Source organism: Flavobacterium sp. MR2016-29 (assembly GCF_015350695.1).
Lineage (GTDB): Bacteria > Bacteroidota > Bacteroidia > Flavobacteriales > Flavobacteriaceae > Flavobacterium.
Window position 1 is genome coordinate 57672 of record NZ_JADKPU010000006.1, and the last position, 115343, is coordinate 173014.

A 115343-nucleotide genomic window follows, 5' to 3' on the forward strand; every position below is an offset into this window, starting at 1 on the left:
GCGGTAAACCAAAAGACGATTTGAAAGCAGGAAAATGGGAAGTTTCTAACAAAGAAAATGTTGGCAATTTTACAGCAGTTGGTTATTATTTTGCTAAAAAATTATACGCTGAGTTAAAAATTCCAATCGGAATTATCAATACTTCTTGGGGAGGAACAAATGTAGAAACATGGACAAGCCGAGAAGCTTTTGAAAAAAGCAAGGATTTTAAAACAATGATTGCTGATGTTCCAGCATTAAACATAGATTCGATTTCAAAATTATATGCAACGCGTATGAAAGAAAGAGTCGAAAAAATTCAAGGAACTCCGGTAAGCACAGAAAATGAAAATACTTTCAAAGAAGCTTCGTTCAACGACACAGCTTGGGGCGAACTCAATACGCCAAGTTTATGGGAAAATCAGCCTTTAGGCGATTTAGATGGAATTGTTTGGATGCGAAAAACAATAACACTTTCTGCAGAAGACAGTAAAAATAAAGCAACACTTTATCTTTCAAAAATCGACGACGAAGACATTACATATGTAAACGGAATCGAAATTGGAAAAAACACACAATGGGATGCCAAACGCGTTTATGAAGTTCCTGCAAATATTTTAAAAGAAGGTTTAAATGTCATCGCAGTCAGAATTGTCGATAACAGCGGCGGTGGCGGCATTTACGGAGATGCAGCCGATTTAAAACTAACGCTCGGATCGAAAATTATGCCGCTTGACGGAAAATGGAAATACAAAGTTATTGTCGTAAAAACCGCTTTATCGCCAAACAGCTATCCTTCATTATTGTACAATGCAATGGTAAATCCTTTGGTTCCGTATGCTTTCGAAGGCGTTTTGTGGTATCAGGGCGAAGCCAATGTCTGGAGAGCCAATCAATATAAAAAAGCATTTCCTTTAATGATAACAGATTGGAGAACAAAATTTAAGCAAGGCGATTTTCCTTTCTATTTTGTTCAATTATCAACTTTTAATGAATTTAACGGAAACAGTAAAGTTGGCAGTAAATGGGCCGAACTCCGCGAAGCACAATCAGAAACGCTGCAACTGAAAAACACCGGAATGGCGGTAACAACAGACATCGGGAATGCAAAAGACATTCACCCAACAAATAAGCAGGATGTCGGTTTGCGTTTGGCAGCAATTGCGTTGAACAATGTATACGGCAAAAAGCAAGTTTTTAGCGGACCAACATATAAATCTCAGGAAATAAAAGGCAATCAAATCATTCTTACTTTCGATAATATTGGTTCAGGATTAACAGCTTCAGACAATTCAGAAAACGTAAAAGGCTTTGAAATTGCTGGTACTGATAAAGTTTTTCATGCCGCGAAAGCGATAATAAAAAACAACAAAATCATTATTTCAAGTGATCAGGTTCAAAATCCTGTTGCAGTACATTACGGCTGGGCAGATGACGATACGGAAATCAATCTGTTTAATAAAGAAAAATTTCCAGCATCGCCTTTTAGAACTGATAATTGGGAAATGATTACGGCAAAAGAAACATACAAAGTCAGCAAATAAGGGCGTGACCATATTTACAAAAGGCGCTATTTAAGAGGCCGCTTATGTGCGCCTTTCGCAAATACGGTCGGGCTATCCGCGCTACTTCGGTAGCCAGCTCCTATCCCTCACGCGCAAAAAAAATGTTCCATTGGAACAATTGGTTGGTAACAACGGATGAAATCCGTTGATCAAAATTAAAAATCACAATAATGTTTCTTTGGAACATATGATTGGTAATTTTAAACGTTGCAATATGAATTCAAAGCTCATGAAAAAAACATTTATCATCTTACTTTTTACATTTTACTATACAAGCATTTCTGCGCAATCCACGCATGTTTTATGGTACAATCAACCGGCAGAATTTTTTGAAGAAAGCTTGGTTTTAGGAAACGGAAAAATGGGCGCAACTATTTTTGGAGGCGTCAATTCAGATAAAATCTATTTGAACGATGCCACGCTTTGGTCGGGCGGACCTGTAAATGCAAACATGAATCCAGAAGCTTATAAAAATCTTCCGGCAATTCGCGAAGCATTAAAAAACGAAAACTACAAACTCGCCGACGAACTCAATAAAAAAATCGAAGGAAAGAATTCTGAATCGTACGCACCGCTTGGAACTTTAGAAATTACAAATTCTAATAAAGGAAAAGTTTCAAATTACCGTCGTGAACTTGACATCTCTAATGCGATTTCAAAAGTGACTTACGAAATAGATGGAGTAAAATTTACACGCGAATATTTTGTTTCTGCACCAGATCAAATCATGATTATCAAATTGACAAGCAGTCAAAAAGGCGCCTTAAATTTTGAGATTAATTCAAGCAGTTTATTAAAATCAAATGTCGAAGTAAAAGATAATGTTTTGGCAATGAACGGAACAGCGCCGGTTCATGAAAATCCAGGTTATCCAGGCACAAACGCTTATCTTTCTAATGAGCAATGGAAAGATTTAAAAGAAAACGGCAGCACTACAAGGTTTACTTCTTTAGTAAAAATCAAGAGCGTTGACGGAACTATTATAAATACAAATAAAACTTTAGGCTTAAAAAACGGAACTGAAGCTTTAATTTATGTTTCGATCGCTACAAGTTTTAATGGTTTTGATAAAAATCCGGCAATTTCTGGATTAAACAATAAAGAAATTGCGACGAAGAGTTTAAAATCAGCGTTGTCAAAATCGTTCGATAAATTAAAAACCGCACACATTGCAGATTATCAAAAATTCTTTAATCGCGTAAATTTAGATTTAGGAAAAACAACAGCTCCAGATTTGCCAACAGACGAGCGATTATTGCGTTACTCCGAAGGAAAAGAAGATAAAAACCTAGAAATTCTATATTTTAATTTCGGACGTTATTTGCTAATCAGCAGTTCAAGAACTATAGGAGTTCCAGCTAATTTGCAAGGAATTTGGAACCCGCATCTAAATCCGCCTTGGAGCAGTAATTATACAATGAACATTAATTTGGAAGAAAATTATTGGCTTGCTGAAAACACCAATCTTTCAGAAATGCATTTACCTCTTTTAAGTTTTATAAAAAATCTTTCGGTAACCGGAAAAGTGACAGCAAAGACTTTTTATGGAGTGAATGAAGGCTGGGCCGCAGCGCATAATTCAGACATCTGGGCAATGACAAATCCGGTTGGACAATTTGGAAAAGAAGATCCAAGCTGGGCTTGCTGGCCTATCTCTGGTGCGTGGCTTAGTACGCATATTTGGGAACACTATGTTTTTTCACAAGACAAAAATTATCTGAAAAATGAAGGATATCCAATTATGAAAGGTGCTTCGCAATTCTTTTTAGGATATATGGTTGTAGATAAAAACGGAAATTTAATTACATCTCCATCAACTTCTCCAGAAAACAAATACATTGCGCCAGATGGTTTTATTGGAGCAACAATGTACGGAGGAACAGCTGATTTGGCGATGATAAGACAATGTTTTGAAAAGACAATTAAAGCTTCAGAAATTTTAAATATTGATGCTGATTTTAGAGCAAAACTCCAAACAGCACTTTCTAAATTTCATCCGTACCAAATTGGCAAAAAAGGAAATTTGCAGGAATGGTATTTTGATTGGGAAGATCAAGGCCCGAAACACCGTCATCAATCGCAATTATTCGGACTTTTTCCTGGTGATCATATTACGCCATTAAAAACGCCAGATTTGGCCACAGCTTCAAGAAAAACACTCGAAATAAAGGGAGACGAAACAACCGGCTGGTCAAAAGGCTGGAGAATTAATCTTTGGGCAAGGCTTTGGGACGGAAATCGTGCTTACAAAATGTATCGCGAATTACTTCGATATGTAGATCCTGACGGAAAAAAAACCGAAAAACCAAGAAGAGGAGGAGGAACATACCCCAATTTATTCGACGCGCATCCGCCATTTCAAATTGATGGAAATTTTGGAGGCGCTGCAGCTGTTGCAGAAATGCTGGTTCAATCTAACGAAAACGAAATTAGATTGCTTCCCGCTTTGCCAGATGCATGGGAAGACGGAAATGTAAGCGGAATTTGTGCTCGCGGCGGTTTTGAAATTGCAATGACTTGGGCCAATAAAAAAATTGAAAAAGTTACAATCTTTTCTAAATTAGGAGGAAAAACAACTTTGATTTTTGGTGGTAAAAACCAAAATGTCACTTTGAAAAAAGGAGAAAAATTAGAAGTGAAAATCTAAATTTTATTTTTAAAAAAGGTGTCATACTGAGCGAAGCTGAAATTTTTTAAGTATAAACTTGCTCAGTATGACAAATTAAATTATTCTTTTTTAGAAGTTTCTTCAGAATTTTTAGCATGTTCTTTCTTAAAAGTATCATACCATTTTTCAATTGAAGGATAAACAAAAGCTGCTACTTTTTTTACCGGATTATAAAAAATAGAATTGTCTAAAGTTTCCTTTTTGGCAAAAGTATTGTTGAAGTTTATTTTCTCGAAAAAGGCAATAAAAATACTCATAATTAAGATGGTTTTTAAAACCCGGAAAAAACCGCCGCCTAATTTATTGGCCCATCCTAAAAAGGCAAAATCAGCAATTCCGGTAAGGATTTTGGCTAAAAAATAAACGCCAACAACAACCAAAATAAAAGTCAGAATAAACGCCGTAACCTGAATTGTGTTTGGATTCCAGGAAACATGTTTTCCGATAATTTCTTTCATTAAAAAAGAAAATTTAATCGCAATGTAAATTCCCAACAACAAAGAAACAAAAGAAGCGATTTCTACAAAAAGCCCATTTTTTATGCCTTTATATAAACTGTAACACAAAATTACTCCAAAAATAATATCAAAAAGGCTCATATTTTCTATGTTTTATTGAGGCGCAAATATATATCTTTTTTTAGGTTCAAAGGTTCAGGGTTACAAAGGTTCACGGGTTTTTATCTTTTTTTTTTGACTACTTCTTTTAGATAAAGTTAAATCTATGTTTTGATCTGGTTAATTTTTTGATGCCTTTGAATTTGAAGTACGTATCTTTGCAAGCTAAATTTTATGGTTTCTGAATTTATAATTCACAATTCATAATTCATAATTAAAAGAAATGTCTAGAGATACACAACTAAAAGAGCGCTGGGAAAAGCTCGTCGATATATTATCCAATCAGTTTTCGCAAGGAGAAGATTTAGATTTAGATGCCATAATTTACCTAATTGGAGTTCAGGAACTAGGAAAAGTGCACCGTGAATTCAAAAAAGATGAAAAACTAAACCTGATGCATATCGCTATTTGTAGATTATTAGAGCCGTATGGTTTTTATGAATTCGATTTTTTTGATGCTGAAGGATGGCCGCATTATAAAGTAAAAGAGGAATTACCGCCTTTAAAAGCTGGCGAGCAATCGGTTTTGATGAAAGAAGCCATTGTGAATTATTTTTTAGAACGTGAACTTATTGAGTAATTTTTAGTCGCAGTCGCAGTTTTCATTTCAATTAGGGCTGAAAACTGCGACTGCGACTGTGCACTTTAAACTAAAAACACTAAATTTGTATTCTCAATTATTGAAGGAAAATGATAGATAAGATAAAACAACATATAGAGGAAGCCAAATCCTTTAATGATAAAAATAAAGAATCCTTAGAGCAATTCCGTATTAAATATTTAGGCAGTAAAGGTTTGTTGAAAGAACTTTTTACGGAGTTTAAAAATATTCCAAACGACCAAAAAAAGGACTTTGGACAGGTTATTAATACCTTAAAAGCAGTTGCTGAAGAAAAAGTGAGAGTTATTCAAGAAGAACTTGAAAGCAAGGAAGAAATCAAAGGTGTTTTTGGTGATTTAACACGTGCTGCAGAACCTGTAATTATTGGTTCGCGTCATCCTATTTCGATAGTTAAAAATCAAATTATAGATATTTTTGCCAATATTGGTTTCAATGTTTCTGAAGGTCCAGAAATTGAGGACGACTGGCATAATTTTACTGCATTAAACTTGCCAGAATATCATCCGGCTCGTGATATGCAGGATACATTTTTTATTCAGACAAATCCTGATGTGCTGTTGCGTACGCATACATCATCTGTTCAGGTGCGTTATATGGAAAATCACAAACCGCCAATCCGTACTATTTCTCCGGGACGTGTTTTTCGTAATGAAGCAATTTCGTCACGTTCGCACTGTATTTTCCATCAAGTAGAAGGATTGTACATTGATAAAGATGTTTCTTTTGCAGATTTAAAGCAAACGCTGCTTTATTTCACAAAAGAAATGTTCGGTAAATCGAAGATTCGTCTTCGTCCGTCTTATTTCCCTTTTACAGAACCAAGCGCTGAAATTGATATCTATTGGGGTCTAAAAACCGAAACAGATTATCGTATCACAAAAGGAACGGGATGGTTAGAAATTGGAGGATGTGGAATGGTAGATCCTAACGTTCTTAAAAATTGCGACATCAATCCTGATGAATATAATGGTTTTGCTTTTGGAATGGGAGTAGAGCGTATTGCAATGCTTTTATACCAAATTGGTGATATTCGTATGTTTTACGAAAATGATGTTCGTTTCTTAGAGCAATTTAAAGCAAATATATAATTTAGGCATAAAAGTCATAAAGTCGAAAGTTAAAAGTCCCAAAATAAGGCTTTTGACTTTCGACTTTATGACTTTCGACTTTTAAACTTTGACTCATATGAAAAAAGATATAACAATCCCTGAAGTAGAAAACGTATTTCTAGCTGCAGTTCAAGAATGGAGCGACGATTTTATGGAAAAAGTATGGTACGCTTATCTTGTAAACGACAGCGATTTTAATTTAGACAGTGTTATGGTCGTTTCAAAAGCATTTGGAACAATTGATGGCGAAATGAAAAAAACATCTGTTTTGCGTCACGCATTTGTTGAAGTTCCAGCTGTTTCAGTCGTAAAAATCGAAATGATAGAGAAAAGCCTTTTGGTTTTAAACAATGAATTCATGGTAACTTTCTTCATCGGCAACACTTTGTACGACAAGAAATTCATCTTCAAATCAAAACTTATAAATGAGGAAAATACGGAAGAAGTGCCGATTTTGTTTGTTGAGGGGATCATGGTGAAGTAGAGTGTTGAAAGAGGAAAGAGGAAAGAGGAAAGAAGCAAGAAGCAAGAGAAAAGAAGAAAGAGAAAAGACTTCTCTGTACTGAAATAAAAAAGAGCCAAACTGAATTTCAGTCTTGGCTCTTTCTTCTTTATTCTATTTAAGTCTTCTTTAGTCTCTAGTCTTGGTTCTCGCTTCTTTCTTTTATTTAAGTCTTCTCTAGTCTTGGTTCTTGCTTCTTGCTTCTTTTCACTAAAAAACTAATCTAAAGATTCCGTTAATTTCTTAAAAACAGATTTAGCATCTTTACCTTCGTATAAAATACTGTAAACGGCATCAATAATTGGTGTTTTTGCGCCGTAACCCTGATTTAGTTTGTATGCACTTTTTGTTGCGTAATACCCTTCGGCAACCATGCTCATTTCCATCATAGCACTTTTTACCGTATACCCTTTTCCGATCATATTTCCGAACATTCTATTTCTGGAGAAAACAGAATAACCTGTAACTAATAAATCGCCCAAATAAGCAGAATCATTAATGTTACGTTTCATTTTATGTACTTTTCTGATGAATTTTTTCATTTCACGAATTCCGTTACTCATCATAACCGATTGGAAATTATCTCCATAACCTAAACCATGTGCAATTCCGGCAGCGATGGCGTAGATGTTTTTAAGCATTGCGGCATATTCAGTACCAATAATATCGTCTGAAATTTTGGCTTTAATATAATTTCCAGATAAAGATTTTGCAACGATACAGGCTTTTTCAGGATCTCCACAAGCAATTGTTAAATACGAAAGTCTTTCTAAAGCCACTTCTTCAGCATGACAAGGACCTGTAATAACTCCAATATTATAATATGGAATGTCGTATTGAATATGAAAGTGTTCTCCAACAATTAAACTCGTTTCAGGTACGATTCCTTTAATGGCTGAAAATATGATTTTGTCAGCTAGTGAAACCGTCATATTTTTTAATTCAGCATCTAAAAAAGCAGATGGAATGGCAAAAATGATATAATCTGCATATTCAATTGCCTCGTTTATATTGTTAGTTAATTTAAGTTTTTTAGTATCAAATTCTACCGAACTTAAATAATTTGGGTTGTGTTTGTATTTTTGAATGTGCTCGATTGCAGCGTCATTACGCATGTACCACGCAATTTCAGGTAGATTTACGCATAACATTTTTGCAATTGCCGTTGCCCAGCTCCCTCCTCCAATTACTGCAAATTTTAAATTTTCGCTCATTATTTTAATAATTTAAAACAAAAGTACTTAATAATGTAGTAATAACACAAAATCTAATTTAAGAAATTTTTGAAATGGCAGGAAAGACAGTGGTTTTCAAGAAGTTTTGAAAAAATAAAAAATTATTCAACTTCGATACAATAAAAATTAAAACATTGCGTTTTAACTGTTTATAAATTAGAATTTTAATGAGTTTAACACGAATTGAGTTAGTTAGTTTTGTTTTAGTATTTTAAAAAGGCGTTCCTAAATAAATTAAGAACGCCTTTTTTTATAAAATTCCATTATTTTTAAATTCTAAATTCCAAGTGTTTGCATATTAAAGTTTAATTTCAAATAAAAATCCAAATCAAATACCGCTATTAAATCATTAGAATTTATAATTTATCCCAAGGCTTGGGGGTTGAGATTTACTTATTAATAGCTCATTTCAACAATAGATTTTACTTTGTCTAGCGTAACCAATTGTTTTTCGCCTAATCCTTTCCAGCCTCTTTCATCAAAACGATTTACGATAAAATCTGCTGTTTTGCTGTAGTCGTCAGTATATTGCGAAAGTTTAGTATCCATTCCCATTGTATGAAAAAATTCAGCGGTTTTATTTATGGCTTCTTTCGCGACTTCGTCTTCAGAACCCGTTAGGCTAAAAATTCTTCTTCCGTATTGCGCTAATTTTCCTTTTTTTGTCTCAAACATTACATTATAAAGACTTGGGCCTATAATGGCCAAAGTTCTGGCATGATCAATGCCATATAAAGCAGTTAACTCGTGACCAATCATGTGTGTTGCCCAGTCTGACGGAACTCCTTTCTGAATCAAGCCGTTTAAAGCCATTGTACAGCTCCACATAAAGTTTGATGCCAATGCATAATCTGTTGGGTTCTCTACCACTTTTGGACCAACTTCAATTAAGGTCTGTAAAATTCCTTCTGCAATCCTATCTTGTAAATAACCTTCGTGCGGATAGGTTAAGTATTGCTCCATTACGTGTGTGTAAGCATCGACAACACCATTTTGAATTTGTCTTTTTGGTAAAGAAGCAATTACAGTTGGATCGCAAATAGAAAATTTCGGAAACATAGCGCTTCCGCCAAAAGCCAGCTTTTCCTGCGTAGCTTCGATCGTAACAACAGATCCTGAATTCATTTCACTTCCTGTTGCAGGGAGCGTTAAAACAGTTCCAAAAGGCATTGCATTTTCTTTAATCAGAATTCTTTTTTGCAAAATATCAATTGGGTTTCCTTCAAAATGAACAGCAGCAGAAATAAATTTTACGCCATCAATTACAGATCCGCCGCCAACGGCTAAAATAAAATCAATTTTTTCAGCTTTTATTACTTCAACCGCTTTCATTAAAGTTTCAAAATGTGGGTTTGGTTCTATTCCACCAAATTCTACAATTTCAAAACCTTTTAAGTTCGCGATTACCTGATCGTAAACACCATTTTTGAAAATACTTCCACCACCATAAGCCAAAAGAATTTTAGCTTCTTTTGGAACTAAAGTCGAAAGCTTTTCAATTTGTCCTTTTCCGAAAATCAAATTCGTGGGATTATATAATTCGAAGTTTAACATGTTTTTTTTAGAGTTTCTGTGATAGTAAGATGCAAAGATTCTAAGTTTTTTACCAAGAATCTTCACGATCTATTATCGGATTAGTTTTATTCTTTCAATTAGTACTAAAATCTAAGTTGTTACGAGATAATCTGAATCTTAGCAACTTAGAACCTTAGCATCTTTTTATTTTAATTGTTGTAATAATTTACCAGCAACTAGTTTAGATGAAGCAGGGTTTTGACCTGTAATCAAAAGGCCGTCTTCTACAGCATACGGCTGCCAATTTTCTACTTTTGAGAATTTGCCTCCATTTTGGGTTAAAACATCTTCTAATAAAAACGGAACAACTTTGGTTAATCCAACAGCTTCTTCTTCAGTATTTGTAAAACCAGTTACTTTTTTGTCTTTTACTAAAAATTCACCATTTACTTTTACGTTTTTTAATACTGCAGGAGCGTGACAAACAAAAGCAACAGGTTTTTTATGGTTATAAAATGATTCAATTAATGCGATGGAATTTTTATCTTCCACTAAATCCCATAATGGTCCGTGTCCTCCAGGATAAAATACAGCATCATAATCAGCTTGATTTATTGTCGAAAGTTTTAGCGTATGTTTTAGTTTTTCTTGTAATGCCTTATCCGCATCAAAACGTTTTGTATCCTCAGTTGCGGAAGATGGATCAGCGCTTTTTGGGTCAATTGGAGGCTGTCCTCCAAGCGGAGACGCAATCGTAATTTCAACTCCTTGATCTAATAATTCATAGTATGGTGCAGCTAATTCTTCTGACCAAAATCCTGTTTTTTCTCCTGTATTGCCCAGCTTATCGTTACTGGTGACAACAAATAATACTTTTTTCATACCTTTTTTTGATTTTTGAGCTGCAGCAGATATACTGAAAGCTGTGAATATTATAATTGCGAGCGCTATTTTTTTCATAAGTAATAATTTTACACAAATTTACGGTTTAAGTGATATTAGTAAAAATAAAATAAACTATGTTTGTTATAAATATATTTATGTCATGGTAAATTTAGAATGGTACAGAACTTTTAAGTCTGTATATAAGAATCGAAATTTTTCTGTCGCTGCCAAAGAGCTGTTTATCAGTCAGCCTGCTGTAAGTCAGCAGATATCAATGCTGGAAGCGCATGTAGGGTATAAATTGTTCAACCGAAAGTCAAAAGGCGTAGAACCAACGGAATACGCTAAGTTACTCAATAATTTAATTATTGATGCACTTGACCGTCTAGAAAATGTCGAAAGCGGATTCAGAGCCAAAGCTGAAGATTCTGTTCGATTAATTTCAGTTGGTATTTCTAAAGATTTATTCAATAGCTGTGGCAGTGTCTTAATCTCTAAATTTGATTTTATTGATTTTACTTTTGCTGAAGATGATGCTCTTTTTGCACTTGTCGATGCTAAAAAACTTGATTTTGCGATCACGACAAAAAGATATGATACGTTTGATACTATTTATGAAATTGTCGGTAAAATTAAATTGATCATGGTCGCGCCGATGAATTTGGATATAGCTGAATTCCGTAACAAATTGAAGGCAGACAATTATCAGGAAACAGAGAAATGGCTCAACGAACAAAAATGGTACAGTCATGACTCCAGAATTCCGCATATAAAAATATTCTGGCTGCACGCTTTTAATAAAAAGAGACCCTCTATGGTTCCAAATTACATTATTCCATCAGAATCAGAAATGCTCGAAATGCTTTCTAAAAACTCGGGTATTGCGATCACGTGGAATTGTAATGCGAGAAAATATATCAAGGACAATAGATTGCAATTGGTATGGAATAGTTTTCACGTTCCAGAGGAATTTGTGTATTTACTGTCAGGCAAAAACAATAATTTAAATTCTTTTTTTGAAACGATTGCGAAAGAATTAAAGTTGTTTCTGGGTAATAGGATGTAAAAAAATCCTGAATAATTTATTTAGGTTTTTTTTATTTCTTATAAAAGTTATTATGGTCTATATATTCCCAGACTTTAGATGGTAATAAAGGCTGGATATTTTTTCCTTCTTTAATACTGTTTCTTATAAAGGTCGAAGAAATTTCTACAATTGGTGCATCAATAATATGAACTTTTGGATGCGATTTCAGTTCAATATTTTCTTCTTCTTCAGTAATACGCGGATAAACGTAAATATCATAATGATCTAAAATAACTTCGTAGTTTTTCCATTTATGAAGCGTTTTTAAATTATCCTCACCCATAATCAAAGAGAAATCGTGATTTGGGTATTTTTCATGCAAATGAACTAAAGTGTTAACCGTATAATTGGGTTGCGGAAGCTTGAATTCAATGTCAGAAGGTTTAATTTTTGGATAATCTTCAGTGGCTAAAAAAACCATTTGCAAACGCTGATGATCGTCTAATAACGTAGCCTTCTTTTTTAGCGGATTATGAGGCGTAACAACCATCCAAACTTGATCTAAATCAGCAAATTCAGCCATATGATTGGCTATGATCAAATGACCAACGTGAATTGGATTATAAGTTCCAAAGTAAAGACCTATTTTCATTTTTTAGAGTTTCACAAAGATTCGCTAAGATACCACAAAGATTCGCAAAGTTTAAAAAAATACTTTTGCGAATCTCTGTGTTTTTTCTTTGTGTATCTCTGCGGAATAAAATTATTTATTTACAAAATCTTTCACTAATTGATACGCTTCTTCCTTTGCTGTATCTAAATCGTAGTTTTTGATAATAGTATCAAATTGAGGAGCAGTAGCCAATTCTACAGAAGCTTTTGCAATTCGCATATTGATTTTATCGTCACTTTCTGTAGAACGTTGTTTTAACCTTCTTTTAAGTTCGTCGACGCTTGGCGGTTTTACAAAAACGGCTAAAGTTTGTTCTGGAAATTTGTGTTTAATACGCAATCCTCCAGCAACATCAATATCAAAAATTACATTTTTTCCTAAAGCCCAGATTCTTTCAATTTCGGCTTTTAAAGTGCCGTAAAAATTATCGCGGTATACTTCTTCCCATTCTAGGAAATCTTCGGCTTTAATGTGTTTTTTGAATTCTTCCAGCGAAATAAAGTAATAATCTTTTCCGTGTTCTTCTTCTCCGCGTGGGTCGCGAGAAGCCGCCGAGATCGAAAATTCTAGATTTAAATCTTCTTTCCCAAGTAAATGTCTTACTATAGTTGTTTTTCCTGATCCGGATGGTGCGGAGAAAACAATTAATTTTCCTTTGTTCATTAATTTATGCTTTAGGCTTTAGGCTGTACGCTTTAAGCTCTCTTACTTATGTTTTTTGCTTATAGCCTAAAGCTTAAAGCGTATTGCGTTTACAAAACATTCAAAACCTGTTCCTTAATTTTCTCCAATTCATCTTTCATCATCACCACCAATTTTTGCATTTGAGCATGATTTGATTTAGATCCCATTGTATTGATTTCACGGCCCATTTCCTGAGTGATAAAACCTAATTTACGGCCATTGGCTTCAGTTCCTTTTATAGTTTCTAAAAAATACTCTAAGTGATTCGTCAAACGAACTTTCTCTTCTGTAATGTCCAGTTTCTCTAAATAATAAATCAATTCCTGTTCAAAACGATTTTCATCAACATTCACTTTCAATTCTGAGATTGCAGTCTGCAAACGGTCTTTTATAGCCTGAACACGTTCTGGATCTAATGCCAAAGCATCGTTCATATATTGACGAATATTTCCAATTCTTAGGTTGAATTCTTTTTCAAGCGATTCGCCTTCGTCTTTTCTAAAACTCAAGATGTTTTGCAAAGCTTCTTCAATGATAATCTGAATCTGGTCCCAGTCGTTTTCGTCGATTTCTTCACGTTCTGTTTTTAATGTGTCAGGCATACGAACCGCCATTTTCATTAATTCTGTTTCATCTGCATCAGGATAAACCTCCTTAAGTTGTGCGATGTAATTTTTTACAACAGGAACATTTACCTTAGTTGAAGTTTGTTCAGAAGTACTTTCAATGTAAATTCCGAAATCAATTTTTCCTCTTTCTAACTTTGTAGAGATTTGAGTTCTTAGACCTAATTCCATTTCGCGATAAAGCGACGGCATTCTTACGTTTAAATCTAAACCTTTACTATTTAAGGATTTTACTTCGACGGTAATTTTTTTTGTAGGCAATTGCAAAGAAGCTTTGCCAAACCCTGTCATAGATTGTATCATATAATTGAGTATAAAGGCGCAAAGATAAATAAAAGTTTGCAGTCTTGAGTTTTAAATCGCTAATCTGTTAAAGTCAGCTTTATTAAAGTTTTTTTGTCGCGACCCGAGCGTAGCGAACACGTGAAGCACCATTTTTTTAAGAGTCAAAATTTTAATTGGGTCGTTCCCTTCGGTCAGGCTATCCGTTCCCAATCTTTTTTGAGCAGAAAAAGCTAAAAAAAAGGATTTCCGCTTCAAATGAAATGTACTTAACTCTGATTAAAATAAAAATCATGTGAAGTAATCCGTAACAAAGACCCGAATTCTTAGAACTTTGGTTATTATTTTTCTAAAGCTTTCATTACCTGCAATGTTACAGGCTGCGTATTACCAATATAAATTTTTTCATCAATGATAAAGACCGGACGGCTTAAAAAAGTATAATGCTCTAAAATGTATTTTTTATAATCTTCCTCAGTCAAAGACTTGTTTTTTAAGTCCATCGATTTGTAAAGCTGTGCTTTTTTACTGAATAACGCTTCGTAACTGCCTGCGAGTTTATGCATTTCTTCAAGTTCAGCTTCGGTAATCGGATTTTGCTTGATGTCGTGAAAAACTAAGTTGTTGTCTTTTGGTAAGCTTTTAATGATTTTTCGACATGTATCACAAGATGCTAAATAATATATTTTGTTCATGATTGTTGATTTATTGAGTACAAAGAAAATTCATTTGAAACTGAAAAATGAGTAATTTTAGAAAAAAATTACAATTATGAGTTCAGTTTTTGAAGTACAAAAAACGATTAGAGAAATTCTTTTAAAAGTTTTAGACCATCATTCATTGGAGCAGTTAAATAAAATTCCACCCGGATTTAGTAATAATTTGATTTGGAATGTTGCTCACTGCATATCATCACAACAAGTTTTAGTTTATAAATTATCAGGTCTGCCAACATTGGTTTCTGATGCGTTTATTGATAAATATAAAAAAGGAACCAAGCCAGAAGGTGATGTTTCTCAAACCGAAGTTGATGAAATAAAAGGATTGCTTTACTCAACCTTAAATCAGACAAAAAAAGATTTTGAAGCTCGTGTTTTTGTTGATTACAATGCTTATACCACAAGTATGGGTTTTGATCTTAAAAATGTCCAGGATGCTCTAGATTTTGTTAATTATCATGAAGGAATACATACCGGAATCATAATGAGCATTAGAAAGTTTGTATAAAAAAAAATCCCGTCTAGCAAATGCAGGACGGGATTCTTTTATTCCATTATTGTTTCAATAGTAACTTTAAGTGCGCCATAACCTTTGTTTCCGGTAATGTCCATAAAAGCTCTTTTAGATAAATCAATTTCTCTTGTTTTTACAAAAGGACCTCGATCGGTTACTTTTACAATAACAAATTTTCCATTAGCTTCATTTGTTACTTTTACTTTTGTTCCAAAAGGAAGTTTTTTGTGCGCAGCAGTATATTTACTGTTGTTAAATCTACTGCCGTCGGCTGTTTTTTTTCCATTAAATCGGTCTGCATAGTAGGAAGCATGTGCCGTTTTTTTGTAAAGTTTTAATTTTAAGCCTTTGTCGGTAAAAACAGAATCGTTTACTGTAGGTGTTAACGGTTTTGCTTTAGCATTCTTTAAAGTATCCTCAACAATTTTAGATTCTACTGGTTTGCTTTGGCTCATTACATAAGTAATACTGCAGCTTAGAAATAGAAGGGTTAAAATAGAGAGAATGCTGGTTTTTTTATTAATCATAGTTTTTATTTTTCATAGTTTGGGGACTTATGCAAATAACGTGTTTTTATAAAAAAAAACCTACATTTTGGTTTGTTTTTTTATTTTAGAACCATAGATTCCAAGGTATTCTGCTCAGGATTAAGAGTAATCCTAAACCGTAAAAAATAGCGAATGTTTTAAATTTTGCTTCGCTGTTAATTAGTTTTTTATGTTTTGACCATCCAATAGTAATCAGGATAATAGCTATAATATTGATTGCCGGATGTTCTAGTGAAGTTAATCTAAGTTCAGCATTTGACATTTCTCCAAAAGCGGCTTTTCCTAATGGTGAAACAAAATAAAGAATCAATCCGATTAGTAATTGTGTGTGTGTTCCAATTAAGGCAAACAAGCCAATTTTTCGATCTTTGGCCACAAATTCTTTTTTAGAAGTTATGCCGATAATAGCATTAACAACTGCAATTAATAAAAGCAATAATGCTAAATAAGCCCAGCCAGAGTGTAGTTTTTGAAGAAAATGGTACATAAAGTATAATTTTTGTTAAAACAAATATAGCAAAAAAGGGTATAAAAAAAACGGCATTAAACTAAAAGTCAATGCCGTTTTTATTATTTATTTTGGTTCTTATTAGAACATCAATTAGTTACCAAAGATGTATCTAATTGTAAATTGTGCTTGCCAAACATCTGATGTAGATGAATTTTTTTGGTAAGTATCTTTAATTAAAGTTCTATTTCCAACTGCATCTGTTTGAGTTGCAAGAGTATAGAAAGGTACGTTAGCAGTAGATGCTGAAGCAAAAGCTAAAACGTTAGGGTTTGTTGCTCTTTGAGATATACCCCAGTCTTTATTAATCATGTTAGTAAAGTTCAAGATATCAGCTCTGAATTGAAAACTGTTCTTTTTACCAGCGATTTTGATATATACATCTTGAGAGATAGATAAATCTAATCTGTGTAACATTGGTAAAGTAGACTCGTTTCTTTGTGCATATTGACCTCTTCTTGTACGAAGGTATTTATCTTGATTGATATAAGCATCAAATGCAGTTCTTTGCTCAGCTTCTGTATATGTTCTAGAAGTTGTAACTCCAGCTACAGTACTAGTTACTACAAGAGGGTTAAAACGTAGTTCATTTGCGCTGTTTGGTACATAAAGTAAATCATTACCACTTACTCTATCTCCGTTCATATCTCCACTGTAAGTGTAAGTAAATGGGCCTGCTTGTTCTCCAATGTAACCTAAGTTAATAGAAGTTGCTCCTCCAAGTCCTTTACCGTACTCAATTCTGTATCCAATAACTCCAACTAAACGATTTGGTGTATTGTTATTTGAGTTAGAAACTTCTAAATTATTATTTCCGTTTACAGATCTAGCACTTGTCCATGAACCAGAAGCTACTGAACCTGGAGACATTAAGTCTGTTGCGTTAGAGTGTGTGTAAGCGAATGATCCCCAAAGTCCTTTTTGGTAAGGGTACTCTAATTTAAATGTTGTAGAATAAAAATATCCTTCATCAGAGTTTGTTAAAACAATTCCGTTTGAAACATTGTCATTTACACGTGTACCAGCATCAGTACGTGAGTATCTTGGTCTATTGTCAGTACCACTGAATGTTCCAACAGGAGCATCAAAGTTAGCATTGTAATAGCTGATTGCATTGATATTTTTTTGAAGAATACCTTCAACTGTACCTGTAAATCCAAAAGGAAGTTTTTGGTCAACTGCCATAGTCGTTTTCCAAACCTGTGGAGATTTGAATTTTTTATCATTAAAAGATAAATCATAAGAAGATGGAGCAGTAGGAGTAGATGGAGTAAAGTAAGCAGCTGGATTTGGTGTAAAACCATATCCTCCTGCAGCTAAAGCAGCACCACTCACGTCAATAAATCCTGTAAGTACACCATTGTTTCCAATTTGGTTTGATAAGTATACCGCTGGAGATCTACCAGTGAAGATACCTGAACCTCCACGAAGGATTGTTGAAGCGTTTCCGTTTAAGTCAAGGTTGAAACCAACTCTAGGCTCAAATAAATAAGCTGCATCCGGCATATCACCAGTGTTTAATTTTTCGCCATTAGCAAAAGTCATAGCAGTAACTGTAGGGTTTTCTAATGCTGTGTCAGCATACCAAACTCTAGAAGCTCTTAAACCAACTGTTAATTTGAATCTGTCGCTCAATTTCATTTCGTCTTGAGCATATAAATCTAATTTGTTAGATTTTAAGATTTGCATTGGATCTGCTCCACCTGGCAAAGCAGAATATCTGTATTGAAAACGAGCTGGAGAAGTAACAGTTGCATTTGATGGAGCACCACCGTTAGCTACTGATTGATCTGCCGCTGCGTAGAAATCAGCTAAAGAGTTGAAAACGTAAACTCCGTTTGATCCTGAGAAGAATAAGTTGCTTGATTTGAAATATTCAAAGTTTGCACCAAATACTAAAGAGTGTTTCCCGATAGTTTTAGTCAAGTTATCAGTAAAGTGTAATGTAGAGTAAGAAAGTTTGTTACCTTGAGTAAAAGGATCTAAACCAACTGAAATGTAAGTTGCAGCACCTTGTTTGATATCAATTGTTGGGAACAAACCACCACCAATTAAACCTCTATCTTCAATTTGCTTGTCATAACCTCCAATGAAGTTGTTATACCAAGAATTGCTTAATTTACTGTTTAATTCTAATACAATAGATCTAGTGTTATCTAAAATAGTATATCCACTATTTTGGAAAGACATAGCTAGTGAGCTATTTGTTCTGTTACCAAAACCTAAAGAGTTTGAGTTAGAAGTTAACTGATCTGATGATGAATCATGATATACGTAACGAGCAGTAAGTTTATGGTTGTCGTTGATATTCCAGTCAATTCTAGTTAAGAATTTTTTTGATTCTCTTGAAGAGTTATAATTTTCCCAAGGACCTGTAACATATCCAAACTTATCTTTCATGTAGTTAGAAAGTGTTTGCATTTCGTTATAAGTAGGAAGAGCTACTTGTCCTCCTGCTTGTGGTGATCCTGTTGAAGTCCAGTTTGTAGCAGGGCTTACGTTGTCAATAGTTTCAAAGTTACCAAAAAAGAATAATTTGTCTTTGATGATTGGTGCTCCAATACGAGCTCCCCATATTTTTTCGTCAAATTTACCTGGAGTGATTGTTACATCTCCAGCATGAGTACCAATAAAATCTTTTTTATTGCTTCTGAAAGAATTGTAAATAGATCCTTCAACTTCGTTTGTTCCACTTCTTGTTACCGCATTAATACCAGATCCTAAAAATCCAGATTGACGAATGTCATAAGGAGCGATGTTTACTTGTAATTGCTCAATTGCATCAAGTGAGATAGCTGTAGAACCTGTTCTACCACCCGCTTGTGAATCTGATCCTAATCCAAATCCGTTGTTGAATACAGAACCGTCAATTGTAAAGTTGTTTAATCTTGAATCTTGACCGCCAAATGTTCCGTTAGCACCGGCATTAGCGTTATATTTTGTAACAGCGTTGATTGAACGAGCTCCTAATACTGGAACTGCTGCAATTTCTCTGTTTGTAAACTGTTGCGAAGCACCAGTTCTTCCTTTGTTAAAATTTCCTTTTGATTTTGTTGTAACTACAACTTCTTGAAGAGCATTTTGTTCTTCGTCTACTTTAACGTTTACAGTTAGGTTGTTACCTAAACCAACGTTAATGTCAGTGATTTCAGTTGTTTTGAAACCAATGTAAGTTACTTTTACAGTATAAGGACCTCCTGGTCTTAAACCCTGTACAGCATATCCACCGTCAAAATCTGTAGTAGAGAAGTACTTAGTTCCAGTTGGCTTGTGAACAATTTCCACCGTTGCCCCTGGAAGAGCTTCTCCCTTGTTTGATCTAACAGTCCCTGACATGGCTGAGCCCGTAACCTGAGCATGACCTAAGGCCGATAGAAAAATAATCAAAATAAAAATAATTTTTTTCATTTCTTGTATTTGTTTAGTTTTTGTTTTTGGCAAAATTATAACAAATAACTCAGATAGTGTTATCAAAATGTTAAGAAAAACGAGTTTTATTTAATGTGTTGCGCATTAAAATGATTTTTTCTTTTTTCCTTACATAAAACAATGTTTTTTTGAATTTCAATACTTCTTTTTTGTTAAAATCATAATAATGTGAGCGGCCATGTAGGGGTAACCTTTCATTAATCATTATTACACTGGTGGTAAAGCATCTATTTATACGAAAAAACACCTTAATTTTTGTTAAATTAAGGCGTTTCAGTTTATTGTGTAGTTCTGATTTTACTAAATTTTATTTGTTTAGTAAAAAATGGTTTAGCAAAAAAGATGTTGAGCTATCGTGACTTTTTATTGTTTTTGTGTTTATTTCATCTAAAATTGAATTGGCTAATTGTTTTCCCAATTCTACTCCCCATTGATCAAAGCTGAAAATGTTCCAGATAACACCTTGAACAAAGATTTTATGTTCGTATAAAGCAATCAGCGAACCTAAGCTTTTTGGAGTCAATTTGTGAATCAAAATTGTATTGGTTGGCTTGTTTCCTGTAAAAACTTTGAAAGGCAATAAGTAAGACGCTTTTTCTGCAGAAAGCCCTTGTTTGTCAAATTCAGCTTGAACTTGGGCTTCAGTTTTTCCATTTAACAACGCTTCAGTCTGTGCAAAAAAGTTCGACATCAATTTATCATGATGATCTTCGTTTCCGTATAACGGTTTTACAAATCCAATGAAATCTGTCGGAATCAATTTTGTTCCTTGGTGAATCAATTGAAAAAAGGCATGCTGTGAATTTGTTCCAGGTTCTCCCCAGATAATAGTTCCTGTTTGATAATGAACTGGTTTTCCGTCACGGCCAACACTTTTTCCGTTACTTTCCATAGTGGCCTGCTGTAAGTAAGGGGCTAATTTTGATAAATATTGCGTGTACGGAATCAAAGCTTCGCTTTCAGCGCCAAAGAAATTATTGTACCAAACGCTTAACAAAGCTAAAATTACCGGAATATTTTCGTTAAATTCTGCCGATTTGAAATGTTCGTCCATTTCGTTTGCGCCTTTCAATAATTCATTATAATTATCAAAACCAATTGACAAAGCAATGCTCAAACCAACAGCGCTCCATAAAGAAAATCTTCCTCCAACCCAGTCCCACATTGGAAAAACGTTATCTGGGTTAATTCCGAATTCGGTTACTTTTTGAATATTAGTTGAAACCGCTACAAAGTGTTTTGCGATATCTTCCTGATTTCCTGATTTCAAAAACCACTCTTTGATAGTTTCAGAATTGGATAAAGTTTCCTGAGTTGTAAAAGTTTTAGAAACAATTAAAAACAATGTCGTTTCAGGATTTAGTTTTTTGATGATTTCGTTTACGTGATCACCATCAACATTTGAAACGAAATGTGTATTTAAGTGGTTTTTGTAAAATTGTAAAGCTTCAACAGCCATAACAGGTCCAAGATCTGAACCTCCAATTCCGATATTTACGATATCTGTAAAAGCTTTTCCTGTAAAACCTTTTCTCTCTCCAGAAATAACTTCATGCGTAAATTTCTTAATTTTATTTTTTACTTCATAAACTTCAGGAATTACATTTTCTCCGTCAACTTTAATAACGGCAGATTCTGGTGCACGCAACGCTGTGTGTAAAACAGCTCTGTTTTCTGTTTGGTTGATGATTTCACCACCAAAATATTGAGCAATTGCATCTTTTAATCCAATTGAATTTGCCAATTCTATTAAAAGAGAAATCGTTTCTTGACTGATATTATTTTTAGAATAATCTATTAAAAAATCATTCCATTGTAAGTTGAATTTTTCAACACGAGCATTATCTTGCTGAAACAATTCTTGTATCGTAGTTTCGTGAATTGCGTTATAGTGGTTTTGCAGATTTTTCCACGCTTCAGTCCCAGTTGGGTTTGTTGTGTTTAAAGCCATTTTTGTTTAAATTGAAAATGTGGTTTATAAAAACACAAAAATACTGAAATTACTTTTAAAAGGATAATCCTTCATAATTATATAACAATTAGTTGCGAAAACGTTTTTTGAAATTGATTACAGTTTTTTCCAGACCACTTCTGCGGTTACTGATTTTCCGCCTTGAGTGGTATTGGTTACTAGATATTTAAGTTCATTGTTCATAAAAGCATACGATCTCTTTTGAATTGTTCCTTCCCAATTTGGGAAAGAAGCCGTTTTTATTTTGAAAGTAAGAATCTTATTCGTTTCATCAATTTCATATTCACCAAAATGCGAATTGCTTCCCTGAACAATTGCAGCATTTTCTTCGGGTGTAGATTTGTTTTTGTCGCCTGAAATTATTTTCGGTCTTTCATTTTTATAAATTTCAATGGCGTAATTTCCTTTTTCATCAAAAAATAAAATGCCTTTTGGATTTGTGCCATACGGAAGATTTTTTGTTCCGTCTGAATTTATATTTTCAACCGAAACTAAAGTCCATGAACCTAATAATTCAGGTTTTGTTTTTTGCGCAATAGCCGAATTTATAACTAAAAGAAATAGCAGGAAAGTTGTGTTTTTCATCTTTAAAATTTTAATAGTTTACTTTAATAATTTGTCCATTTAGAGTTTCTTCAATACTTTTTGCATAGGCTTGTACTAAATCGTCAATCGGAATATCTGCAACTTTTCCTGGGCTTATCGCATTTATTCTTATTCCTCTTTCAAGCTCAAGTGAAGCCGCAAGAACAAAACTGTTTATGCCACCATTTACAATCGATTTGCTAATATTGTTTTTTACCGGTTTATCTGCCATTTTTCCAGAAGTAAGGGTAAACGAGCCATTATCATTTAAATATTTTTGACCAATTAAAACCAGATTTATTTGACCCAATAATTTATTTTTGATACCAATATTTAATTTTTCTTCGTCAAGCGAATGCAAATCTCCTGTGTAACAATCGCCAGCGACACATAGACACGCATCAATGTTTTTAACTTCTTCGAATAATTTTTCTATTGAATGTGAATCTGATAAATCGATTCTAAAATCACCGCTGTTTCTTCCGGCTGAAATTATTTCATGATTTTTAACCAATTCCGGATTCAATATTTTGCCAATTTCTCCATTTGCCCCAATTAAAAGTATTTTCATTTTGTTATAGATTTAAATTATTATCTATAACAAAATTAGGATCTTGGCCATTGTTTAAAATTGTACTAATTGGTACTAAAATTGTATTTTAGCGATATGACAGATACGAATTTATATCTTCCTTTTGAAGTCGATTTTAAAGAGTTGGAACAGTTTCCGAAAATAATTCGGAAAAACAATTTCTTTGAATTGATTTATGTTGTCGACGGAACCGGAATTCAGATTATTAATGATAATAAATTTCAATACCGAAAAGGAAATCTGTTTCTCGTAACACCGCAAGACATTCATTCATTTGAAATTACAACACCAACCAAATTCTTTTTCCTTCGATTTAATGAATATTATATCAGAGCAAATTCTCAAAATGGACAAATGGAAACGGTACTTCGAATGGAGTATATTCTTCAGAATGCAAGTCATCGTCCGGGATGTATTTTAAAAAATAAAGTTGATAAACCTTTAATTGCGTCGCTGATTGAAAGTATTATAAACGAACAAAGCAATCAGCAAATTTATCATCAAAAGATTATTGAACAGATCGTAAATACCATAATTACGATTGTAGCGCGAAATATTGCTTTAAAACTTCCAAAGAATATAAAAGAGACAACAGGAGAAATGGTTCTTGAGATTTTGCATTATATTCAGGAAAACATTTATGATTCAAAACAATTAAAATCAGAAAAAATAAGCGAACACTTTAATATTTCGCTTCATTATTTAGGGAAATATTTTAAGAAACAAACGGGTGAAACGCTGCAGGAATATATCGCAAATTATAAATTAAGATTGATTGAAGCACGACTTTTAAACAGTGATATGCGTATTAATGAAATTGCAGACGAATTAAATTATTCAGACGAAAGTCATCTCAATAAAGTCTTTAGAAAACATAAAGGAATGAATCCGTCGGAGTTTAGGAAAAAGCATTCTTAATAATTCGGAATTTATATTACCAAATTTTCCACCAAGGTTTTTTATTAATCGAAATGATTTTTTTCTCTATGTCAATTTCGATTTTTTTTGGCGATTCAATTTTAATTTTAGAATCGTCAAAAAATAGTTCCCCGTTCTCGTTCATTCCAATCGGAGATTTGGTTCTCTCTTTCCAATCTTCAGTTTGTAATTCGGAAATTAAAGCAATATTTCTCTTGTCTACGAATTTCTTTCTGGCCTTTTCTGTGATTTCTTCTTCTAGATTTGAATTTGAATTTTTAAAAAGTGAAATTGAATTATCGGGAATGTTCAAAAGAAAAACTTGTGTTTGATTATCCATTTTCTGTATGTCTAAAACCTTAAAATAGGCAATAGAATCTAAAAGGAAATGACCAATTTTTGCTGAATCTGGATTGAATTTTGATATGTCTTTTGCATTTGCACTGGCAATCAGATACCTCAAATTTCCTGAAAGACCTGCTCCCATAGAAGTCATATCAGTAAAGCCTTTTTCCTGAATTATTTGCCCGATTTTATATTTTGAAATTAAGTCTTCTGAAAGATTTGTGTCTCTGTAAAATAATTTTAAATCTGAAAAAGTTTCGTTGTAAATTGTTTTGAGACGTGAGTTTTTCATGGTTTTTTCTATTTTTTAGAATGGAGTTCTCAATAAAAAATTACAAGTTTCCAATACTGTCCAATTCTCTTTTCAGAGGTTCAATTTGTTTCTCAAAACGAGTTTTGTCATTTCCGGTTAAAGATTCTCCGGTTGGTAAATTCAATCGAAGCGCATCCACCTGAACTCCATTTTTCCAGAAGCGGTAGCAAACATGAGGTCCAGACGCTAATCCTGTGCTTCCTACCAAACCAATTGTTTGTCCTTGTGTAACGCGCTGTCCGCGACGTACCAAAATTCTAGACATATGAAGATATTGAGTAGAGTAGGTTCCGTTGTGTTTTACTTTTACAAAATTTCCGTTTCCTGCGGTGTATCCAGTTGCTTCTACAACGCCAGATGCAGTTGTCGAAATTGGCGTGCCTGTTGGAGCGGCGTAATCTGTTCCTTTATGTGCTTTCCAAGTATGCTGAACAGGGTGAAATCTGTTCATTGTAAATCTTGAAGTGATTCGGCTAAACTTAATTGGTGTTTTTAAGAAAAAGTTTTTTAGCGTTTTTCCTTCATCATCATAGTATTCAATTTTCCCCGAAAGGGTATCTTTTTCAAATGGAAAAGCGTAAATAATCTTTCCTTTATATTCAAAAAATGCGGCTTCTAGATCTTCAACGCCGTCGTATGTTTTGCCATTAATAAAACGTTCGGTAAAAACTAATCCGTAACGATCTCCTTTTTTAAGTTTAAAGAAGTCAATAGACCAAGAAAATACTTTTGTAATTCGATTGGCAAGTGCTGTTTCTACACTTTCGTTTCCTAAAGTTTCAGATAATGAGCTTTTTAAGACTCCGCCAATTATTTTGCGTTTAAATGTAACAGGCTTTATTTTTTTGTATGCTTTTGCAATGCTATCTCGTAAATCAATTACATAATAGGTTAACGCATCAGGCTGATAAATAAAAACTTGCAGCTTGTTGGTTTTGTTTTTAGATCGAAGAATTGTGTAAGGTTTGTTGTAGCGAATTGTTCGAACATCAAAAGTGTCTTTTACCTGTTCGACAATATCAAAAACTTTTTTGTTGCCAATATTTTGGCTTTGTATGATAGATCCAAAAGAATCTCCTTTTGTTATAGTGTCATTAACGACATTAAAATCAGCGTAATTAAAACCGAATTCTACTTTCTTAGTTTTTGGTTTAGTGATTTTAATTTCAACTTTTTCATCGGTTTTATTACATGAAAATACTGAAAATAAGAGGACTATAATTACGAATGCTTTTTTCAAACTTTTAATTTTTTTTGGGAAATTAAGCAGTGGTTTCATTTCCCCAATTGGACAATTCTTCTTCGGTCCACAATTTAGGAAAAAAGATGCGTCTTTGGTATTTTGGATGCATATATTTTTGCCAGTCACTTCCTCCGGTTGCTTCGCCATTGCCTTTTCCGCTTTCTAGAATGTACTTTCTAGCTGTATTAAGGTGTTGCATAACCCAGGTGATATTTACAGTTTTATCATAATGGCGCATTGCCTGAATTAATTCTTGGTTTTGCTGATCTTGTTCAGGCAGTTGCGTAAATTTTTGCCAAATATTCTTTGTCTTAAACTCAGACATTTGTCTTAAAAAATGACCTTTATATTTCTTTTCGAATTCCTGAAGCAAATATGATTTTTCGCCTGTTTGATAATCTTTTCCTGCAGCTTGCCAGTATAAATGTTCGAAACTTATTTCTAAATCAGTATTTTCATCAAAGTTGTCTTTGTAGCGGCGGTCTGTTAAATTGATAACATCTGTCGAAGCAAATTCAATTAAACGATATTGCGCACTCTGAAAACCGCTTGCGGGAGTCAATGTATTTCTGAATTTCATATACTGATCCACTTCCATTCCGTTTTCCATAATACTGAACGAATTGGTAAGCATGTCAAAATAGCGTGTAATTCTAGATAATCTTTCGCTGAAAAAATCGACTTGAATGTTTTGAGTTTCTGCAATTTGATCTATTTCCCATAAAATCATTTTAAAGATCAATTCATTTACCTGATGGTACATGATAAAAACCATTTCGTCAGGAAGTGTAGTGCGTTGTACTTGTAAGCTTAAAAGAGCATCTGTCTGAATATAATCCCAATACGTAATTGGTTTAGACCAAAGTAATCCTTCTAACTGAACATCAGTTTTTTGATTTATTGCTTGAAATTTTTGGTCAATTTCTTTTAAAATTGATTCTGAATGATCAGTAAGGTTCATTATTTTTTTACTTTAAATGGATTTTTTAATCCTTTATATTCGTCAAGATCCGCTTTAAGTGATCCAACGGCAAGATCTGCTTTTATTCTGACTGGAACTTTATTGTCGTCATCTGTGATCCAGAGTGTTACGCTTTCTTTTTCTTTAAAAACTCTTCCTGTTTGTACCAAAGGTTTAAATACCATGGTAGAAACGGTTCCAAATTTAGTTGTAATATCTTGACGGCCTATATATTTTAACTTAAATTTTGTGATTTCCTCATCGAAAAACATGTCAATTGTAATGGCGTCTCCTGATTTAAGTTTGTCTATATTTGGGTGATTTCGCAAATAGTAAAAAGACGAAATTATATCTTGCACATTATCAGTAATAATAATTGTTTTTTCTGATTTTCGCTTATAATCTTTTACCAAAACTCTATTTTCGGCCTGATTAAAAATACCTTCCTGATTTTTTGTGTAGCCTCCTTCATCTATTTTTCTGATGTAGCGATATGGACTTCCTGTTTCTTTGTCAAAATAACTTTCATATAAATCTTCTACTTTGAAGAAAAATTTTGACATTCCGGTTGTATAACCTTTACCAATAGCATGATGCACTTTTTTATTGTTTATGGTGGCGTCTTTTATTTCGAGTGTAGCGTAACCTGCGTTTACAATTCCGTAGTGAATTCGGAACTTAAAGTATTCACCTGTTCCAAATGCATCTTCTTTTTGGGTATCAAAAGCAAGTGAGGTGAGAATTAATATGATGAGAACTAGCTTTTTCATAGTACAATTTTTACATTTCATTATAAAGATAATTAAATGCAAATTCTATTCCAAATGTACCGAAACAAAAAAACTCAGTCAAGGAATGACTGAGTTTTTATGCTATTAACTAACCAAAAAACTATAAATTATGAAATTTATATCAATTCAGAAGGAAACCACCCCTTCTTGATTTGCGAGTGCAAAGATATGCAGAAAGTTCAAAAAAGAAATAGCAAAAGGCAAGTTTAACATAACATTTGCATAAAAAGCATCGTTTTATAGCGAATTTTTCTATATAATGTAAAAATATTGCGATTTTACAAAGTTCCTCTCAATTCTTGCTCTCTCTCAATTGACTCAAAAAGGGCTTTAAAGTTCCCTGCACCGAATCCTTTTGCCCCCATTCTTTGAATAATTTCGAAGAAAAGCGTCGGTCTGTCTTGAACCGGCTTTGTAAATATTTGTAATAGATAACCATCTTCATCGGCATCGACCATGATCGCTAATTTTTCAATTTCGTTGATATCTTCTTTCATCATGTCCATATGAACACCTAATCTTTCAGGGATTGCTTGGTAATAAGTATGAGGAGGAGCTGATAAAAACTCAACGCCGCGTGCTCTTAGTTGAGATACTGTTTTAATAATATCATCTGTAGCAATTGCGATGTGCTGAATTCCAGGGCCGCCGTAGAAATCTAAATATTCTTCAATCTGTGATTTTTTCTTTCCTTCTGCCGGTTCGTTAATTGGAAATTTAATTCTGCCGTTTCCATTAGACATTACTTTACTCATCAATGCAGAGTATTCTGTGGTAATTTGTTTGTCATCAAAAGATAAGAAGTTCACGAATCCCATAACTTCTTCGTAAAATTTTACCCAGGTATTCATTTCGTTCCAGCCCACATTTCCAACCATGTGATCAATATATTTTAATCCGGTTGGTTCTGGATTGTAATCAGATTTCCATTCTTTGTAACCTGGCAAGAACACGCCATTGTAGTTTTTTCTTTCTACAAAAATATGAACTGTTTCTCCGTAAGTATAAATTCCGGAACGAACAACTTCTCCAAATTCATCTGATTCAACAGTTGGTTCCATAAAAGATCTGGCACCGCGTTTCATAGTTTCTTCGTAAGCACTTCTGGCATCTTCTACCCAAAGCGCCGCAACTTTTACTCCGTCTCCATGTTTTTGAAGATGTGCATGAATTGGAGAATCTTGCGTTAATGGCGTTGTCAAAACAATTCTAATTTTATCCTGTTTCAAAACATAAGATGCTTTGTCTTTTACTCCGGTTTCTAATCCGGCGTAAGCTAATGACTGATATCCAAAAGCTGTTTTGTAATAATGTGCAGATTGTTTTGCATTCCCTACATAAAATTCTACATAATCTGTTCCTAATAATGGAAGGAAATCTTGTGCTCCTTCAAATATTTTCTCTAATCCGTATTCTACTGATTTTACTTCTTTTGACATGATGTTTATTTGTTTAATCGGTTAATCGTTTATTTGAAAAACCGAAGTGTTGATTTAAGATTTTGTTTTTTTAACCGCAAAGTTCGCAAAGATTTTACGCAAGGTTCGCAAAGTAATTATAGCGCTCTTTGCGTAAAATCTTTGCGAACTTTGCGGTTAAATTCGATTAGTTACTCCGTCCAGGATTTATAATACTGACCATCATCTAATCCCATAGCTTCTTCTGTAACCATTAAGGGTCTGAAAGTATCAACCATAACAGCTAATTCCTGAGTTTCTTTGTGGCCAATACTGCGTTCCATCGCTCCTGGCGCTGGTCCGTGCGGAATTCCTTTTGGGTGTAACGTGATATGACCCTGCTCAATATTATTACGACTCATAAAATCGCCATCGACATAATATAGTACTTCGTCTGAATCTATATTGCTGTGATTGTATGGCGCCGGAATTGCTTTCGGATGATAATCGTAAAGTCTTGGACAGAAAGAACAAACGACAAAAGTAGCCGTTTCAAAAGTTTGATGTACTGGTGGCGGTTGGTGAACACGCCCAGTTATAGGTTCGAAATTGTGAATGGAAAATCCGTATGGAAAATTATATCCGTCCCAGCCGACAACGTCAAAAGGATGTGTTGCATAAACCACTTCGTGAATCATGCCTTCTTTTTTGATTTTAATTAAAAAATCACCTTTTTCGTCGTGCGTTTCCAATTCACTTGGCAAAATAAAATCACGCTCACAAAAAGGAGAATGTTCTAAATGCTGACCCGATTGGTTTTTATATCGTTTTGGAGTGTAAAATGGAGAATATGATTCGACATAAAAAAGTCGGTTTTCTTCGGTTTCGAATTCAATTTGATAAATAATGCCTCTCGGAATAATCAAATAATCGCCATATTCAAACGGAATATTTCCTAACATGGTTCTTAATTTTCCCTTTCCTTTGTGGATGAAAAGCATTTCATCGGCATCGGCATTTTTGTAGAAATAATTTCGAAGCGATTCTTTCGGTGCAGCCAAACCAATAATGCAGTCTTTATTGACTAACATGGCTTTTCGGCTGTCCAGAAAATCATTTTCAGGCTTTAATTCAAAACCTTTAAAAAGTAATGATTTTATGTTTTTTCCGATTGCAATTTTTGGTTCAACCGAATAAGAGTTTAAAATTTCTTTAACCTGTGTTGGTCTATGAACATGATATGACAATGATGAATGTCCGTGAAAACCTTCAGTTCCAAACAATTGTTCGTAGTAAAAACCACCGTTAGGTTTTTCAAATTGAGTGTGTCTCTTTTGTGGAAAGTCTCCGAGTTTATGATATAATGGCATGGCTTTTCAATTAGATAATTTGTAAATTAGATAATTCGAAAAATTTGAATTGTGTGAACAGATAATCAGCTCAATTTTCTAATTGACTAATCATCTCAATTCGATCGGTTTTACTCAGGATTTCTCTTGATAAGGAATTGAAGATATTCTAATAAACCTGTCCATTTTGTTTTCATTATAACAAATGTCGTAATTTTTATTGATTTAAATTACAAATTAAAATAAAAATCCGATACTAAACCAAGTAAAACTTTTTGACATTTCTGGAGACCATGATTGTTTGATTTCAATTGGACCAATAATAGTTTCTAATCCGTAGCCTACTGCGTACCCAGAATATTTGGGCATTGAGATCCAATCGACAGTACCAAAAATATCATCACCTAAATTGGCGTAATTGGCAGAAAAATTCACGTGATTTTTTTTGAAAATTTCATAATCTAAAGTAATTGTTGATTTTATATAGCTGTTTCCAGCAATACTTAGAAAATCATATCCGTAGAAATAATTGAAATTATTGATTTTGCTGTAGCCATAACCGCCGAGAATAAAATTGAAAAACGGAACACTGTCGCTGCCAATATTAAATCCGGCATCTGCTCCAATTTTTACTGTAGCTCTTCTAAATAATGTTTTGGCAAAAGCAACTTCGGCTTTAGCGATTGAAAAAGGCTTAAACTTATTTGTATAATCTGATGACGCTAAATAAGTTTGTAAATCAGATGAAAAATACAATCCTGAATGCGGAAAGCTTTTGTTGTCGAAAGAGTCGTATTTTAAATACCCAAAGACACTCATATAATTACTTTTGTCAATTATGTTTTCATTATTAGAGAGCGTTGGCGAATTTATTTTCAAATATTTGTATTCTAAACCGCCGCCCATTAAAAACTTCTGTACAAAAATAGTTTGAAAATAAGCTTGATTTGTGAGGTCTAAAAAGTCAACATTTATCAAGTTTACGTTTGGATTTTGTGTTTCTAAATTACTAATGCTTGTCGTAACATTTCGGTTGAATTGATTTAGTCGCGAACGAAATCCAAAACTGATATTAAATCCGTTTTCAACATAATAATTTAAATCATATCTAAAATTATCACCCAAAATAACATCTAAAGAAGTAACATCATTTTTTAAGAATGTTTTTTTATGGGTAAGATTCAATAAAATACCACTTTTATAAAGTCCGTCATAATGCAGGCCCAGTTTTAGATAAGTCTGAGTTGGGTTTTCTTTTAACACAAGATCTAAATCATCTTGCTTTCCGTCAGGCTGAAGGCAATACGAAATGGTACTAAAGTTTTGAGTAGCATTCAGATTGTTTATTCCTGTTTTAAGATCATCATAAGTAATGGTACTTCCGGGTTTAAAACGCAGTTTTCCTCGAATGTATTCTTTAGTATAATTGTCTAACAGTTCACTGTTTATTTTTTTAATTTCTATAGTATCCGTAGCCAGTTTTAGTTTTGGTTTTTTATAAAAATTATCTTCATTAACGAGTGATTTAATTTTTTCATAAACAGCAAAAGCAGCTTCTTCTCCTTTTCGGATTATTTCTTCACCTTTATCAAATGAAATTACACCAAAATCGCGAATATCTGGTTTAATATAAACGTCAGTGTCCTTTATTTTACTTTTCATTTTATCGATTGACTGCAGATTGGTAATCTGAACCAAAATTCGGGTAGCATTTTTCAGGTTTTTTCTTTTCATTAAATCGTCCTGAACATCAACACCAATAATAATATCAGCCCCAAGATTTCGTACTTCCTGAATTGGATAATTGTTTACTACGCCACCGTCGACCAATAAATTTCCATCAATTTCTACTGGAGTAAATAGGGAAGGGAATGCCGCACTTGCCATCATCGCCTGAACTAGGTTTCCTTTGTTAAGCAAAACTTCTTCGCCTGTTTCGATATTTGTGCCGATGCATAAAAAAGGAGTTGGCAATTTATTAAAATCACGAATGTGACGCACATTTCGAGTTAAACTGCTCAATAAATTATAATTATACATTCCTTTTGAGAGTGCTTCGGGAATTCCAACTTTAAAATTACTAAAAGGCAAAACGATCGCATACAATTCATCATTTTTCTTTCCGTAAAAGTTTTTAGACGAACGCGGAATATAATCGTTGATTAATTCATCAAAATTGGTTTTTTTGAAGATTGAATCAATTTGAGAAGCATTATAGCCAGAAGCGTAAAGACCGCCAATTACAGATCCCATACTTGTGCCGCCGATAAAATCGATTTTGATTCCGGCTTCTTCTAAAACTTTTAAAACGCCAATATGTGCAAATCCTTTGGCGCCTCCACCGCTTAAAACCAAACCAATTTTTGGTCTTTTAACAGAGTCTTTTTTTATTTCTTGCGAAAAAGTGTTTTGTGGATTGAATACTAAAATGGAAATAAGTGCCAACGCCACAGTCCAGTAATTTCCGATAGTCATCGGAAATGAAAACTTTGATTGCTTATTTAAAATGGACAGCTGTTTTGGGCGCATAAAGTGAACTAGTTGGTTTTGTAAAAGTCGACAATTTTTTTGGCTTTCTAATATATTATCTTAATATGATTCTGTTTTAGAAAGTATTAAATTTTTGTTCTTGTCATATTTCCAAGTATCTATATGATTTCTTGCACCGCCTCTGCAACTCGACGTTAGTGTCTTTTTAGTTTTATCTATTTTAACATCACAAAACATGTCGCATTTAGGACTAAAATTCGATGGAAATTTTAAAGAATCAAATTTTTTTGTTTTTGGATTAAAAATAAAAATCTGATAAATGGTATAAACTCCCATTCCGTCATCTGTGTGAAATGAAGCAAAATCTGTAAAACCATCAAAGTTATAATCGTTTATTTCTAAATGTGAAGGTTTTTCCGTTATCGAAACTTCAATATTATTTATAATTTGTATTTGTCCGTTCTGCATATTTTCTACTTCTAAACTCTCAAAATTATTGATATAGCTTACTTTAATTTTGCTTTTGTCATTTTGCAAAAATGAAATATCGTTTTGACTGTACGTAATGCCAAAAACAAACAGCAAGATATGTAGAATGTGCTTTTTCAAATGAATTTAGTTTTCTTTAGGATGATAAAAATCAATAATTTTCTTGGCTCGTGATAAACCTATAACGTCAGATATTTCTTTTTCTGTAGCCAATTTTAATCTTTTAACACTTTTAAAATGCTGAATTAATGTCATCATTGTTTTTTCGCCGATTCCAGGAATGCTTTCAACCGAGGAATTTAGTGCCGCTTTGCTTCGTTTGTCGCGGTGAAAAGTAATTCCAAAACGGTGCGCTTCATTCCGCAATTGCTGAATTACTTTTAATGTTTCAGACTTTTTGTCTAAATATAGCGGAATCGAATCTCCAGGATAAAACAACTCTTCAAGTCGTTTTGCAATTCCGATAATGGCAATTTTACCGCGTAATCCTAATTCATCAATACTTTTTAATGCCGCAGATAATTGCCCTTTTCCTCCATCAATAATAATTAATTGTGGCAAAGGTTCATTTTCATCTAATAATCTTTTATAACGGCGATAGACAATTTCAGTCATCGAAGCAAAATCATCTGGGCCTTCAACAGTCTTCACATTAAAATGGCGATAATCTTTCTTGCTTGCTTTTCCATCTTTAAAAACCACGCAGGCCGCCACGGGATTTGTTCCTTGTATATTTGAGTTGTCAAAACATTCAATATGTCGAGGCTCAACCGGCAAACGCAAATCTTTCTGCATTTGTGCCATAATGCGATTAGTGTGTCGATCCGGATCTACAATCTGCAATTGTTTCAGTTGTTCTATTCTATAAAATTTTGCATTTCGAATAGACAAATCTAAAATCTGTTTTTTATCTCCAAGCTGCGGAACAGTCGTTTTTATATTTTCGCCTAAATCAATTTCAAACGGAACAATAACTTCTTTTGATAATAATTGAAAACGTTCACGAAGCTCGATAATCGCCAATTCTAATAATTCTTCATCGCTTTCGTCTAGTTTTTTCTTGATTTCTAAAGTATGCGAACGAATAATCGATCCGTGAGAAATTTGTAAAAAATTGACAAATGCGGCACTTTCATCAGACACAATCGAAAAAACATCAATATTGGTAATTTTCGGATTTACGATTGTAGATCTGGATTGATAGTTTTCAAGAATTTCTATTTTTTCTTTGATTTTTTGGGCTTCTTCAAAATGCAGATCCTGCGCATATTGATTCATTAAACGCTTAAAATCTTTCATGCTTTCTTTGAAATTTCCTTTCAGAATTTCTCTAATTGCATCGACTTGTCTTTGATAATTTTCTAAGGGTTCTAAACCTTCACAAGGACCTTTGCAATTTCCAATATGGTATTCTAAACAAACTTTAAATTTGCCAGCTCTGATATTTGATTCGCTTAAATCGTAAGTACAAGTTCGTAAAGGGTATAATTCTTTTATTAAGTCGAGAATGGTATAAACCATTTTGAAATTAGTATACGGGCCAAAATACTCAGATCCGTCTTTGATCATTCTTCTAGTCAAAAATATTCTAGAAAAAGGTTCTCTTTTAATGCAAATCCAAGGGTAACTTTTGTCGTCACGAAGCAAAACATTATAACGTGGCTGCAGTGTTTTTATTAAATTGTTTTCTAGTAAAAGCGCATCAGTTTCAGTAGGAACGACAATATGTTTTATGGTTACAATTTTTCTAACCAGCACATTCGTTTTTCTCGTATCGTGAATTTTATTGAAGTAGGAGGAAACTCTTTTTTTTAAATTTTTTGCTTTTCCAACATACAATATTTTGTCGTCTTTATCGTAATACTGATACACGCCAGGATTGTCTGGCAAGGTTTGAATTTGAAGTTCTAAAGACGGTTTTTGCATTCTGTTTTATTTCTGGAGGTATTGAAAAGCTTTGTCAAAAATCATTCCGATTTCTTATAAAAAGCTTAGCATTGATTTAGTTTCAAATTTACGAAATCAAAAGAATAATTTCTATATTTAGATTTTATAATTCTACATGAAAAATAGTAAACCCTTAGTTATTTTTGGCGAATCGATTTTGCCGGGAGAAAACAAAACGATAAACGTCGAAATTGCGAGGCTGCATACCACGACAAAACTTAATATCCCTGTTATTGTTCGCCGTTCTAAGCTAGAGGGTCCGGTAGTTTTATTCTCTGCAGGAATTCATGGTGACGAAATTAACGGAGTAGAAATTGTTCGCCAGATCATCAGCAAAAAAATAAATCGCCCTGCAAGAGGAACTATTATTTGTATTCCGATTATCAATATGTATGGTTTTGTCAATAAATCGAGAGAGTTTCCAGACGGAAGAGATTTAAACAGAGTTTTTCCAGGAAGTAAAAAAGGTTCTCTAGCAAGCAGATTTGCTTATCATATTGTTGCAGAAGTTTTGCCGATAATAGATTATGCTGTTGATTTTCATGCTGGAGGCGCAAGCCGTTTTAACGCACCGCAAATTAGAATTACAGAAAATAACCCAGATCTAAAACTTCTAGCCGATGTTTTTAATGCGCCGTTTACATTGTATTCTAAAAACATCAACGGTTCTTTTAGAAATACCTGCGAAAGAGCCAATATTAAAATGTTGCTTTTTGAAGGAGGAAAATCTTTAGATATCAATAATTCGGTAGCAAATGAAGGAGTGATGGGAGTACAGCGTTTGCTGGCTTATTTAAACATGCTTGACCCTAAACATATTGTCGAAGAAGCTGAAGATCCTTCTATTTATATCAAAAATTCGGTTTGGCTTCGTGCCAAATGTTCTGGATTATTGCATGATTATAATATGATTGGAAGATTTGTTACTAAAGGAACTATTTTAGCTATTATAACAGATCCGTTTGGTAAATTTGAGCAGAAAGTAAAAGCACCGCACGACGGATTTGTCATAAACGCGAATCATTCGCCGATTGTGTATGAAGGTGATGCAATTTACCACATGTCTAAAAATAGCCCTGATAATGCCGACGAATAAAAAAGAATTAAGATTACAGTATAAAAATCTTCGAAAAGAACTTTCAACTGATGAAGTCGAAGAAAAAAGTCTGGCTATAGCCAATAATTTAATTCAATTGCCCATTTGGGATAAAACCTATTATCATGTTTTTCTGCCTATCGAAGAACAAAAAGAAGTAAATACAGAATATATTTTGCATTTGCTTTCTGGAAAAGATAAAGAAATTGTGGTTTCTAAAAGTGATTTTCAAACTCGTGAAATGACTCATTTTCTTTTGACTGATAATACCAAAATCAAGAAAAACGATTATAATATTCCGGAACCAGTAAATGGTTTGCCAGTGCCGTCACAAACTATCGATGTGGTTTTTATACCGCTTTTGGCTTTTGATGTTTTAGGAAATAGAGTAGGTTATGGAAAAGGTTTTTACGATAAATTTTTATCTGAATGCAAACCAGAAACCATAAAAATTGGACTTTCTTTTTTTGAAGCCGAAAACCAAATTAAAGATGTCTTCGAATTCGATATAAGATTAGATTATTGCGTAACGCCTTTAAAAGTCTATGCTTTTTAATTTTTCACCATATAAGTGATATAAGTTGATTTAAGATCTTAATTTAAACAAACTAATATTTGCTTATATCACTTAAATAGTTTGAAAATAGTATAGGATTAAAAAATTGGCTTAACTTCTTTAATCGTTGTAGCATCAATCCAGCCTTCAGTACCGTCAGTCAATTCTATTTTTTTCCATTTTCCTAAAGTTTCTTTTACATAAACTTTTGCACCTTCATGTAATAAGAAAATGGCAACACCGGCTTTTTGCGGTTCGCTTCGAACTTCGCTTAATTCAGCAAAAACAATTGCGGGGCGATCATTATCATAATGACTTTTTTCAGACATTCCAGCAGATACACTCAAAGCCAAACCAGCCAAAAGAACAAACATTCCAATAAAATGTAGTCTTTTTGAAAGGGTGAGCTGTGAAAAATAGTAGCCAATAAAAGTTAATAAAAAAGCAAATGCAATTCCGACAGAAATTTTTGCCCAAGTATTATAATCGAAAATTCCGGTAAAGTTCTGTATCAGTTTTGCAAAACCTACTTTAGGAACTTCTTTAATTTCGTCAATAGTTAGTTTTTTAGCAAATTTTAAATTGTTTAAAGTCTCAGGATCATTAGGTTTTAAAACTAATGCTTTCTCGTAATTATAAATAGAAGGGGCTACTTTATTGAGCTTATAATAACAATTTGCTAAGTTAAAATACAATTCAGCCGACTCTTGTTTGTCTTCTTTTAGGATATTTTCATATTCCTGAGCTGCTTGCTGATATTGTCCCTTTTGGTACAAAGCATTTCCTTTTTCAAAGCTGCTTTGAGCAAAGAAAATCTGAGAGATTAATAAAAAGAGATAAACTATATTTTTCATTTTGTAGAGGTGTAATAACATTTCTAACTTTGCGATTAAAACTAAACCATTTGTTTTTCAAGTTCCGAAATAATCAAAACAGCCTTGTCATAATCTTGCTGAATCGAAGCGCTTGAAGCCGGAGCATAACGCGCAAATTCACAGTTTTCTGTCAAAATAATAAAGTTCTGTACCGTTTCTGGGTTTGCTTTTCTTGACAATAACAATTCACGAATATTGTCTTTGCTCATTTCTGAGGTTTCAATATGCAGTTTTGCTTTCAAGAAATTGTGCATTGCTTTTTCTAAAGCAATATAAAATGGCTCTTTGTTATTAAGCTGTTTTTTGGCTTCAGATAAATATTTCTTCGCCAGTTTGTTGTTCATTTTAATTCGGTTTCCGGCAACGTCACCGTCAATCGCTTCTTTTTTCTTTTTAGCCAAAACTATGATCGGCAAAATAACAAACGGAAGGAATATCAATATAAAATACAAATCTGAGCTGTAAAAATCTTTTTTAGCTATCGAAACCAAAGTTGTTTTTGGCTTAATGTATTTGAATTGTTCTGTTTTTGTAATGACATTTTTAGAAGCATTAGCAGAGTTGCTCGCTTCGGTTTGCATTGGTCCGTCTAAAACGTCAACTGTAATTTCTTGAGAGGTTATAGTTTTATAAGAACCTGTACTCAAATCGAAATACGAAAACTGCATAGGTTTAATGACGTATTTTCCTTTGTATTGCGGAATAATAGTGTATTTATCCGAAATCTTTCCAGACATTCCAGCCAATGAAGTTGTTACCTTTTCGTCATGAACAGGATCGTACATTTCTAAAGCATTTGGCACAACTGGTTTTGGCAACGTAAATAATTTCATGTTTCCAGCTCCTGATGCGCTTACAACTAAATCTAAACTTTCACCATTTTTCAAACTTGTTTTTGATGGTGTAACTGTAAAGTTAAATTTACCAACAGCGCCACTAAAACCTTCGGGTTTATTGCTTTCAGGAAGCGGCCTAACATTAATGGTTTTAGCTCCAGCCGAAACAATTTTGTTATCATCCGTTAAAATCATTTGACCAAACATATCACGGCGATTTGTTGGCAATTGCACGCCAATATCTAATGAAAGCGGTTCAATCGTTAATTTTCCTGATTTTTGAGGATATAGAATAGTCTTTTTCAAGATGACATAATAACATCTTTGGCCTTGATAGGTTCCTTCTTCTATTGCCAATTGTTTGATGTCGATGTTTTGATTCCAGAAATCATTATATTTCGGTTTTGCCAATTCTTTAAAACCAGTAACGCCGATATTGTTGAAATACAATTTATAAACTACCGTAATGGGTTCATTTAAATACGGATTCGTTTTAGATATTTCTGCAACCAGATTCAATGTTTCGCTTCCTGATCCCTGAGGTCTGTCATTCGGGTCTCTTTCTTGTGCAACGGCATTTGTAACAACAATCTTTATTGGAGAAGTTTTGTAAACTTGTCCATTAAATTCGATCGCTGCCTGTTTGATATTGATTGTCCCTTTTCTGTCGGGCTGTAAAATGTAAGAGTATATCTTTTGAAAAGAACTTCTGCCATTTACCCAAGACTGACTTATTTGCTGGCTAGGACCTGCAACAACTCTAAAGCCATCAAATGCAGGCTGTTCGAAATTGTCTCCATCAACATTCATAATGAAGTCAACGCGAAGTCTTTCGTTTAATCCAAGCGTATTTTTGCTTACTCTGGCTTCAAATTGAACTTGAGCCATAAGTCCTTGAAAAGTGAATAGTAATAGAATTAAATATCTTTTCATTAATTTTTCAGTTTTGTTTAACTGTTTAATTGTTATTTGTTTAATCGGTTTTTTTACAGTTTTATTGTTTATTCGAATAAACAGTTAAACGAATAAACCTAAAAATCTACCAGTCTTTTTCTGTTTTTCTAGGACTTCCTTTTACTTTTTGAGCGTTAACTTTATCCTGAATTTTCTTTTCTTCGTTGTTAACCGCATCTAATAAATTCTGAACACGTTCTTTTGAGATTCCTCCGGGCTGCGGTTTTGGCTGTCCGTTATTGTCTGATTTATCATCTTTTTTTGGATCGTTTTTGCCGTCTTTTTTATCTTTGTCTTTATCGCCTTTATCGTCCTTCTTATCTTTATCCTTGTCCTTGTCCTTATTTTTATCTTTGTCCTTGTCTTTATCTTTATTTTTATCCTTGTCTTTGTCCTTATCCTTATTCTTGTCTTTATTTTTATCGTTTTTCGGAGGATTTTCTTTTAGTTTTTGTTTGGCCAGAGCATAGTTATAACGCGTTTCATCGTCTGTAGGATCATTTCGTAACGCTTCTTTATAAGCTTCAACTGCCTGCGTATAATCTTTCTCTTTCATTAAAACATTTCCTAAATTGTGGAATGCTTTATGTTTTTCAGGCCTTGTTTTAGCATTTTTTATTGCTTTCGCGTATGCGAATTTAGCTTCAGAAACTTGATTTTGCTTATAAATTGTATTTCCTAAATTATAAGAAGCTATTGCTTTTTTAGGAAATTTTGACTGCGAAATTCTATAATTGGCTTCAGCGTCTACAAATTTATTCTGCTTATATTCTTCATTCGCATCAGGCAATGTCTTGTCTTTCTCTTGAGCCGAAACAGCTAAAGAAAACGTTAGTAAAATATAAAGAAGTAAATTTTTCATTCTAATTTTTTATGTTTTTTGTTCCGAATTTAAACGGATCAATTATTTCTTTTCGTTAAATAAATTCAACTCTTTTATCCAATTTGTTTTTCTTTCCAAAAGGAAAATATCTAAGAATAATAATAGAAAAGCAAAACCAATAAACCACTGAAACTGTGATTGAAATTCTGCCATTTGTGTTGCTTCAAATTCGGTTTTTTGAATATTATTCAAAGCATTTTTTACATATTCTAAAACCTCTTTTGTACTTCCACCATAAACGTAACCGCCTTTTGTAGCTTTTGCAATCGTTTTTAAACCTTCTTGATTTAGCTTTGTAATTACAACTTCATTATTGTTATCTCTCTGAAAACTTTCGACTCTCCCGTTTACTTTTAGCGGTATAGTTCCTCCTTTTTCAGTTCCAATACCAATTGTTATAATTTTCATTCCCAATTTATTGGCTTCTTCCGCTGCAGCAGAAGCTCCTTCAGAATGATCTTCTCCATCCGAAATCAAAATCAGCAATTTGCTTGTTTTGCTCTTTTCATCGAAATAAGTCGATGATAATTTAATTGCTTCATCCAGCGAAGTTCCTTGAGAAGAAACCATATCTGGACTCATACTTTGTAAAAACATTTTAGCAACACTATAATCTGTAGTAATTGGCAAAACCGGAAAGGCACTTCCTGCGTAGGCCACGATACCAATTCTGTCACTTCCTAAATTATTAATGATTTGCGAAACCAGTTGCTTGCTTTTTTCTAAACGGCTTGGTGCCACATCTTCGGCCAGCATACTTTTAGAAACGTCGACTGCAAAAACAATGTCAATACCTTCACGCTTTACAGTTTCCATTTTAGTCCCGATTTTTGGATTGACTAACCCTATAATTAAGCAGGCAAGCGCTAAAAGCAATACTGATAGTTTCAGCACAGGTTTAAAAACAGATCTTTCTGGACTCAGTTTTTTAACCATTTCTAAATCGCCAAATTCGCGTTGTTTTTTCCTTTTCCAATACATATTGAAAAGAAAAATACACACCACAATTGGCAGTAAGAATAAAAGGTATAAATATTTTTTTTCGTCTAATTCCATTTTTTAATTCTAGTTTTCAGTTTCCTGCCGCAGTTTTCAGCTGTTAGCTGAAAACCGAGACTGCGACTAAAATATTAAATAAAGCTTCTATAAACCGTGTTTCGTAAACCAACTTCCAACAATAGCAAAAAGACAGCAATTAAGGCAAATGTTCTGTATTTTTCGTCATAATCGTAGAACTTCAATTCTTGAATTTCAGTTGTTTCTAATTTATTGATCGAGTTATATATTTCAGCTAATTTATCGTTGCTCGTCGCTCTAAAATAAGTTCCATCTGTTTTGCGGGCAATGCTTTTCATTAATTGCTCGTCGATTTCAACTTTTTGCATTTTAAATAAAAATCCGCCATTTGGTGCATATGCATATGGAGATTCTGCCATTCCGTTGCTTCCAAGTCCAATTGTGTACACTTTTATCCCGTATTGTTTCGCAATATCAGCAGCAGTTTCTGGTTCGATAAATCCAGCATTATTTACACCATCAGTAAGTAAAATAATAATTCTGCTTTTTGCCTTACTGTCTTTCAAACGGTTTACAGCAGTTGCCAAACCCATTCCAATTCCAGTTCCGTCCTGCAAGGCAGTATCATATTTAATTCCCTTTATAGCTTCTAAAATAATAGCCTTGTCACTTGTAACCGGAGTTTTTGTATAGGCTTCAGATGCATATAAAACCAATCCAATTCGGTCATTAGGTCGTTCAGTTACGAAATCTCCAGCAACTCTTTTTAAAGCTTCCATACGGTTTGGCTTTAAATCTTTTGCCAGCATACTTCCTGAAACGTCTATTGCCATTACAATATCAATTCCTTTAGTAGTTTTAGTTTGATTGCTGATGTCTACTGTTCTTGGTCTTGCCAAAGCAATAATCAAGGAACATAAAGCAAGAATTCTAAAAATATACAAGCAAGGTTTTAATTTTGTTAAAAGCGATTCGCTGTTTTTAAAACCTGCTGTCGAACTCATTTTTAAAGTAGCCGATTGTTGGTTGCGTTTCCAAAAGAACCAAGCAATTGCAACTGGAATTAAAAGAAACAGCCAAAAAAACTCTGGATTTAAAAAAGTTATCTTTCCCATTAGTTGTTCGCTTTTTTAAGTTCAACAGAATTTAAAATTCGTGTTGTAATGTCATTTGCATAAGTGTCTCCTTCTTCATGTAAAATCACGATTTGCTGTAATCCTTGTTCTTGTTTAAAGAGCAGTATTTCATAGTATGCTTTTGTGCTCGTTTTAGTAGTAGGATTTAATATGCTCATGGTTCCATATCCTTTTAATCCTTGAATACCTTGATTCGTTTGATAATCTTCTTGTTTTATAATGATATTTTGTCCGCCTTGAGCTTCAATTACTTTTAGATAACCTTCTAAAGCTTTTGCTAAATCAATATCTGTAGGATTTTTAAATTTACTGGTCGAAACCGCGATATAGAAATTATCAATCATACTTCCGTACCCGAAAAGCTGCATTTCTTTGATCAAAGCCATGGCTTCTTTAGGCAGTACTTTTTGAGTATCCATTCGTTTTAAAACTTTTGGAGTTTCAATTAAAATACCAGGATTTCCGTATTCACTTTTTACCCATTCGCCTTCTAACAATTCTTTAGACGGATGGCCAATAATATTATCTTTTACGTAATTAAAACCTTTAGTGACAATAAAAAAGGTAGTTGTTGCTGCCAATAAAAAGACAACTGTTCCCACTGCAATAGCAATGCGTTTATTGCGTTTTTTTCGTAATTGAAGCTGAATCTGTTTTTGTTTCTGAGCTTCATTCAACAGTTGATCTTCTTCATCCGCCGACACTTCGGTTGGAATTGCATTGTCAAGTGTTAGAATTACTCTTTGAATTTTATTTCGATCTTCAGTAATTTCAAAATCCAGCGGTTTAGATTTTGCAAATTTTACTAAATCGGCCTGACGTAAAACACGCTCTAAATTCTCTACAGTTTCAGGTGTCAAAGTCATTTTCTTTTTAGTCGAAGCCGTTCTTATTGCCAGAATTAATTCAGAAGTAGTGCTTTCCATTGCTGGAATATGAATAGCTTCTTCAATGTAATTACGTGCAATATCTGTCAGTTCGCTATAATATTCTTTAATTTCACCTTTTTGAACAAGTTCTTTTTGCTCCAGATTATTTAGTAAACTTGTCGCTTTTTCGATTGGTGTTTTATAAACTTCCTCTTCAATTTTTTTATGTTGACGTTTTTTAACGAACCAATATACAAATGCGCCAATTCCTAATATAATAACAATAGCCAAGACATATTTCCACCAATCTCCAATCCCACTTTCAACAGTAGAAATATCTTTGATGTCATACATTTTTTGCTGCATCGTGTCTACTTTTACATTAGCAACTTCAACACGAATAGAATCAGATAAATAAGGTTTTTTATCAATTAAAATTTTGATGCTTGGAATTGTATATCTTCCAGAATCAAATTGTGTTAATCCATATTTTTTAATCAGTTCATAATTTCCGTCTTTTTTAACGGTATCAATCGGATAAGATTGAATTACTTCTAAAGGGCCAATAGTTTTTAGTTTAGGAAAAACAACTTTCGATTTAGAACTTACCACTGTTTTTAGCGTTAGCTTAAACTCGGCTCCAATTTTATTTTTAGTGGTATCAATACTGGTTTCCACTTGCTTTTGTTGTGCAAAAACAGCGGAACTTAGTAAAAATAAAAATATGTAAAATTTTAATTTCATTTGATTTTTGATTTAGATTTTAGTCTAAAACGAATGCTTAAAGATGGTACGCGGATAACACGGATTTAAGCGGATTTTTTATTTGTGCAATGCAGAAATCATAAATTATTAAATTTGAAAAAATCTAAATCTAAAATCTGCAATCTAAAATTATATTTATCGTGATTTAAAATAACCCAGTAATTTGGTGACATAATTTTCATCAACTCTTGTGTTTACAACACCGGCACCAGATTTACTGAAAATATCTTTGAAATAATTTACCCTGTCGTGATAATGTTTTTCGTAATTCATTCGTACCGTTTTTGATCCGGTATCAACCAATTGAATTTTCCCTGTTTCAGCATCGAGCATGGTTACCATTCCTAGATTTGGGATTTTTTCTTCACGTACATCATATACGCGAACACCTGTAATATCATGTTTTTTAGAAGCAATTTTCAATGTCCGCTCGTAATTTTCAGACATAAAATCTGAAATCACAAAAACGATTGCTTTCTTTTTTTGTGTTCCTGATAAAAACTTCAAGGCTTGAGAAATATCCGTTTTATTGCTTTTTGGTTCAAATTCGATTAATTCACGAATAATTCTTAAAACATGCGAACGGCCTTTTTTTGGTGGAATATACAATTCGACATTATCAGAAAATAATATTAAACCAATTTTGTCATTGTTTTGTGTAGCCGAGAAAGCCATCGTTGCCGCAATTTCGGTGACGATGTCTTTTTTAAACTGACTTTTTGAACCAAAACCCTCAGAACCTGAAATATCGACCATTAACATCATTGTTAATTCGCGTTCTTCTTCAAAAACTTTTACGTGGGCTTCGTTGTAGCGTGCGGTTACATTCCAATCGATGTTACGAATATCATCGCCATATTGGTATTGACGGACCTCGCTAAAAGTCATTCCGCGTCCTTTAAATGAAGAGTGGTATTCTCCCGAAAAGATATGATTGCTCAGTCTTTTGGTTTTGATTTCTATTTTCCGTACTTTTTTTAAAAGCTCTTTTGTATCCATTTTATTTGTTTAAAGTTTAAAGTTTAAAGCTTTCAAGTGTGCTTTACAGCAACCTGAAACCTGAAACTTGAAACAAATTTTTAAGGTACTTCAATCTCGTTTACGATTTTGTTGATAATGTCTACAGAAGTAATGTTTTCAGCTTCAGCTTCATATGTTATTCCCACTCTGTGACGTAAAACATCATGTACAACTGCGCGAACATCTTCTGGAATTACATATCCGCGACGTTTAATGAAAGCGTAACATTTAGCTGCATTAGCTAAATTGATACTTCCACGCGGAGATGCTCCAAAACTGATAAGAGGTTTTAGGTCGGCTAATTTGTACTTCTCTGGATAACGAGTAGCGAAGATGATATCTAAGATGTATTTTTCGATTTTTTCGTCCATGTAAACTTCACGAACAGCTTCCTGCGCACGCAAAATTTGTTCAACAGAAACTACAGGATTTACTTTTTCATAACTTCCTTTTAAGTTCTGGCGAATTACAAAACGCTCTTCATCGATTTTTGGATAGTCAATTACGGTTTTAAGCATAAAACGGTCAACTTGTGCTTCAGGAAGCTGGTACGTTCCTTCTTGCTCAACAGGGTTTTGAGTTGCAAGAACTAAAAACGGACGATCAAGTTTGAAAGTTGTGTCGCCAATAGTAACTTGTTTTTCCTGCATCGCCTCTAAAAGTGCAGACTGAACTTTTGCTGGCGCACGGTTAATCTCATCGGCAAGTACGAAATTAGCAAAAATTGGTCCTTTTTTAATAGAGAACTCGTTTGCTTTAATGTTGTAAATCATCGTTCCGACAACATCGGCAGGTAATAAGTCAGGAGTAAACTGAATACGGCTGAAAGATCCTTGTACCGCTTGCGACAAAGTATTTATCGCTAAAGTTTTGGCCAAACCAGGAACACCTTCTAATAAAATATGTCCTTGTCCCAAAAGCCCGATTAATAAACGCTCGACCATATGTTTCTGGCCCACAATAACTTTGTTCATTTCCATTGTAAGAAGGTCTATAAAAGCACTTTCTCTCTCAATTTTTTCATTTATCGCTCTAATGTCTAAAGTCGTTGTATTTTCTTCCATATAAATATTTTTAAAACCTTTTTAAAACCTTGATTTTTATGCCTTACTTTTGAGAGTGCAAATTGAATATTTTTTGAGAAGTACAATGTTAAAGAATGGTTAAAACTTCGACCAATGACCTAATTTTAAGGACTAATTGTGAATCTATTTTTATATTTTTAAGAACTTTGGTGATTATGCTTTACAAAAGCATATTTATTACCAAAAATAACGCAATGTAACCATGAGTAAAACAACATTATCGCCCATAATTTCGGGTACTATGAATTGGGGTGTTTGGGACAAAAACTTGACGCCAAAAGAAATGGAAAATATGATACAAATTTGTATCGAAAACAAAATTACCACTTTTGATCACGCAGACATTTACGGATCATATACTACAGAAGCAGATTTCGGAAAAGCATTTGAAAACAGCAAAATTTCGCGCGAAAAATTACAATTAATTACCAAGTGCGGTATTCAGATGATTGCTGAAAAACGTCCACAGAATAAAATCAAATATTACGATTATTCTAAAGATTATATTATTTGGTCTGTTGAAGAATCTCTTAAAAATTTAAAAACAGATTATGTTGATGTGTTTTTATTGCACAGACCAAGTCCGCTGATGCAGGCTGATGAAATTGCGGAAGCGGTCGAAAAATTAAAATCAGAAGGGAAAATTATCGATTTTGGTCTTTCGAATTTTACAAATTCACAAACCGAATTGATTCGCCAGAAAACCGAAGTTAGTTTTAATCAGGTACAATTTTCCGCAACACATTATGAAGCAATGGTTGACGGAAGTTTAGATTATATGCAAACGCACGGAATCCGCCCTTTATCATGGAATCCGCTTGGAACGGTTTTTAGAGAAGATACCAAACAAACACGCCGTTTGAAAAAATTGCTTTCAGATTTGGTTAAAAAATATGGTTTTGGTTCTGATACATTATTGCTTTCGTGGATTTTAAAACATCCAGCAAAAGTAATTCCGATTGCAGGAACTGTAAATGTTGCCAGAATTCAATCTTTGATGAAAGCTGTTGAATTAGAAATGGATAAAGAAGACTGGTTTGCCATCTGGACTGAAAGTATGGGCGACGATGTGGCTTAATTTTAGCGTTTAGTCGCAGTTTTTAGTATTCAGCAGAACTTATCATAAAAAAAATTAGCCACAGGTTAAAATGATTTTCACCGATTAAAAATCTGCAGGATCTGCGTGAAAAATTACTTTTGAAGATTTTTCAGATTACAGATAAAGAATCAATCATTTTAATCTGTGGCAAAAAACACAAAATATTACAATGAAAAAAACAGTTTTAATTACTGGAGCTACAAGCGGAATTGGAAAAGCAACCGCACAAATAATGGCAAAAAACGACTATAAAGTTATCCTTTGCGGAAGACGTAAAGATCGTTTAGAGGCGTTGGAAAAAGAACTTTCTGCTTTTACAGAAGTATATTCTCTTTCTTTTGATGTTCGTGACAAAGAAGCTGTTTTTTCAACTATTAATTCTTTGCCAGCAGCATTTTCAACTATTGATGTTTTAATTAATAATGCAGGAAACGCGCATGGTTTAGATCCGATTCAGACTGGAAACACAGATGATTGGGATGCTATGATTGATATTAATGTAAAAGGACTTTTATATGTTTCAAAAGCAATTATGCCGCAAATGATTGAAAGAAAGTCGGGACATATTATCAATATTGGTTCGATAGCTGGAAAAGAAGTGTATCCGAATGGAAATGTTTACTGCGCTTCAAAACACGCAGTAGATGCAATCAACAACGGAATGCGAATGGATTTGAATCCGTACGGAATTCGAGTTGGAGCAATTCATCCAGGAATGGTCGAAACCGAGTTTAGTGAAGTTCGTTTTAAAGGCGATGCCGATAGAGCTTCGAATGTATATAAAGGTTTAGATGCATTGCAGGCTGAAGATATTGCAGATATAATTCATTTTGTAGTTTCAAGAAAATATCATGTAAATATCGCAGATCTAATAGTCTATCCAACAGCGCAGGCATCGGCAACCATTGTTAAAAGAGATTAATTTAGATGTCTTAGATATTTAGACTAACTTAGACTGCAGATGAAAATCAATATCTAAGAAGTCTAATATCTGAGGTCTAAAGTCTAAGAAGTCTAAAATCTAAAAATCTAAGAAGTCTAAAATAATGATCAACAAACGCCTTTTAATAAAAAATTTGCTCGCTCATAATGATGAGAGCAGTTTTTATGACAAAAAAAGGCAGTTGAATCTGCACTCGCGCGAGGGAAAAGGAAAGTTTCTGAAGCATATTTGCGCGTTGTCAAATTCAAATCCAACCAATAATTCTTATATTGTTGTTGGGGTTGAAGATCAAGATAATGAAATTGTAGGCGATGATTTTTTTGATGACAGCCGAATTCAGAATCTGGTGAATGCTTTCTTAGAAAATCCACCTAAAATTCAATACGAGAATGTACCATTTCCAAATCTTCCAAAAGATAAAGTAATTGGGCTGGTTACCATTAAACCTAAAAGTAAAATCTCGTATTTCAAAAAAGGAATTCATACCATTCTCGCCAACAGCGTTTTTGTAAGACGAGGGAGTAATTCGATTCCGGTTGAAGGCGAAATAGAGAAAAATTTCCAAAATACTGAAACGGTAATTGGAATCGAAAACAGTTCTCGAAACAGTATTCAATATACACTAGACGGCGTAATCGATTTTATGAATTTTCGCCACAAAGACATGTCGCCAAAATATCATGTTTTTAAAGAATTATTTGTGATTTGCTGGGCTGGAGTTCCTAAAAAATCGCGTGATAAAACCTTTCTTTCCCGCGTAGATATTGAGCTTATCAATGAACAAATTAAACTTTTCTATTCGGCGCAAGATGTGGTAACGATTGTTTTTGATGACGATAGTTTTACAATAACCGAATATGTTCCGCTTGGCTTGAACGATAAAACAAGTTATTATCCTTTAGAAAAACAAACGATTCACTTTTTTGATAACGGTTATTATAAAATTGACCGTGAAATGCTTTTTCTGCCTCCAGAATTCAACCGAAAAATGCTCTATCATATTTACAATTCGAATATGGCTTTGCTTCAAAAACTGCAAAAAGGAATTGTTTTATCTGAGCGTGAATTAAAAGATTTAGAAAACCTTCCATCGACTTTTATGATTTGCTATTTGAATGGTTTTGAAGATGCCAAACAAAAACTCATCGATGCTAAATTACTTTTAAAACCTTATGGGCAAATTTATTTATCGTTTAAAGAAGCACTTAGAATTTTAAGAAAAATGAAGTATGATGTTCAGTAAGAAAGGTCTAAGAAGCTAAGAAGCTAAGATTCTGATTTTTATTGAAAATTCAAATATTTATTTATTTCATTGTAAGGAAATAAAATTTCTTTTGGACCGTCAGCATAAGAAGCCGCTTCATATGAATTATAATAAAGAAGCAAGCCTTCAGAAGTGTAAAAAATATTCTGTGGCAACTGAAATTTATCATTTTCGAACATCAAACCCGTGGCATTAATGTTAGCACTTGCTGGGATTTTATATTTTGTTCTGAATTTTTTTTCGGCGAAAGCCTTAAAATCTTTTTCGTTTTTAAACAATTGATCGTTAAAAATGGTTTTTCCTGTTTTTGGATTAAATAATAACGATCGGAAACCTTGATATCCGTGTGCGCCTCCGGTAAAAGTATAATGATCAATTTTGATGTTTACAATTTGATCTGATTCAAATTCAACATTTCCAATAATCTTTCCTTCCCAGCCAAAAGTTTCGCTTGGGAATTTGGTATGCATGTCTTCGTAAGAAGCAATAAAAGATTTTGCTAAAGATTTATAATCGTTAGTTTTTGCTGGATCTTCTCCAAAATAAACTATTTCTTTTACTACAGAAAAAACCTTTTTATTAATCGAGTCTGCCGGAATTTTAATGTTTTTTGCAATTGGGATTTCAATAGTAATTTTTGGGCAATCGCTTTTACATGGAATTTTAGATTTTTCTTCAAACGTTTCATTTTCAAAGGAAAGCTCTTTATTGCAACTCGTAAAAATCAAACACAGAAAGACTAAAAATGTATAATGTTTCATATCAAAAAGTGTTAATTATATACAAAGGTAAGAAGTTGATTCAGGATTAAAATAAATTAACGGTAAATTTGTGCAAGAATTAAGCATTTAAAATTTGTAACTATATGAAATTCAATACTAAAGTAATACATGGTGGTCAGCATCATGATCCAAGTACTGGTGCTGTTATGCCTCCGGTGTATCAAACTTCAACATTTATACAAACAAGTCCGGGAAAACCTTTGGCAGATTATGAATACAGCCGAGCATCAAATCCAACTCGTACGGCCTTAGAAAATGCTTTGGCAAGTATTGAAAATGGTACACGCGGATTGGCTTTTTCATCTGGTTTAGCTGCGACTGACTGTATTTTAAGGTCGTTTAAAGCTGGTGACGAAATCATTGCTATGGATGATTTATACGGAGGGACTTATAGAATGTTTACGCGAATTTATAAAGATTCAGGAATTAAATTTCATTTCGTAGATATGACGGATATCGAAAAATTGAAATCTTTAATCAATGAAAATACAAAATTGGTATGGGTCGAAACACCAACTAACCCATTAATGAAATTAGCTGATATTCAAGAAGTAGCTAAAATTACAAAAGCCAACAAAATTTTATTTGCTGTCGATAATACTTTTGCAACTCCATATTTGCAAAAACCTTTAGATTTAGGTGCTGATATTGTAATGCACTCAGCAACAAAATATTTAGGCGGACACTCTGATGTTATTGCTGGAGCATTAATTGTAAAAGACGAAGCTTTAGGCGAACAATTGCATTTTCAGCAATTTGCAACTGGTGCAACATTAGGCCCAATGGATAGTTTTTTGGTTTTGAGAGGAATTAAAACGCTTTCTTTAAGAGTTCAAAGACACTGCGAAAACGGAGAAAAAGTAGTTGAATATTTAACGAAACATCCAAAAATTAATACCGTTTATTATCCTGGATTAGAAAATCATCCGTTTCATGAAATTGCTAAAAAACAAATGAAAGCTTATGGCGGCATGGTTTCTTTTACTTTTAAATCGGGTAAAAAAGAAGATTCTATTGCATTTTTAGAGAAATTGAAAGTATTTACTTTAGCAGAATCTTTAGGTGGAGTTGAATCATTAGCAAATCATCCAGCTTTGATGACACACGCTTCTATTCCGGCAGATAAAAGAGCTGAGGTTGGAATTACTGATGATTTAGTTCGGCTAAGTGTTGGTATTGAAGATGCAGAAGATTTAATTGCTGATATAGAACAGGCTTTGGCTTAAAATAAATTTTTAGAAATAAAAAATCCCAAATTCCAAAATAATTAATATTGGAATTTGGGATTTTTTTTATTTTGGGATTTCTTTAGAATTAGAATTCTAAGTAGTAAATGTATCCAACATTAAACCAAACTTGCCAGTCGTTGTTTTTGTTTTCTTTGTAAATATCTTTATTCGGATTTAACCCGTCAACCCAGTCTGAACTGAACATCTGAAAACGGCCTTCAACCATTAAGTCGCTCATTGTTGTTAGTTTATAATGTATGCCTAAACCAGCTGTTGCAGCTAAAACTACACCATTTTCGCTAGAAAAACCATATTGATGACCGTCTGAAGGAGTTAAATATTTACTATAAGTAGTTTCAGGAATTCCTAAAGGGCCAAGATCTGAGCTTACTTTGGTAGAATAATAACTAATTAAAAAACCTAAGCTGGCGTACGGGCTAATGCTTCCAACGCTATTCTCAAAATCATGTATTTTTATTGGCGAAAATTCTAATTGTGATCCAATACTTAATACACTTGAAGTACCATGCATTGCTTTAAGCTGTTCTACAGCTAAAGTTGGAGGTTTTTTTTCAACCCATTCTCCAAAATGGTTCAGTTTGGTTGTATTAAATGATAATTCTGATCTAACTTTGAAATGTTCTGTGAAAAAACTTTCACGATTATTATTTGCAGAGAAGTTTATAAAGTGAACAATTCCTACCCCAAATCCGGTGTTTCCAACATTTGTATCGAAATTGTGTCTTTGTCCATAATCGGATTGAAAAGTTACGGGACCGAATATTATTCCTACTTCTTGTGCGAGGTCTGATTGTGCGGTGGCTATCGTCGAGATGCCAAAAAAGGCAAATAGTGTGATAAATAGGTGTTTAGACATGTTATTTGGGCTTTCAAATCTTGGCAAATATATAAAAAACATAGTCTAATCAAAATATAAAATACTTCTATTAAAAAATTAGTAGCAAAACACTTAATTTTCTGACTTTAACTAGGGTAATTTGGTGTAAATTCGTAAGTGTAAAATTGTATTTTTATTTTTGTTTAGAAATTACACAATTCTCTTTTAAAAACGAAAAAAAATAACAAATCATAATCAATTTGATTTATCTTTGCGTGTTATAACGAAAACGTTTTCTTTAAATCTGTTTTCGTACTTTAATTGATTAAGTATAAAACTATTATTTGAATAATTTATTTTAAAAATGGAACAAAAAATAAATGAATTTATGACTCTTGTTGAGTCAAAAAATCCAAACGAGCCAGAATTTCTTCAAGCCGTTAGAGAATTTGCAGAAACGGTAATTCCATTTATCGCTGAACGAAAAAAATACGATGGTAAAAATTTACTTCTTAGAATAGCTGAACCAGAAAGATCTATAATTTTTAGAGTTCCGTGGGTTGACGATAAAGGAGAAATAATCGTTAACAGAGGTTTCAGAATTCAAATGAATTCAGCGATCGGTCCATATAAAGGAGGAATTAGATTTCATCACACAGTAAATTTATCTGTTTTAAAATTCTTGGCTTTCGAACAGGTTTTTAAAAATAGTTTGACAACACTTCCAATGGGTGGAGGAAAGGGAGGTTCTGATTTTGATCCTGAAGGAAAATCTGATGGCGAAATCATGCGTTTCTGTCAATCATTTATGACTGAATTATGTCGTCATATTGGTCCAGACTTAGACGTTCCTGCTGGAGATATTGGTGTTGGCGCCAGAGAAATTGGTTACTTATTCGGTCAATATAAAAGAATTAGAAATGAATTTACAGGAGTTTTAACCGGAAAAGGTCTTGCTTACGGTGGTTCATTAATCAGACCAGAAGCTACAGGTTATGGCGTTGTATATTTTACAGATCAAATGCTTCGTACTATTGGTCATGACATTAAAGGGAAACGAGTGGCCATTTCAGGTTTTGGAAATGTAGCTTGGGGAGTTGCCTTAAAAATAAATGAACTTGGAGGAAAAGTAGTTACTATTTCTGGTCCTGATGGTTATATTTATGATGAAGAAGGAATTTCTGGAGAAAAAATTGATCATATGGTCGAAATGAGAGCAACTGGAGATAACAGAGCAGAACTTTACATTAATAAATATCCAAACGCTGTTTTCCACAAAGGAAAAAGTCCTTGGGAAGTAAAGGTTGATATTGCTATCCCGTGTGCTACTCAAAACGAATTGAATGGCGATGATGCTAAAAAACTTATTGATAATGGTGTTTTGTGTGTAACTGAAGCTGCAAATATGCCGTCAACTTTAGATGCCATCAAATTATTCTTAGATAATAAAGTGCTTTTTGCTCCTGGGAAAGCTGCAAATGCAGGCGGAGTTGCTGCATCTGGATTAGAAATGACACAAAACTCTATTCGTCTTAACTGGACAAGTGAAGAAGTAGATTTAAGATTAAAAGATATTATGGTTGGAATTCATAACCAATGTAAAAAATATGGAGCTGGCGAAGATGGCTATGTAAACTATGTAAAAGGAGCTAACATTGCAGGATTTGTAAAAGTTGCCGATGCTATGCTTGCTCAAGGTGTAGTGTAAATTTAATTACAGTAAAAAAAATGCCTTCATTCGTCTTTAAGATGAATCGAAGGCATTTTTATTTATAAGAGAACAAAAATCAAATACTCCGGTTTGTATTATATTTGTGTATCTGAATATATTAATAATGGAGAGAAGGTTTCTTTATATTTTATTTTTAATGCTGTTTCAATTTAGTTTCTCTCAGAATAAATTGTCATGGGAGGGTTATTTTTCATTTAATGAAATAAAAGATATTTCAGAATCTTCAACAGCGGTTTATACAGCCTCAGAAAATGCTTTGTTTTCTAAAAATACTGCCGACAACATTGTAAAAACAACCACTACAATTGATGGTCTTTCGGGCCAGACTATTTCTGCGGTTTACTACAGCGAAACTTTCAAAAAAACTATTGTTGGTTATGAAAACGGCTTAATGATCGTGATAAACGAAGCAGACGGAAGTATGCTGAATAAAGTAGATATAATCAACAAGAAATTAGCTGCAAACCTTAAGAAAATTAATCATTTCATGGAATATAACGGCTTGCTGTATGTTTCGTGTGATTTTGGAATTGTTCAGTTTAATTTAACGACATCGCAATTTGGCGACACTTATTTTATAGGAGATAATGGAGCTGAGATCAGTGTTAAGCAAACCGCTTTTTTTAACGGATTTATTTATGCCGCAACTTCAAGCGGTATTCGAAGAGCAGACAGCACAAATTCAAATTTGATCGATTTTAATCAATGGTCAGTTATTAATTCGGGGGATTGGTCAAGCGTAGAAACTTTGGATACAGAACTAATTGCAATCAATTCGACTGGATACGTACATCGATTTAATTCAAATGCATTTGCTGGGTTTTTACAGCTTCCACAATCTTCGGTTGATTTGCGTGCAAAAAATCATAATTTGTTTATTACTACTGCAAACTCCGTTTTAGTATATAACAATCAAATGGTTTTGATTCGTCAAATATCTAATACTCAAGTTTTAGATAATACCATACATTTTACTTGTGCAACTGCTGTTGGCAATTTAATTTTCATCGGAACAAAAGAAAAAGGATTATTTTCATCAATACTTTCTGGAACTGCAACTTTTGAAAATACTACGCCGGCAGGTCCTTCAAGAAATAATATTTTTTCACTCGATGTAACGCCTAATTCGCTTTGGAGTGTGTACGGAGATTACGATACGTATTACAATCCTTATGACTTAGATAGTTATGGTATAAGTAAATTTAGCAACAAGAATTGGTTAAATATCCCATATTCAGAAGTTTATGATGCAAAGTCAATAACTAGAATAATTATTAACCCAAGTAATGAAAAACAAGTTTATGCAAGCTCATTTTTCTCTGGATTATTAAAAATAGAGAACGATATTCCCACTATTTTATATAATGAAAAAAATAGCAGTCTTGAAACTTTAACAACCGAAGGGCCAAATTATATTGATGTACGCATAAATGGAACTGCCTTTGATAAAACAGGAAATCTTTGGATAACAAATAGCCGAATTAAAAACGGCTTGAAAGTTTTAAAATCGAATGGTCAATGGGGAAGCTATTCGATGACAAGTATTATTGATGATGCAGAAGCCTCAAGTTATGCGAGTATTCTTGTAGATAAAAACAGCGTAAAATGGATCGCTACAAATCGTGATGGTGTAGTTGGATTTAACGAAACTACAAATACATTCAAAAAAATCACTTTTGGAGCTGATGCTGGAAATTTGCCAATTGCTGACGTAAGAGCAATAGCGATTGATACTAAAAATCAACTTTGGATAGGTACAACAAAAGGATTGCGGGTTTTGTCAAATGTGGGAAGTTTTCAGAATGACAGTCAATTAAAAGCAAATGCAATTATTATTACAGAAGACAATCTTGCTCAAGAATTGCTTTATGAGCAATTCATTACTTCAATTGCAGTAGACGGTGCCAACAATAAATGGATAGGCACTGCAGATGCAGGAGTTTTTATGGTTTCACCAAATGGACAGGAAACAAAATATCATTTTACGATCAGCAATTCGCCTTTGCCAAGCAATGTTATAAACGATATTAAAATTAACAGCGCAACAGGAGAAGTTTTTATCGCCACAAATAAAGGAATGATTTCTTTTGGCGGTATTGCAACAGATGCAAATGAAGATTTGAATAATGTGTACGTTTACCCAAATCCTGTTCGCCCAACGTATTCAGGAACCGTAAAAGTGGCCGGATTAATTGATAAAGCCAATATTAAAATTACAGATATTGAAGGGAATTTGGTTTACGAAACCATTTCAGAAGGCGGCACAATTGAATGGGATACTACTGCTTTTGGAAGGTATAAAGTAGCTTCAGGAGTTTACATAATTTTTATTTCTGCCCAAGACGGTGGAGAAACTAAAGTTAAGAAAGTTATGATTATTCGGTAGAGAGATTTAAAAATAAATAACGACAATTATTCAAACATCAAATTATAACCAACAGAATGCTTTTTAATTCTATAAATTTTGCAATATTTTTGCCAATTGTGTTTTTTCTTTATTGGTTTGCGACAAATAAATCACTCAAAATTCAGAATATCTTGTTGCTTATATCAAGTTATTTTTTTTATGCTTGCTGGGATTGGAGGTTTTTATTTTTATTAATTTTCTCTACATTTTTAGATTATTTTACAGGAATAAAGATGTCAGAATCTAAAACCAAAACTGCAAAAAAGTTTTGGTTTTGGTTAAGTATATCTATAAATCTTGGTTTTCTAGGTCTTTTTAAATACTATAACTTTTTTGTTGAATCATTTGCTCATGCCATATCTAATTTTGGCTTGCATGTAAATCCATGGACATTAAATGTGATCTTGCCTATTGGGATTTCATTTTACACTTTTCATGGTTTGTCGTATGTAATTGACATTTATAAAGGAAGAATAAAAGCCGAAAAGAATATTGTTGATTATTCTGTATTTGTTAGTTTCTTTCCTTTACTTGTTGCGGGACCTATAGAACGAGCGACACATCTTTTACCGCAAATTCAAAAAAAAAGGATTTTTGATTATGAAAAAGCTGTTGATGGATTAAAGCAAATTCTATGGGGATTATTTAAAAAAATTGTAATTGCTGATCAGTGTGCCCAACATGTTAATACAATTTTTAATAATTCGGCTGAATATTCAGGAAGTACCCTTTTACTCGGGGCAGTGTTTTTTTCATTCCAGATTTATGGAGACTTTTCGGGTTATTCAGATATTGCTATAGGAGTTGCACGCCTTTTTGGTATAGACTTACTTAAGAATTTTGCTTTTCCTTATTTTTCTAGAGATATTGCAGAGTTTTGGCGAAGATGGCATATTTCTCTTTCTACTTGGTTTAGAGATTATTTATACATTCCGTTAGGTGGAAGCAAAGGAGGGATGTGGATTAAAGTTAGAAATACATTTATTATTTTCTTAGTAAGCGGATTTTGGCATGGAGCCAATTGGACTTTCATTGTCTGGGGTTTCTTAAATGCATTGTATATTATGCCGTCTATTATTTTTAATACAAATCGCAATAATTTAGATATCGTAGCCCAAGGTAAATATCTGCCTACTGTTAAAGAAATTTTTCAAATTGCTTTGACATTTAGTTTAACCGTTTTTGCATGGATATTTTTTAGAGCAAATAATATAACGCATGCTTTAAGCTACATTGCGGAAATATTTTCAAGTTCATTATTTTCTTTTCCTAGATATGACGGAGATGATTCTAAAAAACAATTATTTATTCTGCTGTTTGTATTTATGCTTATAGAATGGCTGGGAAGAGAAGAACAATTTGCATTAGCTAAATTGGGTGTAAAATGGACATCGCCACTTAGATATGCATTGTATTATATTATTATAGTCGCAATTTTTGTATTTAGTGGTGAGAAACAGCAATTTATTTATTTTCAGTTTTAATTTATGAAAAAATTTATTTTTAAAACATCCTTTTTCGTAGCGCCGTTCGCATTTCTTTATGTGATAACATTATTGTTTTACAGTAGTTCTGAATCTCCAGATTTAATACGCTTAGGCTGTTTTCCAAACATTTTTAAAGAATATAGAAATGTATTCCATGATGACTTTAAACGTAAAATTTATTTTAATAAAATTTCAAGAATAAAAAACAAAAAAGAAAAAATTCTTACTATAGGAGATTCATTTTCAGAACAGGGTAACTATGGATATAAGAATTATCTTTCAGAAAAATATAGTGTTTTACACATTGATAGATTTATTTCGGGTAATCAAATTCAAACTTTATACGAATTGTTAAATGGAGATTTTTTTGCAAAGCAAAATATTGAATATGTGATATTGGAAAATGTAGAGAGAAATTTTATTTCTAATGCAAATAATATAGATTCGTCAAAAATAATAATGACATCTCAATTAGATAACTTAGTTCGTGACCATAAGATTTCTAAACTAGATAATTCAGATCCTTTTTTTTCAAAGAAAACAATCCAATTTCCTTTTTCTATGCTTCGGTATTACTTTAGCCAAAATTACTTGTCTAATAAATATGTTTATAATGTTGTTCTGAACAGAAATAATTTATTTAGCATTAATGAGAGTAATTTATTGTTTGTTTATAAAGATTTGTCATGTTTGGAAGAAAATAATGATTTGGCAGGAGTTCAAAAATTAAATAATGTTTTAAATGATTTGTCGAATAAACTGAGAGATAAAAAAATAAAGCTTATTGTTTTACCAGCACCAGATAAATACGATCTTTACTATGATTATATTGCTGATAAAACTAAATTTCCACGACCGTTGTTTTTTAATAATTTAGGTGCTCTTAAAAAAAATTATGTATATATAAATTCAAAGAAAATTCTCTCTGCTCAATTAAGCAGAAAAAAAGATATTTATTTTTATGATGACACACATTGGTCTCCAGTTGCTTCTAAAATTATAGCAGATGAGATAAAAAAAGAGATAAATTGAACGAATAAAATGTTTGGTTTTAGGTAAAATTTTAATCAATATTATGGAGAATTAGAGTGTAAATCGATGCAAATCAAAACCAAAGCAATAGTAATTTCGGCATTAAAATTTCAGGAAAAAAGTTTGATAGTAAAATGTTTTACGCTTTCTAACGGCTTGAAGTCTTATTTTGTGCGTGATGCTTTTTCGAGTCGAAAAGCAAGTCAAAAAATTGCTTATTTTCAGCCTTTGTCAATTCTTGAGATCGAAGCCGTACATAAAAATAAAGGCACTTTAGAAAATTTTAAAGAAATAAAAACGGCAGTTCCTTTTCAAACTATTCATACCGATCTTGTAAAAAGTACAATGGTCATGTTTTTATCTGAAATGCTTCATTATTCTATTCAGGAAGAAGAAAAAAACGAATCGCTTTTTGTCTTTTTAGAAACAGCATTAACATGGCTGGATCATCATGATGAAATTTCTAATTTTCATTTGATTTTGCTTTTAGAAGCAACTAAATATTTAGGCTTCTATCCTGATACTTCTGAAATCGATTTGCCTTATTTTGAAATGAATAATGGTGTTTTTACCCTTTTTCATGGTTTGGGTTGTTTGACAGAACATAAAACTAATTTGTTCAAAAAACTTATTGATTTGAAATTCGATAATGATCAAAAAATATTTCATGTTATGGAAAGACAAATACTGTTAAAAATCCTGATTGACTATTATAGTTTTCATTTGGATGGATTCAAAAAACCGAAATCTTTAGAGGTTTTAAAAGAAGTTTTCTCCTAGATTTATAAAATGAGCGATTTTTTTTGCGGAATATACCTGAAATTTCCTGACTAAGCTCTTTTTTCTGTCATCTTTTATCTATTTTCCTCAAAATTCCTTACTTTCGCACCTCGTTTAAGAAAAGGATAAAATGAGCACAAAATTTACTGAATACAAAGGACTTGACTTGCCAACGGTAGCGTCAGAAGTTCTTGATTTTTGGAAGAAAGAAAATATATTTGAAAAGAGTGTAACAACTCGCGAAGGTGCTGAGCCTTACGTATTTTTTGAAGGTCCGCCTTCAGCAAACGGATTACCAGGAATTCACCACGTGATGGCACGTGCGATTAAAGATATTTTTTGCAGATATAAAACTCAAAAAGGTTTTCAGGTAAAAAGAAAAGCCGGTTGGGATACGCACGGATTGCCTGTAGAATTGGGTACCGAAAAAGAACTTGGAATTACAAAAGAAGATATTGGTAAAACGATTTCTATCGAAGAATATAACGAAGCGTGTAAAAAAACCGTTATGCGTTATACTGACGTATGGAATGACTTGACCGAAAAAATGGGTTATTGGGTAGATATGGAAGATCCGTATGTGACTTATAAGCCAAAATACATGGAATCTGTTTGGTGGCTTTTAAAACAAATCTATGATAAAGGTTTGTTGTACAAAGGATACACAATTCAGCCATACTCTCCAAAAGCAGGAACTGGATTATCTTCTCACGAAGTAAATCAGCCTGGAGCTTATCGTGATGTTACAGATACTACGATTGTAGCACAGTTTAAAACATTGCCGGAAACATTGCCAAGCTTTTTACAAGGTTTTGGAGATATTCACATTTTAGCATGGACGACTACTCCCTGGACATTGCCATCGAACACAGCTTTGACAGTTGGGCCAAAAATCGATTATGTCTTAGTAAAAACGTTTAATCAATATACTTTTGAACCTGTAAATGTAATTTTAGCTAAGAATTTAGTTGGAAAACAATTCGGAAAAGGGTTTTTTGCTAGCGAAGATGATGCTGATTTTGATAAAGTAAAAAATGGTGACAAGCAACTTCCGTACAAAATTTTGGCAGATGCTAAAGGTGCTGATTTGGTTGAAATAAGATACGAGCAATTATTACAGTACACATTGCCATATCAAAATGCAGAAAATGCATTTAGAGTAATTGCCGGAGATTTCGTAACGACAGAAGACGGAACAGGAATTGTACACACGGCTCCAACTTTTGGTGCTGATGATGCTAAAGTTTCAAAAGAAGCTAAGCCTGAAATTCCACCAATGTTGGTTTTAGACGAAAATGGTACGCCGGTTCCTTTAGTAGATTTACAAGGAAAATTTACTTCACATGTAGGTGATCTAGCAGGTAAATATGTAAAAAACGAATATTACGATGCGGGTCAGGCGCCAGAACGTTCTGTTGATGTGGAAATCGCTATTCGTTTAAAAGAAGAAAATAAAGCTTTTAAAGTTGAAAAATACGTACATAGTTATCCACACAGCTGGAGAACTGATGAACCGTTATTATATTATCCACTAGACTCTTGGTTCATTAAAGTAACCGATGTAAAAGATAGAATGTTCGACCTGAACGAAACTATCAACTGGAAACCTAAGTCTACTGGTGAAGGACGTTTTGGAAATTGGCTGAAAAATGCCAACGACTGGAACTTATCTCGTTCTAGATATTGGGGTATTCCGTTGCCAATTTGGAGAACTGAAGACAAAAAAGAAGAAGTTCTTATTGGTTCTGTTGAAGAATTGTACAATGCGATTGAGAAATCTATTGAAGCCGGTTTTCAAAAAGAAAATCCGTTTAAAGGTTTTGAAATCGGAAACATGGCTGAGTCAAACTATGATTTAATCGATTTGCATAAAAATGTAGTCGATCAAATTACATTGGTTTCGGCTTCAGGCCAGCCAATGAAACGCGAAAGCGATTTAATTGACGTTTGGTTCGATTCTGGAGCAATGCCTTATGCACAATGGCATTATCCTTTTGAAAACAAAGACAAAATTGACGAGAATAAAGATTTCCCAGCGGATTTTATTGCCGAAGGTGTAGATCAAACTCGTGGGTGGTTTTATACTTTACATGCTATCGGAACTTTAGTTTTTGATAAAGTAGCGTATAAAAATGTAGTTTCGAATGGTTTGGTTTTGGATAAAAACGGACAAAAAATGTCGAAACGTTTAGGAAACGCGACAGATCCTTTTGAAACAATTGCAGAATATGGTCCTGATGCCACACGCTGGTACATGATCTCGAATGCAAATCCTTGGGATAACTTAAAGTTTGATATTGAAGGTATTGCTGAGGTTCGTCGTAAATTCTTCGGGACACTTTATAATACATATTCTTTCTTCTCGTTATATGCGAATATCGATGGATTTAAATACGCTGAAGCGGAAATTCCGTTAAACGAAAGACCAGAAATCGATCAATGGATTATTTCTGAATTGCATTCGTTAATCAAATTTGTTGATGAATGTTACGAAGATTATGAGCCAACAAAAGCTACAAGAGCAATTTCTGATTTTGTTCAGGAAAACTTAAGTAACTGGTACGTTCGTTTGTGTCGTCGTCGTTTCTGGAAAGGAGAATATGCTCATGATAAAATTGCAGCTTACCAAACGCTTTATACTTGCTTGTTAACAATCAGCAAATTAAGCGCTCCGGTCGCTCCTTTTTTCATGGATAAATTGTACCGAGATTTGACAAGTTCGACACAAACTGAGGAATTTGCCAGTGTTCACTTGGCTTCGTTTCCAAAATTTGTCGAAAACTTTGTTAATAAAACGTTAGAAAGCAAAATGCAGAAGGCGCAAACCATCTCATCTTTGGTTTTATCTCTTCGTAAAAAGGAAATGATTAAAGTACGTCAACCATTGCAAAAGGTAATGATTCCGGTACTTGACGAAAATCAGAAGGTTGAAATTGAAGCGATTTCTGAGCTTGTAAAAGCAGAAGTAAACGTTAAAGAAATCATACTTCTGGATGATGATTCTGGTATATTAGTGAAGCAGATTAAACCTAATTTTAAAGCATTGGGACCACGTTTCGGTAAAGATATGGGGTTGATTTCCAAAGAAATACAAGCATTTTCGGCTGATCAGATTAATCAGTTGGACAAGCAGGGAACACTAGATATTATTATTGCTGGAAATAATGTAACTTTATCATTAGAAGACGTCGAAATAACATCGCAAGATATAGAAGGATGGCTGGTTGCAAATTCAAACGGAATTACAGTTGCGCTGGATATTACAATTTCGGAAGAATTGAAAAACGAGGGAATCTCGAGAGAATTGGTAAACAGAATTCAAAATATCCGTAAAGATTCTGGATTTGAGGTTACCGATAAAATTAAGGTTCAAATACAAAGAAGCGGTCTATTAGAAGATGCAATTCTTAAAAATGAAGACTATATTAAGTCTGAGACATTAACAGACGATTTGGTTTTTGTAGACGCTTTAGAAAACGGCACAGAAATTGAGTTTGATGATATTAAAACAGTGATATTAATTTCAAAATAATATAAATACCATGATAGATGAAATTACAAGATACTCTGATGCTGATCTAGCAGAGTTCAAAGAAATAATTCAAAATAAAATACAAAAAGCACAAGCCGATCTGGATTTAATAAAAAGTGCTTATATGAATGATTTAAATAACGGAACAGATGATACTTCTCCAACTTTTAAAGCATTTGAAGAAGGAAGTGAAACAATGTCGAAAGAAGCGAACTCACAGTTGGCTATCAGACAAGAAAAGTTTATTCGCGATCTAAAAAACGCATTATTCCGTGTTGAAAATAAAACGTATGGTATTTGCAAAGTAACTGGCAAATTAATCAGCAAAGAAAGGCTTAAAATTGTTCCTCATGCTACAATGAGTATCGAAGCCAAAAACTTGCAACGATAATATTTCAATTTTTAAATTGATAAAACAAAGCGCTCCTTTTAGGGGCGTTTTTTTTTTTTTTTGTTTAATGTTTGATCGGAGTTGAGTTGGCTTATCTTTTTTTGTTTTGAGAGAAATTGTTTATAATTAATCAAAATAAAGCAAAGAAAGGTATTGCGTTTTTTGTAGGAATAATAAAATGAAGTACTTAAAGTATGTTTTGAGAATATATTCTAATTAGAACTGTCATAATCAAGACAGTTCTAATTAAAACAAAGAGTAAATATTAAGCCAAATTTTTCTCTAAATCTAATTTGTGTTTTCTTAAAACAGCTCTTGTCATTCCTAAATTTGCTTTGCTGGCATCTGCAGCAAGATAAATCATGAATTTTTTGTTTGGTGAGATGTCGATAATATGAATTTGATTCGTAAGCGTAATCAAAATATCTTCGATTTCTTGGTTTAGGTTTAGGGCTTTAACGGCACTTAGTTTTGCCTTTACAACTTCTAGGTTGTAAGCTGCTGCAAGTTCCGGATCAAAAGAAGGGTCAATTGTTAAGTTTCCAAAACTTAGTCCAGACTCGATTTCAGTTACTGCCACAGCTATAAAGCCGTTTACGTTGGTTTTCATTTCATTTAAAAACACGTTTAAAAAATCATTACTCATAATTCAGTGGGTTTGTTGGGTTAATAGATTTATGTTATTTTAATAGGGAATTTTTACTTAATTCTGAAGCAACTTCATCAGTTGAACGCATTAATAATCCGAGATTGCTTCCGTCTTTAGAAAATGCAATTAGAAAATTTGTACCGCTGATTTTGTTTCCGATGACAACTCCTTCAGAGGTTTTTAAGAAAAGCTGCTTTAATGCTCCTTTGTCTAAATCGATTAAAAATTTTTCGCTCATAGATAAAATAGCTGCGCTCATTGCAGCAACGCTGTCTCCGTAATCTAAGTGTAATGATGTGATTAATTTTCCTTTGCCATTTAAAATTAATGCGGCGTTAGATTTTGTAGTAACTAGAAAATCATTTAGAGTAGTGTTGATTTCATTCATATTTGTAAGATTTGGGAGAATTGTTAAAATAATTTCATTCTTTCGCTTGACTTATCTGTATTATTGTGTTTTTTGCTAAACAAGTGTTAATTTTTGTTAACAAATATAAATTAAATTATGTATCATTGTAATGTCGAATTGTTAATAATTTTAATTTTTTACTATAAAAAACTTACACCATGGCTAAAGTGTTGAAATTCAAAGAAGTGAACTCAGACGTAGAGACTAGAATGAAGGAATTTGAGAAAATGCGTTTGAAATTAAAATCGGACATTAAAAAGAGCGAAGCTAAAAAGGCAAATGCTGGAAAAGAGAGCAAGGGTTTGCTTAAATCTATTTCTGGTTTTTTTGCTGATAGTCCTAAAACTCCAGCTAAAACAGAGGCTAAAAAGTAGGCTTTGTTTTAACTGTAGAAATGCAGACTTAACCCATTTAGTTTTATTGTAAAAGAATTAACGCTCCTTAGGGAGCGTTTTTTTTGATTAAATTGCTATTTTTGCGCATCAAAAAAATATAAAATGTCATTACGAAAAGCGTATTTCCTAATATTTCTAGTTTTAATTGTCGATCAGCTTTCTAAAATTTACGTAAAAACAAACTTCATTCTTGGTGAAGAAGTGGTTGTTTTCGATTGGTTTAGAATTCATTTCATAGAAAATGAAGGAATGGCTTGGGGAACAAAAATTCCTGGAGAGTACGGAAAATTGATTTTGACCGTTTTTAGAATCTTCGCAGTATTCGGAATCGGATATTGGTTAGCTGATGCAATCAAAAAACGTCATTCTACTTATTTAATCGTTGCGATCGCTTTAATATTTGCTGGCGCGGCGGGAAATATTTTAGATTCTGTTTTCTACGGAGTGATTTTCGATGACAGTACGCATAACTTAGCGACAATTTTTTCTCCAAATCCTTATGGAACTTGGTTTCATGGTTTAGTTGTAGATATGTTTTATTTTCCTATTTGGGAAGGGAATTTGCCAGCTTGGCTTCCGATTTTTGGAGGAAAACATTTTGCCTTCTTCAATGCTATTTTTAATGTTGCTGACATGGCTATTTCTACTGGCGTTGGGATACTGTTGGTTTTCAATAAAAAAGCCTTCCACAAATAAAATAATTTTTAAAATATTAAAATTCCAAATTCCAATATTTGAAGCATTCATTGCGTGCAGATATTGGGATTTGGAATTTTTCATTATTGAGATTTAATATTATTGTGCTATTTTTACAATACAAAACCCAAACGTATGCAAAGTCCGTCTTTCTCTATTTATGATGCATCTGCAGGATCAGGAAAGACCTATACTTTGGTTAAGGAATATCTTAAAATTATTCTTTCTTCTCCAAAAAATGATGCCTATCGAAATATTCTGGCTATAACTTTTACCAACAAAGCGGTTCATGAAATGAAAAGCCGTATTGTTGGCAGTTTATCTGAATTTGCGAAAGATGAACCTTCTGCGAAAGCAACCGATTTAATGGGAGATCTATCTCGAGAAACTGGGCTTTCAATTATAAAAATCAAAACAAAATCTCAAAATATTATAAAGCATCTTATTCATAATTATGCTGCTTTTGATATTTCTACAATTGATAAATTTACGCATAAAGTAATTCGTGCTTTTGCACATGACTTAAATCTTCCGATGACTTTTGAAGTCACTTTAGATACAGAAAATTTATTAATCGAAGCGGTCGATGCGATAATTGCGCAAGCGGGACAAGATGAAACCTTAACGAAACTGCTGATTGATTTTACAATGGAAAAAACCGACGACGATAAAAGTTGGGATGTTTCGCGTGAAATTCTTGAAACAGGCCGATTGGTTTTAAATGAAAACAATCGGAATGAAATTTTACATTTTCAGGATAAATCTATTGAAGAATTTGTAGAGATAAAAAAGAAAATGTTGACTCTTTGCAAAAATTTAGAATCTGAAAATGAGCAATTGGCCACAGAAGCACTTTCTTTAATTGATAAAAACGGGATCGATTTAAAATCATTTTCACGCGGGACTTTTCCGAATCATTTAGAAAATATTCGGGACGGGAAATTCAATCCAAGAAATAAAACTTTTCATGAGTTTGATGATATTGCAATTAACAAAACTGCCAAAGACAAAGCATTAATTGAAAATATAATTCCAGAGCTTCTACAGGTATTAGATAACATTTATAAAAATTTCGAAAAAAGAGATTTCTATAAAGCTTTCCTCAAAAATATTACGCCGCTTTCACTGCTTAACACGGTTAGTAATGAATTGGCTAAAATTCAGTCAGAACAAAATATTTTGTCGATTTCTGAATTTAATGCTATTATTCACCGCGAAATTCAGAATCAGCCTGCTCCTTTTATTTACGAACGTTTGGGCGAAAAATACCGCCATTTTTTTATTGATGAATTTCAGGATACTTCTGAGATGCAATGGCAAAATCTTATTCCGCTTATAGATAATTCCCTTTCTGGTTTAGATGATTTAGGAAATAAAGGAACTTTAATGATCGTTGGAGACCCAAAACAATCGATTTATCGCTGGAGGGGAGGAAAGGCAGAACAATTTATAGAATTGAGTAAAGATGTAAATCCCTTCAATAATCCAGATAAAGCAATTAAGCATTTAGACACAAATTACAGAAGTTACAGCGAAGTAATTGATTTTAATAATGCTTTTTTTGGTTTGATTTCCACCGAATTTATAAACGAAGATTATAAAGATTTATATGAAAACCATAGTTTTCAGCATTCAAATGCCAAAAAAGGCGGTTATGTAAATATTTCTTTTCTTCCGATAATTGAAAAAAATGATTTTGCAGATGAGGAAGAAGTTGTAGAAAAATCAGATTTATATGTTTTGGCAACTTTAAATACAATTCAAAACGTTCTTCGCGAAGGTTTTGAGTATAAAGATATTGTGGTGCTCACGCGTAAAAGAGATCAGGGAATTGCAATTGCAAATTATCTGACAGAGCAAAATATTCCTCTTTTGTCGTCAGAAACATTAATGATTCAGAATGCAACAGAAGTTCGCTTGATTGTTCATTTGCTGAAATATCTAAACAACAGTGCTGATTTAGAATCGAAAGCTAATTTCTTGCATTTTTTAGCTACTCACATAGAAATCGATATGCCAATTCATGATTTTATTGCAAAAGGAATGGCAGAGAAATTTGAAATTGATTTTGAAAAATGGCTGTTGAGTTTTGACGTTTCCCTTTCTTTTGAAAATGTCCGAAAAAAATCATTGTATGAAGCAGTTGAAATTATAATTTCGAAATTTATTCTTCCCTTTGAAGGAAATGCTTACGTGCAATTTTTCTTGGATATTGTTTTAGAAAGAGATATTCGAAATCAAGCCGGAATAGCTGACTTCTTAAATTACTGGGATAAAAATGCAGACAAATTCAGTATTCCATCTCCGGAAGGGAATAATGCTGTTAGAATTATGACCATTCATAAGTCGAAAGGTTTAGAATTTCCGGTTGTAATTATGCCTTTTGCAGAAGAAGATTATAATAGAAAACCAAAAGATAAGTTATGGCTTGATACAGAAGGTGTAGAATTGGATTTTCCAAAAGCCTTAATTGATAACAGCAGTGCGGTTGAAGGTTTTGGCGAAAGTGCATCGGCTGTTTTTAATTTGAAAAAACAAGAAGAATTACTGGATAATATTAATGTTTTATATGTGGCATTAACCCGTGCAGAAGAACAATTGTATGTGATATCGCAGTCATTGAAAGAAAGAAAAGATGGGGAATTTCCAAATAATATGGCTTCTTTTTTTATTAAATATTTAATGAATAAAGGAGTTTACGATCCTGAAAAATTAGAATATGAATTTGGAAATAAAATGAAACTTTCCGCTCCTGTAAAATCTGCTGATTTGGTAAAGCTGATTCCGATTGTTGCAGCTATTTTAGATGCTAAAAATATAAAAATTGCACAGCGAGAAGCTTTAATGTGGGGAACGCACCAGCAAGAAGCAATTTCGTATGGAAATATAATTCATGAAATTTTGGCTTTTATTAAAGATAAATCAGATATTGATTTGGCAATTACAAAAGCAATTGAAGAAGGATTGATTAAGGTCGATCAAAGTGAAATGGTATTGAATACGCTTCGAGAAATTGTAAATCATCCCGAATTGAGTATCTGTTTTGATGGGAAAAATAAAATTCTTAATGAGCAGACAATTGTTCAAAAAGAAGGGAAAATTTTGAAACCAGACCGGATTATTCTAACACAAAATAAAGAAGCTTATTTGTTGGATTATAAAACTGGGGCTATAAATCCAAAATACAAACAGCAAATTCAAGAATATCAAGATGCTATTGAGGATTTAGGATACAAAGTGTTAAAAAGGGCTCTGGTATATATAGGAACCGAAATCGATGTAGTAAATTTGTGAAAAAATTAATCAGATGTTAAGGTTTAACAGCTTCAAAATTGATGTAAATTGTTAATTTTTAACGTTTTAAATAAATAGAAATGTACGGTAAAATTAAAGAGCATTTGCAAAGTGAATTGCAGACTATTGAAGAAAACGGAATTTTTAAAAAAGAGCGCATTATAACTTCTGCTCAAGATGCAGAAATTACAATTTCGACTGGAGAAAAAGTGTTGAACTTTTGTGCCAATAATTATTTAGGACTTTCGTCACATCCAGAAGTTGTTCAAGCAGCTAAAGATGCTATGGATACACATGGTTTCGGAATGTCATCTGTTCGTTTTATATGTGGAACACAGGATATTCATAAAACATTGGAGAAAAAAATTGCTGATTTTTACGGAACAGAGGATACGATATTATACGCGGCTGCATTTGATGCAAATGGTGGTGTTTTTGAGCCTTTATTGGGAGAAAATGATGCGATTATTTCAGACAGCTTAAACCATGCTTCGATAATAGACGGAGTTCGTTTGTGCAAAGCCGCCCGTTATCGTTACGAAAATAGTAACATGGAAGATTTAGAACAACAGTTAATTAAAGCAAATGAAGCTGGCGCGCGTTTTAAATTAATTGTTACAGACGGTGTTTTCTCTATGGATGGTGTTGTGGCTCCTCTAGATAAAATTTGCGATTTAGCTGATAAATATGATGCCTTAGTGATGGTAGATGAATGCCATGCTGCTGGATTTATTGGAGCTACGGGGAAAGGTACTTTAGAAGCGAAAGGTGTAATGGGAAGGGTAGATATTATAACTGGAACACTTGGTAAAGCTTTAGGAGGAGCGATGGGCGGTTATACGACAGCTAAAAAAGAAATTATAGAATTACTTCGTCAGCGTTCGAGACCGTATTTGTTTTCCAATTCATTAGCGCCTGCAATTGTCGGGGCTTCAATAAAAGTTTTTGAATTATTAGAAAAAGATACTTCGTTAAGAGATAAATTAGAGTGGAATACAAATTATTTTAAGGAAGGAATGAAAAAAGCTGGTTTCGATATCATAGATGGAGATTCTGCAATTGTACCAGTCATGTTATATGATGCAAAATTATCTCAAAAAATGGCTGATGAATTATTGAAAGAAGGTATTTATGTAATCGGTTTCTTCTTTCCTGTTGTACCTAAAGATAAGGCTAGAATTAGGGTGCAATTATCTGCGGCACATACCAAAGAGCACTTAGACAGAGCAATAACTGCATTCAAAGTTGTTGGAGAGATGTTAAAAGTTATATAATTTCCATTTACTGAAATTTTTGTAGGTTTTTTTTAACATTTCATTTTGTATTTAAAAATTTTGGTGTTACTTTTGTCTGTAATTAACTAAATTGTAATTAAAAAAATTAAGTATGAAACATCTTAACAAACTTTTAGTTGCTGTGATGATGGTGATGGGTTTAAGTTCTCACGCACAAGACAGTAACAATCCATGGGCTATCTCTTTTGGAGTTAATGCCGTTGACACAAGAACCAGTTCTGGTGCAGGACATGGTTTCTTCGATCAGCACTTTTCTCAGCCATTTGCTGTAAAAGACAACTGGAATATTCTTCCTTCTTTATCTTACATCAGTGTATCTAGATACGTTGGTAGCGGTTTCTCTGTAGGTTTACAAGGATCTGTAAACAAAATTGACAAAGCGGTTTATTTTGATTGGAGTAATCCTAATGCAGATGGAAGAGGTAACTATGTATCTAATCCTGGAGATTTAATGTATTATGGTATCGATGCTAACATCAGATACAGTTTCCAAGAATTAATTAAATCTAAAGTAATTGATCCTTCGTTAACAATTGGTGGAGGTTATACTTTCTTAGGGAAAGATAGCTTTGGTACTGTTAATCCAGGTGCTGGAATTACATTCTGGTTTACTGATGCAATTGGTTTATCTTTAAACACAGCTTACAAATGGGCTGTTGCTCCAGCTGATCCTCCAGGAAGAAATGATTATAATGGTGTAATTGATACTCCATCTCATTTCCAACATACTTTAGGTCTTACTTTCAAATTCGGAGGTAAAGATACTGACGGAGACGGAATCTACGATAAAGATGATGCTTGTCCAGATGTTGCTGGTTTGAAACAATTCAACGGATGTCCTGATACTGACGGAGATGGAATCGTTGATGCTTCTGATGCTTGTCCAGATGTATTTGGTTTAGCTGCATTAAACGGATGTCCTGATACTGACGGAGACGGAATTGCTGATAAAGATGATGCTTGTCCAGATGTTGCTGGTTTAGCTGCTTTAAAAGGTTGTCCTGATACTGATGGAGACGGAATCGCTGATAAAGATGACAAATGTCCTACAGTTGCTGGTCCAAAAGAAAACGGTGGTTGTCCTTTCTTAGACGCTGACAAAGATGGTGTAGCTGATAAAGATGATGATTGTCCTACAGTTTACGGTCCTGCTTCTAACAGAGGTTGTCCAGAAGTAACTACTGAAGCTTTAGAAGATCTTAAAGTTCAAGCTAGAGCAATCTACTTTAACTCAGGAAAAGCTACTTTCAAAACTGGTGACAAAGAAACTCCAGCTAGATTAGATGCTATCAAAGAAATCCTTAAAAACTATCCAAACGCGAAATTCAGTATTGAAGGTCACACAGATAGCGATGGTTCTGATAAATTGAACCAAAAACTTTCTGAAGACAGAGCTGCTGCAGTTATGAACGCTTTGATCGAAAGAGGAGTAAATGTTGATAACTTAGTATCTAAAGGTTTTGGTGAGTCTATGCCAGTTGCGACTAATAAAACTCCAGCAGGAAAAGCACAAAACAGAAGAACTGAAATCAAACATATTGGTTCTAAATACCAAGGTAAACTATAATTTACTTTTGTAAATAAATACTAAAAGCCATTCTTAATTGAATGGCTTTTTTTATTTTTATCAAATGATAAATACTTCTTTTCTCGAAAAAATAGCAACAGTTGTAATTCAGGATTATGGAACTAAACTTTCTGAAACTACTATTATTTTACCCAATAAAAGGGCTAAGGTTTTTTTAATAGAAGCTTTAAAAAAGGAGACTTCTAAAACTATTCTATCGCCAGAAATTATAAGTATAGAAGACTTTGTTCAAGATGTTGCTTCTATTCGTTCAGTTGATTCAATTGAACTTTTATTTGAGTTTTACGAAGTATATCTTTCTGTTACAGAAAAACAACATCAACAATCATTTGAATTATTTGCCAATTGGGCAAAAACACTTCTTCAGGATTTTAATGAAATTGATCGATACCTTTTAGATCCATCTCATGTTTTATCTTATTTAAAAGATATTGAGGATATCAAGAAATGGGGAATTGAAGTAGAGAACAAAACTAAACTCCTAGAAAACTATATTGATTTCTGGAAACTTCTCCCTTTGTATTACGATGCCTTATACAATCACTTGTTAAATAAAGGAATTGGCTATCAAGGTTTAATTTATCGTGAAGCGGTAAATAATCTAAATCACTTTTCGAATACAATTTCAAATCGATCTTTTATTTTTGCGGGCTTTAATGCACTAAACGCTGCGGAGGAAAAAATAGTGCAGCATCTTTTAGCATTAGATCAAGCCAAAATTTACTGGGATGTCGATCAGACTTTCTTAAATGATCCTTATCATGATGCAGGTCTTTTCGTAAGACGTTTTAAAGAGAATTGGAAACATTATAAATCACATCCGTTTGAGTGGATAGTAGACGACTTTTCGCAATCAAAAAACATTCAGGTTATAGGTTCTCCTAAAACTATTGGTCAGGCAAAATTAGCTGGAAGTATAATTGAAAATATTATAAATGAAAATCCAACAACATCACTAGACAAAGTAGCTATTGTTTTGGGTGAAGAAAATCTGCTGATGCCGGTTTTATATTCATTGCCTTCTTCGGTTGGAGCTTTAAATATTACAATGGGATATTCTGGCAAGAATAATCCATCCCAGATATTGATTGCAAAATTATTTAAAATGCATACTAATGCACTTTCTCGAAAAGGTGAGAGTTATGTGTTTTATTATAAAGACGTTTTGGATATTTTGACACATCCTTTGGTTGCGCCATATTCAAATACAGGTAATTTAGTGAAAATTATAAAAGAAAATAATTACACGTTTATTACGCACAACAGAATAATCGAACTAAATTCGACTTCATCAAATTTATTTCAGTTATTATTTAAAAAATGGGAAAACGGCTCTATTGCTGTTCTCGAAAATGTCTCCGAAATATTGCTTCTGATAAAAGAAAATTTCAGCAACGATAATGAAGAAGAAAAAATTGCCAAATCTTTTGTATTTGCTGTTTTTAAAGTAATTAATAAGCTGATTAATTATTATTCACAGCATCATCACATTGATAATATTGATACTTTGCATGCGATTTATAAGCAAATTATCGATGTTGCCGAAGTTTCATTTGAAGGAGAGCCTTTAAGAGGTCTTCAGATTATGGGAGTTTTAGAAAGCCGTGTTCTTGATTTTGATACTGTAATTGTTACTTCTATGAATGAAGGAAAATTCCCTGCCGGAAAATCTCAAAATTCATTTATTCCTTATGATGTGAAACGTGAATTGGGTTTGCCAACTTTTAAAGAAAAAGATGCCATTTATACCTATCACTTTTATCACTTGCTGCAAAGAGCAAAGAATATCTATTTGATTTATAACACTGAAAATGATGGTCTTGATGCAGGAGAGCGAAGTCGTTTTATCACGCAGTTAGAGGTTGAAAAACAAATCAAACATACTCTTACTTTTGATATTTATAATCCTGTTTTGCCAACAACGGCTTATCAGCCAATGGTTATTCCGAAGTCGGAAGCTGTTATGGAGCGTCTAAAAGAAATTGCTGTAACTGGATTTTCTCCTTCGGCATTAACAAGTTATATTCGAAACCCAATTGAGTTTTACTTTCAAAAAATACTTCGAATTAGAGAAGTGGAAGAAGTGGAGGAAAATATTGCTTTAAATACGCTCGGAACTATTATTCACGAAACTTTAAAAGCTTTATATGATCCTTTTGTGGGCAAATTTATTTCTGAATCTGATATCACAAATTGCTTTAAATTGCTCGATGATGAAGTTTTAAAACAATTTAAGCTGGTTTATAAAGAAGGGGAAATTAAAAAAGGCCGAAATCTTTTAGCGTTTGAAGTTGCGAAACGAAACGTTTCTAATTTTTTAAGATTAGAATTAGAATCGATACAGAATGGAGATGCAATTCAGATTATAGCTTTAGAGAAAACTTTCGAACGTCAACTCGTTCATGAAAATTTGCCATTTCCAATTCTAATTAAAGGAAATGTAGATAGAATTGAATTGCGAAACGGAAAAATAAGAATCGTTGATTATAAGACAGGAAAAGTAGAAAAAGGTAATGTTGTACTGAAATCGTGGAACGGTTTAACGCAGGAGCTTAAAAATGACAAAATCATTCAGGTTCTTGCTTATGCATTTATGTTTGAGAAAGAAGCAGGCGAAATTCCTATTGAAGTTGGAATTATTTCATTTAAAAACTTAAAATCTGGTTTCTTGCCTTTTGGTTTTAAGGAAGATAAAGATCTTGACATTGTAGTGACAAAAGAAATTCTTCATTATTATTTAGAAGAAATTGTATTGCTTTTAAATGAAATTTTCGATGCAGAAATTCCTTTTGAAGAAAAAATAAACTAAAAAAATATGAGAAAGCTTGCTAATATTTTTGAGTTTTTTAAATCTACTTTAGCTATCAATTTGACGGTGTGTGCTATTCCGGTTTTTTTGGCCGGCTATGATTATTTCTTTATCTATTTTTTGAGTTTAGGATTTTTGGTGAGTATTGGTTATAAAGAATTATATCGCAAAAATGAGTACCTGTTTTATTCAAACAACGGAATTTCTAAAATACAGCTTTTGGTCTCTAGCTACATTTTGACATTTTTCTCCACAATAGTTTTAGGATTAATCCTTTTTCTAATAAAGAAGTTATCTTGAAGAAACATATTTTAGAAGTCGATGGAATACAGAAGAGGTATAGTGAAAAAATTATACTGTCTGATATATATTTGAAATGCGAAACTTCAGAAATTGTTGGTTTGCTCGGCCGAAATGGATCCGGAAAATCAACTTTATTAAAAATTATTGTCGGACTTGAACCTGCGCCAAACAAATGCGTTCGGATAGATTCGGTTTCACTAAATAATAAAAATGTTTTGCTGAATGAAATTAGTTATCTGCATCAAGATCAATTCATTCCGAAATATTTGTCTGTTCGCAAAGTAATCTCATTAGCCATCGATAAACAAAATAGGGATTTTTTTTGCCAAGATGAATTTATTCAATCTCTTTTAGATAAAAAAATAAGTCATTTATCTGGTGGAGAATTGCGCTATCTCGAAATCAAAACAGTTCTTTTTAACCCTTCAAAATTTGTTTTGCTCGATGAGCCTTACAACGGATTGTCTCCTTTAATGGTTGATGTTGTCAATGAAATGATACGATCAAACGTAAGCAAAAAAGGAATTATTATTACAGATCATAATTATCAAAATGTAATCCAGATTTCAACTAGACTAAATTTGATAAAAGAAGGAAGACTTCATAAAATCAATAAAATAGAGGAACTTGCTGAAAAAGGATATTTATCTTATTCTGCCTTTTTGTAAGTGCTTTTTAGCTGAAAATTTTCTTGAAAAATCCTTTCTTTTCGCTCTCTTCAGCATCTCCATTGTTTATTTTTCCGTTTTCAAAACGAAATCTTCTAAACTTCATAAGTTTTACATTCAAATCAAATCGTACTTCGTCAACAGTTTTCATTTTATTAAAATTTTTTGCAAAGCTATGAAAAACTTCTATTAAACGGCATTAGTCTCAAATGTTAATTGTAGAAATGAGTTTAATGGAAAGAAATGTTTGATTTTTAAATAATTCTACTTTTTCTGTTAATTTTTTTTGCATATTTTATTTTAAAGAATGCCAATAATTATGCTATAAATAAAAGTGCTTCAAATGGTTACGAAGGTCTTTTTTTTTAACAAGTGTTTACCAAACAATTATATTTATTAAAAATATCTTTGACCCTTCTTATAATATATAATAACAATTATGATTGATTTAAATACGCTTGTTGAAGAGACCGGAGCTGAGTCTGGATTAAGTTTTAATATAGATGGTATTTTGCTAGAGTCAGTTAATTTGGAGTACGACGGCAATGTAGCGGCAATGATTGGAATGATATTAAAAATGTGTTTAGAGATGTCTGAAGATGTTAATAATGGAGATCTTAAGCAGGTAATGATTAAAAATAGAGATGGTATCGTGGTAGCAAACAAAGACCAATATGATAATTGTGTTGCACTGCTTTCTAAAGATATAAGTAAAATGGGTCTTTTGCTTCGAAAGATGGATACCGTTTTCAACAATTAATTTAAACAAAATTTAAAACATGTCAGATTTTTTACAAAATTTTCAAAACGATTTAAAAGAGAATGTTAACGGATTTATCGCTGTTTCAGTGACTGAAGTTGAAACAGGAATGTCTTACTGTTCGCTTACTGTAAATCCTGATTTTGACCCAGAATTGGCATCTGCTTACAATTTAGAAGTAGTTAAAGCAAAACTAAACGCCATTAAAGCTTTAGGATTAAACCAAAAAATCAACGATATTTTAATTACACTTACAGATCAAATACATATTATTGACGTTTCTGAAGACGGAAGATATTTCATTTATTTAGCTGTAGATTCTACTAAAGCAAATCTTGGATTAACAAGAGCAACTTTATCTAAATACAAAAAAGATATTTCTTCAAAGTTATAATGATATTTTGCCCCCAAAAATGAGAAAAAGGCTATTTTCAACCTCGGTTAGAAATGGCCTTTTTTGATTTTTATAAGGTTAGGTTATTCGAAAAAATTCAATAAAATTGTTTTCAATTCTTCTTTATTTTCGATGTGGCTCATATGCCCGTCTTCAAATGAAACGAGTTCTGCAGTTGTGTCTTCGATTTGAGAAATACTTTCTTCATAATTTAAAACAGGGTCTTTTTTGCCTAAAACCAATAAAACCGGAAACAGATTTTTTTGCAAAAGTGCTTCTCTGTCTTTTCTGATTTTCATTCCTTCTAGAGAAGCTACAATGCCCTGCAAAGGTGTTTTTAAAGCCTGAACTTTTACTTTTTCGATTTCATCAGCCAATATTATCCTGTTTTTTTCGCTGAATAAATTTGCAATTGCCAGGCTTACAAAGCTTACATAATTCTGCTTTACTGCTTTTATAGCGCGAGTTCGGTTTAATTTCTTTTCGGAGCTGTCTTCTTTGGAAGTTGAATTGAGTAAAACTAATTTTTGAATGTTTTTTGGGAATAATTCGGCGAAAGCCAAACCAACATAACCGCCCATCGAATGCCCTAAAATGATAGCTTTTTCAATTTTTAAATGTTCTAAAACTTCATGAACTGCATTGGCATTTTCTTCCATAGAATGTACATAGCCTAAAGAATCTGATTCGCCGTGACCTAATAAATCAATGGTGACAACACGAAATTTTTCTGAGAAGAAAAGAACATATTCCTGCCACATTTTTTTATTTTCTAAAAAACCATGAAGCAGTACAATTGCAGTTCCAGCGCCCGAATCGGTATACGATATTTTGGTGTTTTTATATAGAATGTTTTTCAAAATGATGCTTTAAAGTTTAAAGTGCAAAGATAAGAAACGTAATATATATAAGAAATATAAGGAAATTTAAGCCTGCATTGTTGATAGGTTTTGTGTTTAAATGAGCTTACATGACTTATATTGAGCAAAAAAATGGCTCCCATTTCTGAAAGCCATTTAATTTTTATGATTTTAAAAAGGAATTTATTTCTCCAAAATACTTTTCTTTTGCGTCCAGCCATCCATAATGTCGGCAATGTTCAAGTAAAATGAGTTTCGAATTAGGAATTGTTTTATGAGCCAATTCGCCAATTTCGTTGCTGATAACGTCTTCTTTACCTTGAATAATTAAAACAGGATTTTTAAAGTTTTTCAATTTGGCTGAGCAGTCAAAATTAATTTTTTGCATATCATCCCAGAGCAAACTGTTTATAGTCGAATTTCCTTGTGTTAGTCTTTCAGCAATGACCGGAATATATTTTCGATCAAACACATAGGCAGGTGCCATTGCTTTTCCGCGACCAAGCGCAGCGGTGTATGAAGTGTCGCCTTTTTCAATTCTGTCATTCCAGTAATTCATTGAGTCTTTCTCTACTTTGCTTAAGTTTCTTTCGATAAGATTTTCTGTTTTTCGTAAAGTCAAATCAATGCCTCCAGAAGAAGATAAAACTAATTTATCGATGCTATTTGGGTAAATTGTTGCGTAATATGAAGCTAGCATTCCGCCAAAAGAATGTCCAAGAATATTCCATTTTTTAATTTTTAGATGTTTTCGTAATGACTCAATATCGTCAGCCATTATTTTCATCGAAATAGTTTTAGAATTTACGTCTTTCAGTTTTGATTTTCCAGTTCCTCTTTGGTCGTAAATAATCGTTTCTTGAGTTTCTGCCAAAATTTTAGCCATACCTTCAAAACCATTACTGTTCATTCCGGGACCGCCGTTAATAATTAAAAGCGGTTCGCCTTTTCCGAATATCTTATAATACGTTTTGCTGGCGTCGCTGTTTGTTGCATAACCTTCGGTTTGAGCAAAACTATGTCCGATAAACATCAAAAAAACAAATAGAAAAATCTTTTTCATTTTTAAATTATTCATTCATTAATGTTTCAATCTCCTCAACTTCAACCGGAATGTTGCGCATTAAGTTAAACGGCGCTCCTTTTTCCTGAACCACAACGTTGTCTTCCAAACGAATTCCGAAACCTTCTGCAGGAATATAGATTCCAGGTTCTACCGTAAAAACCATATTGGCTTTCATTGGTTCGTGAAGTAATCCGTAATCGTGTGTGTCAAGTCCCATATGGTGAGAAGTTCCGTGCATGAAATATTTTTTATAGGCTGGCCATTCTGGATTTTCGTTCTGAACATCAGCTTTGTCAATTAATCCTAAACCTAATAATTCAGATGTCATGATTTTACCCACTTCAACATGATATTGTTTCCAAAGTGTTCCTGGTGTTAACATTTTTGTAGCTTCGTTTTTAACTCTCAAAACGGCATTATAAACTGCTTTTTGTCTTTCAGAGAATTTACCAGAAACCGGAATAGTTCTAGTCATATCGCTCGAATAATTAGCATATTCTGCCGCAACGTCCAACAAAATTAAATCGCCAGCTTTACATTGCTGATTGTTTTCGATATAATGTAAAACGTTCGCATTGTTTCCAGAAGCAATAATTGGCGTATAAGCAAAACCTTTAGAGCGGTTACGGATGAATTCGTGCGCCAATTCTGCTTCAATTTCATATTCGGTTACGTTTGGTTTCACAAACGAAAGCAATCTGCGGAAACCTTTCTCCGTAATATCACAAGCTTGCTGAATCAAATCAATTTCTTCGCTTTCTTTTACAGAACGAATGCGTTGTAAAATTGGATTGCTTTTCGCTACATTGTGTGCAGGATAACGTTCTTTCCACCATTTTACAAAACGAGCTTCGCGGGTTTCAGTTTCAACCGTTGCGCGGTAATGTTCGTTTGTATTAATGTACATCGTATCGGCATACGTCATCATTTCATTCAAAACTTTATGAAAATCCTGCAACCAATAAACAGTTCTAATTCCAGAAACCTGAAAAGCGCGTTCTTTACTTAATTTTTCACCTTCCCAAACCGCAATATGGTCGTTAGTTTCTTTCAAGAAAAGAATCTCTTTTTGACTTTCGTAAGGCGCATCTGGAAACAAAAGCAAAATACTTTCTTCCTGATCTACACCACTTAAATAAAAAATGTCGCGGTGTTGTGCAAACGGCAAAGTACTGTCGGCACTAATTGGGTAAATGTCATTTGAGTTGAAAACGGCAACCGAATTAGGTTTCATTTCTGCCGTGAATTTTTTGCGGTTTTTTACAAAAAGAGCGCTGTTTATTTGATGATATTTCATAATAATTTCGTTTTTGAACTTCGAATTTCAAAATTACTATTTTTTACAGAAGTGCGTATAATTGATTTATTAAAGTTTTCTTATTTGTTAGAGTTTGCCACAAAGACCCTAAGACACAAAGTTTTTGCACAATCTTGTCATTTCGGCGAAGGAGAAATCTCCGCAAGTAACTCCGTAAAGATTGATAAACGCAAAGTTCTGTCATTTCGACGGAGGGAGAAATCACAATAGAAACTCGACAAAGATTGGCGATTTACACAGATTTGACAGATTTTTAATCTTAATTTAGTATCTTAAAATAGGCGTGCCCCTCCGGTTCGTCGCGAAGCTTCGGGATCGGCTATATTTTTTATTTTGCTCCGCTGCATAAAAGGATACCGCCTTTATCTCTCACGCTTGCGGTTTAAAAAGAAGAAACAGATAATTAGAAATTTTGATTTTGTAATAATGTTGTTTTAATTCTTATTTTCGGTTATGAAAAAGAATTTCAAAAAACAAACTGAAAAGAATGGCGAATTACAAATGGACAATTAATTTGAGTATTGCTACACCAATGATTTTAATTTCTTCTATAATTATTTGAGGAGGAGGACATGGTTTTACAGATCAACTTATTGTTTTGTTTCCTTGGGGTTCTTTTTTTTTATCTGTTGATGTTGGTTTTCTTTTTTAGTTTAATACAATTTCCTATTTATGGACTTTTCTATGATAAATCTTTTAATAAATTGAAAACAGTATGTACAACTACTGTAACTCATTTATTAGTAGCGACAGGAGTTTTTTTTAAAATATAAATAAAAGATGAAAGAAATAATATTATTTTCAAAAGCTGAAATAAGAAAAGTGAATACTCTAGACCTAGATTTCATCTATAAATCAATCTGTGAATTAGAAAATGAAATTATAGAATTCGAAGTATTCAAAGCAATCTTTAACGAAAACATTTCAAATCCAAAAAATCTTTATTTAATAGCCGAAAACAAAAACGAACCATTAGGTTTTATAAGCTTTCACACCCAAAATCTTTTACATCATTGCGGATTAGTTGGCGAAGTTCAGGAATTTTTTATTCATCAAAATTATCGTGGTCAAGGTGTTGGAAGATTATTGATAAATGAGATTTTAAATTTTGCAGATCAGAATAATTTAAAAAGCATCGAAGTAACCACAAATAAAAAAAGGGTAGAAAATGTATCTATTTACGAAAATCTTGGATTTACTTTATCGCATAATAAGTTCACTATTTATAAGTAATGAAACAGCTAAATTCATCCATAAAACACAATCTGATAGTAGGCTTGTTGCTTGCTTTATGGATATTCATTTTTGCTTTTATTATAAAACCTTTTGATGACGGAACTTTAAATTTTCGTTCTTGGTTTTTAATAAGTCTTGGCTTTAGCGTAATAGCATTTTTATGTTATGGCATTTTTGCTTTTGTTCAAAAAGCGGTTTACGAAAAAAAAGCAAAATGGAACAGCAGTTTAGAAATTGGCAGTGTCCTGTTTTTTTACGTGATTTATTTAATCTGTATTTACACCTATTATAAAAGTCCGATTTTAAAAGGAGGATATGATTTTGGGCAATTCTTCTCGATAATATTTATAAAAGTAGCGCTTGTTGTAACTCCAGTAATTGTTCTGGCAAGAATATATTTAATAAAACTGATTCCGATAAAAGATGAAGTTTTAATTATTAGAGGCGAAAACAAATTAGATGTTTTAAAAATCAGCAAAGCCGATTTAGTTTGTATTTCTAACGCTCAAAATTATGTAGAGATTTTCTATCTTGAAAACGAAAAACTAACTTCAAAACTGCTTCGGGCTTCTCTTAAAAAAGTACAGCAAGATTTTGATTTCTTACTTCAAATTCATCGTTCTCATTTAATAAATCCGATGCATTTTAAATCTTGGCGAAATCAAAATACGGTTCTTCTTACCCAAATCGAACTTCCGGTTTCTAAAAATTATAAAGAAGCTTTATTGTCTTTGTAATTTCGTACCTAAAAACGCTGGTTTTGTACCTAAGTTAGTAAAATAAGGATTTACGTAGGTTTTTCATTTTAGTTTTGTTCATCAATTTTTAAAATAAATTATGAAAACAAAACACCTTTGCCTAATCGGATTATTATTTTTCGTCATCAGTTATTTATTCTTTTCTAAAATTTTGCCCAACTTTCATCAGCCAATCGATTTTGCACATTGGTTCAATTTAATTGGAGCTTGTTTGTTATTTTCTTTCAATCATGTATTTCCTAAAAACAGATTAAATCTGGTCGCTTCTACAATTACTGCATTAGGCGTTATTGCACACATCGGACTTTGCACAATCGACTTACTAATGTGGAGTTTTGGGAATGATGATTTTGCCAGAGAAAAATTAAGCCAGCATATTAGTAATGCGCCATCGATTTTATATCCTTTTGTAATTGTTGGTCCGTCTTTACTTTTTATTGGACTTTCTATGCACGCGTTGAATTTTATCAAAACAAATACGATAAGTTTTCTCATGGTTTTTGTTTCTTCACTGGCAATCGGTTTTTCCTTTTTTGTATTAAAAAATGGAGTTTATATGCTGGTGAGTTGTATTGTTTTTGTTTTGGGATTAGGATTTTTACTTTATAGAAAGGAATAAAAACAGAAGCCATGCATTAAATTAGTTTGGCATAAAAATCCAAATTCAATTAAATAAGAAAGATTGATGTCTTATTTAAAAGCAAGAAGCGCAATTTTTTTACAATATTGAAATAACCCAAAGAAAAAAAAACCGAAACATGAAGCTTCGGTTTTGGAATTTCCTTATTGGAATTTAAAAATTTAATCAATCCATTTATAATATCTAGCTCCAATCAAATTTGGAATTTCTTTTTCAATTCGGTCCAGAACCCATTCGTTTTTCGGAGTTCGAACACTTGTTTTTTGTTCTTTTTTATGAAGGCTTTCATAAGTTTCAAAACCAATTTCTATGCTTTCAGCTAAGTTTTCAAAAAGCTTTACATTTGCCAAAGCCGATTTCCATTCCGGTTGAATCGTTCCTTCAAAAACTTTCGATTTAGATCCGCTTCCGTAAGCAAGGAATCCGAATTTAGTTCCGGCAACTTCTTTATTGCTGTCATAAAAATGAGCTAAAGTCGATAATAATCCCATGAAAATGGAACCTGTATATAGATTCCCAATTAGCGATGAAGCCAATTCTGCAGGCTGTAATTTCTCGGTTACAAATTTTCTGTATTCATCAGATTTTCCAACTTCTTTAATTTTGGTTTGATAATCTGCCGGTGCAATATTCTCTGAAATAATTTTATCATTATGATCTAAAGCGTAAATTTCAGATAACATTCGTCGCCCCTGAAAAGAATACGGCAAGTGCATGATAATGCTGTTCCAGGAATTGTATAAAGTTTCGGTAGTGTTTTTTAGTTTTTTAAATGAAAAATAAGCATTACGCGTACGATCCATATAACATTGATTCGAATATTGGCCGTCAAAAACCGGCTGATCCTTGTGGATCTCGATTTCAGCTTCTAAATTATCAAACCACGGATCGTTGTTTTGGTTTTGCGTAATCGCTTCTTTTGAAACGCTTCTGTAAGGTTTAAAGAAATCGAAAACACCTTTTGTACTTGTAGCCCAATTTTCATCAAAAGCAATTATTCTTGGGTTTGAAGTTATAAGCATTGCTACAGCTCCGGCGCCTTGTGTGTATTCTCCGGTTGAGTTTAGATCGTATTTAGCAAAATCAGTCGTAACCACAATTGCTTTTTTGGTTGGATTTAGTTTTACAAAATCGATACAGTTTTGCAACGCGTCAATACCGCCAATACAGGCAAAAGTAAAATCGACAACATCACATTCTGCTAAAGAATCTTCACCAAATTTTTGTTCCATTAAGCTGATTAAAAAAGAACTAATTGGTTTCGAGCTGTCGATACCGCTTTCAGTACCAACGTAAATTCGGCTGATTTCACTTAAGTTTATTTCGTTTTCAAGAATAAGTTTAGTCAAAGCATTTGCTCCAAAAACGACTGCATCTTGATGAACGTCTGGTAAAGTCATTTTAAGTAATCCGAGACCTTTTTCTAATTTTTCGGCTTCAATATTTCGGGCAACGGCCAAAGTTTTTATGGGTAAATGTACGTTGGCTACATCAAAAGAGATAGCGTCAATTCCTGTTTTCATTCTGATTTTTTTTGAAGCCGATAAAGGTAAAATTATGCTATTAAAATTCAGCCGTTTTATTGGATTAAAATTGCTGTAGCGTTTATTTTTGAGGAAAAGAAACCAAAAAGTATAAAAAAATAACAATTTGGTAATTATATAAAAGTCAGGATTTAGTTAAAATGCTTTCAGAAAAAACCCTATTTTGTTGTTTTTAAATAATTTGCAATAATGTTATTCAAAGCTCTTTAAAATCATTATAAATAACAGCGAAATGGTTGTAGTTCATGTCTAATTGCTTTATTTTTGTCTAATTTTTTAAAACAAACTACTTAAACACTTATGGCACAATCTGCACAGTTGAATGCTTCCATCTTAAAGAAAGTGGCTATGGCTCTTTCGGGAATATTCTTAATCACGTTTTTAGCGCTGCATGTTTCCTTAAATTTTATTTCTATTATTAGTGAAGATGTTTTTAACGAGGCTTCGCACTTTATGGGATACAATCCGCTGATACAATATGTTATGCAGCCAGTTTTGGCAATTGGAGTAATTTTCCATTTCGTAATGGGATTTGTACTTACTGCTCAAAACAATGCAGCAAGACCAATTGCTTATGCAAGATACAACGGAGCGGCAAACGCTTCTTGGAGTTCTAGAAATATGATTATTTCTGGATTGGTTATTTTGGCTTTCTTAGGATTGCATTTTTATGATTTTTGGTTTCCAGAAGTAAACTATAAATATGTAGTAGGTAATGCGCCAGATGCTACAAGATATTATGGAGAGTTAGTTCATAAATTTCAAGATCCAATCCGTACAGGATTATACTGTGTGTCTTTTATCCTTTTAGGATTTCACCTTTGGCACGGATTCGGTTCATCTCTTCAGTCAATGGGGATGCACAATAAATATTCTAGATTTTTAAGTAAAGTGGGTTATGGTTTTGCAGTTGTAGTACCGGCACTTTTCGTAATTATCGCATTATTTCATCATTTCAATAATTAATATAAATTATAATGGCATTAGATTCAAAAATTCCACACGGCCCAATATCGGACAAATGGACAGATTATAAAGATCATATTAATTTAGTAAACCCTGCAAACAAACGTAATTTAGATATTATCATTGTTGGTACAGGTTTGGCTGGAGGTTCAGCTGCGGCTACTTTGGCTGAGCAGGGATATAACGTAAAAGCTTTTTGCTTTCAGGATTCACCAAGACGTGCGCACTCTATTGCAGCACAAGGGGGAATCAATGCAGCAAAAAATTATAAAGGTGATGGTGACTCAGTTTACAGATTATTTTACGATACTGTAAAAGGGGGTGACTACCGTGCACGTGAGGCAAACGTTCACCGTTTGGCTGAAGTTTCTGCTAATATTATTGACCAATGTGTGGCTCAAGGAGTTCCATTGGCTCGTGAATATGGCGGACTTTTAGATAACCGTTCTTTTGGAGGAACTTTGGTTTCTCGTACTTTTTATGCACAAGGGCAAACTGGTCAGCAATTATTGTTAGGAGCTTATTCTGCAATGAATCGTCAGATTGGTCGTGGAAAAATTAAAATGTACAATCGTCATGAAATGCTTGACCTTGTTATCGTAAACGGAAAAGCGAGAGGTATTATCGCTCGTAACTTAATTACTGGAGAAATAGAAAGACATTCTGCTCACGCGGTAGTAGTTGGTTCTGGAGGATACGGAAACGTATTTTTCTTGTCAACAAATGCTATGGGAAGTAATGCAACAGCAGCTTGGAAAATTCATAAAAAAGGAGCGTTTTTCGCAAATCCTTGTTACACACAAATTCACCCAACTTGTATTCCAGTTTCTGGAGATCACCAGTCAAAACTGACTTTGATGTCTGAATCGTTACGTAATGACGGTCGTATTTGGGTTCCTGCAAAATTAGAAGATGCTAAAGCAATTCGTGAAGGAAAGAAAAAAGCAACAGATTTATCTGAAGCTGAGAGAGATTATTTCTTAGAAAGAAGATATCCTGCTTTTGGTAACTTAGTACCTCGTGACGTTGCGTCTCGTGCTGCAAAAGAAAGATGTGATGCTGGTTTTGGAGTTAACAAAACTGGAGAAGCTGTTTACTTAGATTTTGCTGCAGCGATCAAACGTTACGGAACTGAAGAAGCTTTCGTAAAAGGTTTAGATGCAAATGATGCTGCATTAGTAACTAAATTAGGAGCTGAAATCGTGAAAAGTAAATACGGAAACTTATTCCAAATGTATTACAAAATTGTTGACGAAGATCCTTATACTACACCAATGATGATTTACCCTGCAGTTCACTATACGATGGGTGGAACTTGGGTAGATTATAATTTAATGACTACAATTCCTGGATGTTTCTCAATTGGAGAATCTAACTTCTCTGATCACGGAGCAAACAGACTTGGAGCTTCTGCTTTGATGCAAGGTTTAGCTGATGGATATTTCGTGTTACCATATACTATTGGAGATTATTTAGCTCCGGATATTAAAATGGGACCAATTTCTACAGATTTGCCAGAATTCGTAGCAGCAGAAAAAGAAGTAAAAGATCAAATCGACAGATTTATCAATAATAAAGGAACTCATTCTGTAGATTATTTCCATAAGAAATTAGGAAAAATCATGTGGGATAAAGTAGGTATGGCACGTAATGCTAAAGGTTTAACTGAAGCTATCGAAGAAATTGCTGCTTTACGTGAAGAGTTTTATAAAGATGTAAAAGTTCCTGGAAGCGCTAACGAATTTAATCAGGAATTAGAGAAAGCAACACGTGTTGCCGATTTCTTAGAGTTAGGAGAGTTGTTCGCAAAAGATGCATTACACCGTAATGAATCTTGTGGAGGTCACTTCCGCGAAGAATACCAAACAGAAGAAGGAGAAGCACTTCGTGATGACGAAAACTTTGCATACGTTGCAGCTTGGGAGTACAAAGGAAAACCAAGTGACGCGGTATTACACAAAGAACCTCTGGTTTACGAAAACATTAAATTAGTTCAAAGAAGCTACAAATAAGAATTTGGTCGAAAGTCCAAAGTCTTAAAGTCCAAAGGCAAAATGTCAAGCGACTTTCGACTTTCGACTTTATGACTTTCAAACTAAAAAGGTATGAAACTTACATTAAAAATATGGCGTCAAAAAAACGCCCAAGATAAAGGGGGAATTGTTGATTACCCAATCGACGGAATCGAACCAGATATGTCTTTCCTTGAAATGCTTGATGTTCTTAACGAACAATTAATCAACAAAGGAGAAGAGCCAGTAGCATTTGACCACGATTGTCGTGAAGGAATTTGCGGAATGTGTTCTTTATTCATCAACGGAGAAGCACACGGGCCAGACAGAGGAGTTACAACTTGCCAATTGCACATGCGTATGTTTAAAGATGGTGACACGATTTTTATCGAGCCATTTAGAGCAAAAGCTTTCCCTGTAATTAAAGATTTAGTTGTAGACAGAAGTTCTTTTGACAGAATTCAGCACGCTGGTGGATTTATCTCGGTAAATACTTCAGGAAATACAATTGATGCGAATACAATTCCGATTAACAAACACGATGCAGATAAATCATTTGATGCTGCTGCTTGTATTGGTTGTGGAGCTTGTGTTGCAACTTGTAAAAACTCATCTGCAATGTTGTTCGTTGCTGCAAAAGTATCGCAATACGCTTTATTGCCACAAGGTAAAATCGAAGCTGTTGATCGTGTTTTAAACATGGTACACCAAATGGATCATGAAGGTTTTGGTAACTGTACTAATACCGGAGCTTGTGAAATCGAATGTCCTAAGGGAATTTCTCTTGAGAATATTGCACGTATGAACCGTGAATATTTATCTGCAAGTTTAAAAGGATAATCTAAAGACTTTTAGTTTTAAATAAAAAAAGGATCAGCTTCAACTGATCCTTTTTTTTGTGTTTTATTTCTAAAAAATTAATGTCAATGAAAGTTTTAATTTATAACTGGGCATTTATGCAATAAAATATTTTATAACATCGACAGTAAAAAAATGACGAAAACACATAGGTACAATCCGTGCTAAGTGTGTCTTGGCACATCTTCGGCAGTAATAACAGGAGGTTTTATTACTTGATTTTTTTGGTTTATTAGGAAGTATTTGCATAAACGCTGAACTCCATAGTATAATCTTTCTTCACTAACGGTAATTGTTATCTTTTTTAAAGTAATATTAATTTGATAAGCTGCTTTTTTTGATTAAAAGGGTTGACTTTTTGCAATAAATTCTTTTCTGCAAAAAATGCAAAAGCAATTCTTGCTTAAATGTCTTTAAAATAGAGTGATTATCTTTTTGTTTGTTTGTGTTGTGCTTTGTTTCGCAATATTATTGCATTTATTGTTTAAATTTGTTTAAAAATAATTCGCATGAATAATGATAATGAAGCAGTAAATTACAGTAAGGAAGAACGTAAAAATCTTATTTTAAAAGAGATTAACTTGCATACCCGTGTAAGTTTCGAAACGCTTTCGGCTAAATTATTTGTTTCAGAAGATACTATAAGACGTGATATAAATGAACTTGAATCAGAATCTTTATTGATAAAAGTAAAAGGGGGTGCGATGACAAAAGCATATCACCATTCTTCATCCAATCAAACTTATGCAGGCGAATCTAAACAAATTATTGCGCAAAAAACTTTAGGACTTCTTCATGACGGAATGGTTCTGTTAATTGGTGGCGGTACTACAATTCGTGAATTCATTCGCTTAATTCCCAATGATTTAAATCTTACTATTTTCACGGTTACCGTTTTATCTGCGGTTGAACTTTTAGATAAGCCGAATGTTAAAATTATCATGATTGGGGGCAGTATTTCTTCGTACAGCCAAATGTGTGTGAGCGGCGATGTGTATAATCAATTGGCAAATATAAAAGTCGATTTATTACTATTAGGAACCAATGCTTTAGATATCGAAGGCGGATTCTCAGATTCTGACTGGGAAACCGTTCAGGTAAAAAAAGCAATGATTCAGGCTTCTGAAAAAAAAGCAATTTTGACTATTTCTGAAAAACTTGATACGGTTCTAAAAATGAAAATTGCCAACTTATCTGAGGTTGATTACGTTGTAACGGAGGTTGATCCAAGTGACGAAAAATTACAATCGTATAAGAAGGCAGTTCCAAGTGTACTTTTTATTTAATCCCAATTCTTCATTAAAAATTGAGCCAGTTTTAAAAAGATTCTTTTCTAATTCTTCATCACAATATCGGTTGTTTTAAAAATTGGCCATTCAATGCATTCTGGTTCAGATAATTTGTCGGCCAATCCCTATAATAATCTGGCGTTAAAGACATTGTTAGGGCCAATTTGATCCTTGGCGATTTTAGTTTTAGGTTCTTTTGTTTCGAAAAAATTTCCTTCATGCATCCCCAATCCTTTGTATAAATGTGCAGAACCGTCTGATTTCTAAAACTCATAGAAAGTGTTTTATAAAATTCGTATTTTTGAAGTATGAAAATCGCACTTATACAATCAGATCTTTATTGGGAAGATGCTTCTAAAAACAGAAAAAACTTGGAATCGAAAATAAATAAAATCGATTCTGAAGTAAATTTGATCGTTCTTCCAGAAATGTTTTCTACCGGATTTACTATGAATGCTTTACCTGTAGCCGAACCTATGGAAGGCGAAACATTTTTGTGGATGAAGGCGATAGCGAGACAAAAAAACTGCGCCGTTACAGGAAGTGTAATTATCATCGAAAACGAACAATATTATAATCGAATGTTGTTTGTTTTTCCGTCAGGAGAACTTAAATATTATGACAAACGTCATTTGTTTACATTGGCTGGAGAAGATCAGTCTTATACTGCAGGAACTCAAAAAGTAATTGTTAAGTACTTAAATTGGAAAATTTGCCTGCAGATCTGCTACGATCTGAGATTTCCTGTCTTTGCAAGAAATGTCGAAAATTATGATTTGCTTTTGTATGTTGCTAATTGGCCAAAAGTGCGTACAAACGCATGGGATGCCTTGTTAAAAGCACGAGCAATCGAGAACTTAAGCTATGTAATTGGAGTAAATAGAATAGGAGTAGATGCGAATAACTACGAATATATTGGACATTCGCAAGCAGTTGATTATTTAGGCAATTATATTCTAGAACCACAAGAAACAGAAAATGCTTTTGTGGTTGACTTAGATAAAAATAAAATGTTGGAAACCCGAGAAAAACTCGATTTTTTGAGTGATAAAGATTTTTTCGAAATTAAAATCTAAAAAGCTTTCCGTTTTTTGACTTCTTCTTTTTTCTTTTTCGCGTCTTCTTTTTTCTCCACTTCCGGATTAAAAGGAACACTCATATCAATTGCTTGATCTACATCCCAATTCGCGCGGACATCAACTGCTTTCTGGAAATAAAAGACTTCTTCTGAGTATGTCTTGGTTAAGAAATTACCAGAATCATAAATTTTATTTTTGTTGTCGTCGTATATAATTCGGACAGTAAATTCTTCTGGCTCTAATAAATTGAATTCGATTTTGGTTTTTCCTTCAGAATATTCAGTCGCAATAACGTTGTCACCTTTTTTATTGGTTATTTCAACGATAATAGGAAAGCGTTTTACATTCTGTAAATTCAACACTAAATTTCCGTAATCTTCTAATTCCTTCGTGCTTAGTTTATATGTTAAAGTATCGTTTGTTTTATCATAGAAATCAGTCAATGCGCCCGGCAAGAAAGTAAATTTATACTTTTCTAAAGGCTCTTTTTTGAAATCTACATACAATTTTTGTTCAAACTCATTATATTCTGTAGTAAAATCTACAGCAGTCGAATCTTTATTGATTAACTTGATTTTAGATTTATCAAATTTAACCAAAGGCGTTGCAGTTTCAAGCGTAAACCTGTCTCTGAAATTAATAATACCATTTTGAAGTGCCGTGATGTTCAGTGTGTCTTTTTTCTGGTCTTTAATCTTAAAATTGAATTTTTTGTTGTAGTTCTCAGCGTTCACTTCTAAAGAAAGCGAGTCGACTTTTATTGGTTTATACCAAATTTGCAATGAATCTTTTTTAGGAAATTGTGTTACAATAGATTCTACAACTTCATTATTATTTCTAATGGTGATTTTTGGCTTAGAAAGTTTGAAACTCTGTTTTGCATCATAAGGAAGAAACAATCTGTTTCCAGATACCTGAATAGGTTTCAGTGTTTTCAGCGGAAGCGTTTCCTTAAATAATTCTAATTCAAAAATAGTGTCGTTTGGTATCGTAATAGGATGCTTTATAAACCCGATTTTATCATCTTTGGGATTATATCGATTATTTCCAGATTTGTCTTTCATCGCCACTAAAAGATATTTTCCGGCTTTTAGATTTTCTAATTTAAAAGTACGCAAACTGTCTAAAGTGTTTGTAATGTACCTCGGGTATTCCTTATAAACAGCAGAATCTTTAAATTTATCGTTTACTTCGTACAGCATTACAGAAACAAAATTGTCTACATTTTTTTCATAAGAATCCTTAATGATACCGCTTATAGAAAGCGAATCAATATAAGATCCGGTCGAAAAAACATATTTAAATTGATTGATCGCATTTCCTTCATTATTATCGGCAATACTTTGACCAAAATTCAAACTATATGTTGTGTTTGGCTGTAAGGTGTCTTTGATTTTGATGCTGATAAATTTACTTACGTTAGTAGGTGTAATAACGGGCTCATGTTTCATAGGTGGCGAAACGATAAGCTGTTTGTTTATGTTTTTAAGTTTTATGTATTCATCAAATGTCAGAATGATTTCGTCTCCCTTAAAATCAGTGCTGAAATTTTTAGGCGAACTTGATCTTAAAACAGGAGCAAGAGTATCTTTTAGTCCACCTGTTATACTGCCTCTTTTGGCACAGCTCATCATTAAAAATACCAGTAAAAATGAAAAATATTTTAAGTTGTTTTTCAACATAATCGTTTTTGAATTTGATTGCACAAAATAACGATTATATTTGCTTTAATCGAAATTTTTTATCTATTTATTAGGATTCGCCCGTTTTGATTTTTCTTATTTTTAAGAATTTGAAAGCACTAATGGCACATAATTTCTTACTTTTGATTTCAAATGTAATTTCTGCTAGTTTTGATAAAAAGAATTTTTTTAGGCTGCCTGTTTTTTTTGCTCGTTGCCTGCGGTAAAAGTAACAGACCAATTATTGCTTTTTATTATTGGAAAACAATCTTGAAGTTTTCTGAAACCGAGAAAGAGATTTTGCATGATAATAAAGTAAATAAACTTTACGTCAGGTATTTTGATGTTGGCCTGCATCCTAAAACACAACAGCCTATACCAATAAGCCCGATTCATTTTCAAGAAAATACTAGCAATTTTGAAATTGTTCCTGTAATTTTTATTCAAAATAAAGTCATGCTTTTGTCGAATATTGATATAAATGATTTGGCTCAAAAGACAGTTCGTTTAGTCGAAGAAATAAATTCGAAAAATAAAATTGACTGCAAAGAAATTCAGATTGACTGCGATTGGACACTGAAAAGTAAAGACAATTATCTTAAATTTATAGAAAAATTTAAAACGCTTTCTCGGAAAAAACTCTCGGCGACAATTCGTCTGCATCAGGTGAAATATTTCAAAAAGACAAAAATTCCAAATGTTGATTCTGGTGTTTTGATGTATTATAATATGGGAACAATTGCAAACGATTCTTTAAATTCTATTTACAGCGAAAAAATCGCTAAAAAATATCTGGCAAGCTTAAAGAAATATCCGCTGCATCTTGATTTTGCCTTGCCAATATATTCTTGGGCAATTCATATCAGAAATCAGAAAGTGATTGGTTTACGCTCAAAACTTAATCTAAGCGAACTGAGAAAAGATGGAAATTTTCAGCAGATTAGCACCATTTTTTTTAAAACAAAACATTCTAATTATAAAAACGGCATTTTTTATGAAGAAAATGATTTGCTTAAAATAGAAGCTCTTTCATCTGAAAACTTGATTGAAATGGCGGATCAATTATCGGAGAATACGGCTGAGCATCCAAAAGAAATTATATTTTACGATTTAGATGAATTCAATTTAAAAAATTATGAAAAAAATATTTTTGAACAAGTTATTTCTTGTTTCTAGTACAGTTTTACTTTTTGCTTATGGAATAATTTATGCCTGCGCAGATGGCGATTGGGATTATTTTTTGGATAATTCTAATTTTACGCCAGAAACCTTTACAGATAAATCGTATACACCACTATTTTTATCAGGTTCAATTTTTTACGGAATTGGTTTTGATACCGAACATAATTCAAGATTCAATAAAAATATTCAATCAGATTGGGAAGTTTACCTTAAAGGAAAAGCCGATACCGCAACTGTAAATTATTTTTTAATTGGAGATGAATCGCCAAAGTACTATTCTGATAAAGATAAAACTATTGAAAACAAAAGCGAAATTGAACAGCTTCATGTGTATTTCAAAACCAAAAAAGATAATAAAACGTCTTTAAAATGGGGAAAGAAAATCAGTTTGAAAGATGCTAAAATTAAAAGTTTTATTGAGTTTTTATATTTGGCACAAAAAATTGAAACGGTTTCTATTGGAGACGATTATTGGAGTTATGATCCGGTTGTAGCGAAAACGTTTAATGATTTGAAAATGATTCAATCAATCGAGAATGTTTACAATACAACTGCAGATTCATTTCTAAAGAACAGATATTGGTTTCTTACCATGAAAGCCTATTTCTACAGTAATAATAAGCAGAAAGCAATTCAGTTTTTTAATGAGACAGAAAATTCAGTTCCAAAAAACACTTTATATTATCGTGCGCTCTCTTATGTGGCGGGAATAAATTACCAGCAGAAAAAATACGCAACTTCAAATTATTTGTACGCACAGGTATTTGACAAATGTCCGGAAATGCGAATTGTTACAGCTTATAGTTTTCATCCTAAAAATGAAGCTGACTGGACTAAGTCTTTGGCAATGGCTAAAAATAATCAAGAAAAGGCAGCGCTTTGGGCAATTCATGGTTATTATAAAGATGAAGTTCAGGCAATTGAAAAAATTTATGAATTAGATGCAAAAAGCGAACATCTTAATTATTTGCTTACGCGTTTGGTAAACAGACAAGAGCAAGATTTGAATAATTCATTTAAGCAGAGCGCAGGAGAAAATCAGCCAGTTAAAAATCAAACAATTGTAGAAAATAGAACTGAAAATTTAGCTAAAATCAATAAAAAAGCATTTGATGTTGTTTCAAAAATAGCAACAGCAGGAAATACTGAAAAGCCATATTTGTGGAATATTGCTTTAGGTTATCTCCAAACTCTAAAAGGCGATTTCGCTGTTGCGGATGCTAATTATGATAAAGCAGAAAAAACAATGCCACAGACAGAATTGGCAAAATACCAACTGCGATTACTTCGCTTTGTAAATAATCTAAGCAAAATAGATAAGCTGACAGATAAAAACGAAAAAACAATTTTAGCCGATTTAAATTGGCTTTATCAAGAACTTCCAAAAAACTATAAAGGATTGGAGTTTCGTTATCAAAATGCGGCACAGTGGAGCAAAAATTATTTAGCTATACTTTATAGCGCAAAAGCAAATCCGGTCATGGCAGAATTGTTTAATGAATCGCGCGATAATTATTGGAACGATGGTAATTCTTTTTATGATAACGAAAAGAATTTACTGGATATGAAAGCTTTTTTGGCTAAGCCAAATAAAACGGAGATCGAGAAAATTGCTGCTGGGATTTATAGTCTAAAATTAAAAGACATAAATAATTTTCAAGCAGTTCAGTCTACTTTCAAGAATAAAATTCCAGAAGCAATTGCTTTTATACAACAAACAGATTCGGTGCAGTATTATACTTTTTTAGGAAATCCATTTAATGGAAATATTAAAGACTGTCATGATTGTGAACACGCGGCGTATCAGAAGAAGAAATATTCGCAATTAGAATTCCTGACTACAATAAAATCAATGCAGGATAAATTAGCTCAAAAAGAAGACGTGTATACAAATAGTTTTCTGCTAGGAAATGCATTTTATAATATCACACATTTTGGAAACGGAAGGACTTTCTATGAAATTAATATTGTCGGATACGGTTCTAGTCCATATTCTTTCCGCGATTCAATGAAAAAAATGATTACCAATTGCGATGTTCCAAAAATGTATTATCAAAAAGCATTTGAAGCTGCAACGTCAAAAGAACAAAAAGCAAAATGCGTGTATTTGATTTCAAAATGTGAACGAAACGAATATTATAACAATAAGTATAATAATGTAACCAATTGGTGGAGTGTTGACGATGATAAAATTAATTTCCTTGCTTGGAATGGTTTTAAAACTTTAAAGAAAGACTATTCAGACACGAAATATTACCAAGATGTAATTGCAGAATGCGGTTATTTTAATACTTATATCAATCAATAATACTATGGTAAATAAAATAGAACATATTGGAATTGCCGTTAAAAACATAGACGACGCAAATGTATTGTTTGAAAAATTGTTAGGCATTCCGTCTTATAAAATGGAAACTGTCGAAAGCGAAGGTGTATTAACTTCTTTTTTTCAAACAGGAGTTAATAAAATTGAACTTTTAATGGCAACAAATCCAGAAAGTCCGATTGCTAAATTTTTAGAAAAAAAAGGAGAAGGAATTCATCATATTGCTTTTGATGTAGAAGATATTCATGCCGAAATTTCCCGCTTGAAAAGTGAAGGTTTTGTGCTGATAAACGAAGTTCCTAAAAAAGGCGCTGATAATAAATTGGTCGCTTTCCTGCATCCAAAAAATACAAATGGCGTTTTAGTAGAGCTTTGTCAGGAAATTAAGTAAAAAAATAATGTTTTTTGATTTCAAATAAGACATTGAGAATCAATTGTGTTTTAAAATATGAGGATTGCTATTTGAAATTAAATACAAATCATATCCTAAAATATTTGGAGTGAATTAAAAATAGTAGTAATATTGCATCCTCAAACCGGTCCTATAGCTCAGCTGGTTAGAGCACCTGACTCATAATCAGGTGGTCCCTGGTTCGAGCCCAGGTGGGACCACTCCAAAGCTTCATAAATCTTTATGAAGCTTTTTTTTTGTGTTTAAAGTTGCTTTTTTGCAAAAATCTTATACATTTGTCAAAGAAAAGCGTTATAAATCAAGGTTTTGTACGAAATTTCTATTATCAGGCCCCAAGTCTAATTAATATCGCACTTGCTTATAGCAGGTTTAACTTATGAAAATAAATAAAACTATTTTTTTAGCATTTTGCTTAGTTATAGCAAATGTGTCGAATGTTTTGTCGCAAGCTCCGCCAGACCCTAGGCCAGACCCGCCAGGACAAGAAACACCATTAGATACAAATCTTTTAATTTTATTAGCTGCAGGATTAATCTTCGGAACTGTAGTTATTTATAAGAACAAAATGAAAAAAGCTTCAATGTAAATTGAAGCTTTTTTTGCGAAATTGTCTTTTTTGCTTTATTTGCTGATCGAGTAAAGTCTAGAGATGTATTTTCCGACAACATCAAATTCTAAATTTATTTTTGTTCCAACTTTAAAGTTTTTGAAATTGGTGTGCTCAAAAGTATAAGGTATAATCGAAACGCTAAATTCATTTGTTTTAGAATTTACAACGGTAAGACTTACTCCATTTACAGTAATAGAACCTTTTTCTATTGTTATATTGTTGAGGTTTGAGTCGTATTCAAAAGTATAGTTCCAGCTTCCGTTTGCTTCTTCGATCTTAATACAAGTTCCGGTTTGATCTACATGGCCTTGCACGATATGACCGTCAAGACGGTCGCCAAGCTTCATTCCTCTTTCTAAATTAATAATGTCATTTACGTTCCAATCTCCAATATTTGTCTTTAAAATAGTTTCATCAATAGCCGTTACGGTATAAAAAGAATCTGTTATGTTAACGACAGTCAGGCAAATTCCGTTATGCGAAACGCTTTGGTCAATTTTTAATTCATTTGTAAAAGAAGACTCAACTGTAACGTGAAGATTGTTTTGATCTTTTTGTATTTCGTGAACCCTTCCTAGGGTTTCTATAATTCCTGTGAACATTGTTGTTTTATTTTACTAAATTTGCACATCAAAATTAGTAATAAATAAGCTGAGCTCATGAATAAAAAAGCAGAAAATATAATTGTTGGAATTTCAATTGGAGATTTAAACGGTATTGGAAGCGAAGTTATACTTAAAACATTCGAAGATTCTCGCATGTTGGAGATGTGTACGCCAGTTATTTTTGCCAATGCCAAAATACTTTCTTTCGTAAAAAAAAGTTTTACTTCATCAGTTCAATTTCATGGAATTGATAAATTAGATCAAGTTTTGCCTGGAAAAGTAAATGTATTTAATTTATGGAAAGAAGGCGTTGATATAAATTTAGGTCAAAATGATGAAAAGATCGGCGAGTATGCTATAAAATCTTTTGTAGCAGCAACCAAAGCTTTAAAAGAAGATTTGATAGATGTACTTGTTACAGCTCCGATAAATAAATATAACATTCAGTCAGAAGATTTTAAATTTCCAGGACATACAGATTATCTGAATCAAGAATTAGAGGGTAATGCTCTTATGATGATGGTTCAGGATAATTTGAGAGTGGGTTTGTTAACGGATCATGTGCCATTGAATGAAGTCTCTTCTCACTTAACAGAAGAATTAATTACAAGAAAAATTGAGACAGTAAGAAAATCGCTGATTCAAGATTTTAGCATAGTAAAACCAAAAATTGCTGTATTAGGATTAAATCCTCATGCTGGTGATGGAGGAGTTATTGGTAAAGAAGATGATTTGGTTTTAAAACCAGCCTTGAAGAAAATATTTGATGCCGGAACGATGGTATTTGGGCCATTTCCTGCTGATGGATTTTTTGGAAGCGGTCAATATGAAAAATATGATGCTATTGTGGCGACCTATCACGATCAAGGATTGATTCCTTTTAAAACATTATCTTTTGGAAAAGGAGTAAATTATACGGCAGGTTTAAACAAAGTGAGAACCTCGCCAGATCACGGTACAGCCTATGATATTGCTGGAAAAGATATGGCAGATTTTAATTCGTTTAAAGAGGCAGTTTATCTCGCGATAGATATTTTTCGTTCGCGTAATCAGTATGAGGAGATTAGCCAAAAACCTCTTAAAATAAAAGAAAAACAGTTATAAACAAAAAAAGGTGAATAAGATTATTAGTTTTATAATAATTTTATATCTTTGCACCCCAATTCAGGTATCTGAGTTTTAGATACGAGTTGGTCAAATTGATGTTGAAATGAGCAAAACAAAAGAATTTTTAATTCCTTTCATAGGATTAAAGCTGGGAAAACACCATTTTGAGTATCAAATAAGTAACACGTTCTTTGAGAACTTTGATTACGACGAATTTCAAAGTTCGGATATCAAAGTGAATTTAGTTTTAGATAAGAAAAGCAACATGTTAGAGTTGGAATTCAAACACAAAGGAACTGTAAATGTACCTTGTGATCTAACAGGCGAAGATTTTGATCTTCCTATAAAAGGGAAAATGAAATTAATTGTTCGCTTTGGAGATGAATTCAATAACGATAACGAAGAGTTGTTGATTTTACCACACGGAGAGCACGAAATAGATGTACAGCAATACATTTATGAAATGATTGCGCTTTCGGTACCGCTAAAACGAGTTCATCCAGGAGTAAAAGACGGCAGTTTGCAAACTGAAGCCTTGAAAAAACTAAATGAACTGACTGTAAAAGAAGTCAAAGAAGAAAAACAAGAGAGTAAAAAAGAAGAAGATATTGACCCGCGCTGGGACAAATTAAAGCAACTATTAACGGATAAATAATATAGTAAAATGGCACATCCTAAGAGAAAAATCTCGAAAACAAGAAGAGATAAGAGAAGAACACATTATAAAGCTACTGTAGCTCAAATCGCTACATGTCCTATTACTGGAGAAGCACATTTATACCACAGAGCTTACTGGCATGAAGGTAAAATGTATTACAGAGGGCAAGTTGTTATCGATAAATCTGTAGCGGTTGCTTAATACGTTTTTGTAAATGATACTGGAACTCTCACATAGTGAGAGTTTTTTTTGTTGGTTACAATTTTCTTTTTTTAAGAAATTATCTACAAATTAATTTCGTTTTTTTTTGTAATTTTCAAGTCTTTTAAAAATTTTTCAAATGCACTGTGTTTGAAAGGAAATAATAAAATATAATGAATACAATCACAGCCGCAATTACCGCTGTTGGAGCCTATGTTCCTGACTTTGTACTTTCAAACAAAGTATTAGAAACAATGGTCGATACTAATGATGAGTGGATCACTACTCGTACCGGAATTAAAGAAAGAAGAATTCTTAAAGATGCTGATAAAGGAACATCGTTTCTTGCCATTAAAGCAGCACAGGATTTAATAAAAAAAGCTAATATTGATCCGTTAGAGATTGATATGGTTATAATGGCAACAGCTACTGCAGATATGCCGGTAGCCTCTACAGGAGTTTATGTTGCAACAGAAATTGGAGCTACTAATGCATTTGCATACGATTTGCAGGCAGCATGTTCAAGTTTCTTATACGGAATGTCTACTGCAGCAGCTTATGTGCAGTCAGGACGTTACAAAAAAGTATTATTAATTGGTGCTGATAAAATGTCATCAATTGTAGATTATACAGACAGATCGACTTGTATTATTTTTGGAGATGGAGCAGGAGCAGTTTTGTTCGAACCAAATTATGAAGGCTTAGGCTTGCAAGATGAATACTTACGAAGCGATGGCGTAGGACGCGATTTTCTTAAAATTCCTGCCGGAGGTTCTCTAATACCAACTACTGAGGAGACCGTAAAAAACAGACAACATAATATTATTCAAGACGGAAAAACCGTTTTTAAATATGCTGTAACTAATATGGCTGATGCCAGCGAATTAATCGTTCAGAGAAATAATTTGACTAACGAAGATGTAAATTGGTTAGTACCGCATCAGGCAAATAAACGTATTATTGATGCAACTGCAAGCAGAATGAATCTTGACGATTCTAAAGTATTAATGAATATTGAAAAATATGGTAATACAACTTCTGCAACTTTGCCATTAGTAATAAGTGACTTTGAACACCTATTCAAAAAAGGAGATAATATTATTTTTGCTGCTTTTGGTGGTGGATTCACTTGGGGATCTATCTATTTAAAATGGGCTTACGATACAAAATAAATTAAAACTAAAAACGAATCATTATGGATTTAAAAGAAATTCAAAACCTAATCAAATTTGTAGCAAATTCGGGAGTTGCAGAAGTAAAGTTAGAAATGGATGATGTAAAAATCACCATCAGAACTACTTTAGAAGGAAATGTGACTGAAACTACATATGTACAACAATTGCCAGCTCAGGCACAATTGCCACAAGCAGTTGCTCCACAAACTGCTCCAGCTGTCGTAAACGTAACTAGCGAGGTATCTGCTCCAGCTGAAGATTCTAAATTTATTACTATAAAATCTCCAATTATCGGAACTTTTTATAGAAAACCATCTCCAGACAAACCAGTTTTTACTGAAGTAGGAAGTACTATTGCAAAAGGTGATGTTCTTTGTGTGATTGAAGCAATGAAATTATTTAACGAAATCGAATCAGAAGTTTCAGGTAAAATTGTAAAAATTCTTGTTGACGATATGTCTCCTGTAGAATTTGACCAACCTTTATTTTTAGTTGATCCATCTTAATTTTAGATCGTTAGATTTTTAGATTTCAGACTTTTTCGGAAGTGCTTAAAATCTAATTATCCAATTATCTAATTATCTAATTATCTAATTTTAAAAAGATGTTTAAAAAAATATTAATTGCGAATAGAGGAGAAATTGCACTTCGTGTAATTCGTACATGTAAGGAAATGGGAATCAAAACTGTAGCAGTTTACTCTACAGCAGATGCAGAAAGTCTACATGTAAAGTTTGCTGATGAAGCGGTTTGTATTGGTCCCCCTCCAAGTAACTTATCGTATTTGAAAATGTCAAATATTATTGCCGCTGCAGAAATTACGAATGCAGACGCAATACATCCAGGATATGGATTTCTTTCAGAGAATGCTAAATTCTCTAAAATTTGTCAAGAGCACGGAATCAAATTTATTGGTGCCGCTCCTGAAATGATTGATAGAATGGGAGATAAAGCTTCTGCAAAAGCGACAATGAAAGCAGCAGGAGTTCCATGTGTACCAGGTTCAGAAGGATTATTAGAATCTTTTGAACAAACACAAAAATTAGCTAAAGAATTTGGTTACCCAGTTATGCTTAAAGCAACTGCTGGTGGTGGCGGAAAAGGAATGCGTGCCGTTTGGAAAGAAGATGAACTGTTGAAAGCTTGGGAAAGTGCACGTCAGGAAGCTGCTGCTGCATTTGGAAATGACGGTATGTACATGGAGAAACTTATCGAAGAGCCACGTCATATCGAAATTCAGGTTGTTGGAGATTCTTACGGAAAAGCATGTCACCTTTCTGAAAGAGATTGTTCTGTTCAGCGTCGTCACCAAAAATTAACTGAAGAAACGCCTTCACCTTTCATGACAGACGAATTGCGTACTGCAATGGGAGAAGCTGCTGTAAAAGCTGCTGAATTCATTAAATACGAAGGAGCTGGAACAGTAGAATTTCTTGTAGACAAACACAGAAATTTCTATTTCATGGAAATGAATACACGTATCCAAGTAGAGCACCCAATTACTGAGCAAGTTATTGATTATGATTTGATTCGTGAGCAAATTATGGTTGCAGCTGGAATTCCGATTTCAGGGAAAAACTATTTGCCGCAATTACATGCTATCGAATGCCGTATTAATGCTGAAGATCCTTATAATGATTTTCGTCCTTCACCAGGAAAAATTACTACGCTTCATATGCCAGGCGGACATGGAGTACGTTTAGATACGCACGTTTATTCTGGTTACAGTATTCCTCCAAATTACGATTCAATGATTGCTAAGTTAATTACAACAGCGCAGTCTCGTGAAGAAGCTATCAGCAAAATGAGAAGAGCTTTAGATGAATTTGTTATTGAAGGTGTGAAAACTACAATACCATTCCATAGACAATTAATGGATGATCCAAGATATATTGCAGGAGATTATACAACTGCTTTTATGGATACTTTTAAAATGAATACAATAGAATAATTTAAAGGCTGTCAATTCTGACAGCCTTTTTTGTTTTACATAAATATGAACCCGAAAGATTTATAAAATCTTTCGGGTTTTTGTCATTTGTATCCTTAGTAAACACAATTTGTGTATACTTTTTACACACTTTTTATAAAATTACACACTTTTATATATTGATAAATTTTGGCGCAAATCTCTTAAACTACTGTAAAATAAGGCTTTTTGGGATGGAGACTAAGAAATGTTGGTTACGGCATGATAATTTCATTATCTAAAGCGTAAACAATTATCAAACTATTTAAAATATATACATTATGAAAAATCTATTCTTATCAGCCGCTATAGTATTGGGAGGTTTAACATCATTCGCTTCTACTTCTCCAGTAACAAATTCTATTGTAAAAACGATTTCAATTCAAGATGAATATACAGAAATTAAACTAGAAGAAATTCCGGCTCCAATTACGGAAGCTTTGAAAAAAGCTTTTCCAGATGCAGTACTTTCAAAAGCATATAAAAATGCAAAATCAGAATATAAATTAGACGTAACTGTAGGAGAAAAAGTAGGTTCTCTTTACGCTAATGCAGATGGAACTTGGATTAAAAAATAATCTATCCTATTAAAAACTCAATTAACTCATTAAATATACACACTATGAAAAATTTATTTTTATCAGCCGCAATCGTTTTGGGAAGTTTAACTTCATTTGCTTCGACTTCACCAATAACTAATACAATCGTAAAAACAATTTCTATTCAAGAAGAATATACAGAAATTAAAGTAGTAGAACTGCCAACTGCAGTAACTGACGCTCTTAAAAAAGCATATCCAGATGCAGTATTGACAAAAGCATACAAAAATGCAAAATCAGAATATAAATTAGAAGTAGCTGTAGGAGACAAAGTAGGTGCTCTTTATGCTAACGCAGATGGAACTTGGATTAAAAAATAATCCTAATCCATAATTAAATTATCAATTAACTCATTAAAATATACACACTATGAAAAATTTATTTTTATCAGCCGCAATCGTTTTGGGAGGTTTTACATCATTTGCTTCAACTTCACCAGTAACTAATACAATCGTAAAAACAATTTCTATTCAAGAAGAATATACAGAAATTAAAGTAGAAGAAGTTCCAACTGCAGTTACTGAAGCGCTGAAAAAAGCGTATCCAGATGCAGTTTTAAATAAAGCATACAAAAATGCTGCTTCTCAATATAAATTAGAAATTACAGTAGGAGACAAAGTTGGTTCTCTTTATGCTAACGCAGATGGATCTTGGATCAAAAAATAACCAACTAACTAAAAAACTATAATTATGAAAAAGTTAATCTTATCGGCAGCAATCCTATTAGGAGGGTTGTCAACACAAGCTGCAACTACTGAAAAAAATTCAAATATACAATCAGTAAAGTTTCAAGACGAATATAAAGAAGTTGATGCTGTTCCGGCAGCTATAAAAACAGCTTTGGATAACGCTTATCCAGGTGTAAAACTTGAAAAAGCTTATGTAAACGACAAAAAAGAATATAAAATTGAAATTTTGGTAAGAGATGTAAAATCTATTGTGTACACCGATATTCAAGGAAATATTATTAAAAAATAAATTAATTATTAAAATCACCTCATTATGAAAAAGTTAATCCTTTCGGCAGCTATTGTTTTAGGTAGTTTGTCAATGCATGCAGCAAATGCTGTTGTAACAAATTCAATTGTTAAATCAATAAATGTTCAAGATGAATTTACTGAAGTTAGTGCAGATGCTGTTCCAGCTACAGTAAAGTCAACTATTGAAAAGTCTTTTCCGAACACTAAGCTAGAAAAAGCGTATAAAAACGAAAAGAACGAGTACAAACTAGAAATTTCTAGTGGTGACAAAAAGTATACTGTTTTTACAGATGCTTCTGGAAACATCATTAAAAAATAATTTTTAAAAAGGACATTATGAAAAAGTTAATCTTATCAACAGCAATTATTTTAGGAAGTTTATCACTGCATGCAACTACAACGACGACAAATGATGCCGATGTAAAGATTGCTGTAAATTTTCAAAATGAGTATAAAGAAGTTGGTACTGATGCAGTTCCTGCAGCAGTAAAAACAGCTCTAGAAACTGCTTATCCTGGTGCAAAACTAGATAAAGCGTATGTAAACGAAAAAAAAGAGTATAAACTCGAAATATCAGTTGGTGACCAAAAGGCTACTGTTTACTCAGATGTCAATGGCAATTGGTTGAAAATATAATTAGGTGAATTAGATTTATGTTTTTGGTGAAAAAGAGATTGCTCGTAGCAATCTCTTTTTTTTTGCATAATTTTGTGAAAATACAACTTTAATAGTATTATTTTAGCAAAAAAGTCCCAAAAAACAGATGTCAAAGATATTACTGATAGAAGATGATATTGCGTTTTGCAAATTATTAGAAAAATTTCTAATAAAAAAAGCATACGACGTAACCATTGCTTTCTCGGCTGAAGAAGCACGATTAGCAATGAAAAAAGAATCTTTTGATTTGATTCTGACCGATCTGCGTTTGCCAGATTCGGACGGTATTGGACTTATGTCTGAATTTAAAATTTCAAATCCTGACATTCCTGTTGTACTTATGACAGGTTACTCAGATGTAAATACTGCTGTGAAAGCAATAAAAAATGGCGCTGCAGATTATATCTCAAAGCCATTTAATCCGGATGAGGTTTTATTAGTTATAACAAATGCACTGCAGACTACAGAAACAGAAATAGAGGAAACTCCAGCTGTTGCCAAGAAATCAGTTAAAAAACAAACTTCATCTGAAAACGAATTTGTAAAAGGAATTTCTGTCGCTTCTAGAAAATTGCTGGATCACATTCAATTGGTAAGCCCAACGGATATGTCGGTATTGATTATTGGAGAAAGCGGTACTGGAAAAGAAATCATTGCAAAAAGTATTCATCAGCAAAGTAATCGCAAAAACAATAATTTCATTGCAGTAGATTGTGGCGCAATACCGAAAGAGTTGGCAGCAAGCGAATTTTTTGGTCATTTAAAAGGATCTTTTACTGGGGCAATCAGCGATAAAATGGGTTATTTTGAGGCTGCAAATGGCGGAACTATTTTCTTAGATGAAATTGGAAATCTTTCCTACGAAAATCAAATTCAGTTATTAAGAGCGCTTCAGGAACGAAAAATCAAACCTGTTGGAAGCAATAAAGAAATTAACGTTGATATCCGCATTATTACCGCCACAAATGAAGATTTGCGAGAAGCAGTAAAAAACGGCGATTTTAGAGAAGATTTATACCATAGAATCAATGAATTCTCTATTCTTTCTCCTTCATTAAAAGATAGAGAAGAGGACTTAATGGTCTTTGCCGATTATTTCTTGGAAAAAGCCAATCAGCAATTGAATAAGGAAATTATTGGATTCTCTCCAGAGGTCGTAGCTATTTTTCAGAAATACAATTGGCCAGGAAATTTACGTGAATTGCAAAACTGTGTAAAACGGGCGACTCTTTTGTCGCGCGGAGAATTTATTGAAAGTGATGTTTTGCCAGCAGAATTTTTTCAGATTCAAAAGCAAAATACGATAGAAACGGTTAGTTCGTTTTCTTTGTCTGAAAATGAAAAAGAAACAATTATTCATGCTTTATCTAAAACACAGAATAATAAATCGGAAGCGGCAAAACTTCTTAAAATTACAAGAAAAACACTTTATAATAAATTGAAGCAATACAATATTGATTAAAATTGAATGCTAATTTTCCTTAATCAAATTCGTGAAAATTCATGTCTACTTTCTTTTTCTTTTAAACAATTTCCTTTTGAAGAGCCTTAAAAAGCGACTCTGTTTTTGATTTTAAAACCTTATAAATATCTTTTAAATCAGAAATTTCAAAATCATTTTTTTCTAGTGCTTTCAAAAGTCCGCCAATTTCTCGGGCTTCAATTTGCTTGAACATCGGTGCAATTCTATGTGCAATTGAATTTATTTCTGGTACATTTTCTTCGGCGATTGCATTTTCTAAAAATGTTAAATTTTCATTGCTGCTTTCTATAAAAGATTTTAAAACTTCGTTAAGCGCAACAGTATCGTTTCCTAAAAACTCTTTTAAAGTTTCTAAAGAATACAATTTAGAAAATGTTTTTTCTTCAACATCATTAATCTCCACTTTTGGCAAAGTATCATTTTCTAAAATTAGTCTAATAGTCTCTAATAATATTTTGGGAGAATAAGGTTTTTTAATTACCGTTGTAAATCCGGCATCAGCATAAACAGACGAATCTAGATCAGATCTTCCGGTCAGCGCAATCACAGGCTGATTTTTGTAAACATCAGTAGTTTTTAGTTTTTGAAGGAATCCAAAACCATCCATTTCTGGCATTTGAATATCTGTAATCACAAAATCAAAATTTGTCTGCTGAATCGCTTCTAATGCTTTAATAGCACTATTAAAAGATAAGACCTGATGTTTTTCTTGTCTCAAAACACCACTTGTCAAATTCAAAAGATTAATATCATCATCAATAACTATAAAAGTTTGTGCTTCTATATTTTGAGAAACCTGCTTTTTAACTTCTGGAACTGAATTTGTACTTGTGTCAAAAAGCAACGGAAGCTGAATTTCAAAAACACTTCCTTTTCCGAAGGCACTTTCTAATTCTAAACTGCCTCCTAAAGCCGAAATAATTTTTTTGCAAATAGATAGGCCTAAACCTGTTCCTCCATATTTTTTCTCGATATTTTCATTGGCTTGAGCAAATTCTTCAAAAACTAATTTCTGATTTTCTTTTTCGATTCCAATTCCGGTATCCTCAATAGTAATAGTAAGAAAGTTTTCATTTTCAGCAAGATATGCGCTGATTCTGATAAAACCTTCTTCGGTAAATTTATAGGCATTTCCGATAAGATTGCTCAAAATTTGTTTCAATCGAAAAGGATCACCCACAATTTTAGCGTTCAGTTTTTCATCAACATTAATAACAAGATCGATGTTTTTTTGCTTGTAAACAGTCTGAATACTTTTGGCAACTTCATCGATTATTTCTGGCAAAACAAAAGGCACTTTTTCTATAGAAATTTTTCCAGCTTCAATCTTAGAAAAATCCAATAAATCTTGAACCAGCTGTGTAATATATTCAGAAGAGTTTTTAATATTTTTAATAAAATAGGACTGTTTCGTATTTACATCAGAATTGCCCAAAAGTTCAGAATAACCCACAATAGTGCTCAAAGGCGTTTTTAAATCGTGGCTTACTGTCGAAATCAACTGTTCACGGCTTTTTAGTAAATTCTTGGTTTTGAAGTTCGCAATTTCAAGCTGTTTCTTGTAAACTTGAGATTTTGAGTAATCGCTCACAATTAAAATCGAAAAAAACAATGTCAGAACTAGACCAATAATCGCCGAAGCTGTTACGATTTCGTTTACTTTTTTAAGTGATTTTTCTTTTAAGGAATTGTTTTTTATCGAGTTGATAATAATTTCTCTTTCTATAATTCGAAGTACTTTTCGAAGCTGATCAGAGATTGCAATTTCGTTTTTAAGCAATTTATTTTCTTCAAAATTCAGCGATTCTTTTTTCTTTTCTGCTTTCAATTTTACATTGCTCAACAGCTTTTTAGAATTGGCCAAAATAGAATCTGATGCTTTTTTGCTAAGTGTGTTTGTGCTGTCGTCAGGAATATTTTGGTTTAAATAATCGACATATTTTTGAAGTACATTACGCTGATAATTTCCTAATTGATTTGGGTTTTTGTTGAAATCCTGAAGTTCTAATTTTCGGAGTTTAAACTCCATTTTAGTAATTTCATCAATAGCTGTATTTACCGAAACTTCATCTTCGGCTTTGTTTTTAATCGTCTTTAATTGTTTTATGTTTTTTGTCTTTTCAGACAGTAAATAAGTTACGCTGTCCAGTAAAGTTTTTTGATATTGGGTCGTAACAATTTGCTTTAAAGTATCAATTCGTAAGCGGAGAGAATCGGTTTCGATAAGATAGCTTTTAAAGTCATTCTCAGAGTTGGTCTGAATCGTTTTTCGGGCTAAGCTTTCCGTTTTATAAACATTCGAAAATAATTTGCTAACTCTTAAAATCTTGGTTTTTTCAAACGCAATTTTATCTTCCAATTTATTGTAAACCTGATTTTCAGAATATAAAAACCATCCAACGGTAATCACCAGAGCCAGTAATGCAACATAGCTGAAAAGCACTTTTATCGCTGTATAACTTTTTTTGCTCTCCATAGGTATTTTGCGGGATTGGGCCCCGACGCCTCGGGATTAAATTTGAAATTACTGCAATTTATTTAAAAAAAACTGTTTTAAAAAGATAAATAAATGCTAAAGTGTTATATAATTTCAATGTCTCAAAAACAAAATAGCCGGAGATTATAAAAAAATCTCCGGCTATTAATATTTTAAAAATCGTATCTTAAAGTGTTTCGCTCAGCCATTTAAAAAATTCTCCTTGCCAAACCTGAGCATTTTGCGGTTTTAAAACCCAGTGGTTTTCATCTGGAAAATAAACAAATCTGCTTTTAATGCCTCTTAACTGTGCAGCTTGAAAAGCTTCTTGCCCTTGCCCGATTGGTACACGGAAATCTTTTCCTCCTTGAAAAATCAAGATTGGCGTATTCCAGTTCTGAACCAAAGTCGCAGGATTGAAAGTCGTGTATGCTTTTTGAGCTACAGCGTTGTCTTTTTCCCAGTACGCTCCGCCGAAATCCCAGTTGTTAAAGAAAACTTCTTCTGTGGTGCCCAACATGCTTACGGTATTGAAAACACCATCGTGCGCGATAAAAGTTTTGAAACGTTTGTTGTGAATTCCAGCTAAATAAAATACTGAGTATCCTCCGTAGCTTGCGCCAACACAGCCTAAACGAGATTTGTCGACATAGCTTTCTTTAGCAACATCATCAATTGCAGAAAGGTAATCGTCCATAACTTGTCCGCCCCAGTCTTTACTGATTTTTTCATTCCATTCAACACCGTGTCCTGGCATTCCGCGACGGTTTGGCGCCACAACTACATAGCCTTTTGCAGCCATTAATGAGAAATTCCAACGGAAAGAATACGATTGTGTCAAAGGAGATTGTGGTCCTCCTTGACAGAATAATAAGGTTGGATATTTTTTAGAAGCATCAAAATTTGGAGGCAAAATTACCCAAACCAACATTTTTTTTCCGTCAGTTGTAGTAACATAACGTTTTTCCGTTTTGCTTAAAGTTAATGTTTTATACGTTTCTGTATTTATGTTTGAGATTTGTTTCCAAGTGTTTTTCTTCAAATTAAAAGAAAAAATCTCGCCAGCATGATTCATGTCAGATCTTGTTACGATAATTTCATCGCCTGCAAATCCAACTAAATCATTTACATCAAAATCTCCATTTGTCAATTGACGAACTTGAATAGCAATTTTTGTTAATCCCGGAAAGTTTACTGTAAAAAGTTGTTTTGTACCATCAACTGGCGCTACAAAAAATACGTTTTTGCCATCTTTACTCCAGATAAAATTATCTACAGTTCCGTCCCAATTTGCAGTTAAGTTGGTTTTGATTCCTTTAAATTCAACAATAATATCGTTTTTATCAGACTCATATCCGTCGCGTTTCATTTGCAGCCAAGTCAAATTTCCTGTTGGAGAAAATTGCGGTGCCGTGTCGTAACCTAAATTATCTTCGGTTCTGTTGATTGTTTTTTGAGTTTCTAAATTGTACTCATAAATATTTGTGTTCGTAGAAATTGCATATTGTGTTCCCGCTTTTTTCTTGCATACATATAAAATGCTTTTTGATTCTGGCGACCAAATATAATCTTCGTCTCCGCCAAAAGGTTTTTGAGGAGAATCAAAAGTTTCTCCTTTTAAAATATCGATTCCTGTGGCACCTTCTTTATTTTCTTTATAAAAAACATGGTTAAATTTCCCTTCATTCCAAGTATCCCAATGACGGTAATCAAGTCCGTCATAAATTTGAGCGTCTGATTTGTCTAATTTCGGATAAAAATCTTTTCCTAAAACCTTGTCAATTTTTACTTCTTCATTGTACACTAAAAATTTTCCGTCTGGCGAAACATTTTTGTCAGCCAAAACAGCTTTTGTGTCTTTAATTTCAGTTGCAGTGCCGCCACCAACAGGGAGCATGTAAAATTTTGAAGACGATTTGTTTTCTTCTACAGAAGGAGTTGAAACCTTAAAAACAACATTTTTTTCATCTTTAGAAAGTCCAAGTGCCGTCACTCTTCCTAGTTTCCATAACAATTCTGGCGACATTACATTTTGTCCGATAGCGTTTAAACTCATCATTATTAAGGTTGTTAATACTACTTTTTTCATAATAAAAATTCTATTTTTTGTGGCGCTAAAAATACAACAATTAAATTCCAATTTTTAAATCCCAAATTCCAATTACTGTTAAAGTTTGTAATTTCAAATTCCAATATAAAAAATCCAAAACTTTTACAGGAATGTTCCGTCACTAATTCACTGATTTTCAAAATTAATTCATGAATTCTTGGCGAATAGAATCCGTTTAAAACAAAGTTTTAGAATTTGGATTTTAAAAATTGAAATTTATTTTTTAGGATAAAAAAATCATTATTTTTATAAAAAATTGGCAAATGGAATTAAGTTACTGGGAACTAAAAAACTGGTTCACGAATGTTGATTATACGATTGTTGGAAGCGGTATTGTAGGTTTGCACGCGGCATTGCGCTTGCGCGAAAGATTTCCTGTTGCTAAAATTTTAGTTTTAGAACGAGGCATGTTGCCACAGGGTGCAAGTACAAAAAATGCAGGTTTTGCCTGTTTCGGAAGCCTGTCTGAAATTTTGGAAGACTTAAAAACACATTCAGAAGAAGATGTGGTAAATCTTATTGAGAAACGCTGGAAAGGTTTGCAATTGCTTCGAAAAAGATTGGGCGACACAGCAATAGATTTTAAGCCTCACGGTGGATATGAATTATTTTTAAAAGACGATAATCTTGGATTTTCTGAATGTATTTCGAGATTGCCTTTTATTAATGAAATTCTAAAACCGCTTTTTAAAGCCGATGTTTTTTCGAAAGAAGTTGATCGTTTTGGATTTGAGAATATTCAGGAATATTTAATTTTTAATCCTTTTGAAGCGCAGATCGATACCGGAAATATGATGCAGGAATTGTTGCGGCAAGCGGTTTCTGAAAATATTTTAATTCTGAATCAGCAAACGGTAACAGGTTATGCCGATTTAGGAAATCAAGTAGAAATCGCGCTGGCCGATTTTACTTTTAAATCCAAAAAAATACTTTTTGCAACAAATGGTTTTGCTAACACTTTGACAAAAGGTGCCGTTCAGCCTGCCAGAGCACAGGTTTTGATTACAGAACCTATCAAAAATTTAGATATTAGAGGCACTTTTCATTTAGACCGCGGTTATTATTATTTCAGAAATATAGGCGACAGAATACTTCTTGGCGGTGGACGAAATCTAGATTTTGAAGCTGAAAATACAACCGAATTTGGGCAAACGAAAATTGTACAAAATAAATTGGAGGAGTTGCTGAAAAATGTAATTTTACCAAATCAGGAATTCCAGATCGCGCATCGTTGGAGCGGTATTATGGGAATAGGAAACAGTAAAAAACCTGTTGTTTCTCAACTGTCTGAAAACGTGTTTTGTGGAGTGCGTTTAGGCGGCATGGGCGTAGCAATTGGAAGTTTAATAGGAACAGAATTAGCAGATTTAATATAATGGCAGCAACCAAAAAACCAGCACCAAAAAAAACAACAGCAACCAAACCAAAACCAACTGCTAAAAAAGGCAATCGCTCTTTTGGCGAAAAAGTAAAATGGTTTTTCATCAAATTAATGTTATGGTTTTTCGGACTCTCGATTGGATCGGTCATACTTTTTAAATATGTACCGGTTCCTTTTACGCCGTTGATGCTGATTCGTGCAATTGAAAATAAATTGGGCGGAAAGGAAGTTTATTTTGATCACGACTGGGAGCCAATTGAAAAAATTTCGATGAATTTGCAGAAAGCCGTTATCGCGAGTGAAGACGGAACTTTTTTATATCACAATGGTTTCGATTTCAAAGCGCTCCAAAAAGCATATAAAAGCAACGAGCGCGGACGCCGCATTCGAGGTGGAAGTACGATTTCGCAGCAAACCGCAAAAAATGTCTTTTTATGGCAAGGCAAAAGTTATTTTCGTAAAGGTTTAGAAGCTTATTTTACTGTTTTAATAGAAATTATCTGGGGCAAAGAACGCATCATGGAAGTGTATTTGAATAGTATCGAAATGGGGGATGGGGTTTATGGCGCTTATGCCGCGACAGAACATTGGTACCGTCGTGATGCATCGAGCTTAACCCCAATGCAAGCTGCCGGAATTGCAGCCATTTTGCCAAACCCACGAAAGTTTAAAGCGACGGGATCTTCAAGTTATATTAACAGACGTAAACAGCGAATTGTTCGCGAAATGCGTGCCGTTGGAAAAATCAATTATAATGGGAAGTAAAAATTGCTTTATTGCGCTCTTTCTATTAACGTCAATATTGGGTTTTGGACAGGCAAAAACAACAGAAATAGGTTTTATTACAGACAACGATTTGTATACTTCGTCTAAAAATGACATGTATTATACAAATGGTTTAGAGCTTTTTTACCGATTTTTATCGAAAAACGAAAATGAAAAAATCAATAAAAAGATTACTGAATTTCGTTTAGGGCAATACATTTACAATCCGAGATATATTAATGAAACTTCTGTAGATATAAACGATCGCCCTTTTGTAGGTTATCTTTTTGCCGAAGCGGGAAGAAATTTTTTCTACCAAAATGAATCGGTTTTAAAGACTGATTTTCAGTTCGGTTTTCTTGGGCCGAATGCACTTGGAAAAGAAACACAGGAAAGTTTTCATCATATTATTGGCTATAAAAAAGTATACGGCTGGGAAAATCAGATTCATAACGCGTTTGGCGTTCAGGCGCATGTTATGTATTCGAAGAAATTATTCCCAAGCAAACACAATGATTTTATAGATGTCCATTTTCAGTCGGAGGCAAATTTGGGAACTATTTTTACGGGAGTTTCGACAGGATTTTTAACTCGAATTGGCTTCAAGAAACTGCTTCCTGTTTACGATTCTAATTTGCACGACGCTTCTGTAAGTGCGACACCACAATACAATATTCGCGAATTTTACTTTTATGCGATGCCAAGCGTCAATTACCAATTTTATGACGCTACAATTGAAGGCAGTATGTTTAATGATACAAGTCCGGTAACTTTCGATTTAGAACCGCTTCGTTTCAACGCCGAGTTTGGTTTAAAATACCGCCACAACAATTTCAATATGTCGTATTCTTTCATTTATCGAGGAAGAGAATTAAATGATCCTGGGATTAATACTAATTCAGGATATTTTTATGGGAGTATTCGATTGGGTATTTTGCTGAAGTAGGAGGTTTTAAAAGTTGCTAGGTTTTGAGATGCTATCCCGAAATCTCAGGACTAAGTTTTTATCTTTGAATCAACACAATCTTATCATCCAGAGGAGCGAGCGATCTCCGCAAGAAATAATATATAGTTTTTGAGATCCGATAGCGCGGATTTACAATCAATCCGTGCCTGCAAAGCAAATCGTGAATCTAAATCAAAAAACATAAATTGAAAATCAAAACCTTCAATTCTAGCCCCGATTGAAACGGCATCCTTTTTCTTGCTTCTTTAGCAAGGAAAAGATAGAGTGGAAAGCGGGACAAAACGATCTTTTGAAAACGAAAACCTTCTGCTTCTAATTTTAGAAGTACTATTTAATAATGGTTTTTATTCTGAAATGGCTATCACAAAATATATAACAGAAGCGATTAAAAGAACCACTCCGGTGATTAGCAGTACATCATCTTCTACTGTGCTGATGCTTTTTTTGACTAGATAATAACGATCGACTAACATTCCGATTTCGTAAACCATTAAGAAGCCGATTAAGGTTAATAAACCGTATATTTTTTCTAATCCGCCACCTCCGCTAAAAGCACCTTCGTAGGCAAACCATGAAATAATGCCAACTGCAGGAACAATTAGCAATGCTGATTTTATAAGGAGCGGACTTCCTTTCCAGAATAGTAATACAATCAGAACTATTATTGGTATGAATAACCATCGCAGTAATAATGTCATTTTTAAGGTTTTAATTTAATGTAAGTTAATTAAATTTTTTTTTACTTGAACAAGTGGTCTTTGAAAAACTAAAATTTATCTGACTATTTATGAGGTTTAACCTTTTAGTAATAATGCTGCGTTTTTTAATCCGTAAATTTATTTAAAATTAAAACTATGGAAATCAATTGGATCATAATTGGAATTATTGCAGCAGTAGTTGTAGTTGTAATTGTTTTTACGGTTAGGAAAAATCAAAAAGAGAAAAAAAAGTTAACAGAAGAATTGAATAACGATTTTACTAAACCAGAAGAAGACGAGCCAAATTTTGAAGATTCGGCGAATGAGAAATAATTAATTTAAGATCTAAAATTCTATCGAAATGACAAGATTTTGTAAAATAGTTAATTTAAAAAAAATAAACCCTTGTAAACTAAATTACAAGGGTTTTGTTTTGTGGAGAATATCGGATTCGAACCGACCACCTCTTGCCTGCCAGGCAAGCGCTCTAGCCAAATGAGCTAATCCCCCAAAACGTTAACAAATAAAGTCAATTAATTGACAAAAAACAAATTTCAAATTGCTTCGGCTGAAAATATTTTGCAAAACCGTAACTTTACGTTCAAATCTATTTTTATGAGTTCAGAAATTCAAAACGGTTCTTTAGAAACTACTTTTAATAATGCCGTTGCAACGGTGCAATTTGGTCATCCTGCGAGCAATTCTTT

Annotated in this window: 105 protein-coding genes and 2 tRNA genes (2 of these 107 cut by a window edge); 61 read left to right on the forward strand and 46 right to left on the reverse strand. The window is 33.1% G+C overall.

Annotated elements, in window-relative coordinates:
* Window positions 1–1523, forward strand: the 3' portion of a protein-coding gene (locus tag IR010_RS13915; RefSeq protein WP_194570213.1) for a sialate O-acetylesterase. The gene continues 427 nt to the left of window position 1, outside the view; the window shows 1523 of its 1950 coding nt (coding positions 428–1950); its start codon lies beyond the left edge, outside the window; the stop codon is at window positions 1521–1523.
* A gap of 250 nt (window positions 1524–1773) precedes the next feature.
* Window positions 1774–4191, forward strand: coding sequence for a glycosyl hydrolase family 95 catalytic domain-containing protein (locus IR010_RS13920; protein ID WP_228515169.1), 2418 nt, complete (start codon window positions 1774–1776; stop codon window positions 4189–4191).
* A gap of 80 nt (window positions 4192–4271) precedes the next feature.
* Here the strand turns inward: IR010_RS13920 and IR010_RS13925 are convergent, their stop codons facing one another.
* Entirely contained in the window at window positions 4272–4811 is a 540-nt protein-coding gene (locus tag IR010_RS13925; protein ID WP_194570217.1) for a CvpA family protein, read from the reverse strand.
* Window positions 4812–5052: 241 nt separating this feature from the next.
* On the opposite strand from IR010_RS13925, the gene IR010_RS13930 reads away from it, so the two are divergent.
* The 3 genes from IR010_RS13930 to IR010_RS13940 all read left to right on the forward strand — a co-directional run bounded on the left by IR010_RS13930 (window position 5053) and on the right by IR010_RS13940 (window position 7044).
* Window positions 5053–5409, forward strand: coding sequence for a hypothetical protein (locus tag IR010_RS13930; RefSeq protein ID WP_029270935.1), 357 nt, complete (start codon window positions 5053–5055; stop codon window positions 5407–5409).
* A 110-nt stretch (window positions 5410–5519) separates the two neighbouring features.
* Entirely contained in the window at window positions 5520–6539 is a 1020-nt protein-coding gene (locus IR010_RS13935) for a phenylalanine--tRNA ligase subunit alpha (protein WP_029270933.1), read from the forward strand.
* A 97-nt stretch (window positions 6540–6636) separates the two neighbouring features.
* Entirely contained in the window at window positions 6637–7044 is a 408-nt protein-coding gene (locus tag IR010_RS13940) for a hypothetical protein (RefSeq protein WP_029270931.1), read from the forward strand.
* A 236-nt stretch (window positions 7045–7280) separates the two neighbouring features.
* Here IR010_RS13940 and IR010_RS13945 read toward each other — a convergent pair whose 3' ends face one another.
* The 3 genes from IR010_RS13945 to IR010_RS13955 all read right to left on the reverse strand — a co-directional run bounded on the left by IR010_RS13945 (window position 7281) and on the right by IR010_RS13955 (window position 10772).
* Complete coding sequence (locus IR010_RS13945) at window positions 7281–8276, reverse strand: NAD(P)H-dependent glycerol-3-phosphate dehydrogenase (RefSeq protein ID WP_029270929.1); 996 nt, start codon at window positions 8274–8276, stop codon at window positions 7281–7283.
* 417 nt (window positions 8277–8693) lie between these two features.
* A complete protein-coding gene (locus tag IR010_RS13950) occupies window positions 8694–9851 on the reverse strand; it encodes an iron-containing alcohol dehydrogenase (protein ID WP_194604674.1) in 1158 nt (385 codons plus the stop codon).
* Window positions 9852–10016: 165 nt separating this feature from the next.
* Window positions 10017–10772, reverse strand: coding sequence for a type 1 glutamine amidotransferase domain-containing protein (locus tag IR010_RS13955; RefSeq protein ID WP_194570223.1), 756 nt, complete (start codon window positions 10770–10772; stop codon window positions 10017–10019).
* Between the two features lie 85 nt (window positions 10773–10857).
* Between IR010_RS13955 and IR010_RS13960 the strand changes: the two genes are divergently transcribed.
* Window positions 10858–11763: a LysR family transcriptional regulator gene (locus tag IR010_RS13960; RefSeq protein WP_029270923.1), complete on the forward strand. Its 906-nt coding sequence runs from the start codon at window positions 10858–10860 to the stop codon at window positions 11761–11763.
* 31 nt (window positions 11764–11794) lie between these two features.
* Here IR010_RS13960 and nadD read toward each other — a convergent pair whose 3' ends face one another.
* The 4 genes from nadD to IR010_RS13980 form a co-directional block, all read right to left on the reverse strand.
* Window positions 11795–12376, reverse strand: a complete 582-nt coding sequence (gene nadD, locus IR010_RS13965; protein WP_194570225.1) for a nicotinate (nicotinamide) nucleotide adenylyltransferase — start codon at window positions 12374–12376, stop codon at window positions 11795–11797.
* 111 nt (window positions 12377–12487) lie between these two features.
* Window positions 12488–13060 carry a guanylate kinase gene (gene gmk, locus IR010_RS13970; protein WP_029270920.1) on the reverse strand — a complete coding sequence of 191 codons (573 nt, stop codon included), beginning with the start codon at window positions 13058–13060 and terminating at the stop codon, window positions 12488–12490.
* Window positions 13061–13149: 89 nt separating this feature from the next.
* Window positions 13150–14010, reverse strand: coding sequence for a YicC/YloC family endoribonuclease (locus IR010_RS13975; protein ID WP_194604677.1), 861 nt, complete (start codon window positions 14008–14010; stop codon window positions 13150–13152).
* Window positions 14011–14330: 320 nt separating this feature from the next.
* Window positions 14331–14684: an arsenate reductase family protein gene (locus IR010_RS13980; RefSeq protein WP_029270916.1), complete on the reverse strand. Its 354-nt coding sequence runs from the start codon at window positions 14682–14684 to the stop codon at window positions 14331–14333.
* Window positions 14685–14760: 76 nt separating this feature from the next.
* On the opposite strand from IR010_RS13980, the gene IR010_RS13985 reads away from it, so the two are divergent.
* Window positions 14761–15216 carry a DinB family protein gene (locus IR010_RS13985; RefSeq protein WP_194570229.1) on the forward strand — a complete coding sequence of 152 codons (456 nt, stop codon included), beginning with the start codon at window positions 14761–14763 and terminating at the stop codon, window positions 15214–15216.
* A 38-nt stretch (window positions 15217–15254) separates the two neighbouring features.
* On the opposite strand, the gene IR010_RS13990 is transcribed toward IR010_RS13985, so the two are convergent.
* From IR010_RS13990 to IR010_RS14015, 6 genes are all read right to left on the reverse strand, one after another.
* The gene (locus IR010_RS13990) at window positions 15255–15749 is read right to left on the reverse strand and encodes a septal ring lytic transglycosylase RlpA family protein (RefSeq protein ID WP_029270912.1); all 495 of its coding nucleotides are present in this window, start codon (window positions 15747–15749) and stop codon (window positions 15255–15257) included.
* An 85-nt stretch (window positions 15750–15834) separates the two neighbouring features.
* Window positions 15835–16257 (reverse strand): hypothetical protein, encoded by a 423-nt coding sequence (locus IR010_RS13995; protein WP_194570231.1) that lies wholly within the window; start codon window positions 16255–16257, stop codon window positions 15835–15837.
* 114 nt (window positions 16258–16371) lie between these two features.
* Window positions 16372–19686: a TonB-dependent receptor gene (locus IR010_RS14000; protein ID WP_194570233.1), complete on the reverse strand. Its 3315-nt coding sequence runs from the start codon at window positions 19684–19686 to the stop codon at window positions 16372–16374.
* A 328-nt stretch (window positions 19687–20014) separates the two neighbouring features.
* A complete protein-coding gene (gene pgi / locus IR010_RS14005) occupies window positions 20015–21658 on the reverse strand; it encodes a glucose-6-phosphate isomerase (protein ID WP_194570235.1) in 1644 nt (547 codons plus the stop codon).
* A 117-nt stretch (window positions 21659–21775) separates the two neighbouring features.
* Entirely contained in the window at window positions 21776–22264 is a 489-nt protein-coding gene (locus IR010_RS14010) for a lipocalin-like domain-containing protein (RefSeq protein ID WP_194570237.1), read from the reverse strand.
* Window positions 22265–22274: 10 nt separating this feature from the next.
* Window positions 22275–22835 carry a short chain dehydrogenase gene (locus IR010_RS14015; RefSeq protein ID WP_194604681.1) on the reverse strand — a complete coding sequence of 187 codons (561 nt, stop codon included), beginning with the start codon at window positions 22833–22835 and terminating at the stop codon, window positions 22275–22277.
* A gap of 96 nt (window positions 22836–22931) precedes the next feature.
* Between IR010_RS14015 and IR010_RS14020 the strand changes: the two genes are divergently transcribed.
* Window positions 22932–23774: an AraC family transcriptional regulator gene (locus tag IR010_RS14020; RefSeq protein ID WP_194604684.1), complete on the forward strand. Its 843-nt coding sequence runs from the start codon at window positions 22932–22934 to the stop codon at window positions 23772–23774.
* Window positions 23775–23790: 16 nt separating this feature from the next.
* Here the strand turns inward: IR010_RS14020 and IR010_RS14025 are convergent, their stop codons facing one another.
* From IR010_RS14025 to uvrC, 9 genes are all read right to left on the reverse strand, one after another.
* On the reverse strand, window positions 23791–24411 hold the full coding sequence (locus IR010_RS14025; RefSeq protein WP_194604687.1) for a hypothetical protein: 621 nt from the start codon (window positions 24409–24411) through the stop codon (window positions 23791–23793).
* Between the two features lie 40 nt (window positions 24412–24451).
* Complete coding sequence (locus tag IR010_RS14030; RefSeq protein ID WP_029270897.1) at window positions 24452–25672, reverse strand: M23 family metallopeptidase; 1221 nt, start codon at window positions 25670–25672, stop codon at window positions 24452–24454.
* Window positions 25673–25694: 22 nt separating this feature from the next.
* Window positions 25695–26636: a tryptophan 2,3-dioxygenase family protein gene (locus IR010_RS14035; RefSeq protein WP_029270895.1), complete on the reverse strand. Its 942-nt coding sequence runs from the start codon at window positions 26634–26636 to the stop codon at window positions 25695–25697.
* A complete protein-coding gene (locus IR010_RS14040) occupies window positions 26636–27406 on the reverse strand; it encodes a DUF3108 domain-containing protein (protein WP_029270893.1) in 771 nt (256 codons plus the stop codon). Before IR010_RS14040 ends, IR010_RS14035 begins: the two co-directional genes overlap by 1 nt.
* A 299-nt stretch (window positions 27407–27705) precedes the next feature.
* Window positions 27706–28866 (reverse strand): 4-hydroxyphenylpyruvate dioxygenase, encoded by a 1161-nt coding sequence (gene hppD, locus IR010_RS14045; RefSeq protein ID WP_194570245.1) that lies wholly within the window; start codon window positions 28864–28866, stop codon window positions 27706–27708.
* A gap of 170 nt (window positions 28867–29036) precedes the next feature.
* On the reverse strand, window positions 29037–30194 hold the full coding sequence (locus IR010_RS14050) for a homogentisate 1,2-dioxygenase (RefSeq protein WP_029270889.1): 1158 nt from the start codon (window positions 30192–30194) through the stop codon (window positions 29037–29039).
* Between the two features lie 216 nt (window positions 30195–30410).
* Entirely contained in the window at window positions 30411–32702 is a 2292-nt protein-coding gene (locus IR010_RS14055) for a patatin-like phospholipase family protein (protein ID WP_194604690.1), read from the reverse strand.
* Between the two features lie 60 nt (window positions 32703–32762).
* On the reverse strand, window positions 32763–33272 hold the full coding sequence (locus tag IR010_RS14060) for an XAC2610-related protein (protein WP_194604693.1): 510 nt from the start codon (window positions 33270–33272) through the stop codon (window positions 32763–32765).
* A gap of 6 nt (window positions 33273–33278) precedes the next feature.
* Window positions 33279–35078, reverse strand: coding sequence for an excinuclease ABC subunit UvrC (gene uvrC / locus IR010_RS14065; protein ID WP_194570253.1), 1800 nt, complete (start codon window positions 35076–35078; stop codon window positions 33279–33281).
* 136 nt (window positions 35079–35214) lie between these two features.
* On the opposite strand from uvrC, the gene IR010_RS14070 reads away from it, so the two are divergent.
* Together IR010_RS14070 and IR010_RS14075 are read left to right on the forward strand one after the other, a co-directional pair.
* Window positions 35215–36195, forward strand: a complete 981-nt coding sequence (locus IR010_RS14070) for a succinylglutamate desuccinylase/aspartoacylase family protein (protein ID WP_029270882.1) — start codon at window positions 35215–35217, stop codon at window positions 36193–36195.
* Window positions 36182–36751, forward strand: coding sequence for a 5-formyltetrahydrofolate cyclo-ligase (locus tag IR010_RS14075; protein WP_194604696.1), 570 nt, complete (start codon window positions 36182–36184; stop codon window positions 36749–36751). Before IR010_RS14070 ends, IR010_RS14075 begins: the two co-directional genes overlap by 14 nt.
* 98 nt (window positions 36752–36849) lie before the next feature.
* Here the strand turns inward: IR010_RS14075 and IR010_RS14080 are convergent, their stop codons facing one another.
* The 8 genes from IR010_RS14080 to IR010_RS14115 all read right to left on the reverse strand — a co-directional run bounded on the left by IR010_RS14080 (window position 36850) and on the right by IR010_RS14115 (window position 46170).
* Window positions 36850–37605 (reverse strand): tetratricopeptide repeat protein, encoded by a 756-nt coding sequence (locus IR010_RS14080; RefSeq protein WP_194604699.1) that lies wholly within the window; start codon window positions 37603–37605, stop codon window positions 36850–36852.
* A 41-nt stretch (window positions 37606–37646) separates the two neighbouring features.
* The gene (locus tag IR010_RS14085; protein WP_194604703.1) at window positions 37647–39395 is read right to left on the reverse strand and encodes a BatD family protein; all 1749 of its coding nucleotides are present in this window, start codon (window positions 39393–39395) and stop codon (window positions 37647–37649) included.
* A 106-nt stretch (window positions 39396–39501) separates the two neighbouring features.
* The gene (locus IR010_RS14090; RefSeq protein ID WP_194604706.1) at window positions 39502–40278 is read right to left on the reverse strand and encodes a tetratricopeptide repeat protein; all 777 of its coding nucleotides are present in this window, start codon (window positions 40276–40278) and stop codon (window positions 39502–39504) included.
* A gap of 42 nt (window positions 40279–40320) precedes the next feature.
* On the reverse strand, window positions 40321–41355 hold the full coding sequence (locus IR010_RS14095) for a VWA domain-containing protein (protein WP_029270871.1): 1035 nt from the start codon (window positions 41353–41355) through the stop codon (window positions 40321–40323).
* Between the two features lie 74 nt (window positions 41356–41429).
* Window positions 41430–42431 (reverse strand): vWA domain-containing protein, encoded by a 1002-nt coding sequence (locus IR010_RS14100; RefSeq protein WP_029270869.1) that lies wholly within the window; start codon window positions 42429–42431, stop codon window positions 41430–41432.
* Complete coding sequence (locus IR010_RS14105; RefSeq protein ID WP_194604709.1) at window positions 42431–44065, reverse strand: hypothetical protein; 1635 nt, start codon at window positions 44063–44065, stop codon at window positions 42431–42433. Before IR010_RS14105 ends, IR010_RS14100 begins: the two co-directional genes overlap by 1 nt.
* Before the next feature lie 156 nt (window positions 44066–44221).
* A complete protein-coding gene (locus IR010_RS14110; protein ID WP_194604713.1) occupies window positions 44222–45085 on the reverse strand; it encodes a DUF58 domain-containing protein in 864 nt (287 codons plus the stop codon).
* 80 nt (window positions 45086–45165) lie between these two features.
* Window positions 45166–46170: an AAA family ATPase gene (locus IR010_RS14115; protein ID WP_007807095.1), complete on the reverse strand. Its 1005-nt coding sequence runs from the start codon at window positions 46168–46170 to the stop codon at window positions 45166–45168.
* 223 nt (window positions 46171–46393) lie between these two features.
* On the opposite strand from IR010_RS14115, the gene IR010_RS14120 reads away from it, so the two are divergent.
* The 3 genes from IR010_RS14120 (at window position 46394) to IR010_RS14130 (ending at window position 49476) form a co-directional block, all read left to right on the forward strand.
* On the forward strand, window positions 46394–47269 hold the full coding sequence (locus tag IR010_RS14120; protein WP_194604716.1) for an aldo/keto reductase family oxidoreductase: 876 nt from the start codon (window positions 46394–46396) through the stop codon (window positions 47267–47269).
* A 190-nt stretch (window positions 47270–47459) separates the two neighbouring features.
* Window positions 47460–48212, forward strand: coding sequence for an SDR family NAD(P)-dependent oxidoreductase (locus IR010_RS14125; protein ID WP_029270860.1), 753 nt, complete (start codon window positions 47460–47462; stop codon window positions 48210–48212).
* A gap of 124 nt (window positions 48213–48336) precedes the next feature.
* Window positions 48337–49476: an ATP-binding protein gene (locus tag IR010_RS14130; protein ID WP_029270858.1), complete on the forward strand. Its 1140-nt coding sequence runs from the start codon at window positions 48337–48339 to the stop codon at window positions 49474–49476.
* 38 nt (window positions 49477–49514) lie between these two features.
* Here the strand turns inward: IR010_RS14130 and IR010_RS14135 are convergent, their stop codons facing one another.
* A complete protein-coding gene (locus tag IR010_RS14135) occupies window positions 49515–50258 on the reverse strand; it encodes a DUF3298 and DUF4163 domain-containing protein (protein WP_194604719.1) in 744 nt (247 codons plus the stop codon).
* Between the two features lie 104 nt (window positions 50259–50362).
* On the opposite strand from IR010_RS14135, the gene IR010_RS14140 reads away from it, so the two are divergent.
* On the forward strand, window positions 50363–51505 hold the full coding sequence (locus IR010_RS14140; protein WP_194604721.1) for a cystathionine gamma-synthase: 1143 nt from the start codon (window positions 50363–50365) through the stop codon (window positions 51503–51505).
* A gap of 88 nt (window positions 51506–51593) precedes the next feature.
* On the opposite strand, the gene IR010_RS14145 is transcribed toward IR010_RS14140, so the two are convergent.
* Entirely contained in the window at window positions 51594–52385 is a 792-nt protein-coding gene (locus IR010_RS14145) for a THC0290_0291 family protein (RefSeq protein WP_194604724.1), read from the reverse strand.
* 325 nt (window positions 52386–52710) lie between these two features.
* On the opposite strand from IR010_RS14145, the gene gdhA reads away from it, so the two are divergent.
* The 7 genes from gdhA (at window position 52711) to IR010_RS14180 (ending at window position 63707) form a co-directional block, all read left to right on the forward strand.
* On the forward strand, window positions 52711–54054 hold the full coding sequence (gene gdhA / locus IR010_RS14150) for an NADP-specific glutamate dehydrogenase (protein ID WP_029270852.1): 1344 nt from the start codon (window positions 52711–52713) through the stop codon (window positions 54052–54054).
* 127 nt (window positions 54055–54181) lie between these two features.
* Complete coding sequence (locus tag IR010_RS14155; RefSeq protein ID WP_194604727.1) at window positions 54182–56464, forward strand: T9SS type A sorting domain-containing protein; 2283 nt, start codon at window positions 54182–54184, stop codon at window positions 56462–56464.
* Between the two features lie 56 nt (window positions 56465–56520).
* A complete protein-coding gene (locus IR010_RS14160) occupies window positions 56521–57969 on the forward strand; it encodes an MBOAT family O-acyltransferase (protein ID WP_194604730.1) in 1449 nt (482 codons plus the stop codon).
* Window positions 57970–57972: 3 nt separating this feature from the next.
* The gene (locus tag IR010_RS14165; RefSeq protein WP_194604733.1) at window positions 57973–59004 is read left to right on the forward strand and encodes an alginate O-acetyltransferase AlgX-related protein; all 1032 of its coding nucleotides are present in this window, start codon (window positions 57973–57975) and stop codon (window positions 59002–59004) included.
* A gap of 66 nt (window positions 59005–59070) precedes the next feature.
* Window positions 59071–59784, forward strand: coding sequence for a DNA repair protein RecO (recO, locus tag IR010_RS14170; protein WP_194604736.1), 714 nt, complete (start codon window positions 59071–59073; stop codon window positions 59782–59784).
* A gap of 130 nt (window positions 59785–59914) precedes the next feature.
* On the forward strand, window positions 59915–63316 hold the full coding sequence (ileS, locus tag IR010_RS14175) for an isoleucine--tRNA ligase (RefSeq protein WP_194604739.1): 3402 nt from the start codon (window positions 59915–59917) through the stop codon (window positions 63314–63316).
* 10 nt (window positions 63317–63326) lie between these two features.
* Window positions 63327–63707: a TraR/DksA family transcriptional regulator gene (locus tag IR010_RS14180; RefSeq protein ID WP_026983623.1), complete on the forward strand. Its 381-nt coding sequence runs from the start codon at window positions 63327–63329 to the stop codon at window positions 63705–63707.
* A gap of 265 nt (window positions 63708–63972) precedes the next feature.
* On the opposite strand, the gene IR010_RS14185 is transcribed toward IR010_RS14180, so the two are convergent.
* Both IR010_RS14185 and IR010_RS14190 read right to left on the reverse strand, forming a co-directional pair.
* Window positions 63973–64353 carry a hypothetical protein gene (locus tag IR010_RS14185; protein WP_029270843.1) on the reverse strand — a complete coding sequence of 127 codons (381 nt, stop codon included), beginning with the start codon at window positions 64351–64353 and terminating at the stop codon, window positions 63973–63975.
* 34 nt (window positions 64354–64387) lie between these two features.
* A complete protein-coding gene (locus IR010_RS14190; protein WP_194570279.1) occupies window positions 64388–64744 on the reverse strand; it encodes a roadblock/LC7 domain-containing protein in 357 nt (118 codons plus the stop codon).
* A gap of 179 nt (window positions 64745–64923) precedes the next feature.
* Between IR010_RS14190 and IR010_RS14195 the strand changes: the two genes are divergently transcribed.
* From IR010_RS14195 to IR010_RS14225, 7 genes are all read left to right on the forward strand, one after another.
* Window positions 64924–65139 (forward strand): hypothetical protein, encoded by a 216-nt coding sequence (locus IR010_RS14195; RefSeq protein ID WP_029270839.1) that lies wholly within the window; start codon window positions 64924–64926, stop codon window positions 65137–65139.
* 123 nt (window positions 65140–65262) lie between these two features.
* The gene (locus tag IR010_RS14200) at window positions 65263–65856 is read left to right on the forward strand and encodes a lipoprotein signal peptidase (protein ID WP_194604742.1); all 594 of its coding nucleotides are present in this window, start codon (window positions 65263–65265) and stop codon (window positions 65854–65856) included.
* Between the two features lie 135 nt (window positions 65857–65991).
* Window positions 65992–69150 (forward strand): UvrD-helicase domain-containing protein, encoded by a 3159-nt coding sequence (locus IR010_RS14205; protein ID WP_194604745.1) that lies wholly within the window; start codon window positions 65992–65994, stop codon window positions 69148–69150.
* An 80-nt stretch (window positions 69151–69230) separates the two neighbouring features.
* Entirely contained in the window at window positions 69231–70424 is a 1194-nt protein-coding gene (kbl, locus tag IR010_RS14210) for a glycine C-acetyltransferase (RefSeq protein ID WP_194570285.1), read from the forward strand.
* A gap of 112 nt (window positions 70425–70536) precedes the next feature.
* Complete coding sequence (locus tag IR010_RS14215) at window positions 70537–72012, forward strand: OmpA family protein (RefSeq protein WP_194604748.1); 1476 nt, start codon at window positions 70537–70539, stop codon at window positions 72010–72012.
* Between the two features lie 64 nt (window positions 72013–72076).
* A complete protein-coding gene (locus tag IR010_RS14220; RefSeq protein WP_194604751.1) occupies window positions 72077–74842 on the forward strand; it encodes a PD-(D/E)XK nuclease family protein in 2766 nt (921 codons plus the stop codon).
* 296 nt (window positions 74843–75138) lie between these two features.
* Window positions 75139–75813 (forward strand): ATP-binding cassette domain-containing protein, encoded by a 675-nt coding sequence (locus IR010_RS14225; protein ID WP_194604754.1) that lies wholly within the window; start codon window positions 75139–75141, stop codon window positions 75811–75813.
* A 7-nt stretch (window positions 75814–75820) separates the two neighbouring features.
* Here IR010_RS14225 and IR010_RS14230 read toward each other — a convergent pair whose 3' ends face one another.
* Window positions 75821–75964: a hypothetical protein gene (locus tag IR010_RS14230; protein WP_157494976.1), complete on the reverse strand. Its 144-nt coding sequence runs from the start codon at window positions 75962–75964 to the stop codon at window positions 75821–75823.
* A 288-nt stretch (window positions 75965–76252) separates the two neighbouring features.
* Between IR010_RS14230 and IR010_RS14235 the strand changes: the two genes are divergently transcribed.
* Together IR010_RS14235 and IR010_RS14240 are read left to right on the forward strand one after the other, a co-directional pair.
* Window positions 76253–76573 (forward strand): roadblock/LC7 domain-containing protein, encoded by a 321-nt coding sequence (locus IR010_RS14235; protein ID WP_029270823.1) that lies wholly within the window; start codon window positions 76253–76255, stop codon window positions 76571–76573.
* A 19-nt stretch (window positions 76574–76592) separates the two neighbouring features.
* Entirely contained in the window at window positions 76593–76967 is a 375-nt protein-coding gene (locus IR010_RS14240; protein ID WP_029270821.1) for a hypothetical protein, read from the forward strand.
* A gap of 83 nt (window positions 76968–77050) precedes the next feature.
* On the opposite strand, the gene IR010_RS14245 is transcribed toward IR010_RS14240, so the two are convergent.
* From IR010_RS14245 to IR010_RS14255, 3 genes are all read right to left on the reverse strand, one after another.
* The gene (locus IR010_RS14245; protein WP_194604757.1) at window positions 77051–77827 is read right to left on the reverse strand and encodes an alpha/beta fold hydrolase; all 777 of its coding nucleotides are present in this window, start codon (window positions 77825–77827) and stop codon (window positions 77051–77053) included.
* A 163-nt stretch (window positions 77828–77990) separates the two neighbouring features.
* On the reverse strand, window positions 77991–78890 hold the full coding sequence (locus tag IR010_RS14250; RefSeq protein WP_228515170.1) for an alpha/beta fold hydrolase: 900 nt from the start codon (window positions 78888–78890) through the stop codon (window positions 77991–77993).
* 7 nt (window positions 78891–78897) lie between these two features.
* The gene (locus IR010_RS14255) at window positions 78898–80190 is read right to left on the reverse strand and encodes an aminopeptidase P family protein (protein ID WP_194604763.1); all 1293 of its coding nucleotides are present in this window, start codon (window positions 80188–80190) and stop codon (window positions 78898–78900) included.
* Window positions 80191–80991: 801 nt separating this feature from the next.
* On the opposite strand from IR010_RS14255, the gene IR010_RS14260 reads away from it, so the two are divergent.
* The 3 genes from IR010_RS14260 to IR010_RS14270 all read left to right on the forward strand — a co-directional run bounded on the left by IR010_RS14260 (window position 80992) and on the right by IR010_RS14270 (window position 82824).
* A complete protein-coding gene (locus IR010_RS14260; RefSeq protein ID WP_194570298.1) occupies window positions 80992–81444 on the forward strand; it encodes a GNAT family N-acetyltransferase in 453 nt (150 codons plus the stop codon).
* Entirely contained in the window at window positions 81444–82184 is a 741-nt protein-coding gene (locus tag IR010_RS14265) for a LytTR family DNA-binding domain-containing protein (protein WP_194570300.1), read from the forward strand. The genes IR010_RS14260 and IR010_RS14265 overlap by 1 nt, the downstream gene beginning before the upstream one ends.
* A gap of 100 nt (window positions 82185–82284) precedes the next feature.
* Window positions 82285–82824 (forward strand): hypothetical protein, encoded by a 540-nt coding sequence (locus IR010_RS14270; protein ID WP_194570302.1) that lies wholly within the window; start codon window positions 82285–82287, stop codon window positions 82822–82824.
* Between the two features lie 182 nt (window positions 82825–83006).
* On the opposite strand, the gene IR010_RS14275 is transcribed toward IR010_RS14270, so the two are convergent.
* On the reverse strand, window positions 83007–84368 hold the full coding sequence (locus tag IR010_RS14275; RefSeq protein ID WP_194604765.1) for a hydroxymethylglutaryl-CoA synthase family protein: 1362 nt from the start codon (window positions 84366–84368) through the stop codon (window positions 83007–83009).
* 321 nt (window positions 84369–84689) lie between these two features.
* Between IR010_RS14275 and IR010_RS14280 the strand changes: the two genes are divergently transcribed.
* From IR010_RS14280 to IR010_RS14300, 5 genes are all read left to right on the forward strand, one after another.
* Window positions 84690–85355: a succinate dehydrogenase cytochrome b subunit gene (locus tag IR010_RS14280; protein WP_029270803.1), complete on the forward strand. Its 666-nt coding sequence runs from the start codon at window positions 84690–84692 to the stop codon at window positions 85353–85355.
* Window positions 85356–85366: 11 nt separating this feature from the next.
* Entirely contained in the window at window positions 85367–87367 is a 2001-nt protein-coding gene (locus tag IR010_RS14285; RefSeq protein WP_029270802.1) for a fumarate reductase/succinate dehydrogenase flavoprotein subunit, read from the forward strand.
* Window positions 87368–87460: 93 nt separating this feature from the next.
* Window positions 87461–88207, forward strand: a complete 747-nt coding sequence (locus tag IR010_RS14290; protein WP_029270800.1) for a succinate dehydrogenase/fumarate reductase iron-sulfur subunit — start codon at window positions 87461–87463, stop codon at window positions 88205–88207.
* Window positions 88208–88734: 527 nt separating this feature from the next.
* Entirely contained in the window at window positions 88735–89511 is a 777-nt protein-coding gene (locus tag IR010_RS14295) for a DeoR/GlpR family DNA-binding transcription regulator (RefSeq protein WP_194604768.1), read from the forward strand.
* A 311-nt stretch (window positions 89512–89822) separates the two neighbouring features.
* Window positions 89823–90590 carry a nitrilase family protein gene (locus IR010_RS14300; protein WP_194604771.1) on the forward strand — a complete coding sequence of 256 codons (768 nt, stop codon included), beginning with the start codon at window positions 89823–89825 and terminating at the stop codon, window positions 90588–90590.
* Here the strand turns inward: IR010_RS14300 and IR010_RS14305 are convergent.
* Window positions 90587–92275, reverse strand: a complete 1689-nt coding sequence (locus tag IR010_RS14305; protein ID WP_194604775.1) for an Ig-like domain-containing protein — start codon at window positions 92273–92275, stop codon at window positions 90587–90589. The genes IR010_RS14300 and IR010_RS14305 overlap by 4 nt on opposite strands.
* A gap of 171 nt (window positions 92276–92446) precedes the next feature.
* Here IR010_RS14305 and IR010_RS14310 point away from each other — a divergent pair, with 171 nt between their 5' ends.
* The 5 genes from IR010_RS14310 to IR010_RS14330 all read left to right on the forward strand — a co-directional run bounded on the left by IR010_RS14310 (window position 92447) and on the right by IR010_RS14330 (window position 96781).
* Window positions 92447–93451: a hypothetical protein gene (locus IR010_RS14310; RefSeq protein WP_194604779.1), complete on the forward strand. Its 1005-nt coding sequence runs from the start codon at window positions 92447–92449 to the stop codon at window positions 93449–93451.
* A complete protein-coding gene (locus IR010_RS14315; protein WP_194604782.1) occupies window positions 93411–95765 on the forward strand; it encodes a hypothetical protein in 2355 nt (784 codons plus the stop codon). Before IR010_RS14310 ends, IR010_RS14315 begins: the two co-directional genes overlap by 41 nt.
* A 4-nt stretch (window positions 95766–95769) precedes the next feature.
* Entirely contained in the window at window positions 95770–96174 is a 405-nt protein-coding gene (mce, locus tag IR010_RS14320) for a methylmalonyl-CoA epimerase (RefSeq protein ID WP_194570316.1), read from the forward strand.
* Between the two features lie 147 nt (window positions 96175–96321).
* Window positions 96322–96395 (forward strand) — tRNA-Ile (locus IR010_RS14325).
* Between the two features lie 176 nt (window positions 96396–96571).
* Window positions 96572–96781, forward strand: a complete 210-nt coding sequence (locus IR010_RS14330) for a hypothetical protein (protein WP_029270784.1) — start codon at window positions 96572–96574, stop codon at window positions 96779–96781.
* Between the two features lie 35 nt (window positions 96782–96816).
* On the opposite strand, the gene IR010_RS14335 is transcribed toward IR010_RS14330, so the two are convergent.
* Window positions 96817–97407, reverse strand: coding sequence for a riboflavin synthase (locus tag IR010_RS14335; protein ID WP_194570319.1), 591 nt, complete (start codon window positions 97405–97407; stop codon window positions 96817–96819).
* A gap of 57 nt (window positions 97408–97464) precedes the next feature.
* Between IR010_RS14335 and pdxA the strand changes: the two genes are divergently transcribed.
* The 13 genes from pdxA (at window position 97465) to IR010_RS14400 (ending at window position 106218) form a co-directional block, all read left to right on the forward strand.
* Window positions 97465–98514 carry a 4-hydroxythreonine-4-phosphate dehydrogenase PdxA gene (gene pdxA / locus IR010_RS14340; protein ID WP_194604785.1) on the forward strand — a complete coding sequence of 350 codons (1050 nt, stop codon included), beginning with the start codon at window positions 97465–97467 and terminating at the stop codon, window positions 98512–98514.
* Window positions 98515–98620: 106 nt separating this feature from the next.
* A complete protein-coding gene (locus IR010_RS14345; protein ID WP_029270778.1) occupies window positions 98621–99172 on the forward strand; it encodes a YceD family protein in 552 nt (183 codons plus the stop codon).
* Between the two features lie 9 nt (window positions 99173–99181).
* The gene (gene rpmF, locus IR010_RS14350; RefSeq protein WP_007137315.1) at window positions 99182–99376 is read left to right on the forward strand and encodes a 50S ribosomal protein L32; all 195 of its coding nucleotides are present in this window, start codon (window positions 99182–99184) and stop codon (window positions 99374–99376) included.
* A 173-nt stretch (window positions 99377–99549) separates the two neighbouring features.
* Window positions 99550–100548 carry a beta-ketoacyl-ACP synthase III gene (locus IR010_RS14355; protein ID WP_029270774.1) on the forward strand — a complete coding sequence of 333 codons (999 nt, stop codon included), beginning with the start codon at window positions 99550–99552 and terminating at the stop codon, window positions 100546–100548.
* A gap of 23 nt (window positions 100549–100571) precedes the next feature.
* Window positions 100572–101057 carry an acetyl-CoA carboxylase biotin carboxyl carrier protein gene (gene accB / locus IR010_RS14360; RefSeq protein ID WP_029270773.1) on the forward strand — a complete coding sequence of 162 codons (486 nt, stop codon included), beginning with the start codon at window positions 100572–100574 and terminating at the stop codon, window positions 101055–101057.
* 98 nt (window positions 101058–101155) lie between these two features.
* Window positions 101156–102502: an acetyl-CoA carboxylase biotin carboxylase subunit gene (gene accC, locus IR010_RS14365; RefSeq protein ID WP_194604788.1), complete on the forward strand. Its 1347-nt coding sequence runs from the start codon at window positions 101156–101158 to the stop codon at window positions 102500–102502.
* Window positions 102503–102801: 299 nt separating this feature from the next.
* On the forward strand, window positions 102802–103098 hold the full coding sequence (locus IR010_RS14370; protein WP_029270769.1) for a hypothetical protein: 297 nt from the start codon (window positions 102802–102804) through the stop codon (window positions 103096–103098).
* A 44-nt stretch (window positions 103099–103142) separates the two neighbouring features.
* Window positions 103143–103439, forward strand: coding sequence for a hypothetical protein (locus IR010_RS14375; RefSeq protein ID WP_029270767.1), 297 nt, complete (start codon window positions 103143–103145; stop codon window positions 103437–103439).
* Between the two features lie 49 nt (window positions 103440–103488).
* Window positions 103489–103785: a hypothetical protein gene (locus IR010_RS14380; protein ID WP_194570321.1), complete on the forward strand. Its 297-nt coding sequence runs from the start codon at window positions 103489–103491 to the stop codon at window positions 103783–103785.
* Between the two features lie 24 nt (window positions 103786–103809).
* A complete protein-coding gene (locus IR010_RS14385; RefSeq protein WP_029270763.1) occupies window positions 103810–104097 on the forward strand; it encodes a hypothetical protein in 288 nt (95 codons plus the stop codon).
* Between the two features lie 24 nt (window positions 104098–104121).
* Window positions 104122–104418 (forward strand): PepSY-like domain-containing protein, encoded by a 297-nt coding sequence (locus tag IR010_RS14390; protein WP_194604791.1) that lies wholly within the window; start codon window positions 104122–104124, stop codon window positions 104416–104418.
* A gap of 17 nt (window positions 104419–104435) precedes the next feature.
* Window positions 104436–104735, forward strand: a complete 300-nt coding sequence (locus IR010_RS14395) for a hypothetical protein (RefSeq protein ID WP_029270759.1) — start codon at window positions 104436–104438, stop codon at window positions 104733–104735.
* Between the two features lie 127 nt (window positions 104736–104862).
* Window positions 104863–106218 (forward strand): sigma-54-dependent transcriptional regulator, encoded by a 1356-nt coding sequence (locus IR010_RS14400; RefSeq protein WP_029270757.1) that lies wholly within the window; start codon window positions 104863–104865, stop codon window positions 106216–106218.
* A 61-nt stretch (window positions 106219–106279) separates the two neighbouring features.
* On the opposite strand, the gene IR010_RS14405 is transcribed toward IR010_RS14400, so the two are convergent.
* Window positions 106280–108715 carry a hybrid sensor histidine kinase/response regulator gene (locus IR010_RS14405; RefSeq protein WP_194604794.1) on the reverse strand — a complete coding sequence of 812 codons (2436 nt, stop codon included), beginning with the start codon at window positions 108713–108715 and terminating at the stop codon, window positions 106280–106282.
* A gap of 187 nt (window positions 108716–108902) precedes the next feature.
* A complete protein-coding gene (locus IR010_RS14410; RefSeq protein ID WP_194604797.1) occupies window positions 108903–110804 on the reverse strand; it encodes a S9 family peptidase in 1902 nt (633 codons plus the stop codon).
* Between the two features lie 284 nt (window positions 110805–111088).
* Between IR010_RS14410 and IR010_RS14415 the strand changes: the two genes are divergently transcribed.
* Genes IR010_RS14415 through IR010_RS14425 form a run of 3 tightly spaced genes read left to right on the forward strand, consistent with a single transcriptional unit; the run spans window position 111089 to window position 113917 of the window.
* Complete coding sequence (locus tag IR010_RS14415) at window positions 111089–112201, forward strand: NAD(P)/FAD-dependent oxidoreductase (protein WP_194604800.1); 1113 nt, start codon at window positions 111089–111091, stop codon at window positions 112199–112201.
* A complete protein-coding gene (mtgA, locus tag IR010_RS14420) occupies window positions 112201–112971 on the forward strand; it encodes a monofunctional biosynthetic peptidoglycan transglycosylase (RefSeq protein ID WP_029270749.1) in 771 nt (256 codons plus the stop codon). The genes IR010_RS14415 and mtgA overlap by 1 nt, the downstream gene beginning before the upstream one ends.
* Window positions 112961–113917 carry a lipid A deacylase LpxR family protein gene (locus IR010_RS14425; protein ID WP_194604803.1) on the forward strand — a complete coding sequence of 319 codons (957 nt, stop codon included), beginning with the start codon at window positions 112961–112963 and terminating at the stop codon, window positions 113915–113917. The genes mtgA and IR010_RS14425 overlap by 11 nt, the downstream gene beginning before the upstream one ends.
* Before the next feature lie 365 nt (window positions 113918–114282).
* On the opposite strand, the gene IR010_RS14430 is transcribed toward IR010_RS14425, so the two are convergent.
* Entirely contained in the window at window positions 114283–114636 is a 354-nt protein-coding gene (locus IR010_RS14430; RefSeq protein ID WP_194570342.1) for a hypothetical protein, read from the reverse strand.
* A 156-nt stretch (window positions 114637–114792) separates the two neighbouring features.
* Here IR010_RS14430 and IR010_RS14435 point away from each other — a divergent pair, with 156 nt between their 5' ends.
* Window positions 114793–114969 carry a hypothetical protein gene (locus IR010_RS14435; RefSeq protein ID WP_194604806.1) on the forward strand — a complete coding sequence of 59 codons (177 nt, stop codon included), beginning with the start codon at window positions 114793–114795 and terminating at the stop codon, window positions 114967–114969.
* 103 nt (window positions 114970–115072) lie between these two features.
* Here IR010_RS14435 and IR010_RS14440 read toward each other — a convergent pair.
* A tRNA-Ala gene (locus tag IR010_RS14440) sits at window positions 115073–115146 on the reverse strand.
* 105 nt (window positions 115147–115251) lie between these two features.
* On the opposite strand from IR010_RS14440, the gene IR010_RS14445 reads away from it, so the two are divergent.
* Window positions 115252–115343, forward strand: partial view of an enoyl-CoA hydratase/isomerase family protein gene (locus IR010_RS14445; protein ID WP_194604809.1) — the 5' end (the start) only. It continues 673 nt past the right edge of the window; the window shows 92 of its 765 coding nt (coding positions 1–92); its start codon is at window positions 115252–115254; its stop codon lies off the right edge, out of view.

Coding starts and splice junctions, on each gene's coding strand:
- IR010_RS13920 (WP_228515169.1), top strand. CDS start 1,774: ATGAAAAAAACATTTATCATCTTACTTTTTACATTTTACTATACAAGC.
- IR010_RS13925 (WP_194570217.1), bottom strand. CDS start 4,811: ATGAGCCTTTTTGATATTATTTTTGGAGTAATTTTGTGTTACAGTTTA.
- IR010_RS13930 (WP_029270935.1), top strand. CDS start 5,053: ATGTCTAGAGATACACAACTAAAAGAGCGCTGGGAAAAGCTCGTCGAT.
- IR010_RS13935 (WP_029270933.1), top strand. CDS start 5,520: ATGATAGATAAGATAAAACAACATATAGAGGAAGCCAAATCCTTTAAT.
- IR010_RS13940 (WP_029270931.1), top strand. CDS start 6,637: ATGAAAAAAGATATAACAATCCCTGAAGTAGAAAACGTATTTCTAGCT.
- IR010_RS13945 (WP_029270929.1), bottom strand. CDS start 8,276: ATGAGCGAAAATTTAAAATTTGCAGTAATTGGAGGAGGGAGCTGGGCA.
- IR010_RS13950 (WP_194604674.1), bottom strand. CDS start 9,851: ATGTTAAACTTCGAATTATATAATCCCACGAATTTGATTTTCGGAAAA.
- IR010_RS13955 (WP_194570223.1), bottom strand. CDS start 10,772: ATGAAAAAAATAGCGCTCGCAATTATAATATTCACAGCTTTCAGTATA.
- IR010_RS13960 (WP_029270923.1), top strand. CDS start 10,858: ATGGTAAATTTAGAATGGTACAGAACTTTTAAGTCTGTATATAAGAAT.
- nadD (WP_194570225.1), bottom strand. CDS start 12,376: ATGAAAATAGGTCTTTACTTTGGAACTTATAATCCAATTCACGTTGGT.
- gmk (WP_029270920.1), bottom strand. CDS start 13,060: ATGAACAAAGGAAAATTAATTGTTTTCTCCGCACCATCCGGATCAGGA.
- IR010_RS13975 (WP_194604677.1), bottom strand. CDS start 14,010: ATGATACAATCTATGACAGGGTTTGGCAAAGCTTCTTTGCAATTGCCT.
- IR010_RS13980 (WP_029270916.1), bottom strand. CDS start 14,684: ATGAACAAAATATATTATTTAGCATCTTGTGATACATGTCGAAAAATC.
- IR010_RS13985 (WP_194570229.1), top strand. CDS start 14,761: ATGAGTTCAGTTTTTGAAGTACAAAAAACGATTAGAGAAATTCTTTTA.
- IR010_RS13990 (WP_029270912.1), bottom strand. CDS start 15,749: ATGATTAATAAAAAAACCAGCATTCTCTCTATTTTAACCCTTCTATTT.
- IR010_RS13995 (WP_194570231.1), bottom strand. CDS start 16,257: ATGTACCATTTTCTTCAAAAACTACACTCTGGCTGGGCTTATTTAGCA.
- IR010_RS14000 (WP_194570233.1), bottom strand. CDS start 19,686: ATGAAAAAAATTATTTTTATTTTGATTATTTTTCTATCGGCCTTAGGT.
- pgi (WP_194570235.1), bottom strand. CDS start 21,658: ATGGCTTTAAACACAACAAACCCAACTGGGACTGAAGCGTGGAAAAAT.
- IR010_RS14010 (WP_194570237.1), bottom strand. CDS start 22,264: ATGAAAAACACAACTTTCCTGCTATTTCTTTTAGTTATAAATTCGGCT.
- IR010_RS14015 (WP_194604681.1), bottom strand. CDS start 22,835: ATGAAAATACTTTTAATTGGGGCAAATGGAGAAATTGGCAAAATATTG.
- IR010_RS14020 (WP_194604684.1), top strand. CDS start 22,932: ATGACAGATACGAATTTATATCTTCCTTTTGAAGTCGATTTTAAAGAG.
- IR010_RS14025 (WP_194604687.1), bottom strand. CDS start 24,411: ATGAAAAACTCACGTCTCAAAACAATTTACAACGAAACTTTTTCAGAT.
- IR010_RS14035 (WP_029270895.1), bottom strand. CDS start 26,636: ATGAACCTTACTGATCATTCAGAATCAATTTTAAAAGAAATTGACCAA.
- IR010_RS14040 (WP_029270893.1), bottom strand. CDS start 27,406: ATGAAAAAGCTAGTTCTCATCATATTAATTCTCACCTCACTTGCTTTT.
- hppD (WP_194570245.1), bottom strand. CDS start 28,866: ATGTCAAAAGAAGTAAAATCAGTAGAATACGGATTAGAGAAAATATTT.
- IR010_RS14050 (WP_029270889.1), bottom strand. CDS start 30,194: ATGCCATTATATCATAAACTCGGAGACTTTCCACAAAAGAGACACACT.
- IR010_RS14055 (WP_194604690.1), bottom strand. CDS start 32,702: ATGCGCCCAAAACAGCTGTCCATTTTAAATAAGCAATCAAAGTTTTCA.
- uvrC (WP_194570253.1), bottom strand. CDS start 35,078: ATGCAAAAACCGTCTTTAGAACTTCAAATTCAAACCTTGCCAGACAAT.
- IR010_RS14070 (WP_029270882.1), top strand. CDS start 35,215: ATGAAAAATAGTAAACCCTTAGTTATTTTTGGCGAATCGATTTTGCCG.
- IR010_RS14075 (WP_194604696.1), top strand. CDS start 36,182: ATGCCGACGAATAAAAAAGAATTAAGATTACAGTATAAAAATCTTCGA.
- IR010_RS14080 (WP_194604699.1), bottom strand. CDS start 37,605: ATGAAAAATATAGTTTATCTCTTTTTATTAATCTCTCAGATTTTCTTT.
- IR010_RS14085 (WP_194604703.1), bottom strand. CDS start 39,395: ATGAAAAGATATTTAATTCTATTACTATTCACTTTTCAAGGACTTATG.
- IR010_RS14090 (WP_194604706.1), bottom strand. CDS start 40,278: ATGAAAAATTTACTTCTTTATATTTTACTAACGTTTTCTTTAGCTGTT.
- IR010_RS14095 (WP_029270871.1), bottom strand. CDS start 41,355: ATGGAATTAGACGAAAAAAAATATTTATACCTTTTATTCTTACTGCCA.
- IR010_RS14100 (WP_029270869.1), bottom strand. CDS start 42,431: ATGGGAAAGATAACTTTTTTAAATCCAGAGTTTTTTTGGCTGTTTCTT.
- IR010_RS14105 (WP_194604709.1), bottom strand. CDS start 44,065: ATGAAATTAAAATTTTACATATTTTTATTTTTACTAAGTTCCGCTGTT.
- IR010_RS14110 (WP_194604713.1), bottom strand. CDS start 45,085: ATGGATACAAAAGAGCTTTTAAAAAAAGTACGGAAAATAGAAATCAAA.
- IR010_RS14115 (WP_007807095.1), bottom strand. CDS start 46,170: ATGGAAGAAAATACAACGACTTTAGACATTAGAGCGATAAATGAAAAA.
- IR010_RS14120 (WP_194604716.1), top strand. CDS start 46,394: ATGAGTAAAACAACATTATCGCCCATAATTTCGGGTACTATGAATTGG.
- IR010_RS14125 (WP_029270860.1), top strand. CDS start 47,460: ATGAAAAAAACAGTTTTAATTACTGGAGCTACAAGCGGAATTGGAAAA.
- IR010_RS14130 (WP_029270858.1), top strand. CDS start 48,337: ATGATCAACAAACGCCTTTTAATAAAAAATTTGCTCGCTCATAATGAT.
- IR010_RS14135 (WP_194604719.1), bottom strand. CDS start 50,258: ATGAAACATTATACATTTTTAGTCTTTCTGTGTTTGATTTTTACGAGT.
- IR010_RS14140 (WP_194604721.1), top strand. CDS start 50,363: ATGAAATTCAATACTAAAGTAATACATGGTGGTCAGCATCATGATCCA.
- IR010_RS14145 (WP_194604724.1), bottom strand. CDS start 52,385: ATGTCTAAACACCTATTTATCACACTATTTGCCTTTTTTGGCATCTCG.
- gdhA (WP_029270852.1), top strand. CDS start 52,711: ATGGAACAAAAAATAAATGAATTTATGACTCTTGTTGAGTCAAAAAAT.
- IR010_RS14155 (WP_194604727.1), top strand. CDS start 54,182: ATGGAGAGAAGGTTTCTTTATATTTTATTTTTAATGCTGTTTCAATTT.
- IR010_RS14160 (WP_194604730.1), top strand. CDS start 56,521: ATGCTTTTTAATTCTATAAATTTTGCAATATTTTTGCCAATTGTGTTT.
- IR010_RS14165 (WP_194604733.1), top strand. CDS start 57,973: ATGAAAAAATTTATTTTTAAAACATCCTTTTTCGTAGCGCCGTTCGCA.
- recO (WP_194604736.1), top strand. CDS start 59,071: ATGCAAATCAAAACCAAAGCAATAGTAATTTCGGCATTAAAATTTCAG.
- ileS (WP_194604739.1), top strand. CDS start 59,915: ATGAGCACAAAATTTACTGAATACAAAGGACTTGACTTGCCAACGGTA.
- IR010_RS14180 (WP_026983623.1), top strand. CDS start 63,327: ATGATAGATGAAATTACAAGATACTCTGATGCTGATCTAGCAGAGTTC.
- IR010_RS14185 (WP_029270843.1), bottom strand. CDS start 64,353: ATGAGTAATGATTTTTTAAACGTGTTTTTAAATGAAATGAAAACCAAC.
- IR010_RS14190 (WP_194570279.1), bottom strand. CDS start 64,744: ATGAATGAAATCAACACTACTCTAAATGATTTTCTAGTTACTACAAAA.
- IR010_RS14195 (WP_029270839.1), top strand. CDS start 64,924: ATGGCTAAAGTGTTGAAATTCAAAGAAGTGAACTCAGACGTAGAGACT.
- IR010_RS14200 (WP_194604742.1), top strand. CDS start 65,263: ATGTCATTACGAAAAGCGTATTTCCTAATATTTCTAGTTTTAATTGTC.
- IR010_RS14205 (WP_194604745.1), top strand. CDS start 65,992: ATGCAAAGTCCGTCTTTCTCTATTTATGATGCATCTGCAGGATCAGGA.
- kbl (WP_194570285.1), top strand. CDS start 69,231: ATGTACGGTAAAATTAAAGAGCATTTGCAAAGTGAATTGCAGACTATT.
- IR010_RS14215 (WP_194604748.1), top strand. CDS start 70,537: ATGAAACATCTTAACAAACTTTTAGTTGCTGTGATGATGGTGATGGGT.
- IR010_RS14220 (WP_194604751.1), top strand. CDS start 72,077: ATGATAAATACTTCTTTTCTCGAAAAAATAGCAACAGTTGTAATTCAG.
- IR010_RS14230 (WP_157494976.1), bottom strand. CDS start 75,964: ATGAAAACTGTTGACGAAGTACGATTTGATTTGAATGTAAAACTTATG.
- IR010_RS14235 (WP_029270823.1), top strand. CDS start 76,253: ATGATTGATTTAAATACGCTTGTTGAAGAGACCGGAGCTGAGTCTGGA.
- IR010_RS14240 (WP_029270821.1), top strand. CDS start 76,593: ATGTCAGATTTTTTACAAAATTTTCAAAACGATTTAAAAGAGAATGTT.
- IR010_RS14250 (WP_228515170.1), bottom strand. CDS start 78,890: ATGAAAAAGATTTTTCTATTTGTTTTTTTGATGTTTATCGGACATAGT.
- IR010_RS14255 (WP_194604763.1), bottom strand. CDS start 80,190: ATGAAATATCATCAAATAAACAGCGCTCTTTTTGTAAAAAACCGCAAA.
- IR010_RS14260 (WP_194570298.1), top strand. CDS start 80,992: ATGAAAGAAATAATATTATTTTCAAAAGCTGAAATAAGAAAAGTGAAT.
- IR010_RS14265 (WP_194570300.1), top strand. CDS start 81,444: ATGAAACAGCTAAATTCATCCATAAAACACAATCTGATAGTAGGCTTG.
- IR010_RS14270 (WP_194570302.1), top strand. CDS start 82,285: ATGAAAACAAAACACCTTTGCCTAATCGGATTATTATTTTTCGTCATC.
- IR010_RS14275 (WP_194604765.1), bottom strand. CDS start 84,368: ATGAAAACAGGAATTGACGCTATCTCTTTTGATGTAGCCAACGTACAT.
- IR010_RS14280 (WP_029270803.1), top strand. CDS start 84,690: ATGGCACAATCTGCACAGTTGAATGCTTCCATCTTAAAGAAAGTGGCT.
- IR010_RS14285 (WP_029270802.1), top strand. CDS start 85,367: ATGGCATTAGATTCAAAAATTCCACACGGCCCAATATCGGACAAATGG.
- IR010_RS14290 (WP_029270800.1), top strand. CDS start 87,461: ATGAAACTTACATTAAAAATATGGCGTCAAAAAAACGCCCAAGATAAA.
- IR010_RS14295 (WP_194604768.1), top strand. CDS start 88,735: ATGAATAATGATAATGAAGCAGTAAATTACAGTAAGGAAGAACGTAAA.
- IR010_RS14300 (WP_194604771.1), top strand. CDS start 89,823: ATGAAAATCGCACTTATACAATCAGATCTTTATTGGGAAGATGCTTCT.
- IR010_RS14305 (WP_194604775.1), bottom strand. CDS start 92,275: ATGTTGAAAAACAACTTAAAATATTTTTCATTTTTACTGGTATTTTTA.
- IR010_RS14315 (WP_194604782.1), top strand. CDS start 93,411: ATGAAAAAAATATTTTTGAACAAGTTATTTCTTGTTTCTAGTACAGTT.
- mce (WP_194570316.1), top strand. CDS start 95,770: ATGGTAAATAAAATAGAACATATTGGAATTGCCGTTAAAAACATAGAC.
- IR010_RS14330 (WP_029270784.1), top strand. CDS start 96,572: ATGAAAATAAATAAAACTATTTTTTTAGCATTTTGCTTAGTTATAGCA.
- IR010_RS14335 (WP_194570319.1), bottom strand. CDS start 97,407: ATGTTCACAGGAATTATAGAAACCCTAGGAAGGGTTCACGAAATACAA.
- pdxA (WP_194604785.1), top strand. CDS start 97,465: ATGAATAAAAAAGCAGAAAATATAATTGTTGGAATTTCAATTGGAGAT.
- IR010_RS14345 (WP_029270778.1), top strand. CDS start 98,621: ATGAGCAAAACAAAAGAATTTTTAATTCCTTTCATAGGATTAAAGCTG.
- rpmF (WP_007137315.1), top strand. CDS start 99,182: ATGGCACATCCTAAGAGAAAAATCTCGAAAACAAGAAGAGATAAGAGA.
- IR010_RS14355 (WP_029270774.1), top strand. CDS start 99,550: ATGAATACAATCACAGCCGCAATTACCGCTGTTGGAGCCTATGTTCCT.
- accB (WP_029270773.1), top strand. CDS start 100,572: ATGGATTTAAAAGAAATTCAAAACCTAATCAAATTTGTAGCAAATTCG.
- accC (WP_194604788.1), top strand. CDS start 101,156: ATGTTTAAAAAAATATTAATTGCGAATAGAGGAGAAATTGCACTTCGT.
- IR010_RS14370 (WP_029270769.1), top strand. CDS start 102,802: ATGAAAAATCTATTCTTATCAGCCGCTATAGTATTGGGAGGTTTAACA.
- IR010_RS14375 (WP_029270767.1), top strand. CDS start 103,143: ATGAAAAATTTATTTTTATCAGCCGCAATCGTTTTGGGAAGTTTAACT.
- IR010_RS14380 (WP_194570321.1), top strand. CDS start 103,489: ATGAAAAATTTATTTTTATCAGCCGCAATCGTTTTGGGAGGTTTTACA.
- IR010_RS14385 (WP_029270763.1), top strand. CDS start 103,810: ATGAAAAAGTTAATCTTATCGGCAGCAATCCTATTAGGAGGGTTGTCA.
- IR010_RS14390 (WP_194604791.1), top strand. CDS start 104,122: ATGAAAAAGTTAATCCTTTCGGCAGCTATTGTTTTAGGTAGTTTGTCA.
- IR010_RS14395 (WP_029270759.1), top strand. CDS start 104,436: ATGAAAAAGTTAATCTTATCAACAGCAATTATTTTAGGAAGTTTATCA.
- IR010_RS14400 (WP_029270757.1), top strand. CDS start 104,863: ATGTCAAAGATATTACTGATAGAAGATGATATTGCGTTTTGCAAATTA.
- IR010_RS14405 (WP_194604794.1), bottom strand. CDS start 108,715: ATGGAGAGCAAAAAAAGTTATACAGCGATAAAAGTGCTTTTCAGCTAT.
- IR010_RS14410 (WP_194604797.1), bottom strand. CDS start 110,804: ATGAAAAAAGTAGTATTAACAACCTTAATAATGATGAGTTTAAACGCT.
- IR010_RS14415 (WP_194604800.1), top strand. CDS start 111,089: ATGGAATTAAGTTACTGGGAACTAAAAAACTGGTTCACGAATGTTGAT.
- mtgA (WP_029270749.1), top strand. CDS start 112,201: ATGGCAGCAACCAAAAAACCAGCACCAAAAAAAACAACAGCAACCAAA.
- IR010_RS14425 (WP_194604803.1), top strand. CDS start 112,961: ATGGGAAGTAAAAATTGCTTTATTGCGCTCTTTCTATTAACGTCAATA.
- IR010_RS14430 (WP_194570342.1), bottom strand. CDS start 114,636: ATGACATTATTACTGCGATGGTTATTCATACCAATAATAGTTCTGATT.
- IR010_RS14435 (WP_194604806.1), top strand. CDS start 114,793: ATGGAAATCAATTGGATCATAATTGGAATTATTGCAGCAGTAGTTGTA.